The sequence below is a fragment of the Cellulomonas aerilata genome (genome assembly GCF_007991755.1).
In the GTDB taxonomy this organism is placed as follows: domain Bacteria; phylum Actinomycetota; class Actinomycetes; order Actinomycetales; family Cellulomonadaceae; genus Pengzhenrongella; species Pengzhenrongella aerilata.
This window is the reverse complement of sequence record NZ_BJYY01000013.1, coordinates 1-113,442: the sequence shown is the minus strand read 5'-3', so window position 1 is coordinate 113,442 and position 113,442 is coordinate 1. Positions and strand designations below refer to the sequence as shown.

Annotated in this window: 98 protein-coding genes, 2 tRNA genes and 2 pseudogenes (1 of these 102 only partly in view); 57 read left to right on the top strand and 45 right to left on the bottom strand. The window is 73.6% G+C overall.

All coding sequences use genetic code 11. From position 1 onward, the window contains the following. A protein-coding gene (locus tag CAE01nite_RS08785; protein WP_146902935.1) for a PTS transporter subunit EIIC crosses the window boundary here: on the bottom strand, window positions 1-13 show its 5' portion. 1,322 nt of this gene lie to the left of the window's left edge; the window shows 13 of its 1,335 coding nt (coding positions 1-13); its start codon is at window positions 11-13; its stop codon lies beyond the left edge, outside the window. A gap of 317 nt (window positions 14-330) precedes the next feature. On the opposite strand from CAE01nite_RS08785, the gene CAE01nite_RS08780 reads away from it, so the two are divergent. The 5 genes and pseudogenes from CAE01nite_RS08780 (at window position 331) to CAE01nite_RS08760 (ending at window position 2,799) form a co-directional block, all read left to right on the top strand. Next, window positions 331-1,119 (top strand): GntR family transcriptional regulator, encoded by a 789-nt coding sequence (locus tag CAE01nite_RS08780; RefSeq protein WP_222595864.1) that lies wholly within the window; start codon window positions 331-333, stop codon window positions 1,117-1,119. Continuing rightward, complete coding sequence (locus CAE01nite_RS08775; RefSeq protein WP_246131098.1) at window positions 1,116-1,373, top strand: PTS sugar transporter subunit IIB; 258 nt, start codon at window positions 1,116-1,118, stop codon at window positions 1,371-1,373. The genes CAE01nite_RS08780 and CAE01nite_RS08775 overlap by 4 nt, the downstream gene beginning before the upstream one ends. Before the next feature lie 36 nt (window positions 1,374-1,409). Beyond that, window positions 1,410-1,655 (top strand): annotated as a pseudogene (locus tag CAE01nite_RS08770) (PTS sugar transporter subunit IIB); the annotation flags it as partial. Next, window positions 1,655-2,119 carry a PTS sugar transporter subunit IIA gene (locus tag CAE01nite_RS08765; protein ID WP_146902932.1) on the top strand — a complete coding sequence of 155 codons (465 nt, stop codon included), beginning with the start codon at window positions 1,655-1,657 and terminating at the stop codon, window positions 2,117-2,119. The pseudogene CAE01nite_RS08770 and the gene CAE01nite_RS08765, both read left to right, overlap by 1 nt. Beyond that, window positions 2,110-2,799: an HAD family hydrolase gene (locus CAE01nite_RS08760; protein WP_186816481.1), complete on the top strand. Its 690-nt coding sequence runs from the start codon at window positions 2,110-2,112 to the stop codon at window positions 2,797-2,799. The genes CAE01nite_RS08765 and CAE01nite_RS08760 overlap by 10 nt, the downstream gene beginning before the upstream one ends. Before the next feature lie 70 nt (window positions 2,800-2,869). Here the strand turns inward: CAE01nite_RS08760 and CAE01nite_RS08755 are convergent, their stop codons facing one another. Beyond that, the gene (locus CAE01nite_RS08755; RefSeq protein ID WP_246131097.1) at window positions 2,870-3,922 is read right to left on the bottom strand and encodes a mechanosensitive ion channel family protein; all 1,053 of its coding nucleotides are present in this window, start codon (window positions 3,920-3,922) and stop codon (window positions 2,870-2,872) included. Window positions 3,923-4,107: 185 nt separating this feature from the next. Between CAE01nite_RS08755 and malQ the strand changes: the two genes are divergently transcribed. Beyond that, the gene (gene malQ / locus CAE01nite_RS08750; RefSeq protein ID WP_146902928.1) at window positions 4,108-6,240 is read left to right on the top strand and encodes a 4-alpha-glucanotransferase; all 2,133 of its coding nucleotides are present in this window, start codon (window positions 4,108-4,110) and stop codon (window positions 6,238-6,240) included. Window positions 6,241-6,309: 69 nt separating this feature from the next. Here malQ and pepN read toward each other — a convergent pair whose 3' ends face one another. Then, window positions 6,310-8,910, bottom strand: a complete 2,601-nt coding sequence (pepN, locus tag CAE01nite_RS08745) for an aminopeptidase N (protein WP_146902926.1) — start codon at window positions 8,908-8,910, stop codon at window positions 6,310-6,312. Window positions 8,911-9,103: 193 nt separating this feature from the next. Here pepN and CAE01nite_RS08740 point away from each other — a divergent pair, with 193 nt between their 5' ends. Both CAE01nite_RS08740 and CAE01nite_RS08735 read left to right on the top strand, forming a co-directional pair. Next, the gene (locus CAE01nite_RS08740; protein WP_281285592.1) at window positions 9,104-9,688 is read left to right on the top strand and encodes a mycothiol-dependent nitroreductase Rv2466c family protein; all 585 of its coding nucleotides are present in this window, start codon (window positions 9,104-9,106) and stop codon (window positions 9,686-9,688) included. A 113-nt stretch (window positions 9,689-9,801) separates the two neighbouring features. Further along, a complete protein-coding gene (locus CAE01nite_RS08735; RefSeq protein WP_146902925.1) occupies window positions 9,802-10,386 on the top strand; it encodes a hypothetical protein in 585 nt (194 codons plus the stop codon). Between the two features lie 99 nt (window positions 10,387-10,485). Here CAE01nite_RS08735 and CAE01nite_RS08730 read toward each other — a convergent pair whose 3' ends face one another. Further along, the gene (locus CAE01nite_RS08730; protein ID WP_146902923.1) at window positions 10,486-12,516 is read right to left on the bottom strand and encodes a M13 family metallopeptidase; all 2,031 of its coding nucleotides are present in this window, start codon (window positions 12,514-12,516) and stop codon (window positions 10,486-10,488) included. A gap of 199 nt (window positions 12,517-12,715) precedes the next feature. Here CAE01nite_RS08730 and CAE01nite_RS08725 point away from each other — a divergent pair, with 199 nt between their 5' ends. Further along, entirely contained in the window at window positions 12,716-13,165 is a 450-nt protein-coding gene (locus CAE01nite_RS08725) for a ribose-5-phosphate isomerase (protein ID WP_146902921.1), read from the top strand. A gap of 19 nt (window positions 13,166-13,184) precedes the next feature. Here the strand turns inward: CAE01nite_RS08725 and CAE01nite_RS08720 are convergent, their stop codons facing one another. Together CAE01nite_RS08720 and CAE01nite_RS08715 are read right to left on the bottom strand one after the other, a co-directional pair. Continuing rightward, window positions 13,185-14,492, bottom strand: coding sequence for a GNAT family N-acetyltransferase (locus CAE01nite_RS08720; protein ID WP_146902918.1), 1,308 nt, complete (start codon window positions 14,490-14,492; stop codon window positions 13,185-13,187). A gap of 297 nt (window positions 14,493-14,789) precedes the next feature. After that, the gene (locus CAE01nite_RS08715) at window positions 14,790-16,175 is read right to left on the bottom strand and encodes an HNH endonuclease signature motif containing protein (protein ID WP_146902915.1); all 1,386 of its coding nucleotides are present in this window, start codon (window positions 16,173-16,175) and stop codon (window positions 14,790-14,792) included. A 495-nt stretch (window positions 16,176-16,670) separates the two neighbouring features. Between CAE01nite_RS08715 and CAE01nite_RS08710 the strand changes: the two genes are divergently transcribed. Both CAE01nite_RS08710 and CAE01nite_RS18335 read left to right on the top strand, forming a co-directional pair. Then, window positions 16,671-17,768 carry a PP2C family protein-serine/threonine phosphatase gene (locus CAE01nite_RS08710; RefSeq protein WP_222595862.1) on the top strand — a complete coding sequence of 366 codons (1,098 nt, stop codon included), beginning with the start codon at window positions 16,671-16,673 and terminating at the stop codon, window positions 17,766-17,768. A gap of 14 nt (window positions 17,769-17,782) precedes the next feature. Continuing rightward, a complete protein-coding gene (locus tag CAE01nite_RS18335) occupies window positions 17,783-18,133 on the top strand; it encodes an MGMT family protein (RefSeq protein WP_222595861.1) in 351 nt (116 codons plus the stop codon). 60 nt (window positions 18,134-18,193) lie between these two features. Here the strand turns inward: CAE01nite_RS18335 and CAE01nite_RS08705 are convergent, their stop codons facing one another. Genes CAE01nite_RS08705 through CAE01nite_RS08680 form a run of 6 tightly spaced genes read right to left on the bottom strand, consistent with a single transcriptional unit; the run spans window position 18,194 to window position 25,382 of the window. Continuing rightward, window positions 18,194-18,811 (bottom strand): CoA-binding protein, encoded by a 618-nt coding sequence (locus tag CAE01nite_RS08705; protein WP_246131096.1) that lies wholly within the window; start codon window positions 18,809-18,811, stop codon window positions 18,194-18,196. Beyond that, entirely contained in the window at window positions 18,808-20,211 is a 1,404-nt protein-coding gene (locus CAE01nite_RS08700; protein ID WP_146902912.1) for an O-acetylhomoserine aminocarboxypropyltransferase/cysteine synthase family protein, read from the bottom strand. The genes CAE01nite_RS08705 and CAE01nite_RS08700 overlap by 4 nt, the downstream gene beginning before the upstream one ends. Then, window positions 20,208-22,472, bottom strand: coding sequence for an acetate--CoA ligase (acs, locus tag CAE01nite_RS08695; RefSeq protein ID WP_146902910.1), 2,265 nt, complete (start codon window positions 22,470-22,472; stop codon window positions 20,208-20,210). Before acs ends, CAE01nite_RS08700 begins: the two co-directional genes overlap by 4 nt. Beyond that, entirely contained in the window at window positions 22,469-23,380 is a 912-nt protein-coding gene (locus CAE01nite_RS08690; RefSeq protein WP_146902907.1) for an ABC transporter permease, read from the bottom strand. The genes acs and CAE01nite_RS08690 overlap by 4 nt, the downstream gene beginning before the upstream one ends. A 38-nt stretch (window positions 23,381-23,418) precedes the next feature. After that, entirely contained in the window at window positions 23,419-24,489 is a 1,071-nt protein-coding gene (locus CAE01nite_RS08685; RefSeq protein WP_146902904.1) for an aliphatic sulfonate ABC transporter substrate-binding protein, read from the bottom strand. Further along, window positions 24,486-25,382, bottom strand: coding sequence for an ABC transporter ATP-binding protein (locus tag CAE01nite_RS08680; protein WP_146902901.1), 897 nt, complete (start codon window positions 25,380-25,382; stop codon window positions 24,486-24,488). The genes CAE01nite_RS08685 and CAE01nite_RS08680 overlap by 4 nt, the downstream gene beginning before the upstream one ends. A gap of 347 nt (window positions 25,383-25,729) precedes the next feature. Between CAE01nite_RS08680 and CAE01nite_RS08675 the strand changes: the two genes are divergently transcribed. Next, the gene (locus CAE01nite_RS08675) at window positions 25,730-27,241 is read left to right on the top strand and encodes an outer membrane protein assembly factor BamB family protein (protein WP_146902898.1); all 1,512 of its coding nucleotides are present in this window, start codon (window positions 25,730-25,732) and stop codon (window positions 27,239-27,241) included. Here CAE01nite_RS08675 and CAE01nite_RS08670 read toward each other — a convergent pair. Genes CAE01nite_RS08670 through cysK form a run of 3 tightly spaced genes read right to left on the bottom strand, consistent with a single transcriptional unit; the run spans window position 27,225 to window position 29,899 of the window. Then, window positions 27,225-28,346, bottom strand: a complete 1,122-nt coding sequence (locus tag CAE01nite_RS08670) for an LLM class F420-dependent oxidoreductase (RefSeq protein WP_146902895.1) — start codon at window positions 28,344-28,346, stop codon at window positions 27,225-27,227. The genes CAE01nite_RS08675 and CAE01nite_RS08670 overlap by 17 nt on opposite strands. Before the next feature lie 11 nt (window positions 28,347-28,357). Beyond that, complete coding sequence (gene epsC / locus CAE01nite_RS08665) at window positions 28,358-28,945, bottom strand: serine O-acetyltransferase EpsC (protein WP_146902892.1); 588 nt, start codon at window positions 28,943-28,945, stop codon at window positions 28,358-28,360. Between the two features lie 18 nt (window positions 28,946-28,963). Next, on the bottom strand, window positions 28,964-29,899 hold the full coding sequence (gene cysK / locus CAE01nite_RS08660; protein WP_146902889.1) for a cysteine synthase A: 936 nt from the start codon (window positions 29,897-29,899) through the stop codon (window positions 28,964-28,966). Between the two features lie 511 nt (window positions 29,900-30,410). Between cysK and CAE01nite_RS08655 the strand changes: the two genes are divergently transcribed. Then, entirely contained in the window at window positions 30,411-30,899 is a 489-nt protein-coding gene (locus tag CAE01nite_RS08655) for a hypothetical protein (RefSeq protein WP_146902886.1), read from the top strand. A 26-nt stretch (window positions 30,900-30,925) separates the two neighbouring features. Here CAE01nite_RS08655 and cls read toward each other — a convergent pair whose 3' ends face one another. After that, window positions 30,926-32,464, bottom strand: a complete 1,539-nt coding sequence (gene cls, locus CAE01nite_RS08650) for a cardiolipin synthase (protein WP_246131095.1) — start codon at window positions 32,462-32,464, stop codon at window positions 30,926-30,928. Window positions 32,465-32,748: 284 nt separating this feature from the next. Here cls and CAE01nite_RS18760 point away from each other — a divergent pair, with 284 nt between their 5' ends. Together CAE01nite_RS18760 and CAE01nite_RS08640 are read left to right on the top strand one after the other, a co-directional pair. Next, the gene (locus tag CAE01nite_RS18760; protein ID WP_146902884.1) at window positions 32,749-34,104 is read left to right on the top strand and encodes an alpha/beta fold hydrolase; all 1,356 of its coding nucleotides are present in this window, start codon (window positions 32,749-32,751) and stop codon (window positions 34,102-34,104) included. 43 nt (window positions 34,105-34,147) lie between these two features. Then, entirely contained in the window at window positions 34,148-35,344 is a 1,197-nt protein-coding gene (locus tag CAE01nite_RS08640) for an FAD-dependent monooxygenase (protein WP_146902881.1), read from the top strand. 41 nt (window positions 35,345-35,385) lie between these two features. On the opposite strand, the gene CAE01nite_RS08635 is transcribed toward CAE01nite_RS08640, so the two are convergent. From CAE01nite_RS08635 to CAE01nite_RS08625, 3 genes are all read right to left on the bottom strand, one after another. Continuing rightward, a complete protein-coding gene (locus CAE01nite_RS08635) occupies window positions 35,386-36,597 on the bottom strand; it encodes an EAL and HDOD domain-containing protein (protein WP_146902878.1) in 1,212 nt (403 codons plus the stop codon). A 182-nt stretch (window positions 36,598-36,779) separates the two neighbouring features. Continuing rightward, complete coding sequence (locus tag CAE01nite_RS08630; protein ID WP_186816480.1) at window positions 36,780-39,155, bottom strand: putative bifunctional diguanylate cyclase/phosphodiesterase; 2,376 nt, start codon at window positions 39,153-39,155, stop codon at window positions 36,780-36,782. Window positions 39,156-39,478: 323 nt separating this feature from the next. Continuing rightward, window positions 39,479-40,942, bottom strand: coding sequence for an alanine/glycine:cation symporter family protein (locus CAE01nite_RS08625; protein ID WP_146902873.1), 1,464 nt, complete (start codon window positions 40,940-40,942; stop codon window positions 39,479-39,481). 318 nt (window positions 40,943-41,260) lie between these two features. Between CAE01nite_RS08625 and CAE01nite_RS18530 the strand changes: the two genes are divergently transcribed. Both CAE01nite_RS18530 and nhaA read left to right on the top strand, forming a co-directional pair. Next, window positions 41,261-42,031, top strand: a complete 771-nt coding sequence (locus CAE01nite_RS18530; RefSeq protein WP_281285591.1) for an alpha/beta fold hydrolase — start codon at window positions 41,261-41,263, stop codon at window positions 42,029-42,031. Window positions 42,032-42,132: 101 nt separating this feature from the next. Next, window positions 42,133-43,455 (top strand): Na+/H+ antiporter NhaA, encoded by a 1,323-nt coding sequence (gene nhaA, locus CAE01nite_RS08615; protein WP_146902869.1) that lies wholly within the window; start codon window positions 42,133-42,135, stop codon window positions 43,453-43,455. 116 nt (window positions 43,456-43,571) lie between these two features. Here nhaA and CAE01nite_RS08610 read toward each other — a convergent pair whose 3' ends face one another. Together CAE01nite_RS08610 and CAE01nite_RS08605 are read right to left on the bottom strand one after the other, a co-directional pair. Further along, on the bottom strand, window positions 43,572-43,922 hold the full coding sequence (locus CAE01nite_RS08610) for a VOC family protein (protein WP_146902866.1): 351 nt from the start codon (window positions 43,920-43,922) through the stop codon (window positions 43,572-43,574). Window positions 43,923-44,063: 141 nt separating this feature from the next. Next, window positions 44,064-45,107: a helix-turn-helix transcriptional regulator gene (locus CAE01nite_RS08605; RefSeq protein WP_146902864.1), complete on the bottom strand. Its 1,044-nt coding sequence runs from the start codon at window positions 45,105-45,107 to the stop codon at window positions 44,064-44,066. A gap of 100 nt (window positions 45,108-45,207) precedes the next feature. Here CAE01nite_RS08605 and CAE01nite_RS08600 point away from each other — a divergent pair, with 100 nt between their 5' ends. Together CAE01nite_RS08600 and CAE01nite_RS08595 are read left to right on the top strand one after the other, a co-directional pair. Beyond that, window positions 45,208-45,630 carry a VOC family protein gene (locus CAE01nite_RS08600; protein ID WP_146902861.1) on the top strand — a complete coding sequence of 141 codons (423 nt, stop codon included), beginning with the start codon at window positions 45,208-45,210 and terminating at the stop codon, window positions 45,628-45,630. Window positions 45,631-45,686: 56 nt separating this feature from the next. After that, window positions 45,687-45,887, top strand: a complete 201-nt coding sequence (locus CAE01nite_RS08595; protein WP_186816479.1) for a hypothetical protein — start codon at window positions 45,687-45,689, stop codon at window positions 45,885-45,887. Between the two features lie 81 nt (window positions 45,888-45,968). On the opposite strand, the gene CAE01nite_RS08590 is transcribed toward CAE01nite_RS08595, so the two are convergent. From CAE01nite_RS08590 to CAE01nite_RS08570, 6 genes are all read right to left on the bottom strand, one after another. Continuing rightward, window positions 45,969-46,601 (bottom strand): response regulator, encoded by a 633-nt coding sequence (locus CAE01nite_RS08590; protein WP_246131093.1) that lies wholly within the window; start codon window positions 46,599-46,601, stop codon window positions 45,969-45,971. Then, the gene (locus CAE01nite_RS18525; protein WP_246131144.1) at window positions 46,598-47,428 is read right to left on the bottom strand and encodes a sensor histidine kinase; all 831 of its coding nucleotides are present in this window, start codon (window positions 47,426-47,428) and stop codon (window positions 46,598-46,600) included. Before CAE01nite_RS18525 ends, CAE01nite_RS08590 begins: the two co-directional genes overlap by 4 nt. Window positions 47,429-48,435: 1,007 nt before the next feature. Then, on the bottom strand, window positions 48,436-49,140 hold the full coding sequence (locus tag CAE01nite_RS18520; RefSeq protein WP_246131092.1) for a hypothetical protein: 705 nt from the start codon (window positions 49,138-49,140) through the stop codon (window positions 48,436-48,438). Window positions 49,141-49,548: 408 nt separating this feature from the next. Next, a complete protein-coding gene (locus tag CAE01nite_RS08580) occupies window positions 49,549-50,877 on the bottom strand; it encodes an FUSC family protein (protein WP_146902855.1) in 1,329 nt (442 codons plus the stop codon). Window positions 50,878-51,014: 137 nt separating this feature from the next. Further along, window positions 51,015-51,599, bottom strand: coding sequence for a sugar O-acetyltransferase (locus CAE01nite_RS08575; protein WP_146902852.1), 585 nt, complete (start codon window positions 51,597-51,599; stop codon window positions 51,015-51,017). Further along, entirely contained in the window at window positions 51,599-52,516 is a 918-nt protein-coding gene (locus CAE01nite_RS08570) for a helix-turn-helix transcriptional regulator (RefSeq protein ID WP_146902849.1), read from the bottom strand. Before CAE01nite_RS08570 ends, CAE01nite_RS08575 begins: the two co-directional genes overlap by 1 nt. 138 nt (window positions 52,517-52,654) lie before the next feature. Between CAE01nite_RS08570 and CAE01nite_RS08565 the strand changes: the two are divergent. The 3 genes and pseudogenes from CAE01nite_RS08565 to CAE01nite_RS08555 all read left to right on the top strand — a co-directional run. Then, window positions 52,655-52,852 (top strand): annotated as a pseudogene (locus tag CAE01nite_RS08565) (alcohol dehydrogenase catalytic domain-containing protein); the annotation flags it as partial. A 298-nt stretch (window positions 52,853-53,150) separates the two neighbouring features. Further along, window positions 53,151-53,414 (top strand): hypothetical protein, encoded by a 264-nt coding sequence (locus CAE01nite_RS08560; protein ID WP_186816478.1) that lies wholly within the window; start codon window positions 53,151-53,153, stop codon window positions 53,412-53,414. Window positions 53,415-53,552: 138 nt separating this feature from the next. Further along, window positions 53,553-53,963, top strand: a complete 411-nt coding sequence (locus CAE01nite_RS08555; protein ID WP_146902844.1) for a nitroreductase/quinone reductase family protein — start codon at window positions 53,553-53,555, stop codon at window positions 53,961-53,963. A gap of 113 nt (window positions 53,964-54,076) precedes the next feature. Here CAE01nite_RS08555 and CAE01nite_RS08550 read toward each other — a convergent pair whose 3' ends face one another. After that, window positions 54,077-54,262 (bottom strand): hypothetical protein, encoded by a 186-nt coding sequence (locus CAE01nite_RS08550; protein WP_146902842.1) that lies wholly within the window; start codon window positions 54,260-54,262, stop codon window positions 54,077-54,079. 198 nt (window positions 54,263-54,460) lie between these two features. Between CAE01nite_RS08550 and CAE01nite_RS08545 the strand changes: the two genes are divergently transcribed. After that, window positions 54,461-55,405: an alpha/beta fold hydrolase gene (locus tag CAE01nite_RS08545; RefSeq protein ID WP_146902839.1), complete on the top strand. Its 945-nt coding sequence runs from the start codon at window positions 54,461-54,463 to the stop codon at window positions 55,403-55,405. Window positions 55,406-57,383: 1,978 nt separating this feature from the next. Here CAE01nite_RS08545 and CAE01nite_RS08540 read toward each other — a convergent pair. Then, window positions 57,384-57,770 carry an ATP-binding protein gene (locus CAE01nite_RS08540; protein WP_186816477.1) on the bottom strand — a complete coding sequence of 129 codons (387 nt, stop codon included), beginning with the start codon at window positions 57,768-57,770 and terminating at the stop codon, window positions 57,384-57,386. Window positions 57,771-58,027: 257 nt separating this feature from the next. On the opposite strand from CAE01nite_RS08540, the gene CAE01nite_RS08535 reads away from it, so the two are divergent. The 3 genes from CAE01nite_RS08535 to CAE01nite_RS08525 are packed head-to-tail and all read left to right on the top strand — an operon-like array spanning window position 58,028 to window position 60,008. Continuing rightward, window positions 58,028-58,492 (top strand): STAS domain-containing protein, encoded by a 465-nt coding sequence (locus CAE01nite_RS08535; protein WP_186816476.1) that lies wholly within the window; start codon window positions 58,028-58,030, stop codon window positions 58,490-58,492. A 6-nt stretch (window positions 58,493-58,498) separates the two neighbouring features. After that, window positions 58,499-59,266, top strand: coding sequence for a GAF and ANTAR domain-containing protein (locus CAE01nite_RS08530; protein WP_222595860.1), 768 nt, complete (start codon window positions 58,499-58,501; stop codon window positions 59,264-59,266). Continuing rightward, window positions 59,256-60,008, top strand: coding sequence for a GAF and ANTAR domain-containing protein (locus CAE01nite_RS08525; protein ID WP_146902830.1), 753 nt, complete (start codon window positions 59,256-59,258; stop codon window positions 60,006-60,008). The genes CAE01nite_RS08530 and CAE01nite_RS08525 overlap by 11 nt, the downstream gene beginning before the upstream one ends. 457 nt (window positions 60,009-60,465) lie before the next feature. Here the strand turns inward: CAE01nite_RS08525 and CAE01nite_RS08520 are convergent, their stop codons facing one another. The 4 genes from CAE01nite_RS08520 to CAE01nite_RS08505 form a co-directional block, all read right to left on the bottom strand. Then, window positions 60,466-60,936, bottom strand: a complete 471-nt coding sequence (locus tag CAE01nite_RS08520) for a GNAT family N-acetyltransferase (protein ID WP_146902827.1) — start codon at window positions 60,934-60,936, stop codon at window positions 60,466-60,468. A gap of 22 nt (window positions 60,937-60,958) precedes the next feature. Then, window positions 60,959-61,489, bottom strand: a complete 531-nt coding sequence (idi, locus tag CAE01nite_RS08515) for an isopentenyl-diphosphate Delta-isomerase (protein WP_146902824.1) — start codon at window positions 61,487-61,489, stop codon at window positions 60,959-60,961. A gap of 112 nt (window positions 61,490-61,601) precedes the next feature. After that, window positions 61,602-63,026, bottom strand: a complete 1,425-nt coding sequence (locus CAE01nite_RS08510) for a phytoene desaturase family protein (protein WP_146902821.1) — start codon at window positions 63,024-63,026, stop codon at window positions 61,602-61,604. Between the two features lie 34 nt (window positions 63,027-63,060). After that, the gene (locus CAE01nite_RS08505; protein WP_371862896.1) at window positions 63,061-63,957 is read right to left on the bottom strand and encodes a UbiA family prenyltransferase; all 897 of its coding nucleotides are present in this window, start codon (window positions 63,955-63,957) and stop codon (window positions 63,061-63,063) included. A gap of 249 nt (window positions 63,958-64,206) precedes the next feature. Between CAE01nite_RS08505 and CAE01nite_RS08500 the strand changes: the two genes are divergently transcribed. The 4 genes from CAE01nite_RS08500 (at window position 64,207) to CAE01nite_RS08480 (ending at window position 67,428) form a co-directional block, all read left to right on the top strand. Then, on the top strand, window positions 64,207-65,394 hold the full coding sequence (locus CAE01nite_RS08500) for a glycosyltransferase (RefSeq protein ID WP_246131143.1): 1,188 nt from the start codon (window positions 64,207-64,209) through the stop codon (window positions 65,392-65,394). Window positions 65,395-65,953: 559 nt separating this feature from the next. Further along, entirely contained in the window at window positions 65,954-66,430 is a 477-nt protein-coding gene (locus CAE01nite_RS08490; protein WP_146902815.1) for a hypothetical protein, read from the top strand. Next, window positions 66,427-67,050: a flavodoxin family protein gene (locus CAE01nite_RS08485; protein ID WP_146902812.1), complete on the top strand. Its 624-nt coding sequence runs from the start codon at window positions 66,427-66,429 to the stop codon at window positions 67,048-67,050. Before CAE01nite_RS08490 ends, CAE01nite_RS08485 begins: the two co-directional genes overlap by 4 nt. 120 nt (window positions 67,051-67,170) lie before the next feature. Beyond that, complete coding sequence (locus tag CAE01nite_RS08480) at window positions 67,171-67,428, top strand: hypothetical protein (RefSeq protein ID WP_146902809.1); 258 nt, start codon at window positions 67,171-67,173, stop codon at window positions 67,426-67,428. Between the two features lie 201 nt (window positions 67,429-67,629). Here the strand turns inward: CAE01nite_RS08480 and CAE01nite_RS08475 are convergent, their stop codons facing one another. Both CAE01nite_RS08475 and CAE01nite_RS08470 read right to left on the bottom strand, forming a co-directional pair. Beyond that, complete coding sequence (locus CAE01nite_RS08475) at window positions 67,630-68,220, bottom strand: dihydrofolate reductase family protein (RefSeq protein WP_146902806.1); 591 nt, start codon at window positions 68,218-68,220, stop codon at window positions 67,630-67,632. Window positions 68,221-68,288: 68 nt separating this feature from the next. After that, the gene (locus CAE01nite_RS08470; protein WP_146902803.1) at window positions 68,289-69,128 is read right to left on the bottom strand and encodes a helix-turn-helix domain-containing protein; all 840 of its coding nucleotides are present in this window, start codon (window positions 69,126-69,128) and stop codon (window positions 68,289-68,291) included. Window positions 69,129-69,647: 519 nt separating this feature from the next. Between CAE01nite_RS08470 and CAE01nite_RS08465 the strand changes: the two genes are divergently transcribed. Both CAE01nite_RS08465 and CAE01nite_RS08460 read left to right on the top strand, forming a co-directional pair. Continuing rightward, window positions 69,648-70,067 (top strand): GNAT family N-acetyltransferase, encoded by a 420-nt coding sequence (locus CAE01nite_RS08465; RefSeq protein WP_146902801.1) that lies wholly within the window; start codon window positions 69,648-69,650, stop codon window positions 70,065-70,067. A gap of 143 nt (window positions 70,068-70,210) precedes the next feature. After that, window positions 70,211-70,666 carry a site-specific integrase gene (locus CAE01nite_RS08460; protein WP_186816475.1) on the top strand — a complete coding sequence of 152 codons (456 nt, stop codon included), beginning with the start codon at window positions 70,211-70,213 and terminating at the stop codon, window positions 70,664-70,666. Here CAE01nite_RS08460 and CAE01nite_RS08455 read toward each other — a convergent pair. The 3 genes from CAE01nite_RS08455 to CAE01nite_RS08445 all read right to left on the bottom strand — a co-directional run bounded on the left by CAE01nite_RS08455 (window position 70,635) and on the right by CAE01nite_RS08445 (window position 72,046). After that, window positions 70,635-70,708, bottom strand: a tRNA-Gly gene (locus tag CAE01nite_RS08455). The two genes, CAE01nite_RS08460 and CAE01nite_RS08455, sit on opposite strands and share 32 nt — an antisense overlap. A gap of 58 nt (window positions 70,709-70,766) precedes the next feature. After that, a complete protein-coding gene (locus tag CAE01nite_RS08450) occupies window positions 70,767-71,408 on the bottom strand; it encodes a DUF305 domain-containing protein (protein WP_222595859.1) in 642 nt (213 codons plus the stop codon). After that, window positions 71,405-72,046, bottom strand: coding sequence for a DUF3105 domain-containing protein (locus tag CAE01nite_RS08445; RefSeq protein WP_146902795.1), 642 nt, complete (start codon window positions 72,044-72,046; stop codon window positions 71,405-71,407). The genes CAE01nite_RS08450 and CAE01nite_RS08445 overlap by 4 nt, the downstream gene beginning before the upstream one ends. A gap of 177 nt (window positions 72,047-72,223) precedes the next feature. Between CAE01nite_RS08445 and CAE01nite_RS08440 the strand changes: the two genes are divergently transcribed. The 7 genes from CAE01nite_RS08440 to CAE01nite_RS08410 all read left to right on the top strand — a co-directional run bounded on the left by CAE01nite_RS08440 (window position 72,224) and on the right by CAE01nite_RS08410 (window position 79,975). Beyond that, window positions 72,224-72,297 (top strand) — tRNA-Pro (locus CAE01nite_RS08440). Between the two features lie 22 nt (window positions 72,298-72,319). Then, window positions 72,320-74,896, top strand: coding sequence for an ATP-dependent helicase HrpB (gene hrpB, locus CAE01nite_RS08435; protein ID WP_186816474.1), 2,577 nt, complete (start codon window positions 72,320-72,322; stop codon window positions 74,894-74,896). A gap of 241 nt (window positions 74,897-75,137) precedes the next feature. Beyond that, window positions 75,138-76,535: a trigger factor gene (gene tig / locus CAE01nite_RS08430; protein ID WP_146902792.1), complete on the top strand. Its 1,398-nt coding sequence runs from the start codon at window positions 75,138-75,140 to the stop codon at window positions 76,533-76,535. Between the two features lie 278 nt (window positions 76,536-76,813). Next, window positions 76,814-77,425 (top strand): ATP-dependent Clp protease proteolytic subunit, encoded by a 612-nt coding sequence (locus CAE01nite_RS08425; RefSeq protein WP_186816537.1) that lies wholly within the window; start codon window positions 76,814-76,816, stop codon window positions 77,423-77,425. Between the two features lie 40 nt (window positions 77,426-77,465). Beyond that, window positions 77,466-78,164, top strand: coding sequence for an ATP-dependent Clp protease proteolytic subunit (locus CAE01nite_RS08420; protein WP_146902786.1), 699 nt, complete (start codon window positions 77,466-77,468; stop codon window positions 78,162-78,164). Window positions 78,165-78,345: 181 nt separating this feature from the next. Then, the gene (gene clpX, locus CAE01nite_RS08415; RefSeq protein WP_146902783.1) at window positions 78,346-79,632 is read left to right on the top strand and encodes an ATP-dependent Clp protease ATP-binding subunit ClpX; all 1,287 of its coding nucleotides are present in this window, start codon (window positions 78,346-78,348) and stop codon (window positions 79,630-79,632) included. A gap of 34 nt (window positions 79,633-79,666) precedes the next feature. Continuing rightward, the gene (locus tag CAE01nite_RS08410; RefSeq protein ID WP_146902780.1) at window positions 79,667-79,975 is read left to right on the top strand and encodes a chorismate mutase; all 309 of its coding nucleotides are present in this window, start codon (window positions 79,667-79,669) and stop codon (window positions 79,973-79,975) included. Between the two features lie 109 nt (window positions 79,976-80,084). On the opposite strand, the gene CAE01nite_RS08405 is transcribed toward CAE01nite_RS08410, so the two are convergent. Continuing rightward, window positions 80,085-81,911 carry an AMP-dependent synthetase/ligase gene (locus CAE01nite_RS08405; RefSeq protein ID WP_146902778.1) on the bottom strand — a complete coding sequence of 609 codons (1,827 nt, stop codon included), beginning with the start codon at window positions 81,909-81,911 and terminating at the stop codon, window positions 80,085-80,087. Between the two features lie 201 nt (window positions 81,912-82,112). Here CAE01nite_RS08405 and CAE01nite_RS08400 point away from each other — a divergent pair, with 201 nt between their 5' ends. Together CAE01nite_RS08400 and CAE01nite_RS08395 are read left to right on the top strand one after the other, a co-directional pair. Beyond that, complete coding sequence (locus CAE01nite_RS08400; protein WP_146902775.1) at window positions 82,113-82,682, top strand: TetR/AcrR family transcriptional regulator; 570 nt, start codon at window positions 82,113-82,115, stop codon at window positions 82,680-82,682. A 111-nt stretch (window positions 82,683-82,793) separates the two neighbouring features. Further along, on the top strand, window positions 82,794-84,008 hold the full coding sequence (locus CAE01nite_RS08395) for a GDSL-type esterase/lipase family protein (protein ID WP_146902772.1): 1,215 nt from the start codon (window positions 82,794-82,796) through the stop codon (window positions 84,006-84,008). Window positions 84,009-84,035: 27 nt separating this feature from the next. Here CAE01nite_RS08395 and CAE01nite_RS08390 read toward each other — a convergent pair whose 3' ends face one another. Genes CAE01nite_RS08390 through CAE01nite_RS08380 form a run of 3 tightly spaced genes read right to left on the bottom strand, consistent with a single transcriptional unit; the run spans window position 84,036 to window position 86,491 of the window. Further along, window positions 84,036-84,830 (bottom strand): amino acid ABC transporter ATP-binding protein, encoded by a 795-nt coding sequence (locus tag CAE01nite_RS08390; RefSeq protein WP_146903937.1) that lies wholly within the window; start codon window positions 84,828-84,830, stop codon window positions 84,036-84,038. 8 nt (window positions 84,831-84,838) lie between these two features. Then, window positions 84,839-85,687 carry an amino acid ABC transporter permease gene (locus CAE01nite_RS08385; protein WP_146902770.1) on the bottom strand — a complete coding sequence of 283 codons (849 nt, stop codon included), beginning with the start codon at window positions 85,685-85,687 and terminating at the stop codon, window positions 84,839-84,841. Window positions 85,688-85,690: 3 nt separating this feature from the next. Next, the gene (locus CAE01nite_RS08380; RefSeq protein WP_146902767.1) at window positions 85,691-86,491 is read right to left on the bottom strand and encodes an ABC transporter substrate-binding protein; all 801 of its coding nucleotides are present in this window, start codon (window positions 86,489-86,491) and stop codon (window positions 85,691-85,693) included. Window positions 86,492-86,792: 301 nt separating this feature from the next. Here CAE01nite_RS08380 and CAE01nite_RS08375 point away from each other — a divergent pair, with 301 nt between their 5' ends. Beyond that, window positions 86,793-87,995 (top strand): baeRF2 domain-containing protein, encoded by a 1,203-nt coding sequence (locus CAE01nite_RS08375; protein ID WP_146902764.1) that lies wholly within the window; start codon window positions 86,793-86,795, stop codon window positions 87,993-87,995. A 73-nt stretch (window positions 87,996-88,068) separates the two neighbouring features. On the opposite strand, the gene valS is transcribed toward CAE01nite_RS08375, so the two are convergent. Beyond that, entirely contained in the window at window positions 88,069-90,783 is a 2,715-nt protein-coding gene (valS, locus tag CAE01nite_RS08370; protein WP_146902761.1) for a valine--tRNA ligase, read from the bottom strand. Between the two features lie 82 nt (window positions 90,784-90,865). Between valS and CAE01nite_RS08365 the strand changes: the two genes are divergently transcribed. Together CAE01nite_RS08365 and CAE01nite_RS08360 are read left to right on the top strand one after the other, a co-directional pair. Continuing rightward, window positions 90,866-91,912, top strand: coding sequence for a TIGR03557 family F420-dependent LLM class oxidoreductase (locus CAE01nite_RS08365; RefSeq protein ID WP_371862893.1), 1,047 nt, complete (start codon window positions 90,866-90,868; stop codon window positions 91,910-91,912). Then, window positions 91,909-92,742 carry a coenzyme F420-0:L-glutamate ligase gene (locus CAE01nite_RS08360; protein ID WP_146902758.1) on the top strand — a complete coding sequence of 278 codons (834 nt, stop codon included), beginning with the start codon at window positions 91,909-91,911 and terminating at the stop codon, window positions 92,740-92,742. The genes CAE01nite_RS08365 and CAE01nite_RS08360 overlap by 4 nt, the downstream gene beginning before the upstream one ends. Before the next feature lie 57 nt (window positions 92,743-92,799). Here CAE01nite_RS08360 and CAE01nite_RS08355 read toward each other — a convergent pair whose 3' ends face one another. Both CAE01nite_RS08355 and CAE01nite_RS08350 read right to left on the bottom strand, forming a co-directional pair. After that, a complete protein-coding gene (locus tag CAE01nite_RS08355) occupies window positions 92,800-93,228 on the bottom strand; it encodes a DUF3237 family protein (RefSeq protein ID WP_146902755.1) in 429 nt (142 codons plus the stop codon). Window positions 93,229-93,319: 91 nt separating this feature from the next. Continuing rightward, entirely contained in the window at window positions 93,320-93,907 is a 588-nt protein-coding gene (locus CAE01nite_RS08350; protein WP_146902752.1) for an HhH-GPD-type base excision DNA repair protein, read from the bottom strand. A 126-nt stretch (window positions 93,908-94,033) separates the two neighbouring features. Here CAE01nite_RS08350 and CAE01nite_RS08345 point away from each other — a divergent pair, with 126 nt between their 5' ends. From CAE01nite_RS08345 to dhaM, 13 genes are all read left to right on the top strand, one after another. Next, window positions 94,034-94,828 carry an SDR family NAD(P)-dependent oxidoreductase gene (locus CAE01nite_RS08345; RefSeq protein WP_146902749.1) on the top strand — a complete coding sequence of 265 codons (795 nt, stop codon included), beginning with the start codon at window positions 94,034-94,036 and terminating at the stop codon, window positions 94,826-94,828. A 596-nt stretch (window positions 94,829-95,424) separates the two neighbouring features. Beyond that, a complete protein-coding gene (ssuE, locus tag CAE01nite_RS08340; RefSeq protein WP_146902746.1) occupies window positions 95,425-95,991 on the top strand; it encodes an NADPH-dependent FMN reductase in 567 nt (188 codons plus the stop codon). Window positions 95,992-96,738: 747 nt separating this feature from the next. Beyond that, on the top strand, window positions 96,739-98,400 hold the full coding sequence (locus CAE01nite_RS08335) for an ABC transporter substrate-binding protein (protein ID WP_146902743.1): 1,662 nt from the start codon (window positions 96,739-96,741) through the stop codon (window positions 98,398-98,400). Further along, window positions 98,397-99,470 carry an ABC transporter permease gene (locus tag CAE01nite_RS08330; RefSeq protein WP_246131090.1) on the top strand — a complete coding sequence of 358 codons (1,074 nt, stop codon included), beginning with the start codon at window positions 98,397-98,399 and terminating at the stop codon, window positions 99,468-99,470. Before CAE01nite_RS08335 ends, CAE01nite_RS08330 begins: the two co-directional genes overlap by 4 nt. Further along, window positions 99,467-100,408, top strand: coding sequence for an ABC transporter permease (locus CAE01nite_RS08325; RefSeq protein ID WP_146902740.1), 942 nt, complete (start codon window positions 99,467-99,469; stop codon window positions 100,406-100,408). Before CAE01nite_RS08330 ends, CAE01nite_RS08325 begins: the two co-directional genes overlap by 4 nt. After that, window positions 100,405-102,441, top strand: coding sequence for a dipeptide ABC transporter ATP-binding protein (locus tag CAE01nite_RS08320; protein WP_146902738.1), 2,037 nt, complete (start codon window positions 100,405-100,407; stop codon window positions 102,439-102,441). The genes CAE01nite_RS08325 and CAE01nite_RS08320 overlap by 4 nt, the downstream gene beginning before the upstream one ends. Then, window positions 102,438-103,847, top strand: coding sequence for an LLM class flavin-dependent oxidoreductase (locus CAE01nite_RS08315; protein WP_146902735.1), 1,410 nt, complete (start codon window positions 102,438-102,440; stop codon window positions 103,845-103,847). Before CAE01nite_RS08320 ends, CAE01nite_RS08315 begins: the two co-directional genes overlap by 4 nt. Window positions 103,848-103,894: 47 nt before the next feature. Further along, window positions 103,895-105,289, top strand: a complete 1,395-nt coding sequence (locus tag CAE01nite_RS08310) for an acyl-CoA dehydrogenase family protein (RefSeq protein WP_146902732.1) — start codon at window positions 103,895-103,897, stop codon at window positions 105,287-105,289. 299 nt (window positions 105,290-105,588) lie between these two features. Further along, a complete protein-coding gene (ileS, locus tag CAE01nite_RS08305) occupies window positions 105,589-108,888 on the top strand; it encodes an isoleucine--tRNA ligase (protein ID WP_146902729.1) in 3,300 nt (1,099 codons plus the stop codon). Further along, window positions 108,885-110,261, top strand: a complete 1,377-nt coding sequence (locus CAE01nite_RS08300) for a bifunctional folylpolyglutamate synthase/dihydrofolate synthase (RefSeq protein WP_146902726.1) — start codon at window positions 108,885-108,887, stop codon at window positions 110,259-110,261. Before ileS ends, CAE01nite_RS08300 begins: the two co-directional genes overlap by 4 nt. 152 nt (window positions 110,262-110,413) lie before the next feature. Further along, the gene (gene dhaK / locus CAE01nite_RS08295; RefSeq protein WP_146902723.1) at window positions 110,414-111,409 is read left to right on the top strand and encodes a dihydroxyacetone kinase subunit DhaK; all 996 of its coding nucleotides are present in this window, start codon (window positions 110,414-110,416) and stop codon (window positions 111,407-111,409) included. Window positions 111,410-111,569: 160 nt separating this feature from the next. After that, complete coding sequence (gene dhaL / locus CAE01nite_RS08290; protein ID WP_146902720.1) at window positions 111,570-112,214, top strand: dihydroxyacetone kinase subunit DhaL; 645 nt, start codon at window positions 111,570-111,572, stop codon at window positions 112,212-112,214. 3 nt (window positions 112,215-112,217) lie between these two features. Beyond that, on the top strand, window positions 112,218-113,213 hold the full coding sequence (gene dhaM, locus CAE01nite_RS08285) for a dihydroxyacetone kinase phosphoryl donor subunit DhaM (RefSeq protein WP_246131089.1): 996 nt from the start codon (window positions 112,218-112,220) through the stop codon (window positions 113,211-113,213). Window positions 113,214-113,442: the final 229 nt, after the last annotated feature.

Below are 113,442 nucleotides of genomic sequence, written 5' to 3'. Positions count from 1 at the left end.
TTGCAGCGGTCATGGTCGGGGCGCTCCTCGTCGTCTCACGGGCCGTCACCGGGTGGTGCGCCGGTGGTGGTGGTCCAGCCCGAGTGGCACCCGGCTCGATCGGGTAAGCGACGGGTACGGGCACGCCTAGATGTCTGGACCAGCCGACGCTCACCATGGTGGAATGGCGCCGCCGGTGTCAAGGATCGCGGGTGCGCACCGGACGGGCACCGGGCGCGCGCAGCGCGGGGCCGGCGGGCGTCGGGTCGGCGGGTCCCGGCGGGCACGACGCCGGACCGCTCGGGCTGCCGACGACTCCAGCCCGACGACCTCAGTCAGGGGGTGGCGACGATGCGACCGTCCGTCCTGAAGTACGTCCGGGTGCGCGACTACCTGCGGTCGCTGGTCACGCACGAGCTGGACGTCGGCGACGCGATCCCGTCCGAGCGGCTGCTCTGCGAGCGGTTCGGGGTGTCCCGGATGACCGTCCGGCAGGCGGTCGACGCGCTCGTGGTCGAGGGGCTGCTGGAGCGCGAGCAGGGCCGTGGCACGTTCGTGGCCCCGGCGAAGCTGGACCTGGAGGTGCGGCTGTCCTCCTTCGGGGAGGAGATGGCCCGCCGGGGCATGGTCGCGTCGTCCCGCGTCATCGCGGCCGAGGTGGTCCCCGCGACCCCCGACGTCGCCGACGCGCTGGACCTGCTGCCCGGTGAGTCGGTGCACCACCTCCACCGGGTGCGGTACGCCGACGGGGAGCCCATGGCGATCGAGCAGTCGTGGGTGCCCCAGCTGCTCGTGCCCGGGCTGTTCGACGACGGGCCGCCGGCGAGCATCTACGGCGAGCTGCGCGCCGTCGGGCTCGAGCCGGACTGGGGCGAGGACACGGTCGCGGCCTCCGAGGTCGACGCCCAGGGCGCTGCCATGCTGGGGCTGCGTGCCGGTGCGGCCGTCCTGCGGCTCGCGCGTCGCACGTTCGCGGGGCAGACCGCGTGCGTGTACTCGCGGTCCAGCTACCGTGCGGACCGGTACGTGCTGTGGGTCCCGCTGCGCGCGCCCCGCCGGCCGCTCACGCCGCGCAGGTCCGCCGGCGACGGCGCCGTGCCGGACGGACCGGTGGAGCGCGGCGTCGACGTGACGACATGACGGCGAGGGGTCGGGTGGCGATGAACGAGCAGGCGCGCAGCATCCTCGCGGGGCTCGGCGGGGTGGCGAACATCGTCGACATCGAGCCGTGCACCACCCGCCTGCGCTCGGAGGTCCGGGACGCGCGGCTGGTCGACGTGGCCGCGCTGCGTGCGGCGGGCGGCCACGGGGTGATGATCTCCGGGCGTGTCGTGCAGGTCGTCGTGGGGCCCGGCGTGGACACCCTGGCGACCGATCTGGAAGACCTGATGTGACTAGTCTGGGCGAGCGGCACACCCGTCGTCGCCGGTGATGGAGGAGAATCGATGAGCAAGGCAGAGCAGATCCTGGCGGCACTCGGTGGCGACGCGAACGTCCTCGACCTGGAGCCGTGCATCACCCGCCTGCGGGTCGAGGTGGAGAACCCGGACCTCGTCGACGAGGCAGGCCTGAAGGCCACCGGCGCGTTCGGGATCGTCCGCTCCGGCAAGGTCGTCCAGGTCGTCGTGGGACCCGAGGCCGACACCCTCGCGTCGGACATCGAGGACCTGCGCTGATGTCGACGTCGCTCACCGTGCTGGCGCCCGTCGCCGGCACGGTGATCGCGATGTCCGACGTCCCGGACCCCGTGTTCGCCGGCGAGATCGTCGGCCCGGGTCTGGCGATCGACCCGGTGCGCGAGAGCTCGGTGACCGCCATCGCCCCGGTCGCCGGCACGGTGCTGAAGCTGCACGCCCACGCGTTCGTGGTGCAGGCGGACGGCGGCCGCGCGGCCCTGGTGCACCTGGGCCTGGACACCGTCCAGCTGGGCGGCGCGGGGTTCACGCTGCACGTCGCCGAGGGCGACGTGGTCCGGGCCGGTGACGCCGTCGTCAGCTGGGACCCGGTGACCGTCGAGGCCGGCGGTCGCTCGCCGGTGTGCCCCGTCGTCGCGCTGCAGGGGGAGGCGTCCGCCGTCACGCCGCTCGCCACCGTCGGGTCCGTCATCAGCGCGGGCGACCCGCTGCTCGCGTGGTCCTGACGCCCGACGACGCCGTCGCGCGGCTCGCCCGTCCGGGCGCCGGACTGCTGCTGGACCTGGACGGCACGCTGGTCGACAGCGAGCCGGTGCACCGGGAGGCCTTCCGCCTCGCCTTCGCCGACCGCGGGTGGGACGTGCCGGACGACGTCGTCCGGCAGTTCGCCGGTCGTCGCGCGGTCGAGGTCTTCCCCGTGCTGGACGGTCCCTGGTGCGGGGAGGACCCGCGCACGCTCACCGCGGCGGTGATCGCGGCGACGCACCGCACGACCGCCCGGCCGGTGCCCGTACCGGGGGCGGCCGAGCTGCTGGGGGCGTGCCGGTCGGTCGGGCTGCCGGTCGCCGTGGTCACGTCCGCGAGCCGGGCCTGGGTCGGCGAGGTCGCGGGGATGCTCGGCGTGGACCCGGACGGCCTCGCGATGGTCACCGCCGAGCAGTGCGAGCGCGGCAAGCCCGACCCCGAGCCGTACCGGCGCGGCGGCGAGCTGCTGGGGCTGCGGCCGGCGGACCTCGTCGCGGTCGAGGACACCCCGGCGGGCCTCACCGCGGCGCTGCGTGCCGGGGTGGGCCGGGTGGTCGGCGTGACGACGTCCCAGCCGCCCGACGCGCTCCGCGCGGCCGGCGCGCACGAGACGGCGGCGGACCTGCTCGCCCTCGCCGCGGCGGTCGCCGCCCGTCGCTAGCGCGGCGGTCGCCTGGTCCGGCGCCCGCCGCCCGCCGCCCGCCGGCCGCCCAGGGACGGGGGGAGGGAGGTCAGGCGAGCTGGTCCGGACGGCCGGGCGCCGGCGCGACGGCGGGCCGCTCGACGACCACCTCCCGGCGCGGCAGCGCCAGCTCGATCCCCTGCGCGCGCATGCTGTCGCGGATCTTCGCCCGCAGCTCGCGCGCGACGTCCCACTGCTTCGACGGGGCCGTCTTCACCAGCAGGCGCAGCATCACGCCCTCGGCGGTGAGGTCCTCGATGCCGGCGACCTCGGGGTCCTCGAGCACGGTGTGGCCCAGCTCGGGGTCGGCCGCGACCTCCGCCGCCGCCGCGAGCAGCAGGTCCCGCACGCGTGGGACGTCGTCGTCGGCCAGGACCCGTACCTCCACCACGGCGCGCGACCAGCCCTGGGTCATGTTGCCCACACGCAGGATCTCGCCGTTGCGGACGTACCACAGCGTGCCGTCCAGGGACCGGACCTGGGTGACCCGCAGGCCGACCTGCTCCACGACGCCGGTCGCCTCGCCGAGGTCCACGACGTCGCCCACGCCGTACTGGTCCTCGACCAGCATCGAGACGCCGGCGAGGAAGTCCTTGACGAGCGTCTGGGCGCCGAAGCCGAGGGCGACGCCGACGACGCCCGCCGAGGCCAGCAGCGGGCCGACGTCGACGTGCAGGATGCCCAGGACGATCACGATGACCAGCGCGCCGATCACGAAGCCGCTGATCGAGCGCAGCACCGACCCCATCGTCTCCGCGCGCTGCACCCGCCGGGCGGCCCCCAGCGGGCTGGGGTCCACGTCCGGGCGGTCCTGGCGCAGGCCACGCGCCAGGAGGGCGCTGGCGTGCCGGTGCACCGCGGGGGTCCCGTCGACGATGCGCTGCACGGTGTGCGCGATCGACGTCCTCACCAGCGCGAGCACGAGCGCCCCGAGCACGAGGGTCAGCGCGATCTGCCAGGCCGGCGTGACGAAGGCGTCGAACCACCGGGCGCTGCGGTCGATCGTCGCGGCGATCTCGCCGGGCACGCTCGGGCCCGGGGTCGGCACGGGCGCCGCGGCGGTCAGGGAGCGGGACGCGACGAGGTCGAGGAGGGCGGACACGGCGGTCCACGCTAGCCCGGTCACCGGGCCCGCGACGACGCCGACCGGCTGCCGGACGCGCCCCGCCGGCGCACCCGGGCCGCAGCGGGGGACGAGCGCCGGTGGCGGCCGGCGGAGCGCCGGGGGACGGCCGCGGGACGGCGCCCCGCCGCGCCGGGGGTGGAGCGCTCTGGCAGGATTCGTTCGTGCCCGAACCGACACCCCCCGTCCCTGACGCCCTCGTCCAGCTCGCCACGACCTACGGCATCACGACGGAGTACGAGAGCTTCTTCGGGAACCAGGAGACCGTGTCCGCGACGACGCTGGTCGCGCTCCTCGAGGCGATGGGCGTCGACGCGTCGTCCCCCGAGCGGATCGACGTGTCCCTCGCGCACGCCAAGGACGAGCCGTGGCGTCGTGTGCTGCCACCGGTGGTCGTGGTGCGCGAGCGCCAGACCCCGCGCGTCCCCGTCCACGTCACGCACGGCGACCCGGTCGACGTCTGGCTCGAGCTGGACCCGGAGGCCGGCGGCGGCCGTCGCCGGATGACCCAGCTCGACGAGTACACCGAGCCGCGGACGGTCGACGGCCGCCTCGTCGGGCGGGCGACGTTCCAGCTGCCAGGCGACCTGCCGCTCGGCTGGCACACGCTGCACGCGACCGGCCCCAGCGGCGACGCCCGGTGCGTCGTGGTGGTGACCCCGGAGCGCCTCGAGCTGCCCCCCCACCTGGAGGCCGAGCGGGCGTGGGGCTTCATGGCGCAGCTGTACTCGGTGCGCTCGGCGGCGTCGTGGGGCGTGGGGGACCTGGCCGACCTCGCCGAGATCATGCGGCTGGCGGGCAACCGGTGCGGCGCGGACTTCGTGCTGATCAACCCGCTGCACGCGGGCGAGGTCATCGCGCCGATGAGCCCGTCGCCCTACCTGCCGACCACGCGCCGGTTCGTCAACCCGCTCTACATCCGGCCCGAGGACATCCGCGAGACGGCGTACCTCTCCGCCGCCGACCGCTCGCTGGTGGAGTGGGCCGGCGAGCCGGTCCGCACCGGCGGCACGGACACCGGGCCGATCGACCGGGACGCCGCCTGGACGGCGAAGAAGTCCGCGTTGGAGGTGGTCTTCGCCGCGCCGCGGTCGGCCGCCCGGCAGGACGCCTTCGACCGGTTCCGCGCCGACCAGGGCGAGGGCCTGGAGAGCTTCGCGCTCTGGGCCGCCCTGTGCGAGGAGCACGGGCAGCCGGGGGAGTGGCCGCAGGGGGCGCACGACCTGTCGTCGCCGTTCATCGCCCGGGCGCGCACCGAGCTGGCCGAGCGGGTCTCGTTCCACTGCTGGCTGCAGTGGGTCGCGGACGAGCAGCTCGCCGCCGCGCAGCGCGCCGCGCGCGAGGGCGGCATGCGGATCGGCGTCATGCACGACCTCGCGGTCGGCGTGCACCCCGAGGGCGCCGACTCGTGGGCGCTGCGGGACGTTCTCGCCCGCCACGTCGGCGTTGGCGCCCCGCCGGACATGTACAACCAGCAGGGGCAGAACTGGTCGCAGCCGCCGTGGCGGCCGGACGCCCTGGCCCGTGCGGGGTACCTGCCGTACCGGGACATGCTCCGCACGGTGCTGCGGCACGCGGGTGCGATCCGGATCGACCACATCCTCGGGCTCTTCCGGCTGTGGTGGATCCCGGACGGCTCCAGCCCCGACCAGGGCGCCTACGTGAAGTACGACCACGACGCGCTCGTCGGCATCCTGTGCCTCGAGGCCGCGCGGGCCGGGGCGGTCGTCATCGGCGAGGACCTCGGCCTCGTGGAGCCGTGGGTGCGCGGGTACCTGGCCGAGCGGGGGGTGCTGGGCACGTCCGTGCTGTGGTTCGAGCAGGACGCCGGCAAGCCGCTGCCCCCCGAGAAGTACCGCAGGCTGGCGCTGGCCACCGTCACGACCCACGACCTGCCGCCCACGGCGGGGTACCTGGCGGACGAGCACGTGGCCATCCGGGAGCGGCTGGGCCTGCTGACCGAGCCCGCCGCGGTCGTGCGCCGTCAGGCGCAGGACGAGCGGGACTCGTTCATCGACCTGCTCGACGACCGGGGGCTGCTCAGCGACGACCCGTCGGAGCGCGAGATCGTCGAGGCGCTGCACCGGCTGATCCTGCGGACCCCGTCGGTGCTCGTCGGCGTCGCCCTGGTGGACGCCGTCGGGGAGCGGCGCGCGCAGAACGTGCCGGGGACCAGCGACGAGTACCCGAACTGGCGCGTCCCGCTCGCCGACGGCGTCGGGAACCTCGTCACGGTCGACGAGCTGTTCGACAACCCGCGGCTGCGGTCGCTGGTCGCGGCGCTGCAGAAGGGCTGACGTCCGACGCCGCCGGTCCCGGGAGGTCCCGGGCCGGCGGCGTCGGCACGCCTGACGCCGGCCGGACCGTCAGGCCCCGGCCGTGTCCCTCGCCCGGTCGCGCTCCTGGGCGGCCAGCGCCCGGCGGACGGCGTCGCGGTTCTCGGCCACCATGCGCCGCAGGCCCGGCAGCCGGTCCCCGAGGCCCTCGAGCCAGGCGTCGGTGCGCGCGAGGAGGTCGACGCCCGGGTGGGCGGCGAGCTCGGACGGGTACAGCCCCTGCGCGACGTCCTGCGCCATGTCGTTCCCCCGCGTGGTCCACACGTGCTCGAGGCTGTCGAAGTAGCGGTCGACGTAGGGCAGCAGGAGCGACCGGTCGTGCACGGACGTGAACCCCGCGATGGACGACTCCAGCAGGGCGTTCGGCAGCGTGTCGTCCTCCACCATGGTCCGCCACGCCTCCGCCTTCGCCTCGGGCGTGGGGACCGCGGCCCGGGCCGCCGCCGCGGCCCGCTGACCGGTTGCCGTGCGGTCCTCGGCGAGCGCCGCCTCGATCGCGTCGGCGTCCGCGCGGCCGCCGGCCGCGAGCGCGGTCAGCAGCTCCCAGCGCAGGTCGGTGTCGATCGTCAGGCCCTCCAGGGACCGCTCGCCGCTGTGCAGCGCGGCGACGACGTCGAGCTGCTCCGGCGTCCAGGCGTGGGCGGCGAAGGCCTTGGTGAGCTGCAGCTGGGCGTCGCTTCCGGGTGCGGCTCCCTGCACCAGGTCCCACAGCCGGTCGGCGGCGGCGACCGACGTGGCCTCCCGGTGCTCCTCGGCGACGTAGGCGTCCAGCGCCCCCGAGAGCTGGCGCAGCAGCACCTGCACCACGGAGGAGTCCGTCTCGTGCGCGAGGTTGCCCAGCACCAGGTCGACGAAGTCGCGCGCCGCCCACTCCCCGTCGCGGGTCATGTCCCAGGCCGCCGCCCACACCAGGGTGCGGGGCAGGGACTCGGTGAACGACCCGAGCCGGGCCGTCGCGGTCTCGAGCGACCGCGGGTCCAGCCGGACCTTGGCGTACGCGAAGTCGTCGTCGTTGACCAGGACGAGCGCCGGGCGCGGGCGCCCGACGAGCTCGGGGACCTCGGTGCGCTCGCCGTCGACGTCGAGCTCCACCCGCACGGTGCGCTCCAGGCGGGTCTCGCCGTCGCGCTCGACCAGGTCGTAGCCGCCGATCGCCAGGCGGTGCGGGCGCTGCACCGGGTGCTCCGCGGGCACCTCCTGCCGGACGGCGAACGACGTCAGCACGTCGTCGCCGTCGGTCTCGAGCTCCGGGCGCAGGAGAGTGACGCCGGCCTGCTGCAGCCACTGGCCCGACCACTCGGACAGGTCCCGGCCGCTGGCCGCCTCGAGCTCGGCGAGCAGGTCGGCGAGCGTGGTGTTGCCGAACGCGTGCGTGGCGAAGTACTGCCGCACGCCCTCGAAGAAGTGGTCCCTGCCGACCCAGGCGACCAGCTGGCGCAGCACGCTGGCGCCCTTGGCGTAGGTGATGCCGTCGAAGTTGACCTCGACGTCGGCCAGGTCGCGGATGTCCGCGACGATCGGGTGGGTCGAGGGCAGCTGGTCCTGGCGGTACGCCCACGACTTCTCCATGGAGGAGAACGTCGTCCAGGCGGTCGTCCAGCGCGTGGCCTCCGCGGTCGCCAGCGTCGAGGCGTACTCGGCGAACGACTCGTTCAGCCACAGGTCGTCCCACCAGCGCATCGTCACCAGGTCGCCGAACCACATGTGCGCGAGCTCGTGCAGGATCGTCACCGCGCGGCGCTCGACGGTCGCCTCGGGGACCTTGGACCGGAAGACGTAGGACTCGCGGAACGTCACCGCGCCGGCGTTCTCCATCGCCCCGGCGTTGAACTCCGGCACGAAGAGCTGGTCGTACTTCGCGAACGGGTACGGGCGGTCGAACGCCTCCTCGTAGAACGCGAAGCCGGACCGGGTGATGTCGAGGATGTTCTCGGTGTCCAGGTGCGGGGCCAGGGAGCGCCGGCAGTAGACGCCGAGCGGGATCGTCCGGCCGTCCGCGCTGGTCAGCTCCCCGGTCTCGCGGTGGTAGGGGCCGGCGACGACCGCGGTGACGTAGCTGGACAGCACCGGGGTCGGCTCGAACGCCCACACCGCGGACGGGACCGCGGCGGCGTCGTCCGCCACGGGGACCGGCTCGGGGGTGGGGGAGTTGGACACCACCGTCCAGTGGTCCGGTGCGGTGACGGTGAAGCGGAAGGTCGCCTTGAGGTCGGGCTGCTCGAACACCGCGAACACCCGCCGGGAGTCGGCGACCTCGAACTGGGAGTAGAGGTAGACCTCGTCGTCGACCGGGTCGACGAACCGGTGCAGGCCCTCGCCCGTGTGCGTGTAGGCGCACTCGGCCTCCACCCGCAGCTCGTTCTCGGCGGCCAGGCCGTCCAGGGCGATGCGGGAGTCGGCGAACACCTCGGCCGGGTCCAGCGGGCGCCCGTTGAGGGTCACCGTGCGGACGGCCGGGGCGATGAGGTCGATGAAGGTGCTCGCGCCCTCGGTCGCGGAGAACCGGACCACCGTCGTCGAGGCGAACGTCGTCGAGCCCGTGGTCAGGTCGAGGGTGACGTCGTAGAGGTCGACGCCCAGCGCAGCGGCGCGCTCGCGCGCCTCCTCGCGGGTCAGGTTCTCAGCGGGCACGGCGGTGCTCCTTCGCAAGGGTGTCGGTGCCGCGGAATCATCGCACGCGCATCGTCGTTGCCTCAGGCGACAACCGGCGGGCCACCCGTCCGTGCCGTGACCCTCGAGGAGCACCGTGAACTCCGTCCCCGCGACCGATCCCACGTCCGACACCGCCGCCGTCGACGGCGCGGCGGGCCGCCCCACGCTCGACGTGTGGTTCGACCCGGCGTGCCCGTGGGCGTGGATGACGTCGCGGTGGGTCGAGGAGGTCGAGGCGCTGCGTGACGTCGACGTCCGCTGGCACGTGATGAGCCTGTCGGTGCTGAACGAGGGCCGGGACCTGCCCGAGCAGTACCGCCGCAGCATGGACGAGGCCTGGGCGCCGGTCCGCGTCATCGTCGCGGCCGCGCAGGAGCACGGGGAGAAGGTCATCAAGCCGCTGTACGACGCGATGGGCACGCGCCGGCACCCCGGTGGGCGCCGCGACACCGCCGCGATCATCGCCGAGTCCCTCGCCGAGGTCGGGCTGCCCGAGGAGCTCGCCGCCGCGGGTGACACCGACGCGCACGACGAGCTGCTGCGTGCGTCGCACGCCGAGGGCATCGCCAAGGTGGGCGAGGACGTCGGGACGCCCGTCGTCGCGATCAACGGCGTGGGCTTCTTCGGCCCGGTGGTGACGCCCACCCCACGCGGGCAGGACGCCGCCAACCTGTTCGACGGGCTGAACCTCATGACGCAGGTGCCCGGCTTCTACGAGCTGAAGCGCACCCGCACGCAGGGTCCCGTCTTCGACTGACCCCGGTCCCGGCGCGGCCCGGGGGGACCGGCCACGGATGTGGCCCGGTCCCCCCGGTCGTGCGAGGCTGTCCGGGCAGCAGAGCAGGCGACGCACCAGGAGGACCACGACCGATGGACGAGTCGACCACGCCTCGACCGGGCGGGGGCCGGCGCCGCCTCGGGCCCGGGATGACGGTGTTCCTCGTGGTGGACGTGCTCCTGGTCCTGGCCGCCGCGGTCGCGCTCGCGGCCTACTTCTCCGGCGGTGACCGCCCGGGCGACACCCCCCGCGCGCAGGCCACGCCGTCCGTGAGCGCCCCCGCCACCCCGGGGCCGACCCCGTCCGGGACGCCGCCGGCGACCGAGGCGCCCGGCCCCGGCACGTTCGCGCTGCCCAGCGGCAACATCGCCTGCGAGATCAGCGAGTCCGCAGCGACCTGCACCATCGCCGACAGCGCCGCCGAGCCGGCGACCCAGGAGGGCTGCGCCGGGGTGGTCGGGCCGATCGTCACCGTCAACGCCGAGGGCGCCACCACCCCGTGCGTGCAGGGCGCCCTGCCCGGCGCTGCCGCGCCGGGCACCCCGGTGCTGGAGTACGGGGCGTCCACGACGGTCGGGGACTTCACGTGCACGAGCTCGACGTCCGGTGCGACGTGCCGGCACGACCCGTCGGCGGCCGGCTTCACCCTGGCGCGCGCCGGGCACCAGCTGTTCTGACCCGGCCCCCGGAGGCATGCCGGCGCCGCCCCGGGTCGTCCTACCGCCCCCGGAGCGGCGCGGCGCGCGGCGGGTCCGACCCGCCGCGCGCCGGCGGGCTCACCAGATGCGCACGCGCTCCGCGGGCTCGAGGTAGAGCCCGTCCCCGGGCACGACGCCGAAGGCGGTGTAGAACTCGTCCACGTTGCGCAGCGTCCCGTTGCACCGGAACTCGTTCGGCGAGTGCGGGTCCGTGGCCAGCCGGCGCAGGACCTCCTCGTCGCGACCCTTGGACTGCCACACCTGCGCCCAGCCGATCAGCACGCGCTGCAGGCCGGTCAGGCCGTCGATGACCGGCGCGTCCTCCAGCGGTGTCCCCAGGGCGATCCGGTACGCCTTGATCGCGATCGACAGGCCACCCAGGTCGCCGATGTTCTCCCCGATGGTCAGGGCGCCGTTGACGTGGTGGTCGCCGTCGAGCTGGGCGGGCACGAAGGCGTCGTACTGGGCGATCAGGGCCTTGGTCCGGGTCTCGAACTCGGCGCGGTCCTCGGCGGTCCACCAGTCCTCGAGGCGGCCGTCGCCGTCGTACTTGGACCCCTGGTCGTCGAACCCGTGCCCGATCTCGTGCCCGATCACGGCACCGATGCCGCCGTAGTTCGCGGCGTCGTCCGCCTCGGCGTCGAAGAACGGCGGCTGCAGGATGGCCGCCGGGAAGACGATCTCGTTCATCCCGGGGTTGTAGTACGCGTTGACGGTCTGGGGCGTCATGAACCACTCGTCGCGGTCGATCGGCTTGCCGATCTTCGCCAGCTCGCGGTCCTGCTCGAACGCCGATGCCCGCCGCACGTTGCCGAGCAGGTCGTCGGGCTCGAGGGTGAGCGCGGAGTAGTCGCGCCACTTCACCGGGTAGCCGATCTTGGGCGTGAAGGCGTCGAGCTTGGCCAGCGCCTTCACCTTGGTGCCCTCGCCCATCCAGTCCAGCGCGGTGATGGACTCGCGGTAGGCCTCGACGAGCGTCTCGACCAGGCGCGCCATGCGCTCCTTGTGCGCCGGCGGGAAGTGCCGCTCGACGTACACCTTGCCGACCGCCTCGCCGAGGACGCCCTGCACGAGGGCGACGCCGCGCTTCCAGCGCGTCCGCAGCTCCTGGGCGCCGGTCAGCGTGCGCCCGTAGAAGTCGAAGTTCGCCTCGACGAGCTCGGCGCTCAGGTACGGCGCCCGGGCACTGACGACGTGGTACGCCAGCCAGGCCTTCCAGTCCTCGACCGGCTCCGACGCCCACAGCGCGGCGAACGTCTCCGCGTAGGACGGCTCGCGCACGACGAGGTGCTCCATCGCTCCCTCCGGGCCACCGAGCGCAAGCACCCACGACCGCCAGTCGAAGGCGGGTGCCCGCTCCGCCAGCGCGGCGAGCGTCATCGGGTTGTAGGTCAGGTCCGCGTCGCGGTCCTTGACGACGTCCCAGTGCCCGGCGGCCAGCTTCGTCTCCAGAGCGAGCACCCGCGCGGCGGCGTCGTCGGCCCGCGCCTCGTCCTCGACGGCGCCGCCCAGGCGCAGCATGCGGGCGATGTGCGGCCGGTAGGCCTCGCGGATCTCCGCGTAGCGGTCCTCGCGGTAGTAGGACTCGTCCGGCAGGCCGAGGCCGGACTGGTACAGGTGCACGACGTAGCGGCTGGGGTCCTTGGCGTCGTTGTCGACCCAGAAGCCCAGCGCGCTGACGGCGCCGCTGCGCTGGAGCGCCCCGAGCGCACCGGTGAGCTCGGCCTGCGTGGTCGCGTTCGCGATGAGGCCGAGGTCGGGCGCGAGCGGGGTGGTGCCGCGCTTCTCGACCGCCTCGGTGTCCATGAAGCTGGCGTAGAGCGCACCGATCTGCGCCTCGACGCCGCGCGAGCCGTCCGTGCCGGTGGGGGTGCCGGTGGTCGTGCCGGTCGTCGTGCCGGTGGCCGCGGCCTGTGCGGCGGCTGCCTCGACGATCTCGCGGACGTGCTCCTCGGCCTGGTCGTGCAGCGCGCGGAACGCGCCGTCCATGGCCCGGTCGGCCGGGATCTCGTGCTGGGCGATCCAGCGCCCGTTCACGTGCTGGTACAGGTCGTCCTGCGGGCGGACCGCGGGGTCGAGAGCGCCGGTGTCGATGCCGCTTCGGGCCATGTGCGTGGGTCTCCGTTCATCAGCTGTAGCACCTCCGTGGCTCACGCCACACCGCCGGTCAGCCTAGGCGACCAGGTCAGCGACGGTGCCGGGGCGCCCGACGTTCGGACCCGGGACCTGCGGCAGGCCCGCACAGGCCCGGCCGGGCCTGTGCGGGCGTCAGCGGGGGAGGTGGCCGGTGGTGCGGCAGGATGAGCGCATGCGCATCCACATCGCCGCCGACCACGCCGCCTACGAGCTCAAGGAGCACCTGGCGGAGCACCTGCGAGCCGGCGGGCACGACGTCGTCGACCACGGGGCCCACGAGCTGGACCCGCAGGACGACTACCCGTCGTTCTGCCTCGCGGCCGGCGAGGCCGTGGTGGCCGAGCCGGGCTCGCTGGGGATCGTGCTGGGCGGGTCCGGCAACGGCGAGCAGATCGCGGCGAACAAGGTCACCGGGGTGCGGGCGGCGCTGGCGTGGAACGAGGACACCGCGCGGCTGTCGCGGGCGCACAACGACGCGAACGTGGTGTCGATCGGCGCGCGCCAGCACTCGCCGGACGAGGCCGTCGCTCTCGTCGAGGCGTTCCTCGCCGAGCCGTTCTCCGGCGACCCGCGTCACCAGCGCCGGATCGACCAGATGGCGGCGTACGAAGCCTCGCGCTGAGCCGGGTCGCCTCCGGCGGTCACCAGCCCCAGCTGCACACCGGGGCGAGCGGCCACCGGAACGCGGCCGTCGCGGCGACCAGGGCCCCGGGGGTGTGCTCGACCGCGAGCCCGGCGGGCTGCATCGCGGCGAGCGAGCGTCCACCCAGGTACGCCGCACCCAGCTCGCGGACGCCGACCGAGACATCGGCCGGGGCCGACGTGCGCTCCACCTCGGCGACGTGCGCGCCGGCGTCCGACGTCGTGGTGCGCAGGCGCCAGGTCCCGGCGTTCGCCGGCAGCCGGTCGTCGGTGACGTCCAGCACGAGGTCGAGCGGCGCCGCGTAACGGCGTGCCGACAGGGCGGCGGGCAGGTCCAGCAGGCGCACCCAGACGTTGTCCTGCAGGCGGGTCGTCGTCGACCGGGGGTCCACGAGCAGGTGGGTCAGCGCGTCGTCCACCGCCAGCATGGCCGTCTCGACGGTGACCGTGAGGTCCAGGTCGAGCAGGAACGACCACAGCCGGTGCGCGGCGGCGGCGTCCACCGCCGCGAGCTCGCGGATGGTGACGGTGGAGCCGGCCCTGCCGTGCTCCCAGCGCTCGGTGCGGCGGAACAGCGCGTACCCGCGGACCTCACCCTCACCCGCAGGCGTCCGCGTACCGGTCGCGCCGGCAGCGTCCGCTGCCGGGGCGCTCACGGTGACGATCCGCAGCGGCTCGCCGCCGCGACGCCACGCGGGCGGGTCGACCAGGTGACGCGCCCGGAGCACCTCGGTGTCCCGGGTGATCCAGCCGGGGCGGCCCCGGCCGGCCTCGCGGTGCACGGCGTCGACGACGTCGCCGTGCACGGCCGGGTCCAGCGGGTCCAGGCGCAGGGTCAGGTCGGACGAGCCGGCGACGTCCCGCAGGGCGGCGCCGCGGTCCAGGGTCAGGCGCACGTCGTCCGCGGCGGACCCGTACCCGAACCGGCCGTAGATGCCGGCCTCGGCGGCGAACAGGGCGGAGACGGGCTCGCCGCGGGACAGCGAGCGCTCGAAGTGGGCCGAGATCATCGCCTGCAGCAGGCCGCGCCGGCGGTGGTCGGGGCGCACGCCGACCCACGTCAGCCCGGAGGTGCGCACCGCCGCGCCGGGGACGGGCATCGTGAACGGGAAGGACGCGTGCACGCCCGCGAACCGGCCGCGCGCGTCCTCCACGGCGAGCGTGCGGTCCCAGTCGAGCGTCACGGGGACGACGGCGTCCACCTCGGGCTCGGACGTCATGCCGAACGCCATCCGGTCGACGTCGAAGAACTCCTCCTGCCGGTCCTTGGCGTCGACGAAGCGGTAACCGGCGGGGGGAGTCGTCATGCCCTCATCCTGGCGAAGCGGACGCCGGCCCGACGACCCCTTTCCCGCGGCGATCGGACCGAGCCTGCGAGGCGGGAGCCCGGGTGGTCGCGTTGGGCGCGCGGGGGCCCCGTCGGTGTTCGGGAGGCCCGGGTGCTCGCGTCGCGTCGAGCGATCCAGCGTGCTAGGCGACGACCATGGGTAAGGGTGAGTCGGGGGCGCGCGAGCTGAGGGCGTCCGAGTGCGGGCTCGGGTCCGGGTCCCGGCACGGCCGAGGCCGGCGGGTACGGAGCAGCTGGGATCGTCGCAGGCCGACCACTACGCCGCCCCGTCGTCGTGGGTGTGCGGGTCGGGCAGCTCGCGGCCGGCGGCGTCGGTGAACACCCACCGGGCACCCTGTCGGTGGATCTCGATCCCGCGCGCATGGACGTACCCGTGGTGGTGCCAGCACAGCAGGATCCCGTTGTCCACGCTGGTGCTGCCGTGATCTCGTGCCCAGTGTTTGACGTGGTGGCATTCGGACAAGGTCGGTGGGGCGCTGCACCCGGGGAACCGGCAATGCCGGTCCCGGGCGATGATCGCATTCCGTCTCGCTCGGGTGAACGTCCGTTCCGCTCGGCCCACGTCGAGGATCTCGGACTTCGGGCCGAATATCACCCGGTTGAGCTCGCCGTCGCACGCCAGCCGGTCGAGCAGAATCCGCGGGACCGGGGTGCCGTCCTCGAACTGCGGACCGTGCGACACGCTTTTCGCCGTCAATACCGGCTTTGCCTCAAGCAACGGGAGCCCGTCCTGCCGCGCGATCGCCCGCTCGGTGATGTCCTGCAGCGTCTCGTAGGACACCAGCACGTTGAGGCGGGGCCGCGACGCCCTCCCGTCGCCGGCCAGGCCCTTGTCCAGGACCAGGTTCGCCAGCACGCCGACCGCCTGCGCCCGCCGCTGATCGGCCGTCGAGGTGTCCCCAGCGGCCGGGACGGGAGTGACGGCCTCCAACGCGGTGACCAACGCCTGCCCGACGTCCACGGTGAGGAACCCCTGCACGTGGTACCCGCCCATCGTGGGTGAGACCTGCAGGTGCTGGCGTTCGCACGCCTGCACGTAGCCGCGGTCGTCCGCTTCGGTATCGGCTGCGGCGGCCCAGTGCCGGACGATGGTGCGCAGGTCGTCGACGGTGTTGAGCTTGGCCTGCCGGACCAGCCACGCCTCGTTGCACTCGACATCGGGGCTGCTCAGTGCCGCGCGGCGGCGTTCGGTGGTGGGTGCCAGCGCTGCGAGTACGTGCGCGTGCTCCACCCCGATCTCCCCCGCAGCTGCCGAGGCGGCGGTCAGCGGCAGGTCGTCGCGCAGCGTCCGGCCGAGGCGCACCTGCGCCTGGGCGGTGTGGACGCTCACGTCCAGCCGCCGTGCGGCCCACCGGACCAGCGACCGCGACTCGACCGACCAGATCCCGTCCGCCTCGACCACCGCCAGCATCCCCGCCTGAACCACCCCCAGCCGGCTCGTCGCGGCCGCGATCCCCGCGGCGACCACCGCCGCCTCACGACCGTCCACCCCGGCGTCCGAGCGAGCCAGTGCGGCCGCGGCATCGGCCACCGCCTCCAACGCCGCCAGCAGCTCGGCGACCTCCGAACGCACCGTCGACAGGTCCGTCTCGGTGACGCGCGCCGGGGCGACGCCCGGGTCATCTGACACGTCGTCGTCCATGGCGCTCACCCCTTCCCTGCGTCTGCACCGAATCGGCTTGTTGCTCCAATTCTAGGACGGGCCACTGACACGCTCCGAAGGCGCGTGAGAACTGTGGACAGTCGTTCCCCTGAAGTGACCTGTGATCGGGACGGCGGTATCAGCGGCAATCCGTGCGGACCTAGCGGGCCGGGCATTGTCGCCCGTCCCGCAAAATCGCTTCGCGAGGTCGTCGGTTCCACGCTTGCCCGTCCGGGAACGTGAGCCGGGACGCCGCAACGGCGAGCTGCGACAACCGCCCATCACCGCCAAGGCCCGTCGCCCGCGACACGGTCAGCCACCCCGACAGCCGCACCCTCACGACGAACCTCCCCCCCTGCAGCCCCGAACCACAGCCACGAGAACGCCCCGACCCCCGCTCGCCGTCACCCACCCGGGTGTGCCCAGAGACCCCCGGCCCTCTCACCCGGTGCAGTCGCCCCACCCGCACCCCTACCGGTGGGTACCCTCGCGGACGTGACGACCCAGGGCTTCGGCGGACCCCGCCAATCGCACCTGGCCCGTCGCCTCCCGGCATGGCTGCAGAGGGCCGGTGCGTCCCGCCAGGGGGTGCTCACGGCGATGCTCGTCGTGGTGAGCCTGCTGGTCGCCGTCGGCATCGTGGTCGCGCGCCGGTACGTCCCGGTGTCGTCGATCATCCTGCTGATGCTGCTCGCGGGTTACCTGCTCCGGCTGCGCGGGACGGTGATCGTGTGCGCCCTCGTGGTCGTCGAGGTCGCCGTCCTGCACTTCAGCGGGCTCGCGGTCTACACGCCCGGGATGGCGGTCGTGCAGGCGATCGCCCTGGTCGCCGTCCTGCGGCTGGCGCGCCGGCAGGACCGGCTCGGCCTGCGGGGCGCCGCGGGGAACGTGATGCTGGTCGACCTGCGGGACCGGCTCGAGGCACACGGCAGCGTCCCCCCGCTGCCCGCCGGCTGGCGCGTGGACCACGCGCTGCGAGCGGCCTACGCCGAGGCGTTCTCCGGCGACTTCCTGGTCGCCGCGCGGCCCGCGTCCGGTCGCATGCTCGAGGTCGTCCTGGTCGACGTCTCCGGCAAGGGTCAGGACGCCGGCGTCCGCTCGCTCCTGCTGTCCGGCGCGTTCGGCGGGCTGCTCGGCGCGATGCCGCGCGAGGACTTCCTCACGGCGGCGAACGACTACCTGCTGCGCCAGGACTGGGACGAGGGCTTCGCCACGGCGGTGCACGTGGCCGTCGACCTACGGTCGGGGGACTTCTGGGTGGCCAGCGCGGGGCACCTGCCCGCCGTCCACCGGCACGCCGGCTCCGGGACGTTCGAGGTGCTCGACACCGTCGGGGGACCGGCCCTGGGCATCGTCCCGATCCCCGTCTTCCAGATGCACGCCGGCCGGCTCCTGCCCGGCGACGTCCTCATGCTCTACACCGACGGCGTGGTGGAGACCCCCGGCGCCGACCTCGAGATCGGCATCGACCGCCTGCTGGGGGTCGCCGAGCGGGTGGTCGCGACCGGTCGGGGCGGCGCCGAGGCGGTCCTGGACGGCGTGCGCACCGGCGAGGACGACGACCGCGCCGTCGTCCTGCTGCACCGCGAGTGACGCAGGCTGCCCGGGTGGACGACGACTACCTCGAGGCCGTCCTGGACCTGGTCGAGCTCATCCCGCCAGGACGCGTCATGACCTACGGCACGGTCGCCGAGGTCGTCGTCGACCGCCTCGTGGCCGCGGGCGAGCCCCCGCGCGGCGGACCCCGCCAGGTGGGTCAGGTGCTCGCGCGCGCCGGCAGCGGCGTGCCGTGGTGGCGGGTCGTCAACGCCTCCGGACGCCCGCCCGAGGCGCACCTGCGCCGGGCGCTGGACGCCCTGCGCGACGAGGGCACGCCGCTGTCCAGCGACGGGCTGCGCGTCGCCCTGCGCGCCGCGATCTGGTGGCCCGACGACGACGCCCCGCCCACCGGTCGGTGAGCGGGGCGCGGTGAGCGGGGCGTCGAGCAGGACGGGGCGTCGAGCCGAGCAGCGCCCGCCCTACAGCGCCCGCCGCGAGCTGATCACGCCGGTGTCGAACCCGGCCAGGTGCAGCCCGCCGTGGAACCGCGCGTGCTCGATCTTCACGCACCGGTCCATCACCACGTCCAGGCCCGCGGCCTCGCCGCGTCGGGCGACGTCCTCGTGCCAGGAGCCGAGCTGCAGCCACAGCGTCCGCGCGCCCACCGCGAGGGTCTCGTCGAGCACCGTGGGCAGGTCGTCGTGCTTGCGGAAGACGTCGACCAGGTCGGGGACGACCGGCAGCGCTGCGAGCGACGGGTACACCGGGCGGCCGAGGATCTCGGTCGCCCGCGGGTTGACGAAGTACACGTCGTACGGCGAGGACGACAGCAGGTACGTCGCGACGAAGTAGCTCGCCCGCGACGCGTTGGCCGACGCCCCGACGATGGCGATCGACTTCGTGCGCCGCAGCAGCGCGAGCCGCTCCGGCGCGCTCGGACCGACCCACGTGCGCACCGGCGGCGCGGACGTCTCGCGCTGGAGCGGGGTCTGCTCGGCAGCCGGCGCGGTGCCGTCCGCGACCGCGGTGGTGCTCGGTGTGTCCGTCGAGGCCGGCGCGACCCGTGCGGCGCCGGGAAGTGCGCAGGAGTCGCTCATGCCCGCACCCCCGTCAGCTCCTCCGTCGTGCCACCCGGCACGTCGTCGCCGATGGCGACCTGCCCGGCCGCTGCACCGTCCGCGCCCTCGGCGTCCTCGGGCGTCGTGGCGACCGTGAGCGCCTGGTCGAGGTCCCAGAGGATGTCCTCGAGGTCCTCCAGGCCCACGCTGACCCGCACGAGGTCGGCCGGCACGCCGGCGATCTCCAGCTGCTCGGCCGACAGCTGCTGGTGCGTGGTCGACGCCGGGTGGATCACCAGCGTCCGGGCGTCGCCGACGTTCGCCAGGTGGCTGGCGAGCTGCAGCGACTCGATGAACCGGCGGCCCACCTCCCGCCCCTCGCGGCCTCCGGCGTCCTTGAGCCCGAACGCGAACACCGCGCCCGGTCCCGCGGGCAGGTAGTGCGTCGCCCGCTCGTGGTGCGGGTGGCTCGGGAGGCCGGCGTAGTTGACGTAGGCGACCCGCTCGTCCGCCTCGAGCCACTCCGCGACGGCCTGCGCGTTGGCCAGCTGGGCGTCCAGGCGCTGGGGGAGCGTCTCGACGCCCTGCAGCAGCTGGAACGCGGAGTGGGGCGACAGCGACGGGCCGATGTCGCGCAGCTGCTCGCTGCGCAGCTTGGTGAGGAACCCGTACTCGCCGAAGTTCTCCCACCAGCTCACCCCGCCGTAGGACGGCACGGCCTCGGTCATCTGCGGGAACTTGCCGTTGCCCCAGTCGAACCGGCCGCTCTCGACGACGACGCCACCCAGCGTGGTGCCGTGCCCGCCGAGGAACTTGGTCACCGAGTGGATGACGATGTCCGCGCCGTGCTCGATCGGCCGGACCAGGTACGGCGTCGCGAGCGTCGCGTCGATGACGAGCGGGACCCCGGCGGCGTGCGCGACCTCCGCCAGGCCCGCGAGGTCCGCGATGTCGCCGGACGGGTTCGAGATGACCTCCGCGTACACGACCTTGGTCTCCGGCCGGATGGCCGCGGCGTAGTCGGCCGGGTCCGTCCCCTTGACGAAGGTGGTCTCCACGCCGAACCGCCGCAGGGTCACGTCCAGCTGGGTCACCGTGCCGCCGTACAGCGAGGCGGCGGCGACGACGTGGTCCCCGGCGCCGACCAGCGCGGCGAACGTGATGAACTCCGCCGCCATGCCCGACGACGTCGCGACCGCGCCGATGCCACCCTCGAGCGAGGCGATCCGCTCCTCGAGCGCGGCCACGGTGGGGTTGCCGATGCGGGAGTAGATGTTCCCGTACTTCTGCAGCGCGAACAGGTTCGCGGCGTCGTTGGTGTCGTTGAAGACGAACGACGTCGTCTGGTAGATCGGGACGGCCCGGGCGCCGGTGGTGGCGTCGGGGACGCCTCCGGCGTGCAGGGCCCGGGTGCGGAAGCCCCAGCGGCGGTCGGTCATGCGGTGCGTGTCCCTTCGGATGGTGCGCCCGGCGCCGTCGCGACGTCGGGAGGCTCGGTGGTCGGGCCGTGCAGGACGGCGCCGACCTGCGCCACGGCCCACGGGTTCTGCAGTGACGTGGTGTCCCCCAGGGGGTTGCGTGCCACCAGGTCAGCAAGGAGGCGGCGCAGGATCTTCCCCGACCGCGTCTTGGGCACCTCGGGGACGACGACGACGTCGCGCGGCTTGGCGATCGGGCCGATCTCGTGCGCGACGTGGTCGCGCAGGGTGGCCCGCAGCCGCGCCGCCTCGGCGCGCCAGGCGGCCAGGTGCTCGCCGGTCCAGTCCGCGACGTCGTCGGGCGCGTCGGCCGGCGGGACGGTGGGGACGACGAACGCGGCGACCGCCTGCCCCGTGACGGCGTCGGCGACGCCGGTCACCCCGGCCTCCCCGACGGCCGGGTGCGCCACGAGGGCCGACTCGATCTCGATCGTGGACAGCCGGTGGCCCGACACGTTGATGACCTCGTCGACCCGGCCGAGCACCCACACGTGCCCGTCCTCGTCGTAGCGGGCGCCGTCACCGGCGAAGAAGTACCCCCGGTCGGCGAACTTGGACCAGTACGCGTCGCGGTAGCGCTCCGGGTCGCCCCAGATCGTCCGGGCCATCGACGGCCACGGCCGGTCGATGACGAGCAGCCCGTGCTCGCCGGGGGCGACGTCGTGGCCGGCGTCGTCCACCACGCGCACGGAGCTCCCGGGGGAGGCGTGCGTGGCCGACCCCGGCTTGAGCGTCGTGACGCCCGGCAGCGGCGCCAGGACCGCGGACCCCGTCTCGGACTGCCACCAGGTGTCGACCACCGGGGCCTGCCCGCGGCCCAGGTGCCGGTGGAACCACGCCCACGCCTCGGGGTTGATCGACTCGCCGACCGTCCCCAGGAGGCGGACGGACGACAGGTCGTGCTCGGCCGGGGGCCCGTCCGGGAACCAGGTCATGAAGGTCCGGATGAGCGTCGGCGCCGTGTAGTACGTCGTCACGCCGTACCGCTCGATGATCTCCCAGTGCCGGGCCGGGGTGGGGACGCCCGGGGTGCCCTCGTAGATGACCTGGGTCAGCCCGTTCGCGAGCGGGCCGTAGATCTCGTAGGTGTGCGCGGTGACCCAGGCGAGGTCGGCGGTGCACCAGTGGACGTCGTCGGGCTTCGCGTCGAAGTGCGCCCAGTGCGTGTACGAGGCGCCGGTCAGGTAGCCGCCGGACGTGTGCACGAGGCCCTTGGGCCTCCCGGTCGTCCCGGACGTGTAGATGATGAACAACGGCGTCTCGGAGTCGAACGCCTCCGGCTCGTGGACGTCGTCCGCGGCGTCCATCGCGTCGTGCCACCACACGTCGCGTCCGTCGGTCCAGGGGACGTCCGGGGTGGCGTCGCCCGTGCGGCGCACCACGAGGACGTGCTCGACGGCGGAGCCCCGACCCTCGGCGTCGGCGCCCGGCAGGCCCGCGACGGCGGCGTCGGCGGCGGGCTTGGTGACCACCGCCTGCCCGCGACGGAACTGGCCGTCGCTCGTGACCAGCAGCTTCGCGCCGGTGTCCGCCAGGCGGAAGCGCACGGCCTCGGCGGAGAACCCGCCGAACACCAGGGAGTGGATGGCGCCGATCCGGGCGATCGCGAGCGTGACGACGACCGTCTCGACGAGCACCGGCAGGTACACGACCACGCGGTCGCCCTTCCCGACACCGAGCGCGAGCAGGGCGTTGGCGGCGCGGGAGACCTCGCGCTGCAGGTCGGCGTAGGTGACGGCGCGCCGGTCGCCCGGCTCGCCCTCGAAGAACAGCGCGACCTTGTCGCCGCGCCCCTCCGCGACGTGCCGGTCGACGCAGTTGACCGCTACGTTGAGCGTGCCGCCGAGGAACCACTGCGCCACCGGGACGCTGAGCTCGCCGTCGGCGCCCCCGGACCCGTCGGCCGGCTCGCCCCGGGTCGCCGGGGACCAGGTGTGCACGGTGTGCCAGCGCTCGGCCCACACCAGCCGGTCGGCGGCGCGCTCCCAGAACGCGACCGGGTCGGCCTCGGCGTCCGCGTAGGCGTCCGCGGTGACGTTCGCCGCCGCGGCGATCGCGGCCGGCGCCGGGTAGCGGCGGTGGCGCGCGAGGTCCGCGCCGTCCGCCCCGGCCACGGCCGGGTCGGTGCGGGCGCCCGGCGCCCCCGTCCCGTCGACCCCGGCCCCCCGGCCCGGGGTCGCGACCCCGGCCCGCGCCGCCGGCGTCGTCGTGGACGTCGTCATGCCCACCTCGTCAGCAGTCGCTTCTCGCCGAGCCCGATGAGGGAGTCGGTGACCTTGCCGATCACCGCGAGCAGCACGATCGCCAGCAGCATGCGGTCGATGCGCCCGTTGTTCTGCGAGTCGGTCAGCACGAACCCCAGGCCCATCGACGACGCGATGAGCTCCGCCGCCACCAGGAACAGCCACGCCTGGGCCATCGCCAGCCGCAGCCCCGACACGACGGTGGGGAGCACCGCGGGCAGCTGCACGGTCGTGAACAGGGACGGCCCGCGCAGGCCGTACGCCCGGCCGACCTCCACCAGGTTGTGGTCGACGTGGCGCAGGGCTCCGGCCACGGTGGTGTAGACGGGGAAGAAGGACCCGATCGCGATCAGGGTCACCTTGGAGTCCTCACCGATCTGCATCCACAGGATGAGCAGCGGGACCCAGGCGAGGGACGGCACGGCGCGGATGGCGCCGAGCGTCGGCGCGAAGAGGATGTCCGCGACCCGGGAGAGGCCCACGACCGCGCCGGTCACGAGACCGAGCAGGGCCCCCACCGCGAAGCCGGCCAGGACGCGCTGCACCGAGATCGCGACGTGCTGGTACAGCTCCCCCCGCTCGGCCATGTCGACCGCCGCCGCGAGGACGGCGGTCGGACCGGCCAGGCGGAACGGCGGGACGATGCCGGTCGCGGTGACCCAGTGCCACGCCGCGACGAGCACGACGGGCAGGAGCGCCCCGCCGAGCACGCGGACGGCCCGTCGGTCGGCCCAGCCGGTCCGGCCGGCGCCCCCGGTGCCGGCGTCCGCGCCGGCGGGCTCGTCGCCGTGCGGGGCGCCGGCGTCGAGCTGGTTCAGCGCGCGCAGCGGCTGGCCGTCACGGTCGACGACCGGACCGGTGCCGGTGCTGCCGAGGATCGTCTCCATCGTGGGGTCCTTCGGGAGGAGGGGACGGGCGCGGGCGATCAGGAGCCGGCGACGTTCGACGGGTCCGCCTTCGTGGCGAACTCGTCGTCCAGCAGCGTGTCCAGCGCCGAGTCGATCGCGTCCTGGCTGGCCACGTCGCCGGACTCGACGAAGATCGGGCCGACGACCTCCAGGACGTCGCGCTGGGCGTCGCCGGGCACCGGGTCGATGTCGAACTTGGTGCGCTCGACGATGACCTTCTCGGCGACCGCGGGGTCGATGGCCGCGACCTCGGCGAGGATGCGCACGACCTCGTCCGGGTTCTCCTGGGCCCACGCCCGGGCCTTCTCGTAGGCGTCGACGACGATCTGGGCGAGGTCCGGGTTCTCCTCGAGGAAGGTCTCGGTCGCGTTGAGGAACCCGTAGGTGTTGAAGTCGATGTTGCGGTAGATGAGCTTGGAGCCGGCGGTCGCCTCGCTCGCGGCCATCAGCGGGTCCAGCCCGGACCACGCCTGGACGCTGCCGTTCTCCAGGGCGGTCTTGCCGTCCGCGTGCTGCAGGTTCTGGACCTCGACGGCGTCCAGCGGCACGCCGGCCTCGTCCAGCGACTGCAGGAGGAAGAAGTACGGGTCGGTGCCCTTGGTCGCGGCCACGGACGTCCCGGCGAGCTGGGACACCTCGGTGATCGGCGAGTCCGCGGGCACGACGATCGCGGACCACTCGGGCTGGGAGTAGATGTCGATCGTGCGGATGGGGGAGCCGTTGGACCGGGCCAGCAGCGCCGCGGACCCGGCGGTGGAGCCGACGTCGACGGCGCCGGCACGCAGCGCCTCGTTCGCCTTGTTGGAGCCGGCCGACTGCACCCAGGTGACCGTGACCTCCTCGCCGAGGGTCTCCTCCAGCCAGCCCTGGTCCTTGATGACCAGGCTCAGCGGGTTGTAGGTCGCGAAGTCCAGGGTCAGCTGGTCGTCGCTCCACCCGCCGGTCTGGGCAGCGGCGCCGGCTGCCGGGTTGTCGGCGGGCTGCGCGGCGTCGGGCCCCTCGGACCCCTCCCCGGAGACGCACCCCGTGAGCACGAGGGCGGCGGCGAGCGTGGTCGCGGTCAGGGCGAGCGGGCGTCGTGCGTTCATGACGGGTTCTCCGAGTCAGGGATGGAGCGGGTGGCGAGGGGGACGGCGCCGTCGACCGTGCGGTCGTCGGCCGACGGGCTGGGGATGTGGTGCGTGTGGACGCCGAGGCCCTCGAGCAGGTCGGCGCGGAGCTCGGCGAGCGCGGCGGACGCGCGGTCGCGGGGACGGGCTCCCGGGACGGTGACCACGCGGCGTACCGAGCGGGCGGCGCCGTGCTGCGGCGCACCGAGCAGGACGACCCGGTCCGCCAGGTACAGCGCCTCCTCCACGTCGTGCGTGACGAGGAGGACCGTCGTGGGCTCGGCGGCGTGGACCTCCAGGAGCAGGTCCTGCATCTTCAGGCGGGTCAGCGCGTCGAGGGCGCCGAACGGCTCGTCGAGCAGCAGCACGCCGGGGTTGCGGGCCAGCGCGCGGGCCAGCGAGGTGCGCTGCGCCATGCCGCCGGAGACCTGCCGTGGCCGCAGCCCTGCGGACTGCTCGAGACCGACGAGGTCGAGCAGCTCGTCGACCCGTGCCGCCCCCGCCGCCCTCGGGGTGCCGTGGGGCAGCCCCAGCGCGACGTTCTGCCGCAGCGTGCGCCACGGCAGTAGCCGGGGCTCCTGGAAGGCGACGGCGCACCGGTGGTCGACGCCGCCCGCGGCTGTCCCGTCGACGAGGATCGCGCCACGGTCGGGGGTGTCCAGGCGGCTGACCTGCCGCAGCAGCGTGGACTTCCCGCAGCCCGACGGCCCGATGAGGGCGACGATCTCGCCGGCGCGCAGGTCGAGGTCGACGTCGGCGAGCACGGTCCGGGGGCCGGTCGGGGTCGCGAACGTGCGGCCCACTCCCTGCAGGGAGACCGGGAGTGCGGAGCGGGGCCCGGTGGCGGGCTGGGAGAGGCTGGTGATCGACATGGCCGTTCCTGGCTGAGCGGGCGGCTGGCGGGGTCAGGCTCGGGGTCTGCCCACCGAGGCGGCAAGGCCTCGGGAGCAGGGCCCGGGTGCGGCCGGCGAGCGGCGCGGGGGCGTCAGGCTGCGGGGTGCTGCGCGCGGCAGCCGGCGACGGGTCGACACCCGGCCGCGGAGAGGGGCATGAGGGGCGCCCGGGTCGCGTGCGTGCGAGCCATCATGGCGCTGCCTCCTCTCGATCTCATCATCTGAGATTGATCCGCCCACTTACTGGGAACAGCGCCGACAGTAGCCCCCCGGCACGGTCCAGGCAAAGCCGCGTCCCGCGCTCTGGACGTCCCTACGCTGGGACGATGCGGCGCGGCTGGCTCGGGGGGCGCCCCGGGGAGCGCGCCGCGGCGCGCGCCGGGGGGCGCGCCGGACAGCACGGCGACGGACCGGTCGAGGTGGTGCTCCTCGAGGAGGACGCGGCGGCGGACCACGTGACCCCCCGGCCCGTCGCGTCCGGGTCGTCCGCGCGCGGCCGCCGCTCGCGGGCCCGGTCGGCGCTGCGGCGGTGGGGCGGGGTCGTCGTCGTGCTCGCCCTCGCGCCGACGCTCTCCGACGCGGTCGCCGACCGGCGGGAGCGCGCGGACCTCGCGCGCTACGCCGACGTGCCCGGGGTGGTCGCCTCCCTCCGCGACCCCGTGGTCGAGCGGTGGCGGATGCCGGTGCTCGACCCGGTGTGGGCCGCGGCCGGCGTCCTGGTGTCCTCCGGGACCGACGGACGGGACGTCGTCGCGCGGGACGCCGCCACGGGCGAGGTCCGCTGGTCCCAGCCGCTGCCGGACGGTGTGGTCCCGCCGGTCCGGTGCCCGCTGGAGACCGGCGACCCCGGCGACCCGCCCGCGCTGGTCTGCTTCGCGGCGGCGGTGGTCCCGAGCGAGTCGAGGACCGTGCCGGCTGTCGTGGCGAGCCGCGTCGCCGCGGTCGACGCGGCGGACGGGACGCTGCGGCACGTCCTGACCGTGCGGGCGCTGCGCGGCAGCGTCGCCGTCGACGGCGACGTCGTCCTGGTCGAGCTAGCCGAGGCAGGCCTGGTGGTCACCCGGCACGACCTGGTGCGCGGGGAGCAGGTGTGGCGCTCCGAGCTCCCCGACGTGGTGCCCGGTCCGGACGGCGTGGGGCTCCACGCCGCGGGTGGGCTCGTCGTCGTGGAGGCCAGGACGACGACCGTGCTGGCCGCCGACGACGGGCACGAGGTCGGCCGGTGGGTCCCCGGGACCGACCCGGCGGGGCTGTGGACCGCGCGCGTGGTGGTCCGCCCGGGCGAAGGGTACGGGGTCTGGACGTCCCCCGCGTCGGGACGCTGGTACGGGCCGGACGGGTCCGGCGGGCCGGAGCTCGCCGGGCTGCCGGCCGACCCGGCGGTGCACGACGCCAGCACCCCCGGCGTCGTGCTGCTGCGGTCGCCGGACGACGGCTCCCTGCGCGCGGTCGAGGCGTCGACGGGAAGGCGCCGCTGGGAGCGTCCCGCCCCGGCGCGGGTGCTCGTGCGCCTCGCCGGGCGGGTCGTGGTGACCGGTGGTGGCCGGATGGAGGGCCTCGACACCGCGACCGGGCGGACCCTGTGGACCGTCCCGCTGCCGGACGACCGCCCGGACGCCGGAGAGGTGCTGACGGACGGCCTGCGCGTGGCGATCCAGGGCCCGGTCGACGGGCGCCCGGGCCTCACCGCCTACAGCCTGTCGACCGGGGACCGGCTCTGGCAGGTGCCCGTCCCGGGCGGCGCCTCGACGGTTGCCGTGCTCGGGGGACGACTGACCGCCGTGAGCCCGGTCCGGACGTCCGGCGACGGCCGGCCCGAGCTCATCGTCCTGGGCTGAGCGGGCCCTCTCCCGCGGCCGGCCCCGCACGGGTGGCGTCGTCCGCACCCGCACCGCCACCGGGCACGTCCGTGCCGGCGCCGAGCACCTCCGCCACGGCCGCCAGCGACCGCGGGTCGGTCTGCACGAGCAGCGTGGTGACCGCCGTCGCCCGCCAGGCCGGCAGCTGCGCGCGGATGGCGTCCGGCGGGCCGACGAGCGCGACGTCCCGGACCAGCTCGAGCGGCACGGCCGCGGCCGCCTCCGCCCGGCGACCGGCGAGGTAGTGCGCCTGGATCTCGTCGCACGCCTCGGCGTACCCGAGCCGGTCCAGCACGTCGCGGTGGAAGTTGGCGCCGGGCGCACCCATGCCGCCGGCGTACAGGGCGATGAAGGGCCGCACGACGTCGGCCGCCCGCTCGACGTCCTCACCCAGCACCACCGGAACCGTCGCGGTGACCTCGAACGTCTCCACCGGAGGCGTCCCCGGCGCGCGGCGGGCGAACCCGTCCGCCAGGAGCTCGCGGTACGTGGCGTCCATGCGCGGGGAGTAGAACAGCGGCAGCCAGCCGTCGGCGATCTCCGCGGCGAGCGCGATGTTGCGCGGACCCTGCGCCGCCAGGTGGATCGGCAGGTCGGCACGCAGCGGGTGCACGGTCGAGCGCAGCGGCTTGCCCAGCCCCGCCCCGCCCGGGAACGGCAGGGGGTAGAAGTCGCCGTCGTGCACGACCGGGCCCTCGCGGCGCAGCACGGCACGGACCACCTGCACGTACTCGCGGGTGCGCGCCAGCGGGCGCGGGTAGGGCTGGCCGTACCAGCCCTCGACGACCTGCGGGCCGGACGCCCCCAGCCCGAGCGTGAAGCGCCCGCCGGAGAGGTGGTCGAGCGTCAGCGCGGCCATGGCCGCCGCCGTCGGGGTGCGGGCCGCGATCTGCGCGATCGCCGTGCCGAGCCGGATCCGGGACGTCCGCGAGCCCCACCACGCCAGCGGGGTCAGCGCGTCGGACCCGTACGCCTCCGCCGTCCAGATCGAGTCGAAGCCCAGTCGCTCGGCCGCGACGACCGCGTCGGCCGCCCCCGGTGGGGGACCGGCCGACCAGTAGCCCGTGTGGTAGCCCAGACGCATCGTCGGCACCCTCAGATGTACATCGCGGGGTCGTCGACGTCGACGGCGTCGGGCAGCACCCGCGGCTTGACCCGCACGCGCGCGGGCACGCCGACGGCCACCGCGCCCGGCGGGACGTCCGCGATGACCACGGCGTTGGCGCCGATCTGCGCCCCGTCGCCCACCCAGACCGGGCCGAGGACCTTGGCGCCCGCGCCGACGACGACGCGGTCGCCCAGCGTGGGGTGCCGCTTGCCACGACGCATCGCCTTGCCCCCGAGCGTCGCGCCGTGGAACAGCAGGACGTCGTCGCCCACCTCGGCCGTCTCCCCGATGACGACCCCCATCCCGTGGTCGATGAACAGGCGCCGCCCGATCCGCGCGCCCGGGTGGATCTCGATCCCGGTGGCCGCCCGCACCGCCTGCGACAGCAGACGGGCGGGCAGCCGCAGGTGCGGCTCGCGCCACATGCGGTGGGCGAGCCGGTAGCCCCACACCGCATGCACCCCCGGGTAGGCGAGGGCGACCTCGACGAGGGTCAGCGCGGCAGGGTCACGTCGGATCGCCGCGTCGAGGTCCTCCCGGAGCACGTCGAGGAATCGGCGCAGACGTGACCACATGGACGAGATTCCGTGCCTTCAGTCGAGGAGATCGGCGTAGAGGATGGAGCTCAGGTAGCGCTCGCCGTAGGACGGGATGATCACGACGATCAGCTTCCCCGCGTTCTCCGGCCGGTTCGCGACCTGGACCGCGGCGTGGATGGCCGCGCCGGAGGAGATGCCGACCAGCAGGCCCTCGCGCCGGGCGGCGTCCCGCGCCACCGCGACGGAGGTCTCGGCGTCGACGTCGATGATCTCGTCGTACACCTCGCGGTCGAGGATCTCGGGGACGAAGTTCGCGCCGATGCCCTGGATCTTGTGCGGGCCCGGGGCGCCGCCGTTGAGGATCGGCGACTCGGCCGGCTCGACGCCGATGATCTGCACGCCCGGCTTGCGGCTCTTGAGCACCTGGCCGACGCCGGTGATGGTGCCGCCGGTCCCGATCCCCGCGACCAGGACGTCGACGGCGCCGTCGGTGTCCGCCCAGATCTCCTCGGCCGTGGTGCGCCGGTGGATCTCGGGGTTGGCCGCGTTGGCGAACTGGCGGGCGAGGATGGCGCCCGGTCGCTCCTTGGCGATCTCCTCGGCCTTCTCGACGGCGCCGCGCATCCCGCCGGACCCGGGGGTGAGGACCAGCTCGGCGCCGTAGGCGCGCAGCAGCGCTCGGCGCTCCTTGGACATCGTCTCGGGCATCGCCAGGACGACGTCGTACCCGCGGGCCGCGCCGACCATGGCGAGCGCGATGCCGGTGTTGCCGCTGGTGGCCTCGACGATCGTGCCGCCGGGCGGGAGCTCGCCGGACGCCTCCGCGGCGTCCACGATCGCGACGCCGATCCGGTCCTTGACCGAGCTGGCGGGGTTGTAGAACTCGAGCTTGCCGACGACGGTCGCGCCGGCGCCCTCCGTCAGGCGGTTGAGACGGACCAGGGGGGTGTTGCCGACGAGCTGGGTCACGTCGTCGTGGATGCGGGCCATGTGTCCTCGTTCGGGGTGCGGCGGCCGCGGGCGGCCGGGAGACGGAGAGTGGAACGGGTCGGGGGTGCGGGGTGTTCCCGCGGCGGTGCCACCTCGCGGCGGCGTCACCAGGGAGGACGCCGGACCGGGGTGCAGGCGGGGCGCCCCGGGGCGCCGGTGCGGGAGCGGGACGAGCGCTGGCGACGTCGACCGGGCCGACGCGTCTGGGGCCAGCGCTCTACCGACAGCGCGGGCCGCAGGACGCGACGGGGGTACCGGACGTGCAGGTCGGGCGCGGGGAGATCACGGCGTCGTCCTTCCACGGGTACGCGGGCGTCGGGTCGCCGCGACCGTATCGGCTGCGCGCGTCGGTGGCCAACACGCCCCAGCGCACATTGTCCGGCCGCCTGCGGCAGGCTGGGGGCACGAGCCCCGCCGCCGACGGCGTGCCGACGGCTGCCGGCGACAGCCGACGCCGGACGCCGTCGTGCACGGTCGGCGTGGGCTCGCGACCGACGACGAAAGGCAGACGATGAAGCGCTCCCTCCGTGCCCTGGCCGCCGTGGCCACCGGGACCCTGCTCCTGGCCGGCTGTGCGACCGGCGACACCGGCCACCTGGACCCGGAGATCAGCCCCGACCTGGGGGAGGTGCGCTCCAGCCCCGTCGCGACCCCGGAGTCCGACGACGACGAGGGCTCCGACGCCGTGGAGACCCCCGCGCCGGGGGCGTCCGGCGCGCCGGCCAACGACGTCGAGGCCGAGTTCGCCGCCGCCGCGGGGAGCGAGAGCTGGTACGCCGAGGTCGAGAGCATCGACCCCGAGGGCGAGCGGGTCCTGGTCACCACGCGCCTGGAGGCCGGGGACGAGGACGCCGTCGCCGTCTGCGAGGCGGCCTTCGAGGCCGCCTCGGCGACCGGCGTGAACTCGCCGACGGTCGAGGTCCGCGCCTCGGACGGGTCGACGCTCTCCCTGCGCGACACCGCCGCCGGCGACGAGGCGTGCTCGCGCGCCGAGGGCTGACAGCCGTCCGGCGTCCCGCGGGCGGCTCACTGGACCGCCGAGGTCAGCCGCGCCAGGCCGTCCACCACGCCGTGCGCGAACGACTGGCGCGACCACTCCTCGAGGGTGAGCTCGCGGGACGCCGCGCGGTACTCGTCCTCGACGGCGCGCATCTGGTCGGCCAGGTCCCGCCCGCACGTCATGAGCGTGACCTCCAGGTCCAGGTCGAAGGACCGGATGTCCATGTTGGAGGAGCCGACCACGGTGACCAGCTCGTCGACGGACAGGTGCTTGGCGTGCAGGATCGACGGTCCGGGGTACAGGTAGATCCGCACCCCGGCCTCGAGCAGCGCCCGGTAGTACGAGTGCTGCGCGTGGAACACCACGAGGTGGTCGCCGACCTCGCCGACGAACAGCTCCACCTGCACGCCCCGGCGGGCCGCGGTGGTGATCGCGATGAGCAGCGACTCGTCCGGCACGAAGTACGGGCTGGTGATGCTCAGCCGGCGCTCGGCGTTGTAGATCAGCGAGTTGAACAGCACGAGGTTGTTCTCGGTCTCGAAGCCCGGGCCGCTCGGCAGGACCTGGCACAGCAGCGTGCGCGACCGGTCCCCGGCGCCGGCCGGCGGGGCGGGGGAGTCCTCCTGCGAGGTGGGCAGCAGCTCGTCGGTCTCGCTGAACCAGTCCGTGACGAACAGGGCGTCGATCTCGTGCACCACCGGCCCCTCGACCCGCGCGAGGAGGTCGCGCCACACGAGCCCGCGACGGCGGTTGGCGCGCTTGCCGTAGCCCGGGTCGATGACGTTGAGCGACCCGACGAACGCCACGTCGCCGTCGATGACGACGAGCTTGCGGTGGTTGCGCAGGTCGGGGCGCTGGTACCGGCCGCGCAGCGGCTGCACCGGCAGCATGAGGTGCCACTGCACGCCGATGCGGTCCAGCTCGGCGACCGTCGCGCGGTAGCCGGGGTAGGGCCGGGTGCCGAGGTGGTCCAGCAGGACCTTGACGTCGACGCCGCGCAGGACGGCGTCCTCCAGCGCCGCGAAGAACGGCGCCGTCGTGGCGTCGAGAGCGAGGATGTAGAACTCCACGTGCACGTACCGCCGTGCGCCGCGGACCGCTTGCTCGAGCGCCGCGAGCTGCTCGTCGATGTGCGACATGAGCTGGGCGCTGTTGCCGTCCAGCAGCGGCATGGCGCCCAGTCGCTGGTTGAGGCGGGCGATCGAGGCCAGCCACGGGGGCGCCTCGGGCGGCGCGTCCCCGGAGCCCGTCCCGGTCAGGGTCCGGGGTGAGGTCAGCAGCCGTCGCGGGTCGCCGCCGGAGGCCGCCAGCACGCGTCTGCTGATCCGGGCGTCCATGCTGCGCTGCTTCGCTCGCCGGGCCCGCGGGAGCTTGGGGCTGCCGATGACGGCGAACAGCAGCACGCCGGCGAGCGGGAGCACCAGGACGAGCAGGATCCAGGCCAGCGCCGACGAGGGGCGCCGGTCGCGAGGCACGACGACCAGCGCGGCGAGGAAGAGCAGGACCTGCAGGGCCGCCAGGACCCCACCGAGCGCCAGCCCCTGGGTCGTCCACGAGAAGCTCACGTCACCGGCTCCCTCGGGTCGCCGCGCGCACGCCGGACGGCGAGGCGCAGCCTCGCGCCGCCGGTCCGGAAGGGTCGCCCACGAGCCGGATCGTACGTGGCCCCTCCCACGCCGCCGGGGCGCCGTACCTCGGACGGGGGCGTGCGGGCGCACCGTCGTACCGCGGGTGCCGCCGGACGGATGACCGGCACGGGCCGGCGTCGTCCACGGGGATGACGGGGCCGACGGCGACGTCGTCCCCGTGGACGTCCCGGCGCCGGCACCGCCGGACCTACGGTCCAGACATGGCCGATCATCGCGCTGACCCGCAGCTCCTCGCCGCTCGCGAGGACGACGCCCAGGCGCCTGCCTCGCTCCCCGCCGGCAGGCTCCAGGGGCACGTCGGCGCCGTCGTGGCCGGCTCGCTCACCGCGGGCGCGGTCGCTGCGGTGCTCCTCGTCGCCGCCCCGTTCGTCCCGGCCACGGAGGCCGGGGTCACCGGCGCCGTGCTGTGCGGATGGGCGCTGGGCTGGGCGGTGCTCGCCGTGCTGTCGAGGGCGACCGACCAGCCGCAGCCCTGGGCCGTGGCGCCGGCGCTGCTCATGGGCGTGAGCGGCGTCCTCCTGACGGCGTTCGGCTCCCCGGTGCTCGACGTCCTGGCCTGGGTGTGGCCGCCCGTCGCGCTCGCGACGGTGGTCTGGACGGTCACCCGCACCCGTCGCCTGCTCCGGAGCCGGAGCCGGCGCTGGGTGCTCTACCCCGTGCTCGGCGCGCTGGCGCTCGCCTCGGTCGGCGGCGGGTACCAGACCGTGCGGGAGGCGGCCGAGGTCGTCGCGGACCCCATGCCCGGCCGGCTGGTCGACGTCGGCGGGTACCGCCTGCACCTGAGCTGCACCGGCTCCGGCGGCCCCACGGTCGTGCTCGAACCGGGTGCCGGTGGGACGTCCAGCGCACTGGGGCTCGTCGCCCCGGCCGTCGCCCGGGACACCCGGGTCTGCGTCTACGACCGTGCCGGCCGCGGGTGGAGCGAGCCTGCCGGCACCAACCAGGACGCCACGCAGATCGCGACCGACCTGCACACGCTGCTGCACCGCGGGCGGGTCCCCGGGCCGTACGTGCTGGCCGGGCACTCCTTCGGCGGCCTCTACGCGCTCACCTTCGCCGCCGCCTATCCCGACGAGGTCGCCGGGATGGTGCTGGTGGACTCCACCGCACCCGCGTCGGCGACGGCGTCGCCCGCGGCGCCGGACGGCCCGGACGGCCCGGACGGCCCGGACGGCCCGGGGGACCGTGCCGTCGCCCTGCTCTCCTCGACAGCCCGCCTCGGCCTGGGCCGCCTGCTCGGCGTGCCGACCTCCACCCACCTGCGCAGCGCGATCGACGAGTACGCCCTGGGCAGCACCCACCGGCAGCAGGCGGCCGCCCTGCGGGACCTCGCCGACAGGCCGCTGGTCGTCCTGACGGCCGGGCTCGGGCATGGTGCGGACTGGACGGCGGCGCAGAGGGCGCTGGCCACGCTGTCCACCGACAGCGTCCACCGCGTGGTGGACGGCGTCGGTCACGCGGGGATCATCGGCGACCCCGCGGGCGCGGACGCCACCGCCGGGGCGGTCCTCGACGTCGTCACCGCGGCCCGCACCGCCCAGCCGCTGGCCCGGTGATCAGGGACGGCCTCCCGGCCCCGGCCGGAGAGAGGAGCACGACATGACGGACGGGCACGGCGGACGGCACGCGGTCGTCGTCGGTGCCGGCCTCGGCGGCCTCGCCGCCGCGGTGGCCCTCCGGCGGGTGGGATGGGCGGTGACCGTGCTCGAGCGGGCCGACTCGTTCGGCGAGGTCGGAGCCGGGATCACCCTGATGTCGAACGGCCTTCGCTGCCTCGACGCCATCGGGCTGGGCGAGGTGGTACGGCACGGTGGCCGTCCGCAGGGCCCGGGTGGGATCCGCACGCCGTCCGGACGCTGGCTCTCGCACCTCGATGGCGCCGTGGTCGAGTCGCAGCTGGGGACCGCGGCCGTAGGACTGCACCGCGCCCACCTGCACCACGTCCTGCGCTCCGCGCTGCCGGACGAGGCGGTGGTCACCGGTGCGACGCCTGAGGAGGTCGTCGACGACGGGGCCGGTGCGAGCGTGCGCTACCGCCGGTCCGGCCGGTCGCGCACGCTCCCGGCCGACCTCGTGGTGGGCGCCGACGGCGTCGACAGCTGGGTGCGCGCGCAGCGATGGCCCGGCGCCCGCAGGCCGGTGTACGACGGGTCGACCGCCTGGCGCGCCGTCACCGAAGCTCCTCCCGGCGACGAGCCGGAGTTCAGCCAGACGTGGGGCCCCGCGCAGGAGTTCGGGTACCTGCCGCTGTCCGACGGGCGTCTCTACTGGTACGCGGCTGCCACCGCGCCGGAAGGGCAGCGCGAGGCGGACGAGCTGGCCGAGGTCCGACGCCGGTTCGCGTCCTGGCACGACCCCGTCCCCGCCCTGCTCGCCGGCACCCCGCCCGCGGCGGTCCTCCGCCACGACATCTACCGGCTCCCGCCGCTGGACACCTACGTCCGCGGCCGGGTCGCGCTGCTCGGGGACGCCGCGCACGCCATGACGCCCCACCTCGGCCAGGGCGGCAACCAGGCGCTGGAGGACGCCGTCGTCCTCGCCGCTGCCGTGAGCACCGAGCCCGACGTCGACGCGGCCCTGGCCGGCTACGACAGGCAGCGCCGACCACGCACCCAGGCCGTGTCCCGCGCCGCCATGTGGACGGGCCGGTTCGGCCAGGGGCTGGGCAGTCCCGGCGCGGTGGCGCTGCGCAACGCGGCGGTCGCGGTGGTACCGGCTCGCCTCGCGCTGCGCTCGATGACCCGCTTCGCCACGTGGAAGCCGCCGGACCTCCCCGCGAGCGATCCCGCGACCTGACGCGCCGAGGAACCGGGCCGGGGCGGTCGCACCGCCGTCGGTCAGGAGCTCGTCAGCTCGGCCCACCTCTCGTCGGCGCGCCGGACAGCGGCGGAGTAGACCGCACTGACGCAGGTCAGGGTCGGACCCGCCAGGCGGTCGTCCTCGTAGGCGAGTGTGGTCGCGAGGACGCGGCCCAGGACGCCCTCTCGATCGACGAGCGCCTGACGGAGCTCGTCGCCGAGCCCGAGGGGCCCGACGACGTCGACCAGCGGCATGTCGGTGAAGGCGTCCACGGTCGACAGCAGGCCGGCGGTGAACGCCAGCTCGCGGTCCGCGGGACCGTGTGCGCCCTCCCACCCGACGTCGACCAGACCTGCGGCCATCTCGGCGCGGACGAGCGCCTGGCGGAACAGCTCGGTCGGCTTGTCATCGGCCCGGGCCAGAGCGATCAGGGTGACGAGCTGCCGCATGCGGGTCAGCCCGATGAGCACGACCGCCTGCCGGACGGAGTCCACGCGATGACGGAGCCCGGCGAAGCTGTTGTTCACGGACAGCATCACCTTGGTCGCCAGTGCGACGTCCGTGGCCACGAGTCGACTGAGCTCCTCGAGGCTGACGTCAGGGCTGTTCACCTTGGCCAGGAGAGCCAGGAGCGCCGGCGAGCTCGGTGAGGACGATCTCGTCGCCAGCATCTGCGGCTTGGTGAAGAAGTAGCCCTGGAAGAGGTCGGCCCCCGCCGAGCGGGCCAGCGCATGCTCCTCCTGCGTCTCGATCTTCTCGACGAGCGCCAGGGCTCCGTGCGCGTGGACGGCCGCGACCTGTCCCTCCAGCTCGTGCGGCGCGATCGCCGGCAGCTCCAGCTTGACCACCTGGGCGCGTGCGAGCAGCTCGTCCCGGCCGGTCCCGACGACGAAGTCGTCCAGCGCGACGGTGTACCCCTGAGCCGCGACCTCCTCCAGCAGGGTCAGGAGCTCGGGATCGGGCGCGACGGACTCCAGGACCTCGAGCACGACGCGGTCCGACGCGAACATCAGGTGCGCCTCGCGCCGGAGCACCTCCGCCGTGACGTTGACCCAGGCGGGGACCACGCCCACCGTGGCATGCAGCCCGAGCTCGACGATGGACCGGTAGATGACGTCCATCGTCGCCTCGACGTCGTCGAGGATGCGGGCGCGGTTGTGCCCGTCGCCCGACCGGTACAACAGCTCATAGCCGACCACGACGCCACCACGATCGAAGATCGGGTGACGCGCGAGGTAGTGAGCCTCCATCGATTCCTCCAGCAATGACTCACCGTGCAGATGCGTACGCAGGTCTGGTCAGCACATCGGCTGCTGACGCCTGTTGTTGCAGGTTGGCCGGCTTCGCGCTGCGGGCGCGGTCCAGCACCGACGTCGCCGCCCCGGGGTGAGCACCCCACGAGCGTCGAGCGTCGGGCAGGGCAGCGACCGCCCTAGACCGCTCGCGCGGTCGGCGCGGACGACCGGGTGCGCGGTGTCGGGACGCCGTCCGTCACCGGAGCCGCCTCCCGCGCCCGGCGGGCGTCGACGCCTCGACCCTCGAGCCAGTCCAGGACGGCGCCCGCGCCCATCGGGTACGCGAGGTGGTACCCCTGCACGACGTCGCACCGCAGCGTGGAGAGCGCGTCGAAGGTCTCCGCGTCCTCGACGCCCTCGGCCACGATCGACATCCCGAGGTTGTGCGCCAGCTCGATCGAGGACCGGACGAGGATCTCGTCGTCGGGGCTGGCGAGCATGTCCATGACGAACGAGCGGTCGATCTTGAGCTCGTCCACCGGCATCTTCTTGAGGTAGGTCATCGACGAGTACCCGGTGCCGAAGTCGTCGATCGACAGTCGCACGCCGAGCGCGCTGAGCTCGCGGAGGACGGCGAGCGACCGGACCGGGTCGACCATGACCGTGCTCTCGGTGAGCTCGAGGCGCAGGAGGTGCGCCGGGAGCCCCCGCTCGGCCAGCATGTCCCGGATCTGCTCCGGGAGACCGGGCTCGAGCAGGCACCGGGGCGAGAGGTTGACGGCGACCTGCAGCTCGTGCCCCGCCTCGCGCCACCGCACCGCGTCCCCGATGGCGAGCGAGAGGGTCCGCAGCGTCAGGGGCATGATGAGGCCGGTCGTCTCGGCTGCGGGGACGAAGTCGGCCGGGGGCAGCAGCCCGCGGACCGGGTGCTGCCAGCGCACCAGCGCCTCCACCGCTGTCACCCGCCCGTCGACCAGCTCGAGCTTCGGCTGGTAGTGCAGCACGAGCTCGTCGCCCTGGATCGCCCGACGAAGCTCTCCGAGCATCGCGAGACGGTGGGGGGTGTTCAGGTCCGAGCTCGGGTCGTACACCACCACCTCGCCCGGCCGGGCCTTCGCCTCGTACATCGCGACGTCGGCGGCTCGCATGAGCCCGTGGACGTCCTGGGCGTGGAGAGGCGCCACGGCCAGACCCACGCTCGCATCCACGTGCAGGTGGAGCCCGTCGATGGTGAAGTCGTCCTCGAGGGCGTCGTCGCACCGACGCCCGAGCGCGCGGGCGGCGTCGAGGTCGGCGACGTCGGGCAGCAGGACGGCGAACTCGTCGCCCCCCAGGCGCGCCACGGTGTCGCCGTCACGGAAGACGTCAGCCAGCCGTTCGGCCACCGCGCGCAGGAGCTGGTCACCGTGGTGGTGCCCGAGGGTGTCGTTGACCTCCTTGAAGCGGTCGAGATCGATGAGCAGCACGGCGCTGAGCGTCCCGTCCACCTGGCCGTCGGCCAGCGCGGACCCGAGTCGGTGCATCAGCTCACGGCGGTTGGGCAGCCCGGTCAGCTCGTCCGTCCGTGCCTCCCGGTGCGCGTCCGCCAGGCGCCGGGCCTCCCGGACCGTGAGCAGCAGCCGCATGCTCGCCAGCAGCACCGAGAGCAGCCCGAGGACGCCCACGACGAGGGGGAGTGCGCGCTGCTCGGTCGCACCGGAGAAGAGCACGGCCGTACCCGCGAGGCTGAAGACGGCGGGCACCGCGGGCGTCGGTCGTCGGGCTCCGGTCGCCTGCGCCTCGGGGACGGGCGTCGCCGCGCCCATCGCCAGGCACGCGCAGACGACGGTCCACGAGGCGTCGAGCAGTCCGCCGTCGGTGTAGGTGCCGGCGGCGAGCTGGAGCATGTAGACCGAGTCGCCCACCATGAGGGTGATCGCCGCTGCGCCGATCCAGCGCCACGTCCGGTCGGGTCGCCACCCGTTCAGGTGGAACACCAGCGTCACGACGGTGAGCAGGGCGAGGTCGGCCACCGGGTAGGCGAGGTTGGTCAGCACCAGCAGGGCACCGCCACCGTCCCCGACCTCGAGCAACGGCTGCAGGAAGAGCGCGCCGGCGAGCGCCGCGGCGCCGGCGCCTGCGGTCAGGCCGTCCAGCCAGAGGACGGGCGCCGCGCCACGCGACCGTGTCCGCACGAGCAGCAGCACCCCCACGGCGAGGAAGGGGTACCAGCCGAGCCAGCCGGCGTCCGCCAGCGAGGGGTACGGCACCAGGTCCGCCGGAAGGTCGACCAGACGCAGGTAGTAGTACGCGTTCCCCAGCAGGTACACCACGATGCTCGCCACGACCCAGGTCCACGTCGCCCGTTCGGCCGGTGTGGCGACCGCGCGCACCGCGCACAGTCCCGCCGACAGGAGCATCACGAGCGTGGTCAGCCCGAAGTCCAGCCACGGGAGATAGCTGCTTCCTTCCGGGCGGACGCCCGGCAGCACGGACACCACGTAGGCGGACGTGGCCGCCACCAGGACCGAGCGCAGGGCCAGCACCCCCGCCGGGGACGGCGGGCGCACCGCTCGTCCTCGCTCGTCGCTCATGGCACTCCTCTCCGCGGTGACCGCGCAGCTGCGGCGGTCGGAGAACAGCATCGGTAGCGACGTCGTCGAGTTGAGCGTCGCCGGCCGCGGTCGAGGGCGGCGGGGCGCTCCGGAGGGCGGCCGGCTCCACGCCCTGCGGCACACGGGTGACCTTGGCCGCCCTGTCGCGCGTCGCTCCACGCGCAGGAGAGCCCAGGTCCCGGACCATGCCGGTACCCCGGGCTCCTGTGGTGGAGCGTTCCGTGCCGAGGACGGCGCGGCGGCGTCGCCCTCGGGCCCGCAGCGCCGGCGCCAGATCGCGTCGAGGTCGATCGGCGTCGTCCTCAGGGAACGACGGCGGTGGGGACCGACTTCCCGGTCGGCTCGGTGGTCCACACGGAGTCGGGGAGGTCCCGGGGCAGGTCCGCGTTGCCCACCGTGCGGAAGACAGGGTCCAGTCCGGCCCTGGTCTGGCGCTCGAAGTCCCGCAGCGCGCCCAGCGCCCACCGTGCGAGGAGCACGAGGGCCACGAGGTTGACCAGCGCCATGAAGCCCATCGCCACGTCGGCCAGCGCCCAGACGGCCTCGAGCTCCAGCACGCTGCCCGCGCCCACGATCAGCACGACGAGCACCCGGAACGCGACGACGGCGGCCGGGCGGGCGCGCATGTACGCGAGGTTGACCTCGGCGTAGGAGTAGTTGCCGAGCACCGAGGAGAAGGCGAACACGAAGACCAGGACGGTCATCATCCAGGTCGTCCCGGATCCGAGCTCGTGAGCCACGGCCGCCTGGGTGAGGGACGCCCCTTCGGTCGTCTCACCGGGCACGTACACGTCCGACCCGGCGAACAGGATGATGAAAGCCGTCGCCGAGCACACGATGATCGTGTCGACGAACACGCCCAGCGACTGGATGAGTCCCTGCTTGACCGGGTGGCTGGTCGTCGCGGTCGCCGCGGCGTTGGGGGCGCTGCCCATACCCGCCTCGTTCGAGAACAGGCCTCGCTTCGCGCCGTTCAGCAGGGCGGCCGCGAGCCCGCCGGTCAGGCCGGCAGCCGCCTGCCCGACGCCGAAGGCCGAGGTGAAGATCGTCGCGAGCACGTCACCGACCTGGGTGATGTTGAGCGCGATGATGACCAGCGCGAGGAGGACGTACGCCAGGGCCATGGCCGGCAGCATGAACTCCGCCACGCGGGCGATACGGCGGACGCCGCCGAAGACCACCGGGGCGGTGAGCGCCATCAGCAGCAGGGCGGACCACCCGGCGCTCACGCCGTGCCCGCTGTTCAGGACGTCCGCGATGGTGTTCGCCTGCACCATGTTGAACGCAATCCCGAACGTGAAGATCAGCAGCACCGCGAACAGGATCCCGCCGCGTCGCGACCCCAGCCCACGCTCGATGTAGAACGCCGGACCGCCGCGGAAGGAGCCGTCCGAGGCGGGGAGCTTGAAGATCTGCGCGAGCGTCGCCTCGATGAGCGCGGTCGCCATGCCGACCAGCGCGACCACCCACATCCAGAAGATCGCCCCTGGACCGCCGAGCGTCAGGGCGATCGCGACACCGGCGATGTTGCCGGTCCCGACGCGGGACGCGAGCCCCACGCAGAAGGCCTGGAACGACGAGATGCCGCCCTCGGACCCGGTGCGGGACGAGGCGACCTGGCTGATCATCCGGCCGAACATCCGCACCTGGACGAACCGGGTGCGGACGCCGAAGTACAGACCGACCCCGAGCAGGACGTAGACGAGGACGTAGGTCCACAGGAAGTCCGAGACCGGCGCGATCAGGTTCTGCTGGATGAAGTCCACGATGCCGCCTCCGAGATCGTTCGAGGGGCCGTGTGCGTCGCTGCACCGGATTGCGGGCCATCGTGCACCCTCCAGCCCACCACCGCGCGGTGGGTCGGCTGCGCGTACTGCGGGCGCGATCGCGCAGCGGCGACGGGGCCCGTGACCGGAAGGCCGGGGTCCGGGCCCCCAGGTGCCTGGGGCTCTGGTTTGCTCGTCGACGTGGACGACCCGGCACGTGTGGTGCAGGTGCGTGGCTCAGCTGTGGAGTACCGGCTGAGCGGCACGGAGAGCGAAGCCGGCCGCCCAGGAGACGTCCGGGCAGCCGGCGTCGTGGTGATGCTGCACGGCGGTCACCTGAGTGCACAGGTTCCTCTCGGGGAGGCCCGGCTGCGTGCGACGGGTCACACGCTGCTCGTCCCGTCTCGCCCGGGATACGGACGCACCGCCATCCACGCCGGTCCAGGCCCGCAGGGTTTCGCGGACACGGTCGCCGCGCTGTGCGGACGCCTGGGGATCGAGCGGGTCCGGGCGGTCATGGGAGTCTCTGCCGGTGGTCCGGCCGCGGTCGCGTTGACCGAACGTCACCCCGACCTGGTGGGGTCCCTGCTGCTGGTCTCGGCCCGATCGGTGCTGCCCTTCCCCACCGGTGCGACCCGCGTCGCCGCGCAGCTCGCCTTCGGCCCGCACGTCGAGGCCCGCGTCTGGGCAACGGTGCGGATGCTGCTCCGTCGTTCGCCGGAGCTGGGCCTCCGGGCGATGCTCGCGAGCCTGTCCACGTTGCCGACGCGACAGGTGCTCGCGGACCTGAGCCCGGACGAGCGGCGCCGGCTCGTGCGCCTCTTCTCCGTGATGCGCTCAGGACACGGTTTCGCCATCGACGTCCGCCACGGCCTGGACACGGATCTCGGCCGTGCCGTCGGGCGGCCCACCCTGATCGTGGCATCCCGTCACGACGGCCAGGTCGGATGGCAGCATGCCGAGGACTGGCACCAGCGCATCGGCGGGTCGCGTCTGTGGCAGAGCCCGAGCCTGAGCCATCTGGTCTGGTACGGCTCCGGTGCCGTGGCGACCGACCGGCAGATCGTCGACTTCATCGCCGCTCGCTGACAGGTGCGTGGAGTGGCCATCGCTCGTGGGGGCCGTACCCTGGCGGTGGTGCGCCGGGAAGCCTGGTCGGCAACGACGTCGCTGACCCTGAAAGGTTGCTCATGCCCTCCACCTCCGCGCCCCAGCTCCTCCTCACCCGCGGGTCGTGGACGGAGGTCCAGCGGATCACCGCGATCCTGCGCAAGGAGACGGTGGGGGGCGCCCTGCTCCTCGCCGCGACCGTGCTGGCGCTCGTCTGGGCCAACTCCCCGTGGGCCGAGTCCTACCGTGCGCTGCGCGAGCTGCGGGTCGGTCCGGCCGTGCTGCACCTCGATCTCACCCTGGGCACCTGGGCGGCGGACGGGCTGCTGGCGATCTTCTTCTTCGTCGTGGGTCTCGAGCTCAAGCGGGAGTTCGTCGCGGGCGACCTGCGCAGCCCCGGCCGGGCGGCCCTGCCCATCATGGCTGCCGTCGGCGGGATGGCCGCGCCGGCACTGGTGTACGCAGCGGTCAACGCGTCGGGCGGAGCGGGCGCCCTGCGTGGATGGGCGATCCCGACCGCGACCGACATCGCCTTCGCCCTGGCCGTGCTGGCGGTCGTCGGCACGCACCTGCCCAGTGCGCTCCGGACGTTCCTGCTGACCCTCGCCGTGGTCGACGACCTCCTGGCCGTCACGATCATCGCCGTCTTCTACACCGACGAGCTCCACCTGGCGCCGCTCGCCGGGGCACTGGCGGTCCTGGCGGTGTTCGCGGTCGCGGTGCAGAGGCGGGTGCGCTCCTGGTGGGTGCTTCTCCCGCTCGCCGTTGTGTGCTGGGCACTCATGCACGCCTCCGGGATCCACGCCACGGTGGCGGGCGTGCTGCTCGGCTTCGTGGTGCCGGTCGTCCGGAGCGACGCCGCCGGCGGGCCCGAAGCCGGACCAGGGCTGGCCGAGCACTTCGAGCACCGTTTCCGGCCGCTGTCCGCAGGGGTGGCGGTGCCGGTGTTCGCGTTCTTCGCCGCGGGCGTCACCGTCGGCGGGTTGAGCGGCTTGACGGCGTCGTTGCGCGACCCCGTGGCACTGGGCATCGTCGCCGGACTGGTGGTCGGCAAGGTCGTGGGGATCTTCGGCACGACGGCGCTCGTGGCCCGGTTCACCAGGGCCAGCCTGGACGCGAGCCTGCGCTGGGCCGATGTCCTGGGAGTGGCCCTCCTCGGTGGTGTCGGCTTCACCGTCTCGCTGCTGATCGGCGAGCTCGCCTTCGGCGCCGACGCCAGCCGGGAGGAGCACGTCAAGGTGGGCGTGCTGACCGGGTCCGTCCTGGCCGCCGTGCTCGCCGCGCTCGTGCTGCGCTCACGTGACCGCGCCTACCGCCAGATCGAGGCCGAGGAGTCCGTGGACACCGACGAGGACGGTGTCCCCGACGTGTTCGAGCTGGACGGCCCTCACCGCGCCGGGTGACCATCGGGTCGCTTCCCGGGGTGCGATGGCCGGAGGGACTGCGCCGCCCCTGGGCGGCACGCACGTGAGGTCCGGCCCGCGCTTGGCCGGGCGTCCGGGCGGGGCTCGTCCAGCGGTCACGACCCCGGCGTGACCACGCACCACTCGTTGCCCTCGGGGTCGTGCAGGACCTGGAACGAACCCGCGTCCCCCCTGTGCACCGCGCCGACGCGTCGTGCGCCCAGGGCCTCGGCCTGCGCGGTGGCGTCGTCGATGTCGTCGACGCGGACGTCCAGGTGCAGGCGGTTCTTGACCGTCTTGGGCTCCGGCACCCGCTGGAAGGACAGCTGCGTCCATCCCGGCGGCAGGATGTACCACCACGCGTCGTCGCGCTCGACAGGTTCTCCGCCGAGCACCCGCGCCCAGAAGGCCGCGAGCATGGCCGGTTCTGCGCAGTCGATCACGACCTCGTCGATGCTCCCGATCACCTGACGACCGTAGCGGGACGCCCATGCCTCGACCGCGCACGGCCGCGCACGGCCGCGCCTGGACACCGGCTCACGGCGAGATCCGGTCCAGGGGCACGGCAGGGCTCGGCAGGGGCCCCGGCCGACGGGCGGAGGTCGACCTCACCCGGTCCGGTGCCCCGCTCGACGTCGACTGCTCCTGGGTCCCGCGTCGGTGGTGCCGCCGTGATCGAAGGACGCTGCGGCCGTGGCGAACCGCGCGGACAGGACGTCGAGTGCTCGCGCGAGCTCCGGCGGGCCGACGACCTCGAAGGTGGCGTCGAAGCGGGCGACGGTGGCGGCCAGGCTGTGCCATGACCATGCGCCGAGGGTCACGCGGCAACGGCTCGGTGCGACGGCCTCGACCGTCCCCTCGGACGCGTAGGGCGCCACCTCTGCGGCCGGCAGGTCCAGGAGCACCTCACCGCGGCAGGGCCAGGCGTCGTCGCCGTCGGAGCCCTTGAACCGTGCGGCGACGAACGCTGCGGCGTCGCCTCCGGGGACCTCGCGCGGTGCGAAGCGGGGCCCGGTCGGTGTGCGGGGAACCATCCGCTCGACCCGGAACGTGCGCCAGTCCGCGCGATCGAGATCCCAGCCGAGGAGGTACCAGCGGCCGCCCCGGGCCAGCAGATGGTGAGGCTGGACGCGCCGGGCAGGTCCGGGCTCGCCGTCCGCCTGCGCCTGGTCGCTCCGGTAGTCGAAACGCAGCACCTCACGGGAGCGGACAGCGTCGGACACCGCCAGCAGGGCTGCTGCGTCGACCGGGGGCGAGGAGGGGGCCTGCGGGATGGCGGTGAGGCGCACCGAGTCGACGCGGTGCCGTAGCCGCGTGGGCATCACCTGGCGGAGGGTCGCCAGGGCTCGCGCGGCACCGTCGGTGATGCCGGCACCGCTCGTCGCCGCCAGCTGCAGCGCGATGGCCAGGGCCACGGCCTGCTCGTCGTCGAAGAGGAGCGGGGGCAGGTCGGTACCGGGCGCTAGCCGGTAGCCACCGTCCGGACCCAGGGTGGCGTGGATGGGATAGCCCAGGTCGCGCAGCCGGTCCACATCACGACGGACGGTCCGGCCACTGACCCCCAGCCGCTCGGCCAGCACCTGGCCGGGCCAGTCGCGGCGGGCCTGGAGCAAGGACAGCAGCGACAGCAGCCGACCGGACGTCCCGCTCACGGGTCCGAGTATGCGCCAAGTGGAGGACAGGACCTGACCGCCACTGCTGCCATCGTCGTCCGGACGGGTGGAGCGACCACCCCGGACGAGGAGACGACCGATGAGCCTGCAGACCACCACGCACCTGAACTTCCGCGGCGAAGCCCGTGCCGCACTCGAGTTCTACCGCTCCGCCTTCGGCGGAGAGCTGCTCGCGATCACCTACGCGGACGCGAACGACGTCCAGGACCCCGCCGAGGCGACCCACCTCATGTGGGGTCAGGTGACCGCCCGCAACGGCTTCCGGGTCATGGCCTACGACGTCCCCGCCACCCGGCCGTGGGATCGCGGTCAGGCTCCCTTCTTCGTCTCCGTCCGCGCCGACGACGCCGAGGAGCTGGAGCAGTACTGGGGTCGCCTCGCCGAGGGGGCGACCGTCACCGTGGACCTCGCACCGGCGCAGTGGGCACCGCTCTACGGGATGCTGACCGACCGCTTCGGGGTCACCTGGGTGCTGGACGTCGCCGCGCCCTACGCCGGCTGACTGCGGAGCGGGGCGGCCCGAAGCTCGGCCGCCCCGCTCGGGTCACCATGTGCTCGATGGTGCCCGCCGTCACCAGCGCTGCCGCGCTGACCGCCCTCGTGGTCGCGGTCCAGCTGCAGGTGCGCGCGGTGGAGGAGCCGTACCTGGCGCAGGTGCATGGCGAGCGGTACCGCGCCTGGGCCGCCCGGACAGGCCGCTTCGTCCCCGGAGTGGGCCGGATGCCCGCACGCCGCCTTCGGTCCACGACGTCGCGCTGATGAGCTTCTCCACGGATGCAGTTCCCGCGATCCGCATTCGGTCACATCCGGCGAGGTTCCTCCAGGGAAGTGCCGTCTCCGCTATCCGAACGCGGCGCGCGCGACTGCTGCGAGCTGGATACGGTCGACCGCGCCGCACTTCGCGAGCAGCATCGACACGTTGTTCGCGACGGTCTTCCCGGAGAGCCCGAGCCGTTCGGCGATCTGGCTGTTGGTGAGTCCGCGCACCACCAGATCGAGGACGTCGGCTTCGCGCGGGGTGAGACGGAACGGATCGCCCGCGGACGACCGGCGGGCGTCGAAGCGTCCGGCGGCTCCCGCCACCGTGGAGCTGAGGACGACCGAGCCCTGCACGGTCGCGGCGACAGCAGCGAGGATCTCGGGGTGCGAGGCATCCTTCACGACGTACCCCGTGGCACCGGCGGCCAGTGCTTGCCGGACGGAGCCGTCGTCGTCGTACATGGTCACGACGACGACCTTGGTCGCGGGCCGCTCGCCGACGATGCGCGCCGTGGCGACGATGCCGGAGTCGTCCGGGAGCCCGAGATCCATGAGCACGACGTCGGGGCGGGTGGCGCGGGCCAGCGCCACCGCCTCAGCCGCGGAGGCCGCTTCGCCGACGACCGTGTAGCCCACGGCCCGGAACAGCTCGGCGATTCCGCGCCGGAACACCGGGTGGTCGTCGACGACGAGCATCGTCGGTGCCGCAGTCACGTCGCCTCGCCCGCGAGTGCGGTCGCTTCGGGCAGTGGCACGCCGGTGAGGGGCAGCGACGCTCTCACGAGCGTGCCACCCCCCGGCGCGGGGCCGGCGGACAGCTCGCCGCCCACCTCTCCCGCTCGCTCCGTCATGGACCGCATCCCTATGCCCCCGGCGAGACGGTCCGGGATCCCGACGCCGTCGTCGGCGATCCCGAGGCGAAGCATCCCGGGGTCCACGGCCACCGTGACGACGCAGACGGATGCCGCGGCGTGTCGTCGGACGTTCGTGACCGCCTCCTGGACGATGCGCAGCGCCGCCGACTCGACCGCCGCGGGGAGCTCGAGGCGCTCAGGCGGTGCGTCCACACGAAAGACGGGCACGGAGCCAGGTGCCGACAACCGCTCCTCGATCGCGGCGACGAGACCACGGTCGTCCAGCACCGGCGGTCGCAGGTCGTAGGCGACGTCGCGCAGCTGGCGCGTGGCCGCCCCGAGGCCCACCACCAGCCGGGCTGCCGCCTCCGCGGCTCTTTCGTCTCCGAGGCGCGAGAACGTCTCCACCGCCGCCGCGGTCAGTCCCAGACCGGCGAACGTCGGCGCGAGGTCGTCGTGCAGGTCCCGACGCAAGCGCTTGCGCTCCTCCTCACGTGCGAACACGAGCCGGGAGCGCGCGTCGATCAGGTCACGGACCACCCTGGCACTGTGCAGAGCGGGCGCTGCCTGACCGCAGATCTGGGTCAGCACCGCGCGGTCGTGGGCCGTGAGGGCAGATTCCCCCGGGCGAGGGATGACGACCAGGTGCCCGAGTCGCTCGCCCTGATAGCGGATCGGATACTCCATCCGCCCTTCCGACGCCTCGACCGACGCCCCTGCCGTCGCCGACAGTGCTGGAACACCACGGAGAGCGGCTCCGGCAAGTCCGAGCGAGCTGGTGACCGTCGCGACGATGTCGACCGGGACCGTGCGAGGGTCCACAGTCGCCGCAAGGCGATTGCCGAGCTCCTCGAGTGTGCGTCCCGGATCGGGGCGGCGGCCGTACACGGTGAGCTCGGCCATGCGGCGGGTGGCCCACAGTGCCGGGAGGGCGGTCGCGCCGACGATCGCCGCCGTCGACCACGAGCGCGGTGCGGCCGGCAGTGCGAGGAGCGCCGTCGAGGCCGCCCACGCGAGCGCGCTCATCGCGGTCGACCACAGTCCCCAGGTGATCGTCCACCGCAGCGCCCTGTCCACGCGCAGCAGTCGCGGCGCGAGCAGTCCGACCGCGAACCCCACGCCGGGCAGGACGAACAGCAGGTTCGCCAGCCAGGACTGCGAGCGGTCCGTCGCGACCGCGCCGAGGCCGAGAGCGACGAAGCTCCACAGGCTGAATGCCACCACCATCAGGACGATCGTGAGCAATGGCCAGCGTGTCCGCTCCCGCTCGTCGACAGAGGACCGCGAGCGATAGCGGTGGACCTGACCGCCGACGATCAGCACCGCCCAGATCGCGACGAAGTGCATCGGCCACCAGAGCCGGCTCTCGAGCGCGAAGCCGCTCGCGACGTCGGCCGCCTGCACGGCGATCTCGATGACGACCGGCACGATGGTCCACCGTGGGACGAATCGGCCGTCCAAATAGACCGTGAACAGCAGGGCGAGGCTTGCGTTGGACACCGCCACGGCTGCGCGACTGAAGGTCAGCGTGGACGCGGGATCCCACACCGCGACGGCGCCGCTGACCAGCAGCGCCACCGTTGCCCAGGATGCGAAGGGGGCTCGGCCGCTCGCGGCCCGCCGCGCGGTGAGCACGGCCAGCGGCCAGTTCACCACCTGCGTGACGACGGTCACCGCGAGGTCCATGCCGTCGATCATCCTCCGGCGGCGGGCGCCACGGCAGCGGCGGGTGACCCGGCGACCGCTCTGCGACCACCCCGTCGTGCGCTTCTCAACAATGACGTACCGACGACGGCGAACGCCGGGACGACCGCGAGAAGTCCGAACTGAGCGCCCGCGATCATGAAGCCCGCAACAGGGCCGATCGCGGCGATCCACAGGCACGCGACGGCTGTCCGCGACATGGCCCGACGCTTGTCCGCTCCGACAGCGACCGTCGCCAGCCACGGAAGGGCAGCGAAGGCGAAGACGATGCCCCCGACGTGCACTCCGATGTAGAGCGCCTCGATGACGGCTCGCTCGGATGCGATGTCAGACCCCGCCGCCGCGATGTTGCCGTTGAGCATCGCCGTGCGCTGCGCAAGAACGGTCGCACCCGAGAAGATCCATCCCGCTGACGCGATGATCCCGAACGCGGTCGAGATCCTCGACGCCAGGGCGTCCGAGGGCCAGACGACCGCGGACAGCCCGACAGCCGCGACAGCCAGTGCGACGCCCGCCGATCCCCACAGGACGATGTAGATCACTCCTCCTCCGAAGTCCGCGGCCATGTCCGCGGCCGTCGGCAGCTCCGGACGATCGGCCATCGTCTCGATCGTGGCGTTGACGACGAAGGTGACGACGAAGGCGACGGCGAAGCCGACTGTCCCCCAGCCGGCGACGCGGGACGGTGTGCTCATGGTGGGTCCTTCCGTAAGGCGCTCGAGCAAGTGCCCGGCGACCCCAGCGAAGCGGACCCGCTTCCCGGCCCATCAGGGTCATCGGTTCCCGGTCGGGAGTCCAGCAGCCGACTGCTGTCCACCAGTGCAGGCCGCGGGGAACCGGTGCTGCGTCGTTGCGGGCGCCCGATGGTCCGGGACGTCCCGCACTTGATCGAGTGGGCAGCACATCCAGTCGACACCGAGGCGCTCACGGCGAGGTCGGGGCTCGATGGTCGGGTGACCGCACCCACCCCCCTCCCCTCCGGAGCATCCGTGATGAGGTCGCCCTCCGGCTGGCTGTGACCCGGGGCCCGGGGACCTGCGACCGACGAGCTGGCCAGACGGGGAACCCGACGACTGCCAGCACGTCGGCGAGGTGATCACGGGTCATCGGCCGCGCCGCCTCCGGCGGTTCGGGGACGCGCCACGTCCGGGTCGCACCAGGCCACGCGGGAAGGGACGGTCGGGGTGGGGGAGGACGACGTCGATGAGGGGCGGGAGCCTTCCGAGCCGACGTCGGGCCTGCTCCTCCATCCAGCGCCGGTGGAGCCGAGCGCGGTCCTCGAGGTTCAGTCGGGACAGGACCTGCTCGACCGCGGCGAGGATGGAGCCCCGCAGCAGCCAGGCCGAGGTGTTCGCCTCGGCGTCGACCATGATGAGCTCGGTGAGGATGGCCTGGGTCTCGCGGAGCACGTCCAGGCTCTGACCGAGTGCCTGCTCGGTCTCCTCCTCCCGGTCCTCCGCCTCGGCGACGACGAGACCCCCGAAGCTGCGCAGGCACTCGGCGGTGTCCCGCAGGACGACGGCGAAGACGGTGCGCAGCTCGGCGCCGTACGGGTCGTCGCGCACCGACGTGGCGTTGGGCAGCTCGGTGAGCACCACGGCGAACAGGGCTCGGATGGACAGCAGAGCATGCTCCAGGGTGTCCAGCCCGGACGCGAGTATCGGCTCGACGTCGGCGGTGCCCAGGGCCCGGGGGTTGAACCGCCGGCTGTCCCTGAGGGCGGCGATGCGCTCGGTGGCCTCGGCGACGAGTCGGTTGGCCGCCCGTGCGCGGACGACCCAGTCCTCGACACGCTCCCGGGTGACGGGGCCGTTCTCCAGTGCGTCCGCGGCGGCGTCCAGCGGAGCTGCTGCCCCCTCGGCCACGCGCAGCAGGGCGCGTCCGGCTGAGGCCGTGGGCATGGCGGGCGGGTAGAGGAGGTTGAACGCGACACCGACCGCGGCGCCGATCAGGGTGTTGAGGATGCGGACCTCGGCAGCCACGTCGTGATTGGTGACGCCCAGGATCAGCATGGCGCTGATCGGGGTCTCGAGGGCCTGCTCACCCAGCCGGAGGACCTTGGAGAGCAGCAAGGACGCGGCGATCGCCGCCCCCAGGCTCCACCAGGTCAAGCCGACGACGGTCGACAGCACCGTGGCGACCAGGACGCCGGAGAGCACCGCACCCACGCGGACGGCACCCATCTTGATGGTCGAGAACGCGGAGGCCTGCACCACCAGAAGTGCCGTCAGCGGACCGGTGAGGTCGATTGCTCCCTCGGTGAGAGGCAGGGAGATCAGGTACGAGACGACCGCCGCCAGGGTCAGGCGACCCACGGTGACGAGCGTGGGTGCCAGTCGTGCGGGGACATCGCGCCAGCGCGCGGGACGACCCGGCCACGCCCAGGCCGCCAGCCGCCGCCACGGGGACGGGCCCGTCTGCGAAGAAGTCATGGGCCGTCCAGTACATCGCCCCGATGCTCTCGACGGCCACCTCGTGCGCCGGTGAGCCCTGGCGACTCTCGGAGCGAGCGGCCAGGGGCTCATCGCCGCCTGGGTCGTCGCGCGGCACCCGGGATCCGCAGTGCTCCTCAGGGGTTGGAGGCGTCGAATCCCGTGGAGCGGATGAGTCGAGCCGGGACGCCGGCCACGATTACGTTCGCCGGGACGTCCTTGGTGACGACCGCGCCGGCGCCCACGATCGCGCCGTCGCCGATCGTGACACCGGGCACGACGGTGACCGAGGCGCCCAGCCACACCGAGCGGCCGATCACCACGGGCGCCGGGATCATGTCGGCTCGCCGGGCCGGGTCGACCCCGTGGTTCAGGGTGACGATGGTGCTGCCGTGTCCGATCAGCGTCCCGTCGCCGATCGTGATCCCGCCCGCGTCCTGGAAGCGGCAGCCCATGTTGACGAAGACGCCGGCTCCGAGCGTGAGGTTCTTGCCGAACTCGCAGTAGAACGGCGGGAAGACGGTCACCGACTCGTCGACGGCCCGCCCGGTCAACCGCGTCAGCAGGGCGCGCACCTCCTGCGGGGTCCGGTAGCCGGTGTTGAGCTCCGCGACGACCCGAAGTGCTGCCTGGGCCGCGTGGTGCATGAAGGCGTGCTCGTCGGAACCGCCTTCGATGGTGGCGCGGCGGTCGACGTGCGCGAGGAAGTCCTGCAGCTCCATCACCGCTCCTGTCCCGCCGACCCGGCGTGGGAAGGACCGTCAAGGGTCCTCGACCCGCTGACGGCGGGCTCGGCCGTCCAGGACGCGAGCAGGCGCAGGCGCTCGGCCGACGGCGAGGCGGGCTCGGCGGTGTAGACCATCAGCACCTGGCCGGGCTCGGCGGTGATCGCCAGCTCCTCGTACGCCAGCGTGAGCTCACCGACCACGGGGTGGTGGAACCGCTTGGTGCCGGACCCGTGGCTGCGCACGTCGTGCGCACCCCACAGCCGGCGGAAGGTCTCGCTGCGGGTCGACAGCTCGCCGACGAGATCATGCAGGCCCTTGTCGTGCGGGTCACGGCCCGCCTCGGCGCGCATGATCGCCACGCACATCTCGGCGAACCGTTCCCAGTCCGGGTAGAACTCCCGGGCCGCGGGATCGAGGAACTGGAACCGGGCCAGGTTCGGCGTGCGTCCACCGGCGCCGATGACCGGGGAGTAGAACGCGCGGCCGAGGGCGTTGGTCGCCAGCAGGTCCTGGCGCTGGTCGCGCACGAACGCGACGCCGTCGGTGATGGCGGCCAACGCCCACTGCAGGCTGGGGCGCGGTACTCCGGGCCGGGCAGCGCGCCGACGGGCACGTCCCGACGACGGGACGCCGTCCGCCGCACGGGCCAGATCGAACAGGTGCGCGCGCTCGGTGTCGTCGAGGCGCAACGCCCCGGCGATCGCGTCGAGCACCGACGCCGAGGCCCCGCCGATCGCACCGCGCTCGAGCTTCGCGTAGTACTCGACGCTCACGCCCGCCAGCGCCGCGACCTCGCTACGGCGCAGACCCGGGACCCGCCGGTGAACGCCACCGACGACGCCGGCCACCTCGGGGGTGACCTTGGCTCGCCGTGTCATGAGGAACTCGCGCACGTCCGACCGGTTGTCCATGCGCTCGACCGTAGGCCGAGCCCCGCCCGCGAGGGAGGCCCCGTCGTGGGGTGCACTGCCGGTACACCCCACGACAGGCACTCCCTCGAACACGGGATCGGTCGGACGCTGAGGATCACCCACCCAGGAGAGGAACCCATGCGCGGCGTGATCATGCACGGCCCCGGCGACGTCCGGGTCGAGGACCGCGACGACCCGACCATCGTGGACCCGACCGACGCGGTCATCAGGATCACCGCGACCTGCATCTGCGGGTCCGACCTGTGGCCCTACCGCGGTGCCGACCCCGTGGACCACGCGACGATGGGCCATGAGTACGTGGGCGTGGTCGAGGAGGCTCCGGCACAGGCATGGCGGTCGCTACCGCACAGGCCGGGTCGCTGGACCCGCTACGTTGCCTCGTGTGAGCTCGCCCCGGGCGGATCGATCGGCGCGCGCCACAGTGCTCGCAGTCGCGGCTCTGACGACCCCCGCGCTCGGATTCTTCCTGCCGGTCTTCGGCGTGCTCGTGTCGCTCGGAGCGGCATTCTGGGCGGCTGCCCGCGCCGGCACACTGCTGTGGGGACCGACCGGAGCCATGAGGAGACACCGGGGCGCCGCGACGATGGGGTTCGCAGCCTTGTGGCTTCCTGGGGTGCTGCAGTTCTCCGGCGTGCTGCACCGCCTCGTCGGCCCGCAGGACAGCGTGCACGTCGGGGTGACAGCGTGGCTCCTCCTGCCGTTGGGAGCTCCGGAGAACCCGTGGCTGCCGGGCGCGGTGGCCATGACGGTGTACGCCGCCGGCGCAGCGGTCAGCGCGCTCGCGCGCCGGCCGTGGCCGTGGGTCGTCGGTGGACTTGCCGCCAGCCTGGCCTACGACCTCACGATCCAGATCGCGTCCATCGGGAGCATCTCGTAGAGCGAGGCCGCTTTCCGCGTCTGGCCGTGCATGCCGCGCCGGTGCGTGGGTGTCGGTGCGCGGAGGGTCTGAGCACTCGCCGGCATCGCCCCGCGCAAGCGCGCCCCGGGAAGACGCCTCTTCTCTACCATCGCGCTCATGAATCGACGTGCATTCGTCCTGGTCAATCGTGCTGCCAACGCGGTCGTCCGCCGGATCAGACCGCGCCGGTTCCGTGGCGCCGACCTGCTTCTCCTCACGACGATCGGGCGCACGAGCGGCAAGGCGCGGACCACGCCGCTGGCGTACCTCGCCGACGGCGAGCGGTGGACTGTCGTCGCGTCCAACGGCGGTGCGGACTGGGAGCCTGGCTGGTGGCTCAACCTCCGAGCTGGGAGCCCGGCGACGGTCGAGATCGACGGCGCGTCCGCAGCGGTGGTCGGGGCAGAGGTGACAGGCCCGGAACGCGAGCATCTGTGGCGGCGCCTCAACGACGAGGTCACCGACTACACCGCCTACCAGGCGAAGGTCAGCCGGCGACTCGCCGTCGTCGCTCTGACTGCCACCTGAGATCGGTGACGCGGGGACGATCCGGGTGGTCGCTGCACCATCCCGCGGACGGAGCCGCGGAGCGTCACCTTGACCCGGGCCCCGCCGCGCACCAGTGCACGGTCATGCCGCTGTCAGGGTCGGTCCAGGGGCGGCTTCGGAGTCCACGCTCTGCGGACAGCCTTCGCGAGCTCCGAAGCGGCCTTCTGGACCTCGGAATCTTTGCCCACCTGAACGAGGCGCTCAGCATTCGCCGCGACGACGCCTGCCGCCAGCTTTGCCACCTTGCCCATACCGCGCTTGCCATCCGTCTCCGACATGGAGCCACGCTACACACGCGGAGCACCGATGGAGCCGCGTCGAAGTGGCTGGACCGTCGCCTCGCACCGTCGGGTCGGTGAGGACGACCGACCACGCCGGCTCCGTCGCCGTGCGAGGCGAGCGTGTCGGTCCGAGACGGATGCTCCACCTCTGCGACCGTCCGTACATGCCTCGGGAGCGGGAGTAGCGTCCGTCGCATGGATGCCCCTCGCGGGGAGATCGGTGCACCGGGCGGGCTCGGGCCGTTCCCGCCGCTCGACGGCGTCCGGCACCGGTTCCTGGAGCTGCCCGGCTTGCGCGTGCACATGGCTGAGGCCGGGACGGGCGAGCCCTTGGTCCTGCTGCACGGCTTCCCGCAGCACTGGTGGGGTTGGCGCAAGGTTCTCCCCGCACTGGCCGAGCACTACCGCGTCCTCGCTCCGGACCTGCGTGGCGCCGGCTGGACCGACGCGCCGCAGCACGGCTACACCGAGGACCAGCTCGTCGCGGACCTCGTGGGGCTCCTGGACGCGCTCGGTCTGCACCAGGTGCACCTGGCGGGGCTCGACATCGGCGGCATCCTGGGCTACCGGCTGTGCCTCACCCATCCGTCACGGGTCCGGCGATTCGTGTGCATGGCCGCACCCCACCCATGGCCGAGACCGTCGCTCCGGGTTCTGGCCGAGGTGTGGCGGCTCTGGCCGTCGTTCGCCACGGCCGCCCCGCTGCTCGGGCCGCTGGTCGTCAGCCGCGGGCATCAGTGGATCCCGCGACGGATGATGGTCGGCGACACGGACGACATCGGTGTCTGGTCGGCCGAGGACCTCGAGCTCTTCCTGGGCCGGCTGCGCGAGCCGTCGCGCGCCCGCGCGGCGGCCGCTCTCTACCGGTCGTTCGCCCTCGGCGCCAACCGCCGTGCTGCGGCCGGCGCGTACCGCGGGATGCGCCTGGTCACGCCGACCCTGCAGCTGTACGGCACCGTGCTCTACGCCGGCGACCGCGACGCGGCCGGCCATCCGGGGCTGTTGCACGGCTACGAGCCGTATGCGGACGATGTCACGCTCGAACACGTTCCTGGGGCGGGGTACTACCTTGCCGAGGAGCAGCCCGAGGTCGTCGTCCGACACCTGCTCGGCTTCCTCGCCGCCACCGACAGCCGGTAGCCGGAAGCCTCTCGCGACGTCGTCGCATGTCGCGGGGCGTCGCATGTCGCGGGGCGCCTCCGTCGGGCCGTGCTGATCCACCAGCACGCCACGGACGTGGTCACGGGAGCTCACTCACCGGTGAGCCCTGCTGAGACCCGAGCGAGAGTTGTGGTCGTCGCACGGTGGTTGCACGAGCCCGGCTGCGGGCCTCGACGAACGAGAAAGGCCAGCCTCCGGGCCATGCTGGTGACCTGGGCTCTCGTGCTGGAACGGGTGACGAGAATCCAACTCGCGCAGCCAGTGTGGAAGGGTCACCCGCAGGAATGAGCGAACCGGGAGCGCGACGGAGGTCCGGGTCAAGGGTGGTCGCATAGCGACGCCGTGGGCGCGCTCGGGCCGGGCCGGGCCGGAGCCCGTGCGGATGCTCGGCGCAGGGCCGGCGGCGGAGGTGACGTGCTTGTGGAGCCCCCGCAACGGCGATCTCTCGAGAGTGCGGTGCACCAGGACGGGGATGACCGACGCCGTGTGACTTGGTCGGGGGACGAACGCAGATTTGCAGCGGCGCTGGAGCGGACCTCCACGTTCGCGACGAGGAGGCGGTGTGCGGTCATCGGTCCAGGAGTAGAAGTCACGGACGAAGACGTCACTGATCTGTTCGGACTGAACTCTGGCGAGCGTACATGTCCTGGTACAGCAGGGTTACCCGCTCATCGGGCTGGCCATTCACAGCAGCAGCCGACCGGCTCGAGCAGCTCGAGCTCGTCTTCGGAGATCGGGACGTCGAAGTCGCCTGGCATGCGGCCTCCTGCCTTCCTTCCGGGTCAAGGCCACGCTTCCGCGGGTGGGTGATTTCTTACCAGGCCACAACTCTTCGCGGTCCGCGACGGCGCCGGTCACACGCTGTCCAAGTCTGGCATGGTCGGCGAGAAGCGGCCGTCAAGCGATGAGCTTTCGCTGAGGTACACCACAATGCGTTGAGCCACGCAGAACGCGACGCTTCCCGGCTCAAGACCTTCGAGCACCTCGCCGCGCGGCTGACCGAGCTCCGGCATTCGACAAAGGGATGGTGGAGTTCGATCCGTTGAAAATTGTCCGGGTAGGTCATGAATTGGAAGGTCGCGTCCTGGACCGGACCCAGGGTGTCAGGGGTATGTTGCGCGATCCCGGTGATCATGCGCCAGTAGCAGTGATCATCCCGGAGGTCAGGGGGAAGCTTCCTCATCTGCTGGCTGGCAGGGACTACGGCAAGCTCGTCGTCAGGTCGCGGACGAAGGTGCTCATCTTGCTCACGACCAGCCGGGGCCGACACGGGTGCGCGCTAGCTTCTGCCGTGGTCGGCGCCTTGCCGCGCTCGTGTGAGGCCCCTGACCCACGAACACCAGACCTCTTCATGGATGGGTGTGAACCTCGCACGCTCGCGGTCTTCGAGGCCGGCCGACACCGTTCGACTGGAGGCTGCCGACCATCCGCGCCGACGTGGTCCGGAGACTCTCGGCCGCGGGTCAGGGGTGGTCCATCCCACCTTGGTACGACGACGGGAGACGAGGTAGGACGCACCCGGCATGCGAACGGACGCTTCGACTGGCGTCCACGCGGGGCGCCCTGGGCAAGTGGGGTGCGGGATCCCGGGGACACCCTCAGCCCGGCCGAGGACGGCCCGCCGGCGCCGCCCGCGGGCCGAGCGCGGGCGCATCCGGCGCCTTGATCCCTCACAGCCCGATGCGGCAGTGCGGGGAGTCGCACGTGTCCTCCGTCGGTTGATGCGCGACAGTCGTCCGCCACCTGATGTGCGACACGGCTCCACATCCTGGTGCGGCGTAGCGGGCTTCACCTGGGCTTGGCGGTCATGCCGATGAGCGAGCGGCGGGGGCGGGGCGGGGCGGTCAGAATTGTCCGACTGACTGTGCGTCGACGGGAAGCGCTCCACACGTTCGAGACTTCGGTAAAGCGGCTTGAGCGACTACCTCGCCGGTTGTGTCACGTTGCGCTGAGACCCTCATAAAGGGAAGTCGAACCACACGGTCTTGCCTCCGGACGCTCGCCTGTCCCAGCTCCACCGAGTGGAGAATCTGGCCAGGAGGATCATGCCTCGACCGCCCATCTCCGTAGCCGTCGGGTCCCGTAGCTGTGGCGGGTCCAGTCCTTCGTCGTCCACCTCGACCCGCAGCTGTCCATCAGACGTGGAGACCCGCACGGTGAGTGGGCCGTTGGCGGGTCCATGCAGGACGGCATTCGTGACCAGCTCGCTGGCCAACAGTTTGAGCAGCGGGATTCGATCGCCTGCTACACCATTTTCCAGTGCTTGTGCTGCTACCCAGTTGCGCGCGGCAGCGATCTGGCTCGCCCGCGCTTCGAGGTGTAACGACATCTCGCTCCAGTTCATGGAGGATTCAGACACGGAACGGTCCGGGGCCACATGGAGACCACCATTGTGTCCGAACAGGCGCGAGCCCGCACTCGGGAGGACCGTGTCTCGTTGCACTCCAACGCACCATGCGAGTCCGCGCCCCTCGTCCACCCAGCGCGGCGAGATCGAGGGCCACGAGTCCCGCGGGTCCGAGGGGCGACGGGGTAGCATCGGAGTCGCTGCTCCGGACCCTGGTGGCTTCCGTTCCGGTCGACCGAGATCAGGAGTCAGCCATGAACCAGGGACTCGATGGACAGCGCCTGGCCTGGCCCCCCGACGAAGCCTGGGCGGCGGTCGTCATTCAGCGAGACGGGCCACGCCTGATCTTGCGGGTCCGCGGTGAGGCCGACGTGCACACCCGTGACGGGTTGCGCGCTGATCTGATGTCCGGGCTGGACGAAGGCGTCCGCGAGGTCCTCGTCGACGTCTCGGAGCTGACGTTCTGCGATCTCGCAGGCTCTGACGTCCTGCACGACTTCGTCGAGGAGGTCACCGCGCGGGCCGTGCCTGTCCAGGTCAGCGGGATGTCTCCGCTGCTGGCGATCATCTACAGCGCCTTTCCTCCACCGCGCCCCGCCGGCACCCAGCACGGGCGGCAAGTGAGGTGGACCGGCCCGGCCGGGCATGACTCGTTTCGTGGTGGCCCCCTTCTCGAGTTGTCGGGGGACACTGGGATTCCTGACGTGTCCAGGGAGTGAGGTGCCATGGGAGTCGAGGAGCTGCGCAGCGGACTCGCCACGGCGATGTCCGGGGCGGGTAGCGCCCTTGAGGCAGCGGACCGCCTGTGCCGTGCATGTGTCGACCTGCTCGACGTGGACGGCGCCTCGATCTCGGTCGCCGACCAGGGGACGACCCGTGGGACGTTCGGGTCCAGCAGCGAGCTGAGCAGGCGGATGGACGAGTACCAGTTCACCCTCGGGGAAGGTCCATGCCTCGACGCGGTACGCGACGGTGTCCCCGTCATGGTCGCCGACCTCTCCGACGCGTCACACGACCGCTGGCCCGCGTTCTCCGGCGCCGTCATGGAGTCGGGGATCCACGCCGTCTTCGCCTTGCCGGTCCAGGTCGCGACGACCCCCGTCGGTGCGCTCGACCTGTTCAATCGGCGGATCGGCCCCCTGACCGACACCGCCCTGACGGGTGGTCTGGTCGCAGCCGAGCTCGCCGCCCTGCCCCTGCTCGACGTGATGAATGCGCACGGAGACCTGGACGCCCATGCCGAGGCGGAGTACGGCTGGGAGCAGCTGACGTCGCTGCAGCGCGTCGAGGTCTACCAGGCGACCGGCATGCTCATCGCCGCACTCGACATCTCCCCGGCCGAGGCCCTCGTGCGGCTGCGAGCCAACGCCTACACGCGGGGGATGACCGCCAGCGAGCTGGCCTGGGAGATCCTCGAACGCCGCGTCAACCTCAACAACGACCGCCGGTGGAGCGCCACCGACACAGGAAGCGACGGCGACCATGGCGGATGACCGCGAGCACCGGATCATCGAGGCCTTCGTCGAGCTGGCGGACAGCCTGGCCAGCGGGTACGACGCCGTCGACCTGCTCGATCGCCTGGCGCACAGCTGCGTCGGGGTCCTGGACGTCGCCGCGGCCGGCTTGCTCCTCGCGGACGACCACGGTCGACTGCACGTGCTGGCTGCGTCATCCCAAGCGGCACGCGAGCTCGAGGTCTTCCAGCTCCAGAGCGACGAGGGACCGTGCCGGGACTGCTACCACAGCGGCACGCCCGTCTACGTGCCCGCCCTCGACGAGGTGACCGACCGGTGGCCGCGCTTTGCGCCGTATGCCATCAGCGCCGGGTTCACCAGCGTGCACGCCGTCCCGCTGCGATTGCGCTCGGACACCCTCGGCGCGCTCGGACTCTTCGGCACCACAGTCGGTGCACTCGGGGACCGCGACAAGGCCCTTGGCCAAGCACTCGCAGACGTCGCCACCGTCGCCCTGGTGCAAGAGCACGCCGCAGCCGACCGGGAAGTAGTGGCGCAGCAGCTGCAGGCCGCCCTGAACAGCCGCGTCGCACTGGAACAGGCCAAGGGCGTCGTCGCCTACGTCGGCGATCTGGGCGTCAATCAGGCGTTCGACGTCCTGCGCCGGTACGCACGCGACCACAACCTACGACTGACAGAGGTCGCAGCGGGGGTGGTCAACCGCGACCTCACCGCACAACAGGTGCTGGCCCACGCGCGCGCCAGGAGCCCTGTCACGTGAGAACAGCGGCGCACGGTCGATCGCTCGGTAGCGAGAGGGCGGCCAATCACAGTGACGTCGCGCCAGTCACCGTTGACGTCCGGCGCGCTCTCAACGTCCGCGCAGCCACGACCATGAGCACCTTCGTGCGGGGCGGTTGGACCTTCGGGCAGAACGGGCAGCGCCCGTCGCAGTGACGCTCGGTCATGCCGCTGTGCAGCGAACATCGGCGCGAGCGGGGCGCGGGAGGACCCAGTGCGCGCGGGGGAGGGGCTGAGGGCGTACGCCGAGCGGAGGATCGAGGAACGACCCGGGCTGTCCGAGCGAACCGTGCGCTTCTGGCGAGGGTTCCTCAGGAGGCACATCGCGCCGCAGCTCGCCAGCACAGAGCCCGACGGACGTGCGCGTCAAGGGTGAGCGCGGCGTGCTCCGTGCACCCTGCACATGGACGTCCGCCCTGTCGGACGTCAGCGGTGCGTCACGTCTTGGCGACGGGCGCCCGCATGAAGAACCGCAGGAGCTCGACATCATCCCGTCGCACCACGTCGTCGTGCACCGCGTGGAAGCCGGCTCGTTCGAACACCGGCCGCGCGACCAGGCTGGCGTGCGTGGTCAGCTCTACCAGTCCCCGGTCGGCTGCCACGGTGCGCACATGCTGCAGCAGGGCCTGGCCGACACCGCGGCGCCCGAGGGCGGGGTGGACGAACAGGCGGTCGACGTAGCCGTCGTCGCCGAGGTCGGTGAACCCGCCGACCTGGCCGTCGATCTCCGCGACGGCCGTGTAGACCCGCAGACGATCCGCGTTCCACTGCGCGGGATCGCGAGGGGATCCGAGCCAGGCCGCGACCTGCTCCGCGGTGTAGCGGGCTCGGCCCGTGGTGGTGATGGCGCGGGTGAAGAGGTCCAGGGTCGCTGCGGCGTCGGACCCGGCGTACTCGCGGGTCAGCACGGTTCCGGCCTGGCCGGTACGCCTACGCGTGCGCGAAGTGCGCGATCCGGTCGAGCGAGCTCACGAGCCACGGGCTCATCGCCCACGGAGCCGCCTCGACGGCACGGCGCAGCTCGGCCGGCATCAGCCACACGCAGTCCATGACCTCGTCCGGGTTCGCGGCGGGCGCCTGCGTGGTGCGCGCGAAGTAGATCGGGCAGATCTCGTTCTCCACGATGCCGGAGGCGTCGGTCGCGCGGTACCGGAAGTCGGGGTCGACCAGCTCGATGGCGGTCAGCGCAAGGCCCAGCTCCTGCAAGCCCCGCCTGGCCACCGCGTCCTCCATCGGCTCGTCCGGACCCGGGTGGCCGCAGAAGCTGTTCGTCCAGACGCCGGGCCAGGTCCGCTTGCCCAGCGCACGCCGGGTCACCAGGACGCGCCCCTGCTCGTCGAAGACGTGGCAGGAGAACGCCAGGTGCAGCGACGTCGTCGGCGTGTGCACCTCCGCTTTGTCCGCGACGCCGATGTGCGTGCCGGACTCGTCGAGCAGGACGACCAACTCTGCAGGGCTCACGACGACTCTCTTTCGTGGAGGTGACGGTGCACCCGGTCGGTGGCCGGGTGCCGGACGGTCATCCGGCCGGACCGTGCGCCCGCAGCAGCGGGTGCGCACGGCATGGTGCGACTCATGCCGGCGCCGCCCGGAGCAGCCGCCTCGTCACGATCATCGCGCCGCCCAGCACGGCCGGGATGCCCCCGCCCGGGTGCACGGACGCCCCCACCCGCCACAGCCACGGCCGCCACGGGTCGCAGTACGACGGGCGGTGGAACGGCCCGCTGCGCCACACCGGACGGGCCGCCCCGTACAGCGCGCCGTGCGGCTCGCCGAAGGCGCCGTAGTGCTGCGGGTCGAGCACGACCTGGTGGTCGAGGAGGTCGGTGAGCGGGGAGTCGAGACCCAGGGTGGTGGAGATGCGCTCGACCTCGCGGCGCACGAACGGGTGCTCGACGGTGTAGTGCCCGCCGTCGGCGGGAGCGGTGAGCAGGATGCCGACGGTGCTGCGCCGGTTCGGGTACACCTCGCCTGCGCGGTACTGGTTGACGAACGCCATCGTGTCGGCCGGCTCGTCGCCCGCCTCCAGGCTCCGGTACAGCGCGGCAGGCTTCGTCGGCAGCACGACGCTGTGCGCCGCGAGGCCTGCGGGCAGCTCCTCGCGCAGCACCCCGTACACCGCGATCCCCGAGCAGGAGAGCGCGCGCGGACGTGCGCGTCGGTGGCCGCGGGCCCGCGCCGGGCCGAGCAGCGGTGCGAGCCGGCCGGCGTCCAGCGCGCTCACGACGAGGTCGGCGCGGTGGTCGGCCAGGGTGGTGGTGACCCGCCCGCGCCGGATGCTCGTGACGGGCTCACCGCGACGGACGTCGACCCCGGCCGCCTCGGCCAGCCGCGCCAGGGCCAGCACGATCTCGTGCACCCCGCCGCGCGGGACCCAGGCGCCGTCGGCGGCCATGATCGCCGGCATGCTCGCGTACAGGGCCGGGGTGCGCGACGGCGAGACGCCGGCGTTGAGGGTGTGGATGGCGATGATGTCCCGGAGCCCGTCGGGCAGCCACGGCAGGCCGTCGAGGTAGGCGCGGGTGGTCAGCCGCGACCCGTACACGTCGAGCAGCCGCCGGAGCGCCGGCAGTGCCGCCCGGTCGAGCGGCTCGGTGAGCAGCAGCGCCGACACGTCTCCGGCGAGCGGCGCGTGCAGGTCGGAGAACCGGCGCCAGGCCGGGTACCAGGGGTGGTCCGTCGCGACCGGCAGGGAGGTCTCCTCGCCGCGGTGGTAGTAGCGGCCGACCTCGGGCATCCGCACCAGGTCGAGGTGCCCGACGCCGGGGTGCGGCGGCCGGCCGTCGTCCAGCCGTCGCAGCAGCTCGTCCCAGACCGCCGGGAACGTCACGAGCGACGGGCCCGTGTCGATCCGCTCGCCGCCCAGCAGCACACGGCGGCTCTTGCCGCCCAGCTCGCTCGACCCCTCGAGCAGCGTGACCCGGTGGCCGGCCCGGGCGAGCAGCGCGGAGGCCGCGAGCCCGCCGATGCCGCCGCCGACGACGACGACGCGACTCACGACCGCCCCCCGATGCGTCGGCGGGTCGCGGCCGTCACGGGTACCACCCGAAGAAGATCGCCACGGTGAGCAGCACCCCGGTGAACGAGCCCGCGACGTACGGGAACGCGACGGACAGGGGGTAGAGGCGGTGTGCGGTCGCGGGCGTCGGGTCGCGCAGCAGGCGCACCACCAGCAGGCCGGCGATCGCCAGGTTCACCACCGCCACCGGCACGCTCACCAGCGCGAAGAGCACCGACGACAAGGCCCACCAGGACCCGCTCCACAGCGCCACCCCGCGCGGCCCGAGCCGGACCGCCGTCGTCGTGATGCCTGCCTCGCGGTCCTCGACGATGTCCTGCACCGCGTCGAACGGGTGCTTGGCGACGCTCCACGCCATCAGCCCGAGGGCCGCAGGCCACACCGGCGCGACACCCAGCGCGAACGGCACGATCACCAACGGCAGCGCGTAGGCGGCGTTGCTGATCGAGTCGAGGAAGGGCCGAGCCTTGAACCTCAGCGGCGGGGCGGAGTAGAAGACGAAGATGCTCGCGTAGAGGGCGATCGCCGCGTTCGCCGCCGCCGGCAGGGCGAGCCCGAAGTAGATCAGGAACGGGACGTTGGTCACGGCGACCGCCCACGCGATCAGCCGGACCTCCGACGGCCGGATCCGCGCCCCCTCGATGGAGCCCTTGCGGGGGTTCGCGGCGTCCGTGTCCTGGTCGTAGATGTCGTTCACGCCGTAGATCAGCAGGTTGAACGGGAGCGTCAGCCACAGCAGGACCGGCAGGGCGCGCACGTCCATGAGCGTGCCGGTGAGCCAGACGCCGACGACGCCTGAGCCGATGGTGTTGATCCACAGCACGGGACGCGAGATGTGCACGAGCCGTGCGACGACCGGGCCGATCGTGCGGGTGGGGGTGCGCGTCGGCCGCCCGTCCGGATCAGCGATGGGAGTGCCCTCCGCACGACGGGCGCCGGCGCGTGGTGCGGTCGCGCATGCGGTCACTCCTCGCGATCGTCTCCGTGCGGGCCGCGTGCTGCGGCCTCGGCCGGTCGGGCACCAGGCGCAGCCCTCGAGCGTCGGCAGCGCGGGGTGAACGTTACCCGGGCCCGAGGGGCCCGCCAGCCGGCTCGGCGCGATCCTCGCCCGCCCCGGCCGCCCCGGGGCAGCGCGGGGCAGACTGGGCAGGTGCGGATCATGCTGCTGACGGCCGGGACCCGCGGTGACATCGAGCCGTTCGTCGCCCTGGCCCGCTACGCCGCCGCCCGCGGCCACCAGGTCAGGCTCGGGTTGACCGAGGGCTCCGGGATGCCGTCCGGCGTCGACGCCGTCGGGCTCGACCTGGATCTGCGCCGCGTGCTCCGGCTCCCGGGCCGCACGCCGTGGGCGCTCGTCCGGCACCTCGGCCGCGAGGTGCGCCCCGGGATGCGACGGATGCTCGCCGCCGCGGTGCGGGAGACCGTGGCGTTCGCCCCCGACGTCGTGGTGCACCATGCGCTGGTCCTCTCCGCGCCGATGGCGGCGGATGCGCTCGGCGTGCCCCGGGTGCTCGTCGAGCTCGCCCCCGTCGCGACGCCGTCCGAGGCCTTCCCGGCCGCGGGGGGGCCCACCGCCACCCACGACCTCGGACGCTGGAACCGGCGCACGTACGCCGTGCCGCGTGCCGCGGCCCGGGTGTTCGACCCCGAGGTCGCCCGGGCTGCGGCGCAGCTCCCGAGCGGGCGTCGTCCTGCGTCGCGGACGTCGTCGCGCGCGACGCTCATGGCCGTCAGCCCGCAGCTGCTCCCGAGGCCGCGGGACTGGCCGGCCCGGGTGCACCTCACCGGCGCCTGGCACGACGACGCGGTGGCGACACCGGTCGACCCCGCCGTGGCGGACTTCGTGCGCGACGGTGGCCACCTCGTCGCGTCGTTCGGCTCCATGGCGGTCGGTGACGCCGAGGCGCGCGGCCGGGCGATCGTCGGTGGCGCCCGGGCCCACGGCCTGCGGGTGCTGCTGGTCAACGGGTGGGGAGGGCTTGCGCTGCCCGACGACCTCCGCGGCGCGGACGTGCTCGAGGTGCGGTCGGCGCCGTTCGCCGCGGTCATGCCGGGGGCCGCGCTGGCTGTCCACCACGGCGGAGCCGGCACCACCCATACGGTCGCGCGGGCCGGCGTCCCCTCGGTCGTCGTGCCGATCACCGCTGACCAGCCGTTCTGGGGGGCGCAGCTGCACCGGCGGGGGATCGCGGCGAGACCGATCCCGGTGCGTCGGCTGACGACGCCCGTGCTGGTGCCCGCGATGGGTGACGCGCTGGCTCGCGGGGCTCGGGCTGCCGACGTGGGACGAGCCATGCGCCAGGAGAACGGGCTGGGGGCTGCGCTCGACGTGCTGACATCGCTGTGAGCAGAGGTGGTGCTGGGAGCGGCAGTCCGCTGCTACGTCACCTTCGGGTCGATGAAGCGGTGTGGTCCGGGAGTTCCTCCCACGCCTGCTCTTCGCCAGCCCGGCGCCGAGTCCACCTCCGCGGCCGAGGACGGCGGCGCGCTGACGCGAGAGCTCATGCAAAGGATGGGGCACTCGTCCATGCGGGCCGCGCTCATCGACCAGCGCGCAACGGACGAGCGGTTGCACGAGCTCGCGGATCGCCTCGGCGCTCTTCTCGGACGCGAGCGTGAAACGACGTAGGTGCACGGTAATTGCACGAGTAGGGCTGCGGCTCGACACGCACGAGCGGCAATCGGCGCCATCGGGCCCGGAGTCATCGTGGCCTGGCCTTCGAGCGCTACGGGTACGGCTGTGATGAGGAGTGAGCCGCGAAGTCTCTTGGCTCGGGTTACCGCTCATGCCGAAGAGCGGATGCCTCAGGCGCGCTTGGGCCCGTACGAGCTCGTGCAAGTTCCGGGCGCCTGCCGACCACGGTGGATGCCTGGGCAAGGTCCTGCATCAGTGCCATCCTTCGAAGATGAGCATCCTCGGGATGATCGCGCGGGGCTTGGTCTCGGGCGCGGTGGGCACGGCAGCGATGACCGCGTCTGAGTTGCTGGAGATGTCGGCCTCAGGACGCAAACCCAGCACGGTTCCGGGTCAAGTGGGCGCCCACCTGCTGCCCGGGCGTGACCCAGACTCCACCGCCGATGCCGAGGCGTTGAACACGGCGGTGCACTGGGCGCATGGCATCACGATGGGCGCCCTGCGCGGAGTGCTTGACGCTGCCGGCCTGCGAGGCCCAACGGCCAGCGCCGTGCACTTCGCGTTGCTGTGGACCGGCGACGCGACGCTGTACCGGGCTTTGGGCATCGCCGAGTTGCCCTGGCGGTGGACCGCCGCCGAACTGCGAGCCGACCTCGGGCACAAGGCCGTCTACGCCACCGTCACCGGGCTCACCTACGACGCCCTCAGGGCTCGGGCGGAGGAGGCCCGAGAGGTGGTGCGAGCTTGAGCGATCTGCGCGCCCTGGCGCTGTGCTGCACCCTTAAGCCCTCACCTGCCCCGTCGAGTTCCGAACTCCTTGGCCGACAGGTGCTCGCCGCGCTCGCCGTGCGCGGTATCGAGGGCGAGATGGTGCGCGTCGTCGACCACAACGTGCGTTTCGGGGTCTCCGTCGACGAAGGGGACGGAGACGGCTGGCCCGGAATTCGTGACAAGCTTCTCTCGGCGCACATCCTCGTGCTGGCTACCCCGATCTGGATGGGCCAGCCCTCCAGCGTGGCCAAGATGGTGCTGGAACGCCTGGACGCAGAACTATCGGAAACCGATGAGCAAGGCCGCCTCTTGACGTACGGCAAGGTAGCTGTGCTGGCCGTAGTGGGTAACGAGGACGGCGCACACCACGTTACCGCCGAGGCATTCCAGGCGCTGGCCGATGTCGGGTTCACCATCCCCGCCGCCGGGTCCACCTACTGGGTGGGTGAAGCAATGGGACGCCTCGACTACGCCGACGCCGGTCCCAAGCCCGGCACCACCGGTCGTACCACCATCACCGTAGCGGCCCACGCCGCCCACCTCGCTCAGCTCCTCACCGACCACCCTTATCCCGCGAATTCCGCAGATAACGCGTAACGAGCCGGCATCCGTGGCCGACATCTAGCCCGTTGCCGCCAGAGGGGTTGCCACCGGCGCGCGCTCATGCCGCGGGCCGCGCGCCGCGGAGGGGGGCCCCACCAGACGTAGTGTCGTCGTGTGAATGTCATCCGGCCGCACGCAGTGAGCCTGTCCGGAGCAGAGCTGATGCTGCTGCGATCCGGCCTGCGGGCGTACCTGCAACAGTTTGAGGCGCACGCGGCCGAGGACGCTTACGCCAGCCATAATCCCGACCAAGTCTCGGCGCTGCGGCAGACCGTGGGCGAGCTGATTTGGCGTCTGGAAGACGCGGGGGCGCCGCCGGGAGCACGGGTCGTGCACAGCAAGGAAGCGCTCGAACCACTCGACCGGGTCTAGCCGAGGCACCATCCGCTCATGCCGCTGTCACGGTGTGCCGGGCTCAGCCCTGGTGGCCAAACCCTCCCACCACGGAGCTCGGCGGCGAGCGAGAGGGGCGTACCGAGCTGCAGTCCGTAGTGATCGACCGGCTCGTAGGCGAGCATGTCGGCGATTTCGCCGGGCGCCCTCAGAGGTCGCGGTGGCGTCGCACCTCTGCGCTCACTTCGTTGAGCGGCGTACGCCGTAGCGCAGGTGAAGCACTCGGTTGCCCTGGATGATCACGTCGGGATCTTCCAACAGGTGCTGCGCGTCGACCGACCCGAAGAAGCGCTTGCCGGAACCCAGTACGACGGGGGTGACGTCCATCCGCACCTCGTCGACGAAGCCCTCGGCGAGGAACTGGCCGCCGACGTCTCCGGCCGCGACCTCGACGGTGCGGTCGCCCGCGAGATCCCGCGCCTTGGCGATCGCGGCCTCGATGCCGTCGACGAAGTGGAAGGGCGCTTCGGGGTCCCAGCCCTCGGGTGGCGGCCGGTGGCTGACGACGACGACGTGGTCGACCCCAGCCGGCGGCGTCCCGTCCCAGCCGTCGGTGATGTCGAAGACGTGGCGCCCCGCGATGGTGACCGCGATCTCGTCCCAGTACGCCCGGACGTAGTCGAAGGAGGCTTTCGACACCTTCAGCACGCCGCTGCCGTCCAACGCGATGTCACCGCTGACCAGCCACTCGAACAGCGGCCCGGGGTCATCGTTCTCGGCTGCGATGAAGCCGTCGACCGACACCGACGCGTACATGACTACCTTGCTCATGAGACTCCTCCGGTGGGGATGTGTCCCTGAAGTCTGCGGCGCGATGAGCAGGCCGCTCTTGTAAGGAATCAATCGGCCGGCAACGGCCAGCCCTCGAGCACGTGGCCGGGATGCTCGCGCAGGAAACGCCTGCGGACCTCCACGTACCGGGTCGGCGTGAAACCGGTGAACTCCCGGAACTCGTGAGTGAAGTGCGCCTGGTCGAAGTAGCCCGCCCGAGCGGCGAGACCGGCCCAGTCGATCGGCGCAGCCGGGTCGATCGAGAGCACCATGGTGGAAAAGCGGTGCGCCCGGGCCAGCCGCTTCGGCGTGACGCCGATGACCTGCTTGAAGCACCGCGCCAGATGCGTGCTGCTGACACCGCCCGCCGCGATCAGGTCTCCGATCGGCACCGTCCCACCGGTCTCCGCGATGGCGGTGCTCACACGGCGGACCAGATCCAGACCGTGCACCGCACGCAACTGTCGCAGCAGCCCCTCCTCGAGCAGCGTCAACATCAGGTCAGGTTCGGTCACCGCGGCCAGCCGACCCCGCAACTCAGCGATGGCGGGCCGGCCCCACACCTGCTCGATCGTCGCCGGCCGGTCACACAGCTCGACCGCGGCTATCGGCAGGAACGGTGCCAATCCCCACGGTTTCAAGTGCACGCCAACCGATCGGCTCGACACCGGGTAGCCGAACTCCCACGCACGGGTGGGCGTACTGACCACGCAGCCGTCGGCGTACTCGGCCTCCGCGCTGTCGCTCCCCGTGCGGATGTGGAAAGGCGCCCCGAGATTGACGATGAGGAGCGGCGCCGGTGCCGCCGGCAGCGTCAGCCAGCGGTACGGCGGCGTGCCCGCCAAGTAGTAGACGTCGTGGACCAGGCCGTCGAGTGGCGGCCGCGGCGCCCTCGACACGTACTCCATGCGAACAGCATGGCCGACGACATCGACGCCACGACCCGACCTCAGCACTGCAACCCCACTGCACCGCCGACGTTGGACGCGTGGGGTCGTCTTCGGGGTCGTCGATTCCCAACTGCGCGAGGCGACGCAGCTCCTCGTCGTCGTAGCGTGCGACTCGGTAGCCCTCGAGCGCCTGCGCGAAGGATTGCGCCACGGGAGCCGGGGCGCCGGCAGTCGAAGACGATGTCGCGCAAGCGGGCCATGGAACGGTGACGGGCCACGCCGTACCCGCTCATGCCGCCGAGCGCTGGACGGACGCGCAGCGGGAGCGTGCATCTCGACGTCGTCTTCGACTGTGACCAGTTCTTCCCGCTGTAGTCCCAGCCTGGTCGCCGGAGCCTGACCGGCGCACGCTCATAGCCGCAACGCGGTCGCCAGCTCTCCGCGCGGGCCCGGTGGCCGAAGGGCTCGCGGTCGCCGATGTCCGGATGCACGCCCAGCCATGCCATTGCGCTCTTCGCGGAGTCCTACGGTCGGGTCATGGCAATCGAGTACCACTGGCGCGGTAGCGTCGAGGACACGGAGCTGGAGCACCTGCACGCCGAAGCTTTCGGGCATTCGGCGCAGCAGACGGCGTGGGGCCAACGCTTGGAGCGCTACAGCCTGGGGTGGGTGTGCGCCAGGGACCGCGCAGCGCACGACTTCATCGGCGCCGGGCGTCTTGTGGGGTTCGTCAACGTCGTCGGTGACGGCGGTGTGCACGCGATCCTGCTGGACACCGCCACGGCCGTTTCGCACCGCCACCTGGGCATCGGGCGGCAGCTGGTGAGCACGGCACTCAAGCAGGCGCGGGCAGCCGGGTGCCAGTGGCTGCATGTCGACTACGAACCGCACCTCGACGCCTTCTACCGCGACGCCTGCGGCTTCACGCCGACACAGGCCGGGCTGCTGCGCCTGTGACGCCACCGCCTCAGCGCTGCACGGTCATGCCGCAGCGTCGGCGGAGGGCGCAGGTTTGCGGCCGCCTCAGTGCAGCGAGGGTACGGGGATCGCCATGGTGCCGATGACGACGTCTGCCCCGCCTTGCCGAGCAGCGCCCGCACGTGGCGACCTACGCCGAACCGGGTCAGCACGGCCGTGTCTTCGTCAGGGCGAAGGGAGCGACGCCGTACCGGTCGACCTTCCGCCCGGTGTGGGCACAAGCCCTCGTCGCCGCCGGGGTCAGCGGCGTGCATCTGCACGACCTGCGGCATGCCGGGAACCATCTGGCGGGGCTCTCGGGCGCGACGACTCGCGAGCTGATGGGCCGCATGGGGCACGTCAGCATGCTGGCCGCGCTCATCTATAAGCACCGGACGCACGACCGGGACCGGCGTATCGCGGACTCCATGGACCTGCCGCTCGGGGACCGCGTGATCGGGAGCCTGCCGCGAGATAGAGCACGTGGAGGGCACGGACGCCGGGTGACTGAGATTGGCACGAGAAACCCCCACGCCCTTGGTGCAGGTGGCGTGGGGGCTTTCGTGGTGGAGCGGGTGACGAGAATCGAACTCGCGTAGCCAGTTTGGAAGACTGGGGCTCTACCATTGAGCTACACCCGCGTGACCGGCAGCCTGGAGCGCCGGACAGCGCACCAGGGTAGCCGGTCCGGCACCCTCCTCAGGACAGCGGCCCACCGCGGTCGGCGAGCATGTCCTCGAGCACGGTGATCTCGGCCTGCTGGGACCTCACGATCGAGCGGGCGAGCGCCCGGACCTGGTCACCCTGCGCCGCGTCGACCGCGATCTGCGCCATCTTCACCCCGCCCTGGTGGTGCGGGATCATCAGCTCGAGGAACAGGCGCTCGGCGTCGACCCCCCGGGCGGCGTCCAGCCGGGCGAGGTCCGCGCTGCTCACCCAGCCCGGCATGGAGGCAAGGCCCTGCGCGGCGTCGCCGGACGCCGCGGCCGCGTGCTGGTGCTCCGTGCCCGCCCAGGTCATCGGCGGCTGGTCGGACGTCTGCGGCAGGCCCCACGTCTCGAGCCACCCGGCCATCTGCCCCGCCTGGTTGTCCTGCGTGAGCATGATGTCCAGCGCCAGCTGGCGGACCGCCTCGTCGTCGGTGCGGTCCCGCACCAGCCGGGAGAGCTCGACGGCCTGGCCGTGGTGCGCCTGCATGTCGCGGGCGAAGCCGGCGTCGACCGAGGTGTCCGCCGGGACCGCGTAGGGCGACTGCCGCACGAGGACCGAGCCGAGCAGCACGCCGACCGCCAGAGCCACCGCGACGAGGAGGGCGACGACGACGGTGACGCGACGCGTCACTCGGGCGTCCCGGTCCCGCCCGAGCAGGGAGCACCGGGCTCCGGGGTCTGCTCGCCGCGCACGTACTTCTCCAGGAAGACGCCGGCGCGCGGGTCGGACGCCTCCTGGAGCTGCAGCTGGACGCCCCACGCGCTGAGGACCACCGGCGACGGCAGGTCGGCCCGTGGGCTGAGCAGGATGAAGTTGTTGTTCGCGGCGCGCGTCGTTAGCTCCTCGAGCTGGTCGGCCGGGAGCTCGGGGTCGTAGGTGATCCACACGGCGCCGTGCTCCATGGAGTGGACGGCGTTCTCCTCGGTGACCGGCTCCGCGTACACGCCGCAGTTCTGCCACACCGCGTTGTGGTCCCCACCCACGGGCGGGTTCTGCGCGTACTCCACATCGCCCTCGACGTGGTTCTGCGTCTGGTCGGCGAACTCCTCCACGCCGTCGATCGGCGCCTCCGCAGCCTCGCGCAGCTCGGCGTTGACCCGGTTCTGCTGGACGAGGAAGTAGATGGTCGCGCCGACCAGCAGCACGATGAGGGCGCCGACGGCGGCAGCGATGATCGTCGTGCGCTTGCGCTCGCTCTTCCTCTGGGCGGCCTGGATGGCGGCCAGGCGTGCCTGGCGCTCGGCGAGCTCGGCCTTGCGGTTGGCCATGTCGGTGGTGCTCCTCGGGCTGTGGCCGGGTCGCGCGCGGGCGACGGTCGGTGCAGGGAACGTCCGGATGACGCGACTGGTTCCCCGGCGCTACGGGGACGACCGTATCGCCCCCCGCTGTGCGAGCGGGCCGCGCGCCGCCGGCGGAGGGCCCGGCCACTAGACTCGGCGCCGCCACGGGCTGTGGCGCAGGTTGGTAGCGCGCTCGGTTTGGGACCGAGAGGTCGCGGGTTCGAATCCCGCCAGCCCGACACCGCACGGCACACTGCTCCGGTGCCCGACCCGCTCGAGCGGCTGCTCGCCCACCCGCCGGACCTGCCGGTCGCCGCGGGCCTGGCCGCGGTGACCGACGCGGTCCGCGACCACGGCACCGCGGTCCTGCTGGCGCCGCCCGGGACCGGCAAGACGACGCTGGTCCCGCCCGCGCTCGCGGCCGACGTCGGCGGCCGGGTGGTGGTCACCCAGCCCCGCCGGATCGCCGCGCGCGCCGCAGCCGCCCGGCTCGCGCACCTGCTCGGGGAGCCGGTCGGCCGGACGGTCGGGTACACGGTCCGCGGCGAGCAGCGACTGAGCGCGGGCACGCGGGTGGAGATGGTCACCACCGGCGTCCTGCTGCGCCGGCTGCAGCGCGACGCCGAGCTGCGGGGGACGGACGCCGTCGTGCTCGACGAGGTGCACGAGCGGCACCTCGACGCGGACTTGACGCTGGCGCTCCTGGTGGACGTGCGGGCGAACCTGCGCGAGGACCTGCGGGTCGTCGCGATGTCGGCCACCGTGCAGGCGGAGCGGACCGCTGCCGTGCTCGGGGGCGCCGCGCCGTCGCCCGTCGTGTCGGTCCCCGGGGCGCTGCACCCCGTGCATGAGGTGTGGTGCCCGGCGCCTCGCGGCGTGCAGCCGCTCGACCCGCGCGGCGTCACGCCGGCGTTCCTCGACCACGTCGCCGCCTGCGTGCGGCGGGCGCTGGACGACGCCGCCGGGGACGTCCTGGTGTTCGTCCCCGGTGCCGGCGAGGTCACCGGCCTGGTGCGGCGGCTGGCCGGGGTGGACGCCGACGTCCGTCCGCTGCACGGGCGCCTGAGCCACCGCGAGCAGGACCTCGCGCTGACCGCCGGCCCGCGCCGCCGCGTGGTGGTCTCGACCTCGGTGGCCGAGTCCTCCCTCACCGTGCCGGGCGTGCGCGCCGTCGTGGACGCGGGCCTGGCCCGCGAGCCGCGCACCGACCACCGCCGCGGGCTGGCCGGCCTGGTCACCGTGCGGGTCAGCCGGTCCGGGGCCGTGCAACGGGCCGGGCGCGCCGGACGGGAGGCGCCCGGGACGGTGTACCGGTGCTGGTCCGAGTCCGACCACGCCCGGCTGTCCCCGCACCCCCTGCCCGAGATCGCGACCGCCGACCTGACCGCCTTCGCGCTCGAGCTGGCCTGCTGGGGCAGTCCGGACGGCGCCGACCTGGCACTGCTCGAGCCGCCGCCCGCGCCGGCGATGACCGCGGCACGCACGACGCTGCGCGCCCTCGCCGCCGTCGACGAGTCGGGGTCCGTCACCGCCCGCGGACGCGTGATGGCGGGGATCGGGGCGGACCCGCACCTGGCCCGGGCGCTGGTGGACGGGGCGCCCCTGGTGGGCGCCCGCCGCGCGGCCGAGGTGGTCGCGATGCTCGACGCGGACGTCCGGGCGCCGGGCGGGGACCTGGTGGCGGCGCTGCGCGGCCTGCGTCGGGGCGGCGAGGAGGCGCGGGAGTGGTCCCGCACCGCCGGCCGGCTGCTGGACGCCCTGCCCACCACGACGACGGCACCCGCGGCCGCCGAGCACCGCCACCCCGCCGCCCACCGCCACCCCGGCGCGGACCCCGGCGGCCGCCTCACCGACGACCTCGCCGTCGGCCTCGTCGTGGCGCTCGCGCACCCGGAGCGCATCGCACGTCGCCGCCCCGGCGGCACGACCTACCTCATGACGTCCGGCACGGGGGCTGCGTTCGCCCCTGGCGAGGCCGCGCTGGCCGGGCTGCCGTGGGTCGCCGTGGCGGACGCCGACCGCGGCGCCGGCCGCAGCGACGCCACCATCCGGTCCGCCGCGCCGCTGGACGAGGCGCTCGCACGCGACGCCGCACCGTCGCTCCTGCGCGAGCGGAGCACCGTGACCTGGGTCGACGGGCGCGTCGAGGCGCGCCGGACCACCTCCCTCGGCGCGATCGAGCTCGCCGCGGAGACCGTCGCCCGACCGCCGGCGCACCTCGTGGTGGACGCGGTCCGGCAGGGGCTCGCCCAGGACGGTCTGGCGGCGCTGCCCTGGACGGCGTCCGCGGTCGCGCTGCGCCGGCGGCTGGACCTGCTGCACCGGGTGCTGGGGGGGCCGTGGCCGGACGTCGGGGACGACGCCCTCCTCGCCGGCCTCGACCTGTGGCTCGGCCCGGACCTCGCCCGGATCCGCCGGTCCGCCGACCTCGCGCGCGTCGACGTGGTCGCGGGGCTGCGGCGGCTGCTCCCGTGGCCGGCCGCGGCCCGCCTGGACGAGCTGGCACCGGAGCGGGTGACCGTCCCCAGCGGCAGCAGCATCCGCCTCGACTACGAGCCGGACCAGCCGGTCCTGGCCGTGCGCCTGCAGGAGGTGTTCGGCTGGCGGCGCACGCCGCGCGTGGCGGACGGGCGCGTCCCGGTCCTGCTCCACCTGCTCTCCCCGGCCGGACGCCCGGCGGCGGTGACCGCGGACCTGGAGTCGTTCTGGACGACGGGCTACCCGCAGGTCCGCGCCGAGCTGCGCGGCCGCTACCCGAAGCACTCCTGGCCGCAGGACCCGCTCACCGCCGTCCCGGCCCGCGGGGTCCGTCGGACCGGCGGGACCTCGTCGACCTAGGCCCGGTCACGGCTCGCCCGGCACAGGCCCGGCTGCACGGCCCGCGATCTTGGCGGCCCTGCCGGGGGGTGGCGTACCATCGACGCCGTTGTGCAGCGGTCAGCCACGCCCGTACGCGCGCGCAGCTGCGTGCACGCCCTCGGCGCGGCGACAGGTCCCCCTGGGCGCCGCCACGCCACACCGATGCCTACCTGCGGCCGGCACCCCGGCTCACCCACCCGAGCAGTTGGAGACCACTGAAGTGAAGAGCGCCGTCGAGACCGTGGACCCCACCAAGGTCAAGCTGACCGTCGAGGTGACGTACGACGAGCTCAAGCCGAGCATCGACCACGCCTACCAGCACATCGGCAGCCAGGTCACCGTCCCCGGGTTCCGCAAGGGCAAGGTCCCCCCGCGCATCATCGACCAGCGCGTGGGCCGCGGCGCCGTCCTGGAGCACGCGATCAACGACGGCATGCAGAGCTTCTACAGCGACGCGGTGCGCGAGAACGCGCTGCGCCCGCTGGGTCAGCCCGACATCGAGATCACCCAGGTCCCCGACCTGACGGACACCACGACGTCGCTTCACTTCACCGCCGAGGTCGAGGTCCGGCCCGAGGTCGAGATCCCCGCGCTGGACACCCTGTCGGTCACGGTCGACGACGTCGAGGTCAGCGACGAGGACGTGCAGGGTCGCCTGGACGCGCTGCGCGAGCGCTTCGGCACCCTGGTCGGCGTGGACCGCCCGGCGGAGGAGGGCGACTTCGTCGTCCTGGACCTGACCGCCACGGTCGACGGCGAGCAGGTCGACTCGGTCAGCGGCGTCAGCTACCAGATCGGCTCGGGCAACATGCTCGAGGGCCTGGACGAGGCGCTGACCGGCCTGTCGGCCGGCGAGACCACCACCTTCACCGCGCCGCTGGCCGGCGGGGAGCACGAGGGCGAGCAGGCCGACATCAGCGTCACGGCCACCACGGTCAAGCAGCGGGACCTGCCCGCCGCCGACGACGACTTCGCCCAGCTCGCGAGCGAGTTCGACACCCTGGACGAGCTCACCGCGGACCTGCGCGAGCAGGCCGCCGGGTCCAAGACGTCCAACCAGGCCGTCCAGGCCCGCGACGGTCTGCTGGAGAAGCTCCTCGCCGCCGTCGAGATCCCCGTCCCGGCGGGCGTCGTCGAGGCCGAGGTGCACCGTCACCTGGAGTCCGAGGGGCGCCTGGAGGACGACGAGCACCGCGCCGAGGTCACCGAGCAGGCGCAGACCGCGCTGCGGAACCAGATCCTGCTCGACACCCTCGCCGAGAAGCTCGAGGTCCGGGTCGACCAGAACGAGCTGCTGGAGTACCTGGTCAGCGCCTCCCGTCAGTACGGCATGGACCCCAACACGTTCATCAAGACGGTGGACGAGCAGGGCCAGGTCCCGGCCATGGTCGCCGAGGTCGCTCGCTCCAAGGCGCTGGCGCTCGCGCTGCGCCAGGTGGCCGTCACCGACGGGCAGGGCAACGCGGTCGACCTGAGCGAGTTCATCGGCTCGGACGAGGACGACGCCGTGCAGGACGCCGACGCCGACGACGTCGAGGACGAGGTCGTCGCGGACGACGACGCCGCCGAGGACGTCGTCGTCGAGGACGCCGGCACGGACGCCGCCGCGAAGGCCTGACGCACCACCAGCACGCCGGCCGAGGGCCCCGTACCGCCCGTGCGGTACGGGGCCCTCGGCCGCACGGGGGTCACCCCGGAGCTCGCCGCGCCGGCGTCCGGCACCCCTGTGGACAGGCCTGACGGGCCCCCGTGCGCCAACAGCGAAAACGGCTGCGCGCCGGACGGGAGCGTCAGTGGCCCGGGTTAGGGTCGCTGCACGAGGCAGGGAGCCGGGGTCGCGAGCAGCGGCCCAGCAGTGACAGCAGTGGAGACGAGGGAGCTGTGGTGAACGAGCAGATGCCGATGATCGGACGGGCCGACGGTGTCGGTCTGGGACTCAACGACTCCATCTACAACCGGCTGCTGCGCGAGCGGATCATCTGGCTGGGCTCGGAGGTCCGCGACGAGAACGCGAACGCGATCTGCGCCCAGATGATGCTGCTGGCGGCCGAGGACCCGAACAAGGACATCTTCCTGTACATCAACTCGCCCGGCGGCTCGATCACCGCCGGCATGGCGATCTACGACACGATGAAGTTCATCCAGCCCGACGTCGCCACGGTCGCGATGGGCATGGCGGCCTCGATGGGGCAATTCCTGCTCTCCTCGGGCACCAAGGGCAAGCGCTACGCGACCCCGCACGCCCGCGTGATGATGCACCAGCCCTCCGGCGGCATTGGCGGCACGGCGACCGACGTGCGCATCAACGCGCAGCTGATCATGCACATGAAGTCCGTCCTGGCCGAGCTGATCGCCGACCAGACCGGCAAGTCCGTCGAGCAGATCCACGCCGACTCCGACCGTGACCGCTGGTTCACGGCGCCGGAGGCGCTGGAGTACGGGTTCGTCGACCACGTCGTGGCCCACGCCGGCTCGGTCGCCGGCGGCGGCGGCACGACCGCCTCCTGACCCGACGCCCGGCCACAGCCATCCAGACCAGGGAGAATTCGTGAGCACCGAGTCCCAGTTCATCTCCGCGGCGGGCCGCCTCGCCGGCGGCCGCGCGCTGCCGTACGGCGCACCGTCGGGACGCTACGTCCTGCCGCAGTTCGAGGAGCGCACGGCCTACGGTTTCAAGCGCCAGGACCCGTACACCAAGCTCTTCGAGGACCGCATCATCTTCCTCGGCGTGCAGGTCGACGACGCGTCCGCGGACGACATCATGGCGCAGCTGCTCGTGCTGGAGAGCACGGACCCCGAGCGCGACATCATCCTGTACATCAACTCGCCCGGTGGCTCGTTCACGGCCATGACGGCGATCTACGACACGATGCAGTACATCAAGCCGCAGATCCAGACCGTCTGCCTGGGTCAGGCCGCCTCCGCGGCGGCCGTGCTGCTGGGTGCCGGGACGCCGGGCAAGCGCCTGGCGCTGCCGAACGCCCGCGTGCTCATCCACCAGCCGGCGATGGAGGGTGGCGGCTACGCCCAGGCGTCCGACATCGAGATCCACGCCAACGAGCTGATCCGCATGCGCGAGTGGCTCGAGGCGACCCTCGCCCACCACAGCGGTCGCACGGTGGACCAGGTCCGCAGCGACATCGAGCGCGACAAGATCCTGACGGCCCAGCAGGCGCTCGAGTACGGCCTGGTCGACCAGGTGCTCGAGAGCCGCAAGGCCGCGACCGTGGTGACCGTCCCCGCCTGACCGGGCGTCCGCTCCACCGGCCGGCCCGGCGATCGGGCCGGCCGGGGAGGCGCCGGAGTGTTGTTGCTGACACGGCGGCGCACGTGGTGTGCAATGGAAGGTGCGGCTCGGGCCTGACGGCCGGACCGCACGGGAGTACCCGTCCGCCGGCTGGCGGGCGAACCGAGGAGAGGGGACAGGCGTGGCTCGCATCGGGGACGGGGCCGACCTGCTCAAGTGCTCCTTCTGCGGCAAGTCCCAGAAGCAGGTCAAGAAGCTCATCGCAGGGCCAGGTGTGTACATCTGCGACGAGTGCATCGACCTGTGCAACGAGATCATCGAGGAAGAGCTCGCCGAGGCCACCGAGGTCTCCATGGTCGAGCTGCCCAAGCCGAAGGAGATCTTCGACTTCCTCGAGCAGTACATCATCGGCCAGGAGCCCGCCAAGCGGTCGCTCGCTGTCGCCGTCTACAACCACTACAAGCGCATCCAGGCCGGTGAGGCGGGGCGCCTGCCCGGCTCGGACACCGACGGTGTCGAGATCGCCAAGTCCAACATCCTGCTGATCGGCCCCACCGGCTGCGGCAAGACGTACCTGGCCCAGACGCTCGCCAAGATGCTCAACGTGCCGTTCGCCATCGCGGACGCCACCGCGCTGACCGAGGCCGGGTACGTCGGCGAGGACGTCGAGAACATCCTCCTCAAGCTCATCCAGGCCGCTGACTACGACGTCAAGAAGGCCGAGACGGGCATCATCTACATCGACGAGGTCGACAAGATCGCGCGCAAGAGCGAGAACCCGTCGATCACGCGCGACGTCTCCGGCGAGGGCGTCCAGCAGGCGCTGCTGAAGATCCTCGAGGGCACCACCGCGTCCGTGCCGCCGCAGGGCGGGCGCAAGCACCCGCACCAGGAGTTCATCCAAATCGACACGACGAACGTGCTGTTCATCGTGGCGGGCGCGTTCGCGGGCCTCGACGAGATCATCACCTCGCGCGCCGGTCGCCGCGGCATCGGGTTCGGCGCGCCGCTCCACACCGCCGACGACATCGACGTCTACGGCGAGGTCATGCCCGAGGACCTGCTCAAGTTCGGGCTGATCCCCGAGTTCATCGGCCGCGTCCCGGTCATCACCACGGTCTCGCCGCTGGACCAGTCCGCCCTGGTGCGGATCCTCACCGAGCCGCGCAACGCGCTCGTCAAGCAGTACCAGCGGATGTTCCAGATCGACGGCGTCGAGCTGGAGTTCACCGACGACGCCGTGGAGGCCATCGCCGACCAGGCGCTGCTGCGGGGGACCGGGGCACGCGGGCTGCGGGCGATCATGGAGGAGGTCCTCCAGCAGGTGATGTTCGAGGTCCCCAGCCGCGACGACGTCGCCCGGGTGGTCATCAACCGCGCGGTCGTGCTGGAGAACGTCAACCCGACGCTGGTGCCGCGCGAGGCGCCGCCGTCGTCCAAGCGCCCGCCGCGCGAGAAGAGTGCCTGACCCGGTGACGACGGCAGCCCGACCCGGGTCGCCCGTGTCCGCGGCGCCTCAGGCGCCCGTGCCGGCCGAGCTGCTCTCGATCCGGCAGAGCATCGACAACATCGACGCCGCGCTCGTGCACCTGCTCGCGGAGCGCTTCAAGTGCACCCAGCGTGTCGGTCACCTCAAGGCCGACCGCGGCCTGCCCCCGTCGGACCCGGCCCGTGAGGCGCAGCAGATCGACCGGCTGCGCCGGCTCGCGGCCGAGGCGGGGCTCGACCCGGTGTTCGCGGAGAAGTTCCTCGGCTTCATCGTCGGCGAGGTCATCCGGCACCACGAGGAGATCGCGAGCACGCAGGTCTGACCCGGACGCGGGTCCGGGCCACAGCGGGTACGCGCGGCAGCGGGTCCGACCGGCCGCGGACCACCGCGGGACGTCCCCCGATGTCGCGCTGCCGCCCGGCCGGCGGACCTCAGCTGTGGTCCCGCGCCGGCGTCCGCGGCTCGGCGTAGATGGCGTCGATCTGCGCGGCGAAGTCGGCCAGCACCTGGGCGCGCTTCACCTTCATCGACGGCGTCAGGTACCCGTTCTGCTCGGTGAAGTCGGTCGTCAGGACGGAGACCTTGCGGATGGACTCCGCCCGCGAGACCGCCTCGTTCGCCCGCTCGGCGGCGCGGTCCAGGGCCGCGACGACCTCCGGGTGCCGGGCCGCTGTCGCCACGTCCATGGGCTCCAGCCCGTGGGACGACAGCCACCCCGGGAGCATGTCGGCGTCGAGCGTCACCAGCGCGCCGATGAACGGCCGCCCGTCGCCCACGACCACGCACTGGGACACCAGCGGGTGCCCGCGCAGCCGGTCCTCGAGCACCGCGGGGGCCACGTTCTTGCCCCCGGCGGTCACGATGATCTCCTTGGACCGGCCGGTGATCCGGAGGTAGCCGTCGTCGTCCATGCGACCCAGGTCGCCGGTGCGGAACCAGCCGTCCACGAGGGCCTCCGCTGTCGCCGCGGGGTTGTCGTGGTACGCGCGGAAGACGTGCGGGCCCGCCACCCAGATCTCGCCGTCGTCGGCGATCCGGATGGAGGTGCCGGGGAACGGGGGACCGACGGTCCCGATCCGCAGCGCGTCCGGACGGCTGACGGCGGTCGGTGCCGTGGTCTCGGTCAGGCCGTAGCCCTCCAGCACGTGCAGGCCGATGCCGCGGTAGAAGTGGCCGAGCCGTTCCCCGAGCGGCGCACCGCCGGAGATGGCCCACTCCGCCCGGCCACCCAGCGCAGCCCGCAGCTTGGCGTAGACGAGCCGGCCGGCGAGCGCGTGCTGCGCCTTCAGCGCGGGGGAGGGGCCGCTCGGCGTCTCGAGCGCACGGGAGAACGCGATCGAGGTGTTGGCCGCCCAGCGGAAGATCTTCTGCTTGGCGCCCGTGCCGGCCTTCTGCTCCGAGGAGTTGTAGACCTTCTCGAACACCCGGGGCACGGCGAGGATGAACGTCGGGCGGAACGAGGCCAGCGCCGGCAGCAGCTGCTTGGGGTCGGGGGTGTGCCCGATGACGGCGCCCGAGGGGATGCACAGCACCTGGATGAACCGGGCGAACACGTGCGCCAACGGCATGAACAGCAGCGTGCGGGACCCCGGCTGCGCGCAGACGTCCCGGAACGCGATGGCTCCGTTGAGGGCGAGGTGCACGAAGTTGCGGTGGGTCAGCTCGACGCCCTTGGGGCGGCCCGTGGTGCCGGACGTGTAGATGATCGTCGCGAGGTCGTCGGCGCCCGCCAGGCCCGTGCGCCGCTCGACCTCGAGGTCCGCGACGTCCGCGCCGGTCCGCACGAGCTCCGCCAGGCCGCCGTCGTCGATGACGACCACGCCCTCCAGGTGGGGCAGGTCCGCACGGACCCCGTCGACCAGCGCCGCGTGGGCCGGGGTCTCCACCACGGCGAGCCGGACGTCGGAGTCGGAGAGGATCCAGTGCACCTGGTCCGCCGACGACGTCTCGTAGACCGGGACGCCGACCGCGCCGGCGGCCCACACGGCGAAGTCCACGAGGGTCCACTCGTAGCGGGTGCGCGACATGATCGCGACCCGGTCGCCGGGCTCGACGCCGCCGGCCACCAGTCCCTTGGCCAGGGCGTGCACCTCGTCCGCGAACGCCCGGGCCGACACCGCGGTCCACCCGCCGCCCAGCGGGGACTGCCGCTCGACGAGGGTGCCCTCCGGGGACCGCGCGACGCGCTCCGCGAGCAGCGTGCTGATGCTGGTGGTCGGGTCGACGTCGACCAGGCTGGGTGTGGCGAACTCCGGCATGTCGGGCTCCTGTGCGAGACGGCCACCTCGACGGCGAGACGGCTGCTCCCGACCCTAGTCCGTCGTCCCCGTGCAGGTCAGCGCCCACGCCGCTCGGATCGGTGGTCGGAGCCTCGGCGTCGTCCAGGTACAGAAGGGCGATGCCTGCTTGCCTAAGCACCTTAGGCACTGCCATGATGACCGTAGGAAACGGAGGTCGGCATGGCGCGCGCGGGACTGACCACGGCCCGGCTCACCCGGGCCGGTGCCGAGCTGGCTGACGAGCTGGGGTTCGACCACGTCACCGTCACCGAGCTCGCACGGCGCTTCGACGTCAAGGTGGCGAGCCTGTACTCGCACCTGGGCGGCTCGGCGGACCTTCGCACCAGGATCGCGCTCCTGGCGCTGGAGGAGCTCGCCGACCGGGTGGCCGCTGCCGTCGCCGGACGCGCCGGCAAGGACGCGCTGGTCGCCTTCTCCGACGCCTACCGGGACTACGCCCGTGAGCACCCGGGCCGGTTCGACGCCACGCAGCTCCGCCTGGACGCGGACACCGCGCGCGCCAGTGCCGGCGTCCGGCATGCCGAGATGATGCGGGCCGTCCTGCGCGGCTACCACCTGCATGGTGACGACCAGACCCACGCGGTCCGCCTGATCGGCAGCGTGGTGAACGGCTACGTCCGGCTGGAGGCAGCGGGCGGCTTCGACCACAGCGACCCCGGGTCCGACGCGTCCTGGGCGCGGGTCCTGGACGCGGTGGACGTCGCCCTGCGCGCGTGGCCACCGCCGTGACGACCGGTCCCCACGACCCCCGGACGAACGTCTCGTCCGGCGCCGCGTCCGCCACCTCGTCCCGCACTCACCCCCGCACCGACCCCCCGCACCGACCCGACAGGCAGGACCATGCAGCTCACGACCGTCCCCCTCACCGCCGCGCTGGTGCGCGGCGCCCTCGACCTGCAGCACACGGCGCACGGCCTGCTGCCGCACCGGCTCACCGCGGGCGCCCGTGCGCAGGCGACCGACCCGCAGGTGGCGATGGCGGAGGCCGAGCCGTCCGGCGTCCGGGTCGCGTTCCGCTCCCGCGCCACGGTCGTCGAGCTCGACGCGCTGCGGACGCGGCGGGTCTACGCCGGGGTGGCCCCCCGCCCGGACGGCGTCTACGAGCTGCTCGTGGACGGGGCCCTCGCCGGGCGGGCCACCGTGGGGGGCGGCAGCACGCTGACCGTGGACATGGCCACGGGGGGCGTCACCCGTGAGCAAGGCAGGTTCGGCACCGTCCGCTTCACCGGGCTGCTCGACCGGCCCAAGGTCCTGGAGATCTGGCTGCCTCACAACGAGACCACCGAGCTCGTCGCGCTGCGTGCAGACGCCCCGGTCGACCCGCTGCCGAGCACCGGCCGCCGGGTCTGGCTGCACCACGGCAGCTCGATCAGCCAGGGCTCGGGGGCGGACGGCCCGACGGGGACCTGGCCCGCCGTCGCCGCGCAGGCGGGCGGGGTGGACCTCGTGAACCTGGGCCTGGGCGGCAGCGCCCTGCTCGACCCGTTCACGGCACGAGCGATGCGCGACACCCCGGCCGACCTCATCAGCGTCAAGGTCGGCATCAACGTGGTCAACACCGACGCCATGCGCCTGCGGGCGTTCGTGCCGGCCGTGCACGGCTTCCTCGACGCGATCCGCGACGGCCACCCGACCACGCCGCTGCTGGTCGTGTCACCGGTCCTGTGCCCGATCCACGAGGTCGCCCCGGGCCCGAGCGCCCTGGACCCCGAGGCGCTGCGCGCGGGCCGGATGCGCTTCGTCGCCACCGGCGACCCGGCGGACCGGGCCGCCGGCAGGCTCTCCCTCGGCGTCGTCCGCGAGGCGCTGGCGCAGGTCGCGGCGCAGCGGGCCGCGGACGACCCGCACCTGCACCACCTCGACGGTCGCGAGCTCTACGGCGAGGTCGACGCCGCCGGCCTGCCCCTGCCCGACGGGCTGCACCCCGACGCCGCGACGCACCGCCTCATGGGGGAGCGCTTCGGCCGGATCGCCTTCGGCCCAGGCGGACCGTTCGCGCCCGCGACCGCCCCCGCGGCGGCGGGCGACCGCTGGGGTCCGGTCGATCGCGGCTGACGCGGGCGTCGACCCGGCGGCCGGGACCTACCGGCCCGCGACCGGACGCTGGTGGGTCGGGTCCAGCACGCGCCGCAGGAACGTGCGCGTGCGCTCGTGCGTCGGCGCGCCGATCACCTGCTCCGGCGGTCCCTGCTCGACCACGAGCCCGTCGTCCATGAACACGACCCGGTCGGCGACCTCCCGGGCGAACGCCATCTCGTGGGTGACGACGAGCATGGTCATGCCGCCCTCGGCGAGGTCGCGCATGACGCCCAGGACGTCACCCACGAGCTCGGGGTCCAGCGCGGAGGTCGGCTCGTCGAACAGCATCAGCGCGGGGTCCATGCTCAGCGCCCGGGCGATCGCGACGCGCTGCTGCTGCCCGCCGGACAGCTGCGCGGGCAGGGCGTCCACCCGGTCGGCCAGGCCCACGCGGGCGAGGTTCTCCCGGGCGACCCGCTCGGCCTCCGCGCGCGGCCTGCGCAGGACGGTGCGCTGGGCGATCGTGCAGTTCTCCAGGACCGACCGGTGCGCGAACAGGTTGAAGGACTGGAACACCATGCCGACGTGTGCGCGGACGGCGTCGATGTCGACGTCGGGGTGCGTCACCTCGGTCCCGAGCACCCGGACGGTGCCGGCGGTCGGCTGCTCCAGGAGGTTGACGCAGCGCAGCAGCGTCGACTTGCCCGAGCCGGACGGCCCGACGACGCAGACGACCTCCCCGGCGTGGACCTCCAGGTCGATGCCGCGCAGCACCTCGCGTGGCCCGAAGGACTTGTGCAGGCCCTCGATCCGGATGGCCGGCGCGGCGGCGTCGGTGAGCGGCGCGGACGACGTCACAGGTGCGGTCACGAGCGGGTCCTCCGTGCGGTGCGTCCCTCGAGGCGGCGTGCGAGCAGCCCGAGGGGGATGGTGATGATCAGGTAGACCGCGCCGACCACGAACAGGGCGGTCAGCCCGCCCTGGGCGGTGCTCAGGGCGTCACGTCCCACCTTCGTCAGGTCGAACTGCGCCGGGGTCAGGCCCAGCAGGTAGATGAGCGAGGTGTCCTTGGTCAGCAGGATCAGCTCGTTGGTCATCGGCGGGAGCACGATGCGGAACGCCTGCGGGATGACGACGGTCACCAGGGTGCGGGTGTGGGACATGCCGAGCGACCGCGCCGCCTCCACCTGCCCCCGGGGCACCGCCTCGATGCCCGCCCGCAGCGTCTCGGCGATGTACGCGGCCGCGACCATGCCCAGCGCGAGCGCGGCCTTGGCGGTCAGCGACCCGATGTTCACCCCGAGCGCGACGGGGACGGCGTACCCGAACGCCACCACGACCAGCAGCGCCGGGATGCCGCGGAAGAACTCGATGTACACGGTCGCGATCCAGCGGTACGGACGCACCGAGGACAGCTTCATGAGCGCGAGCAGCGTGCCCAGGCTGAGCCCGACCGCGAACGCGGCGACGGTGTACCGCAGGGTGTTGACCAGGGCGCCGCCCAGCGTGGGCACCAGGTCGCGCGCCACCGCCGGATCGAGGAACGTCGTGCCGACGCGGGCCCAGTCGGTGGCGAGCGCGAGGACGACCACGAGCGCGAGCAGGACCGTGTACTGGATGCCGCGGGAGATCTGCGCCCGCCGGCGTGGGCTGCGCCGGCCGGTGACCGGGGCGAGCGCCGCGCCGCCCTGGGCAGCGGGGGACTGGGTGGTCACGGGTCAGCCCTCGGCGGGGGAGACGCCGACCCACTCGGTGTAGATCGCGTCGTAGGTGCCGTCCTCGCGGATCCGGTCCAGCGTCGCGTCGACGGCCTCGAGGAGCTCGACGTTGCCCTTGCGGACGCCCAGCCCGTACTGCTCGCCGGTGGAGAAGTTCGCCGCGACCTCGTAGCCCTCCGCCACGAAGGGGCCGAGGACGGCGACGTCGTTGACCACCGCGTCCACCTGACCGGTCTCCAGGGCCGCGACCTGCAGCCCGAGGTCCTCGAACTGGACGACCTCCAGCTCGTTCTCCTGCGCCCACGTCTCGCCGGTGGTGGCCTGCTGCACCCCGATGGTGGCGCCCTCCAGGCTGTCGACGTCGGAGAGCCCGGAGCCCTGCGGCACCAGCAGGCCCTGGTCGGCGTCGAAGTACGGCTCGGAGAAGTCGATCTTCGCGGCGCGCTCGTCGGTGATCGTGATCGCGGACGCGACGACGTCGCACTTCTCGGTGTCCAGGTCCTGGCCGGACTGGATGCCCTCGAACGGCGAGATGACGACGCTCAGGTCGACCCCGAGGTCGGTGGCGACCTCCTCCACGACGTCGATGTCGAGCCCCTGGACCTCGCCGTCCTCGCCCGCGAACTCGAACGGCTCATAGGGCGGGTTGGTGCACAGGGTCAGCGTGCCCTCGGCGACCAGGGGCACCCCGCCCTCGGCGGTGGCCGCCGGAGCGGACGTCCCGGAGTCGGCGCAGCCGCCGACGACGAGCAGGCCGACGGCGACGGCGGGGGCGAGCAGACGGGCGGAGGTCGACGGCATGGGTGTCCTCTCGGGTGTCGGCGACGCAGGAGGGCGCCGAGCGACGGTTAACTATTCATGCCGAATCATACCTATGCGATTTACTGCCCGGTCGCCTCAAGGGCGTCACGCCGGTCACACCGGCGGGCACGGCGCGCTCGCGTGACCCGACCGCCAGGACGCCGTCACCGGGGCACGTGCCGGCAGCAGGCGGACCGGATCCGGGGTGGCGCCGGTGGGCCGGGTGGTCGAAGGTGGAGCGCATCAGCACGCGGCCGGTCTGCACGGCCCGTCCCGATCCGACCTCTCGGAGGCGCTGCCCATGAAGCTCGACTGGCTCAAGCCGCTGCTCGGCCGTACCGGCCCGTTCACCACGGTCTACGTCGACGCCACGCGCAACGACCCGACCGGGGAGACCGAGGTGCTCGACCGCTGGAAGGGGCTGCGGCGGGACCTCGAGCGCCAGGGCGCGCCGACCCCTGTCCTGGACGAGATCGAGGACGTGGTCACCCGCCCGACCCGGGTCGCCGGGCCGCACGGCCGCGTCCTCATCGCCGACGCCGAGGGCGTGCGCATCGATCGGGTCCTGGCCGACCCGCCGGACCGCAACTCCGCCACGTACGGACCGGTCCCGGCCCTGCTCGCGGCGGCCCGGGCCGCCGACGAGGCGGTGAGCTTCCTGCTCGTCGAGGTGGACCGGCAGGGCGCGGACCTCTACTGGAGCGACGGAGCGGGCCGGCTGGAGACCGGTGACCACGAGGTCGTCGAGGGGGACCACGACGAGCTGCGCAAGGTCAAGACCGGCGGCGGCTGGCACCACGACCACTCGCAGAACCGCGCCGAGGACTCCTGGGAGCGCAACGCGGAGACGGTCGCTGCCGACATCGACAAGCAGGTCGTGCGCCGGAACCCCGAGCTCATCATCATCACGGGCGACGTGCGCGAGGTCCCGCTCCTGCAGGAGAAGCTCGGTCACCACGCCAAGGAGCTGGCCATCGCGGTCCCCGGCGGCTCGCGTGCCGAGGGCGTCAAGCAGGACACCTTCGACGAGCGGGTCAAGGCGACGCTCGAGGCGTACCGCGCGCGGCGTCGTGAGGGCGTGCTGGACCACTTCCGCCAGGAGCAGGGCCGTGGCGGTGCGGCCGTGACCCAGCTCGGCGACGTCATCGAGGTGCTCCGTCGCGGGCAGGTGTCGGACCTGGTGCTCCAGGAGTCCGTCACGACGAACGCGTCCCCGATCGGCGACCGGACCGTGTGGGTCGGGCCCGACCCGCTGCAGATCGCCGTGACGCGCGACGAGCTCGAGGCCATGGGGGTCACCGAGGGCGCACGGGAGCTGCGCGCCGACATCGCGGTGGTCCGCGCCGCGCTCGGCCAGGACGCGGGCCTGACGTTCGCGGTGGACGGCAGCGTCGACCTGGTCGACGGCGTCGGGGCGATCCTGCGCTGGATCGACCCGTCCACGCCGAGCGAGTCCGTCCTGTCGCAGTCCGGTGACTCCGGACGGGTGCACGACATCGTCTGACCCGCCCCCGGCACGACGAAGGCCCCGACCGATCCGCTCGGTCGGGGCCTTCGTCGTCGGCCCGGGTGGGCGGTCAGCCCTTGACGCGGGCCTCCGCCTCGCCGAGCTCGACCTCGCGGACCACCGCGCCGGCTCCGTCACCCCCGCCGTCGGCGGACACCAGGTCCAGCGCGCCCGTCACACGCCCGGCCGCGCGCACGTCACCGGCGACCGCCGCGACGGCGTCGGTCACGGCGGCGGGCACCTCGAGCACCGCCCGCAGGATGGGCGTGCGCATCGAGACCTTCGCCTCGGACTTCACCTTGCGCAGTGCCGCGAGGGCCGCCCCGGCCGCACCCAGGACGGCGGGGTCGGCGTCACCGGCGGCCTCGCGCAGCGGCGCGGCCGTCGGCCACGGGGCGCGGTGCACCGAGCCCTCCTGCCACCACGACCACACCTCCTCGGTCGCGAACGGCAGCACCGGGGCGAACAGCCGCAGCAGGGTGTGCAGCGCCAGACCCAGCGCGGCGCGCGCCGACGTCGTGCCCGGGCCCACCTCGGCCGCCCCCGCGCCGTAGGCCCGGTCCTTGACGAGCTCGAGGTAGTCGTCGCAGAACGTCCAGAAGAACGTCTCGGTCAGCTCCAGCGCCCGCGTGTGGTCGTAGGCGTCCAACGCCTCGGTCGCCCGGTCGACGACGTCTGCCAGGCCGGCGAGCATCGCCCGGTCCAGCCGGTCGGTGACCAGCGCGGGGTCCAGGACGACGGAGTCCGGGCCCTCGCCGAACGTCAGCGCGAACTTGCTCGCGTTGAGGACCTTGATCGCCAGACGGCGACCGATCTTCATCTGGCCGATCTCGAAGGCGGCGTCGGTGCCCAGCCGCGCGGACGCGGCCCAGTACCGGACGGCGTCCGAGCCGTGCTCCTCGAGCAGGCCGCGGGGGGTGACCACGTTGCCCTTGGACTTCGACATCTTCTTGCGGTCCGGGTCCAGGATCCAGCCGCTGATCGCGGCGTCGGACCAGGGCAGCGACCCGTGCTCCAGGTGCGAGCGGACGACCGTGGAGAACAGCCAGGTCCGGATGATGTCCTGGCCCTGGGGGCGCAGGTCCATCGGGAACACGCGCTCGAACAGGTCCGGGTCGCTGCGCCAGCCGCCGGCGATCTGCGGCGTGAGGGAGCTCGTCGCCCAGGTGTCCATGATGTCCGGGTCGCCGACGAAGCCGCCGGCCCGGCCGCGCTGCTCGGCGGTGTACCCGGCCGGCACGTCGCTGGACGGGTCGATCGGGAGCTGGTCCTCGGTCGGCAGCAGCGGACGGTCGTGGTCCGGCTCGCCGTCCTCGCCGACCGGGTACCAGACCGGGAACGGGACGCCGAAGAATCGCTGGCGTGAGACCAGCCAGTCACCGTTCAGCCCGCCCACCCAGTTCTCGTAGCGCACCCGCATGAAGTCGGGGTGGAAGCTGAGCTCCTCGCCGCGCGCGAGCAGCTCGGCGCGCAGCTCGCGTCCGGGGACCTCGCGGCCGCCGTTGCGGATGTACCACTGGCGCGAGGTGACGATCTCCAGCGGCTTGTCGCCCTTCTCGTAGAAGTTCGCCTTGCGCTGGGTGGCGACCGGCTCGCCGTCCAGGTCGCCGGCGGCGCGCAGGGCGTCGACGACCTTGGTCCGGGCGGTGAACGTCGTCGTGCCGGCGAGGTCGGACCACAGCGCCTCGGCGCCGGGTGCCGCGCCGGCGTCGGCCAGCAGCCAGGCGGGGGTGTCGCGCAGCAGCCGGCCGTCGCGGCCGATCACCGAGCGGGTGGGCAGCTGCAGCTCGCGCCACCACTGGACGTCGGTGAGGTCCCCGAAGGTGCAGCACATCGCGATGCCGGCGCCCTTGTCGGGCTCCGCGGCGGGGTGGGCCAGCACGGGGATCTCGACGCCGAACAGCGGGGACCGGACCGTGGTGCCGAACAGGGCCTGGTACCGCTCGTCGTCGGGGTGGGCGATGAGGGCGACGACGGCGGGCAGCAGCTCCGGACGGGTCGTCTCGATGACGACGGGCACCGCGTCGCCGTCGGCCGGGTGGAAGGCGACGCGGTGGAACGCGCCCGGGTAGTCGCGCGCCTCGAGCTCGGCCTGCGCGACGGCGGTCTGGAACGTCACGTCCCACAGGCCCGGCGCCTCCGCCTGGTAGGCCTCGCCCCGCGCCAGGTTGCGCAGGAACGCCTGCTGGGCGACCGCCCGGGCCTCGCCGGAGATGGTCTGGTAGTGGTGGTCCCAGTCGACGGACAGGCCGAGGTAGCGCCACAGCGACTCGAACTCGCGCTCGTCCTCGACCGTCAGCCGCTCGCACAGCTCGATGAAGTTGCGGCGGGAGATCGGCAGCTGGTCGCCGGCCTTGGAGCTCTTGCCCTCGCCGCCGACCTGCGGCGGGGTGAAGCCGGCGTCGTAGGGCATGGACGGGTCGCAGCGCACGCCGAAGTAGTTCTGCACGCGGCGCTCGGTCGGCAGGCCGTTGTCGTCCCAGCCCATCGGGTAGAACACCTCGCGCCCGGCCATCCGCCGGTACCGCGCCACGACGTCGGTGTGCGTGTAGGAGAAGACGTGCCCCACGTGCAGCGACCCGGACACGGTCGGCGGCGGGGTGTCGATGGAGTAGACCTGCTCGCGGGTCGCCGTCCGGTCGAAGCGGTACGTGCCCGCCTGCGTCCACGCGCGGTCCCAGCGGTCCTCCAGGCCGTCGAGCGAGACCTTGTCCGGTACCCGCGGCCCGCCGGTCGGCGTCGTCGCTGCGGGGGGTGCGGTCGAGGTCGGCTGCTGGTCGCTCATGGGCCTGATCTTCCCAGATCGGCGGTGGTCCCTCGCTCCGCCCCGGCCCGGCGCCCCCCGAGGCCGCGACTAGGCTTCCCCGGTGAGGTCCGCCGATCGGTCGGCGGCGGGTGAGGAGAGCCACGTGGCGCAGGGTCTGACGGTCGGGTACGCGGCGGCGCTGGAGCAGTTCCACCCCACGGAGATCATCCAGCTGGCCGAGCTGGCCGAGCAGCACGGGTTCTCCGGCGTCATGGCCGCCGACCACTTCCAGCCGTGGGTGCCTGCGCAGGGCCAGAGCGCGTTCGTCTGGAACGTGCTCTCCGCCCTGGGGGAGCGCACCCGCGGCGACCTGGGCCCCGGCGTCACCGCGCCCACGTTCCGCTGGCACCCGGCGATGGTCGCCCAGGCGTCCGCCACCCTCGCCGCCATGTACCCCGGACGGCACTGGCTGGGCCTGGGGTCCGGGGAGGCGCTCAACGAGCACGTCGTGGCCGGGTACTGGCCGGAGGCGCCGGAGCGGATCAACCGGATGTTCGAGGCGATCGAGGTCATCACCAAGCTGTTCAACGCCTCGCTGGCCGGCAAGGACGTCAAGCACTCGGGGCAGTTCTACAAGCTCGAGTCCACCCGGCTGTGGACCATGCCGGAGGTCGCACCGGAGATCCTCGTCGCCACCGCCGGACCGGTCACCGCCAAGCGGGCCGGCCGCCACGCCGACGGGCTGATCACCGTCGGCGCGCCGCTGGAGAAGATCTCCGGGCTCTTCGCCCGCTTCGCCGAGGGGGCCAGGGACGCCGGCAAGGACCCCGACACGATGCCCAAGGTCCTGCAGGTGCACCTGTCGTGGGCCGAGACCGACGAGGCCGCGCTGGCCAACGCCATGGGGCAGTGGCCCAACGGCGGCATGAAGTTCCCCAAGGGCGACATCCGCTCGCCGTTCGACTTCGAGCAGATGGCGAAGCTCGTGCGGCCGGAGGACTTCGCCGGCCGGATGGTCATCTCGGCCGACCCGGACGCGCACCGGGCGGAGCTGCAGAAGTACGTCGACCTCGGGTTCGACCGGATCTACCTGCACAACGTCGGCCGCAACCAGCGGGAGTGGATCGAGACGTTCGGCCGCGACGTCCTGCCCCGGCTGGTGCGGTGACCGCGTCCTTCGCCGTCACGGCGCCGGACGGGCTGCCCGAGGTGGTCCCGGGGGACGACCTCGTGGACCTCGTCGCGCGCGCCGTCGGCCGGCTGGACCTGGCGGGCCCGACGGCGCTCGCCGACGGCGACGTGGTCGTGGTCACCAGCAAGATCGTGTCCAAGGCCGAGGGGAGGGTGCTCGCCGCGAGCGACCGCGAGCAGGCGATCACCGACGAGACGGTGCGCCTGGTCGCCACCCGCGAGCACGCCGGGGGAGTGACCCGCATCGTCGAGAACCGGCTCGGGCTGGTCATGGCGGCCGCCGGGGTGGACGGCTCCAACACCCCCGAGGGCACGGTCCTGCTGCTGCCCGTGGACCCGGACGCGTCGGCGCGTGCGCTGCGCGCCGGCCTGCGGCGCCGGCTCGGGGTGCAGGTCGGCGTCGTCGTCACCGACACGGCCGGCCGGCCGTGGCGGCAGGGGCAGACCGACATCGCCATCGGGGCCGCGGGCCTGGTCGTGCTGGACGACCTGCGCGGGCAGACGGACACCCACGGTCGCCGGCTGGACGTCACCGCCGCCGCCGTGGCGGACGAGATCGCCGCGGCCGCCGAGCTGGTCAAGGGCAAGACCGCCGGACGACCCGTCGCCGTGGTCCGCGGGCTGGGGCACCTGGTCACCGAGGAGGACGGCCCGGGAGCACGGACGCTGGTGCGGACCGGGCCGGACGACATGTTCGCGCTGGGGACGGCCGAGGCCTACGCCCAGGGATGGAAGGACGCCACGGCCGACGGCCCGGCGCCCGGTGAGCCCGCCGCGCCCGCCCGCAGCAGCCACCGGCAGCACTGACCCGAGCACCGACCCCGCAGCACCGACCCGCGACACCGGCCCCGTGGTCGGGGCCGGTCAGGCGATCGTCGGCCGGCACTCGACGATGGTGCCGCGGGCGACGAGCGCGTCCCCGACCCGGTCGAGCCTGCCCTCCTGCAGGCCGACGACGGTGTCGAGCCACCGGTAGGACGGCGCCCCGGTCCGGAACCGCACCGTGGTGACGAACACGCGGGCGCCGTCGGCCTCGCGTGTGGTCGCCACCCCGTCGACCTCGACCCAGACCTGCGCGCCGTCGTCCGTGACCAGCACGCCCCGCAGGGTCGGCAGCGTGACCCCGTCGGGCCGGCGCGGGGCCAGGTTCGTGGCGCGCATGCTACCCGACAGGCGCTCCCCGTGCAGACGACCGTCGAGGGAGCCGTAGACCAGGCCGTCCACCCCGAAGTCCAGGACGTCCAGGCTGCCGTAGGTCAGCTCGGCCTCCGCCAGCGGCACCAGCTCCATCACGCGCCTCCGTTCCCCGCCCGCCGTCGGTGTGGGCCGCCGTCCCCGGGCGGACCGGTCGAGCCCGTCCGGCCGCGCCCCCCACGTGTGGCCGCTACCCGCCGTCGGCGGGCTTCTTCGCGGCCGCCTTGGCGGCACGCTTGGTCTCCCGCACGGCCGCGAGGGACTGCGGGTCCGTGACGTCGGCGATGGAGCGGCGGGCGCCGTCCTCCCCGTAGGCACCGGCCACCTCCCGCCAGCCCCCCGGCGCGACCCCGCGCTGCTTGCCGAGGAGCGCGAGGAAGATCCGCGCCTTCTGGTCGCCGAAGCCGGGCAGGGCCTTCAGGCGCCGCAGGACCTCCCGGCCGTCCGGCTCGCCGTCGGACCACAGGCGGGTCACGTCGCCGTCGTAGTCGTCGACGACGGCGCGCGCGACCGCCTGGATGCGGCCTGCCATGGAGCCCGGGTAGCGGTGCACCGCGGGCGGGGTGGCGCACAGCGCGGCGAACGCGTCCGGGTCGGCGTCCGCGACGGCGGCGGGGTCGAGCGTGCCCAGACGCTCGGCGATCTTGTGCGGCCCGGCGAAGGCGGTCTCCATCGCGACCTGCTGGTCGAGCAGCATGCCGAGCAGCAGCGCGAACGGGTCCGAGTCCAGCAGGCGGTCGGCGTCGACGTCGCCGGTCATCCAGAGCGTGGTCGCCATGGCGCCATCCCACCACGCGAGACCGGTCGCCCCAAGCCTCCTCCGGCGCTCGCGGTCGCGCCCGGAGGACCGGCCGCCCCACGCCTCCTCCGGCGCCCGCGGTCGCGACCTGGGAAGGTGCTGCCCATGACGAGCGCAGCGGTCGGCGACGGGTCGGGCACGACGGGCACCACGGAGCGCGCGCTGCGTGCGGTCGTGACGGGGGCGTCGTCGGGCATCGGGGCGGCGACCGTGCGACGCCTGCGGGCGGAGGGGTGGGACGTCGTCGCGGTCGCGCGGCGCGCCGACCGTCTCCAGGCGCTCGCGGACGCGACCGGCGCCGTCCCGCTCGTGGCGGACGTGACGTCCGACGACGACGTGGCCCGCCTCGTGCGCGAGGTGACGGGCGGCGGCCCCGTGCACGCGCTGGTCAACAACGCGGGCGGCGCCCTGGGCACGGACCCGGTGGAGTCGGGGTCGCTGGACGACTGGCGCGCCATGTTCGAGGTCAACGTGCTCGGGACGCTGCGGGTCACCCAGGCCCTTCTGCCCGCGCTGCGGGCCACCGGCCGCGGCGACGTGCTCGTCCTGACCTCGACCGCCGCCCACGGCACCTACCCGGGCGGGGGCGGGTACGTCGCCGCCAAGCACGCCGAGCGGCAGATCGCCGCCACCCTGCGGCTGGAGCTGGTCGGGCAGCCCGTGCGGGTCATCGAGATCGCCCCCGGGATGGTGCACACCGAGGAGTTCTCCCTGACCCGGTTCGGCGGTGACCAGGCCCGCGCGGACGCGGTGTACGCCGGGGTGGACGCGCCCCTGGTGGCGCAGGACATCGCCGACGCGATCGCCTGGACGCTGACCCGTCCGCACCACGTGAACATCGACTCCATGGTCATCCGCCCGCGCGCGCAGGCGTCGAACACTCTGGTCGCGCGCTCCTGACCATCCCGTCGGCGCCCCGGTCGGCGCCCGACGTGACGGGCGTCTCAGATGTCGGTCACACGCTTCTCATGCTGAGACGGCTCTGCCACAGTCCTGCCATGGCAACCCCTCGACCGCAGTCCGCGCCGCGCGACCTCGTCGCCGGGCGAATGTGCATGTCCATGGGGACCTCGGCCCAGTCCTGTCGGTAGGACGGCCCGCGACGTGACCGTCGCGCCCGCGCCCGCTGCGGAGCCTGACCTGACAGGCGTCCGCGGCCCTCGCGCCGGGCACCCCCTGCAGGTCCGCACCCCACGTCCTGCCCGGCTACGGCTGGGCGGTCGGCGCACGCCCGGGTGCTGACCCGCGAGGTCCCCCGCACCACCGCGTGACCGCACCGCTCGGCGGGCCCGACCTGGGCCCCCGGCCCCGGCGGTCGTGCCACCGACCCCCGCGCCCGCACCGGACGTCGGCCCAGCCGTACCTCCGCGCACCCCTCCCTCCCGTCCGGCCCGTGCCGACTCGCCCTCGGGGCGAGGCCGCGCACCCGGCGACGCCACGTCGCCGGACGGTCGCCGGACCAGTCGCCGAACCCGTCGTCGAACCAAGGACCCCCCATGGCCCAGATCCTCGTCCTCACCGGCAGCCCCTCGCTGCGGTCCCGCACGGCCGCCCTGGCGGAGCACGTCGCCGCCGACCTCGCCGACGACGGCCACCAGGTCGACGTCCTGCACGTGCGGGAGCTGCCGGCGCAGGCCCTGCTGTCCGCCGACACCGCCGACCTGGAGATCGCGGTCGCGGTCCGCCAGGTCATCGCGGCCGACGCGGTGGTCGTCGCCACCCCGATCTACAAGGCGTCCTACTCCGGCCTGCTCAAGGTCTTCCTGGACCTGCTGCCCCAGTCGGTCCTGCAGGGCAAGCTCGTCCTGCCGCTGGCGACCGGGGGCACCGTCGCGCACCTGCTCGCGATCGACTACGGCCTGCGCCCGGTGCTCGTCTCGCTCGGCGCCCGGCACATCGCGACCGGCCGGTTCGTCCTCGACTCCCACATCGACCACCTCTCCGGCGGTCCTGTCCTGGTCGACGAGACCTCGCGCGACTGCATCGCGCGCACCGTGGCGGCCTTCCGCGACTCCCTCGGCCTCGTCCACGACGCCGCCGCTCGCGCCCTCGCCTCCGCCTGACCGGCCCTCCCGCGCCCGCCGGCCCCGCCCGCGCCCGCGCGACCCGACTTCTCGCAGGAGCTCTCATGGCCCTCAGCACGCACGAGGCGGTCGACGCCTCACCGTGGGCGGACGTCGCCCGTCCCACCGCTCCCGCCGACGAGCGACGGGAGGTCGGGGTGTTCGCGCTCCTCGAGGAGGTCCCGGAGCCGATACACGTGACGGCGCCGGGGACGACGTCGTCGGAGCGCACCACGGACGCATTCTCGCGTACCGGGACGCAGGCTCGTGCGGTGTATCGACGCGCTTTCATGACGCATTCTCCGGCGACGTCCGGTATGCGGACGGCGAATGCATCCCGTGGCATTCTGCGCCACGATTCCGACATGGCCCGCACCCGCGCACCCCGCCGCATGCCGTCGCTGCGGACGGTCGGCGGGCGAATGCCCGTGGCGGCGTGCGCCGCCCTCAGCTGTCGCCTCTGACCTGCGCTGACCCACGCTGACCTGCGCTGACGGGTGGGTGGGCCGGCAGGGCCCGCACCCGAGCCGGTACCTGCGAGCCGCGCCGGCCCTGACCGAGCGCTCCCGCGCACGCCGCGCCGCTCGCCGATGAATGCCCCGTGCCGCACCGGCCGCACATTCCTGACGGCCGCGGCGGCGCGGCCCGTCGACCCCTTTTTTCTCGCACCGTCCTCGTTCCCGACGTCGCCGGACCCCTGTCCGCGACGCCCTCACGGCGAACCGCCGTCGACCACCTGGAGAACCGATGTCCGCCCACCGCACCCGCGCGGTCGCCACCCTCGCCGTCGGACTGCTCGCGCTGACCGCGTGCAGCACCGGCGGGTCGTCCGCCGGCGGGACCGACACCCCGTCGGGGGAGCCCACCGCCACCGCCGAGCCCGTCCCCGGCGGGACGTTCCGCATCGGCACCAACGGGCAGGAGCCGACCTGCCTCGACCCGCACGGCAACGCCAGCACGCTCGGCCCGATCCTCACCGTGCCGTTCTCGGACTCCCTGGTCTGGCAGGAGGAGGACGGGACGCTCAGCCCGTGGCTGGCGGAGAGCTGGGACGTGTCCGCCGACGGCCTCGTCTACACGTTCCACCTGCGCGACGACGTCACCTTCACCGACGGCGCCGTGTTCGACGCCGAGGCGCTCAAGATCAACTTCGAGCACATGCTCGACCCCGCCACGAAGAGCCCGCTGTCCGCGTCGTACATCGCGCCGTACGCCTCCTCGCGGGTCGTCGACCCCCTGACGCTGGAGGTGACCCTCTCCTCGCCGTACTCCGCGTTCCTCAACGTCCTGGCGCAGGGCTTCCTCGGGGTGATCTCGCCGAAGCAGATCACCGAGGCGCCCGAGACGATCTGCGAGGCCCCGATCGGGTCCGGGCCGTTCATCCTCACCGCGTGGAACAAGGGGCGCAGCGTCGAGTACACGAAGAACCCGGACTACGCGTGGGGCCCCGGCGGGACGCACGACGGGCCGGCGTACCTCGACGGCCTCGAGGTGGTCTTCGTGACCGAGGACGCCACCCGGTACAACGCGCTGGTGTCGGGCGAGCTCGACGCCATCGAGTTCGTGCCGCCGCAGAACTACGACGCGGTCGCCGCCAACCCGGACCTCACGACCTTCACCGAGTTCCGCCCCGGTCACCCGCTCTCGCTGTGGTTCAACACCTCCCGGGCGCCGTTCGACGACGTCCGGGTCCGGCAGGCGCTGATCGCGGCTGTGGACCGCGAGGCGATCGTGAAGAGCATCTCCTTCGGTCAGTGGGACGCGGCCGAGGGGTACCTGACCCCGTCGACACCGGACTACATCGAGGACGTCGAGGGCGACCTGGGCTACGACCCCGAGCGCGCCGACGAGCTGCTCGACGAGGCCGGCTGGACCGACCGGGACCCCGAGGGGTTCCGCACCAAGGACGGCCGTCGCCTGACCGCGTACCTGCCCACCACGAACGCGGTGCCGCTGCGCATCCAGATCGCGGAGCAGACGCAGGCCGCCGCCAAGGAGGTCGGCATCGACATCCAGATCCAGTACCCCGCCCCGCAGGAGCTCGAGCAGCGCAGCGCCGCCGGCGACTACGACATCAGCTCCGGGCTGTGGTCGACGAACACCGCCGACGTGCTGTGGATCCGGTACTCCTCGGCCAACATCACCACCCCCGAGCGCCGGGGCCTGAACGGCTCCTACCTGCGCGACGACGAGCTCGACACCCTCCTGCAGGACGCCCGGGAGACCACCGACGCCGACGAGCGCCACGACCTCTACCGCCAGGCGCAGGAGCGGCTGGTCGAGCTGGCCCCGGGCATCCCGTTCTACAGCGACCCGCGCCCGGTCGCGCACCACACCGACGTGCACGGGCTGACGTACGCCCACGGGTACCTGTCGCCGTACTTCTACGACGTGTGGGTCGAGCAGTGAGCAGCGCGGCGACCGTCGTGGCACCGGGCGCGACCTTGCCGGGCGCCCCGGGTCTGCCGGGTCTGCCCGACCCGGCGGGCGCCGTGGGCGCCCCGGGCGCGCGGACCGCAGGGGCCACCCCGCGGTCCGCCGTCGGCGCCGTCGCGCGCCGGCTGGGCGTGCGGGTGCTGGGCGCCGTGGGCGTCCTGTGGGGCGCGGCGACCCTGACGTTCCTCGCACTCGTCCTCATCCCCGGGGACATCGCCTACGCGATCGTCGGCGGGCCGGACAGCAACCCGTCCCCGGAGGTCTTGGCGCAGGTCCGGACCGAGTACGGGCTGGACCGACCGGTGTGGCAGCAGTACGGCTCCTACCTGCTGCGGGTCGCGACCGGTGACCTGGGCACCTCGTACCGCTTCCACGCCCCGGTCGGGCAGCTGGTCGCCGAGCAGCTCGGCTCGACGGTCGTGCTGGCGGTCAGCGCCGCCGTCGTCGCCGTCGTCGGCGCGCTGGTCGCCGCCCTGGCCACGGCCGGACGCCGGCCCGCGGTCCGTGGGCCGGTGTCCGGCGTGGAGCTCGTGCTCGCCTCCCTGCCGTCGTTCTGGCTCGGCATCGTCCTGCTGACGGTGTTCTCCTTCACGCTCGGCTGGTTCCCGTCCATCGGCGGTGACGGATGGCGCGGGCTGGTCCTGCCGACGCTCACCCTCGCGCTGCCGATCGGGGCGGTGCTCTCGCAGGTCGCGCGGTCGGCGATCGAGGAGGTGCTCGACGAGCCGTTCGTCGTCACCGCCCGGGCGCGCGGGCTCTCCGACGCCGCCGTCCGGGTCCGGCACGTGCTGCGGCACACCCTGGTGCCCCTGACGACGATGACCGGCTTCGTGGTCGGCGGCCTGTTCGGGGGAGCGGTCATCACCGAGACGCTGTTCAACCGCGCCGGCCTCGGCCGCCTGCTGCTCAGCGCGGTCAACTCCAAGGACATGCCGGTCGTGCTGGGCCTGGTCCTGCTGTCCGCGGCCGTCTACGTGGTCGTCAACCTCGTCGTCGACGCCCTGTACCCGCTCATCGACCCCCGACTGCGGAGCGCCTCATGACCACGTCCCTCGTCGCCGCCCCGGTCGACCTGCCGGCCGGCCCCGGCGCCTCGGTGCCCGCTCCGCCCGGGCTGCCCGGCGGTGCCGTCGCGGCCCCGGTGTCCGGCCGGCCGCTGCGGACGGCCCGGCGGCTGCGCGTCCCGCCGAGCGTCGTGCTCGCGGCGATCGCGCTCGCCGTCATCGTGCTGGCCGCCGCGTTCCCGGACGCGCTGTCCCCGCACGACCCACTGGCCGTCGACCCGACGCACACGCTCGCCCCGCCGAGCGCGACCTACCCGCTGGGCACCGACGAGAACGGCCGCGACGTGCTCAGCCGCATCATCCACGGCACCCGCAACTCGCTCCTGCTCGGCTTCGGCGCGATCGCGATCGGGCTGGTCGCCGGCACCGTGCTCGGGCTGCTCGCCGGCCTCGGCGCGCGGTGGGTCGACGCCGCTCTCATGCGCACGATGGACGTCGGCCTGGCCTTCCCCGAGCTGCTGCTCGCGCTCGTGGTCATCGCGGTCGCCGGCGGCGGGACGCGCAACGCGCTGCTCGCCATCGGCATCGCCAGCACGCCGAGCTACGCGCGCCTGGTCCGCGCCCAGACGCTCGGGGTCCGGCGGGCCGGCTACGTGGAGGCTGCGCGTGCCACCGGGCTCTCGGAGTCCGCCGTCGTCCTGCGCCACGTGCTGCCCAACGCCGTCAAGCCCGTCCTCGTGCTGGCCACCATCGGCGTCGGGACTGCGACCGTCGCCGGTGCCGCCCTGAGCTTCCTGGGGCTGGGGACGACGCCGCCGACACCGGAGTGGGGCTCGATGCTCTCCACCGCGCGCAACTTCGTCGAGCTGTCCTGGTGGTACGGGCTGTTCCCGGGCCTGGCCATCACCGTCCTCGTGCTCAGCACCTCCGTGCTGGGCCGCCACCTGCAGCGCCGAGCCGAGGGAGGCCTCCGATGAGCGCACCCACCACCACGCCCGCGCCCACCACGCCCGCGCCCACCACCGGGGTGACCGCGACCACCACCGGGGTGACCGCGACCACCTGGCCGTCGGCGTCCGGTGCGCCGGCCACGGCCGGGTCGGTGGTCGGGCCGGCGGTCATGCCCTCGGCGCAGCCCCTGCCCGACCGCCCGGCCGCGGGGCGCGCACCCGTGCCCGCGGTCACCGTCGAGGACCTGCACATCGCCTTCGGGCGCGGCGCCGCCCGGCGCGAGGTCGTGCACGGGGTGTCCTTCACCGTCGCACGCGGCGAGTGCCTCGCGCTGGTGGGGGAGTCCGGGTCCGGCAAGAGCGTCACCGCCCGCAGCCTCGTGGGGCTGACCGGCGCCGGCGCTCAGGTCCGTGCCGCGTCCCTCGCGCTCGGCGGCACGGACCTGCTGCGGTTCGGCGAGCGCGACTGGCGCCGGCTGCGGGGCGGCGACGTCGGCCTCGTGCTGCAGGACGCGCTGGTGTCCCTGGACCCGGTGCGCGCCGTCGGCCGGGAGATCGACGAGGCCCTGCGGCTGCACACCCGGCTGACCCGCGCCGAGCGGGCCGAGCGCGTGGTCGAGCTGCTGGACCACGTCGGCGTGCCAGACCCCGACGTCCGGGCCCGGCAGCTGCCGCACGAGCTGTCCGGCGGGCTGCGCCAGCGCGCGCTGATCGCCGGTGCGCTCGCGGGCGAGCCCGACCTGCTCATCGCAGACGAGCCGACGACGGCGCTCGACGTGACCGTCCAGGCGCAGGTCCTCGACCTGCTCGCCCGGCTCCGCGACGAGGGCCGCACGCTGCTGGTGATCAGCCACGACCTGGCCGTGGTGTCCCGGCTCGCGGACCGCGTGGCCGTCATGCAGGACGGCCGGATCGTGGAGACCGGTCCGACCGCGTCGGTGCTCACGGACCCGCAGCACCCCTACACGCGCCGGCTGCTGGCCGCGGTGCCCGCCGAGCACGCCAAGGGCACCCGCCTCTCCGTGCCCGTCGCGGTCCCGCCCGACGCGCCGGCGGCCGAACTGGCCGACGCACCGAAGGACGCGGCGACGGACGCGCCGACGGGCGTCCCGACGGACCCACCGGCCGGGCGGCCGGCCGAGGCCGTGGCCGCGCGGGTCCCGTCCCCCGACCGTCATCCCGTCGGCGAGGTCGTCGCCCGCCTCGACGGGGTGGCGCGCTCCTTCGCCGGTCCCGACGGGCAGCCGCGCGTCGCCGTCCGCGAGGTGTCGTTCACCCTCCGCGCCGGCGAGACCCTCGGGATCGTCGGGGAGTCCGGGTCCGGCAAGACCACCACCGCCCGGATCCTGCTCGGGCTGACCGAGCCGACGGCCGGGACGGTGGAGGTCCACGGCCGCTCGTGGTCCGGGCTGACCGCCCGCGAGCGGCGTGCCCTGCGGCGGGACGTGCAGGTGGTCCACCAGGACCCGCTGAGCTCGTTCGACCCGCGGCACGCGGTCGGCCGCATCCTGGGCGACGCCCTGGGCGTGGCCGGGGTGCCGCGCTCGCGCCGCCGTGACCGTGCGGTCCAGCTGCTCGAGCAGGTGGGGCTGACCGCCGAGCACCTGGACCGCCGTCCCCGGCAGATGTCCGGTGGCCAGCGCCAGCGCGTCGCGATCGCCCGGGCCCTGGCCCCCGCACCGCGCCTGATCGTGTGCGACGAGCCGGTGTCCGCGCTCGACGTCTCGGTCCAGGCGCAGGTCCTGGACCTGCTGGCCGACGTCCAGGCCGAGACGGGCGTCGCGTACCTGTTCATCTCCCACGACCTCGGCGTGATCCACCACGTCAGCGATCGCGTCCTGGTGCTCTCCGGTGGGGAGGTGGTCGAGCACGGTGACGTGCGCGACGTCTTCTCGGCGCCGCAGCACCCGTACACCCAGCGCCTGATCGCCGCGGTGCCCCGCATCGCGACGCCCGCGACGACGTCGTCCGCCACCCCACCGGCGCCGCAGCCGCAGCCGCAGCCTCGTCCGGCACAGCACCCGACTGACCCGCACCTCAGCGACAGGACCGCCTCATGACCCGCCCGATCTCCTTCAACCTCTTCGAGATGAACACGGTGGGCCACATCTCCCACGGCCTGTGGGTGCACCCGGAGAACACCCGGCACCGGTTCAACGACCTGGAGTTCTGGACGGAGCACGCCCGGCTGCTCGAGGAGGGCCTGTTCGACGCCGTCTTCCTCGCCGACGTCGTCGGCACCTACGACGGCTACCGCGGCGGGCCGGAGACCGCCCTGCGCGAGGCCGTGCAGATCCCGAACAACGACCCGCTCCTGGTCATCCCGGCGATGGCCGCGGTGACGCAGCACCTCGGGTTCGCCGCGACGTTCTCCACCACCTACGAGCCGCCGTTCGCCTTCGCCCGCCGGGCGAGCACCCTCGACCACCTCACCAAGGGCCGGTTCGGGTGGAACATCGTCACCTCCTACCTGCCGAACGCCGCCCGCAACTTCGGCCTCACGCAGGAGGTGGAGCACGAGCTGCGGTACGTGATCGCCGAGGAGTACCTCGACGTCCTCTACAAGCTCTGGGAGGGCTCGTGGGACGACGACGCCGTCGTGCGCGACGTCGCGGGGCGGGTCTACACCGATCCGTCGCGGGTCCGGGCGATCGACCACGTCGGCGAGCACTTCACGGTCGCCGGTCCGCACCTGAGCGAGCCGTCCGTCCAGCGCACCCCGGTGCTGTTCCAGGCCGGGGGGTCCCCGACCGGCAAGGCGTTCGCGGGCCGGCACGCCGAAGCCGTGTTCGTCGGCGGCCGCGGGCCCGCCGACTACCGCACCACCATCGCCGACCTGCGCCGGATCGCGGTGGAGAACGGCCGCGACGCGGGCGACATCAAGGCCTTCGCCGGCGCCGTCGTCATCGTCGGCAAGGACCGCGAGGCGGCCGAGCGCAAGGCGGAGGAGTACCGGCTGCTGTCCCGGGCCGAGGGCTACCTCGCGCACGCCGGCGGCGGTGGCGTGGACCTGGCGGCCTACCCGCCCGAGACGGTGATCGACGACATCGTCGCCGGGCTCGGCGGGCCCGAGCAGGTGCCGAGCAACCGCCGGTACGCGCCCGGCACGACCGTCGGGGAGGCGCTGGCCGCCGTGACGCGCTTCGACAAGGGGTTCTTCGCCGTGGGGACGCCCTCGGAGGTGGTCGACACCATCGAGGGGTGGGTCCGGGACACGGACCTGGACGGCTTCAACCTGCGCCAGTTCCTCACGCCCGGCACCGCCGAGGACTTCATCGAGCTCGTCGTCCCCGAGCTGCAGCGCCGCGGGCTCTACCGCACGCGGTACGCCGAGAGCACCCTGCGCGAGCGGCTCTTCGGGCCGGGCCGGACGCGGCTGCCGGACTCCCACCCGGGCGCCCGGTACCGCGGCGGGGCGAACCTCCGCGGCGAGGACGCCCGGCCGCCCGAGCTCGCCGCCGTCTGATCCGGCGCACGCCCCCACCCCCACGACGCCCGACCCTGGAGACCCGCATGAGCACCGACACCGTCCGCGACGCCGGCCCCGGCGCTGCCCCCACCGCCGCCCGGTTCGACCCGGTCGTCGACGCGTTCGCCGTCGCCCCGGCCGTCGCCGCCCCGGCCCCCGCCGTCACGGCTCCCGCCGCACCCGCCGGCAGCCCGGTCGAGCCCGTCCCGGCGGTCCTCAGCGGCGCCGTCGAGGACCCGCCCGCGTACGACGAGCTCGCCGCGGACTTCCGTCCCCTGTTCGCGCGGATCGCCGAGGGCGCCCTCGAGCGCGAGGAGCGTCGCGAGCTGCCGTACGAGGCGGTGACCTGGCTGGCGGAGGCGGGCTTCGGGGCGCTGCGGGTGTCCCGGGCCGCCGGCGGCCGGGGGGCGAGCCTCACCCAGCTGTTCCGGCTCCTCATCGAGCTCGCGGAGGCCGACCCCAACGTGGCGCACCTGCTGCGGGGGCACTTCGCGTACCTGGAGCACGCGCTGACCGACAAGGACCCGGCGACCCGCACCTTCTGGGCCCGCGAGGCGGTCGCCGGCCGGCTCATCGGGAACGCGAGCAGCGAGCAGGGCAACGGCGGCCTGTGGGACACCCGCACCCGGGTCGCGCCGGACGAGGACGGCACGTGGCGCCTGGACGGCACGAAGTACTACAGCACCGGCAGCATCTTCGCGGACTGGATCTCGGTCGGCGCCGTCGCCCCGGACGGTGAGCGGGTGACCGTCGCCGCCCGCGCGGACGCTCCCGGCGTCGAGCGGGTGGACGACTGGGACGGGTTCGGTCAGCGGCTCACCGGCAGCGGGACGACGGTCTTCACCGGGGTCGAGGTCGACCCCCGCGGGATCGTCCCGTACGCCGCGCGGCGCCCGACCATCCTCGGCGCGTACTTCCAGCTGCACCTGCTCGCGACGCTGGCCGGGATCGGCCGGGCCGTGGTGACCGACGCGGTGGAGTTCGTCCGGCCGCGCACCCGGACCTTCGGCAGCGCCACCACGCCGCTGCCGCGCGAGGACCCGCTCGTCCAGGCCGTCGTCGGGCGGCTGTCGGCGGCCTCCTACGCGGCCGACGCCACCGTGCTCGCCGCCGCCGAGGCCCTCGACGCCCTGACCCGGGCCGCGGCCCGTGGCACCGCCACCCAGGAGGACCACGACACCGCCGACGTCGGCGCCTACCGCGCCCAGCTCGTCGTCATCGACCTCGTGCTGCGCAGTGCCACCGAGCTGTTCGAGGTCGGCGGTGCGTCCGCGACGTCGACCACGCGCCGGCTGGACCGGCACTGGCGCAACGCCCGCACGATCGCGTCGCACAACCCGGTGATCGCCAAGGAGCGGCTCATCGGCGACCACGTCCTCAACGGCACCTCGCCGAGCGCGGGCTTCGTCACCACCGTGGCGCAGGGCCGTCCGGCATGACCGGGTAGCATCGGGCGCAGAGGCGCCGACCCGGCCATCACCGGCGAGCCTCCGGAAGAACGGGACCCGTCGCCGCCGGTGGCGGTCCTCAGTAGAACCGGACGGGTGGGCCCGTGACAGCCCGGGCAAGAGCGGTCGTCGACCGTGACCCTCGGGTCGCGTGCGGCGGCAAGCGAGGTGGTACCGCGGCGGGCCCTGCGAAGCCCCGTCGTCCTCGCACCGTGCGGACCACGCCCCGTCGCCGAGGCGGGCGTGGAGCTGATGACACTGTGCACGACGACGACCGAAGGACACCGGCCATGGCGTACCCCCTGCACCGTCCGAGCGAGCCCACCGGCGACCGCGCCAGCGGCGGCCGGCCGGCGGTGCCCGCGTCCCCGGACCTGCCCGCCCTGGAGAAGGACGTGCTGGCGTACTGGGCCGCCGACGGGACGTTCCGCGCCTCGATCGACAACCGCGACGCCGGCCCGGACGGTGGGAACGAGTTCGTCTTCTACGACGGGCCGCCGTTCGCCAACGGTCTGCCGCACTACGGGCACCTGCTGACCGGCTACGCCAAGGACGTCGTCGGGCGCTACCAGACCCAGCGTGGCCACCGCGTCGAGCGCCGGTTCGGCTGGGACACCCACGGCCTGCCCGCCGAGCTGGAGGCCGAGCGCCAGCTCGGCATCAGCCAGAAGTCCGAGATCGAGACGATGGGCATCGCGGCGTTCAACGACGCGTGCCGCGCCTCGGTCCTGAGGTACACCGACGAGTGGCAGGACTACGTCACCCGCCAGGCGCGCTGGGTCGACTTCGACAACGACTACAAGACGCTCGACCTGACCTACATGGAGTCGGTCATCTGGGCATTCAAGCAGCTCCACGACAAGGGCCTGGCCTACGAGGGCTACCGCGTCCTGCCGTACTGCTGGCGCGACGAGACGCCGCTGTCCAACCACGAGCTGCGCATGGACGACGACGTCTACCAGTCGCGCCAGGACCCGGCGCTGACCGTGGGCGTGCGGCTGGAGACGGGCGAGCTCGCCCTCGTCTGGACGACGACGCCGTGGACGCTGCCGTCCAACCTCGCCGTCGCCGTCGGGCCGGACATCCCCTACGTCGTGGTGGCGCCGGGCGCGTCGAGCGCGCTCGCGGGGGACCGCGTGCTGCTCGCCGAGTCGCGGCTCGCGTCGTACGCCCGCGAGCTCGGCGAGGACGCGACCGTCCTGGAGACCCTGCCGGGCTCCGCGCTCGTGGGCCGGGCCTACACCCCGCCGTTCCCCTACTTCGTGGACCCCGACCACAACCCCGCCGCCCACCACGTGCTCGCCGGCGACTTCGTCACCACCGAGGACGGCACGGGGCTCGTGCACCTCGCGCCCGCGTTCGGCGAGGACGACATGCTCGTGTGCGACGCCGCCGGGATCCGGCCGGTCGTGCCGGTCGACGCCCGTGGCCGGTTCACCGCCGAGGTGCCGGACTACGCCGGCCTGCAGGTGTTCGACGCCAACCCCAAGGTCATCGCCGACCTCAAGGCCGGCACGGGCCCGCTCGCGGCCACGCCCGTGGACGCGCGCGCCGTCGTCGTCCGGCACGAGACGTACCAGCACTCCTACCCGCACTGCTGGCGCTGCCGGAACCCGCTCATCTACAAGGCCGTGTCCAGCTGGTTCGTGCGCGTCACCCAGTTCCGCGACCGCATGGTCGAGCTCAACGAGCAGATCACCTGGGTGCCCGAGCACATCAAGGACGGTCAGTTCGGCAAGTGGCTCGCCGGCGCCCGGGACTGGTCGATCTCCCGCAACCGGTACTGGGGCACGCCCATCCCGGTGTGGGTGAGCGACGACCCGGCGTACCCGCGCACGGACGTCTACGGGTCGCTGGCCGACCTCGAGCGCGACTTCGGCCGCCCCGTCACCGACCTGCACCGGCCCTTCATCGACGAGCTGACCCGTCCCAACCCGGACGACCCCACCGGCCGCTCCACGATGCGCCGCATCCCGGACGTGCTGGACGTGTGGTTCGACTCCGGGTCGATGCCGTTCGCCCAGGTCCACTACCCGTTCGAGAACACCGGGTGGTTCGAGAACCACTACCCGGGCGACTTCATCACCGAGTACATCGGGCAGACCCGCGGCTGGTTCTACACGCTGCACGTGCTCGCCACGGCGCTGTTCGACCGTCCGGCGTTCCGCACCTCGGTCTCGCACGGCATCGTCCTGGGCTCGGACGGCCGCAAGATGAGCAAGTCCCTGCGCAACTACCCGGACGTGTCCGAGGTGTTCGACCGCGACGGCTCCGACGCGATGCGCTGGTTCCTCATGGCCTCGCCGATCCTGCGCGGCGGCAACCTCGTGGTCACCGAGGAGGGCATCCGGGAGAACGTCCGGCAGGTGATGCTGCCGCTGTGGAGCACCTGGTACTTCTTCGCGCTCTACGCCGGCGCGGCCCACGGCGGCGCGGGGCTGACCGCCCAGCGCGTGACCGCCGAGGAGGTCGCCGGGCTCGGCACCATGGACCGGTACCTGCTCGCCCGCACCCGCGACCTGGTCGCCGAGGTGACCGCGGACCTGGACGCGTTCGACGTCCCGGCCGCGTGCGAGGCCGTCCGCGAGCACCTGGACGTGCTGACCAACTGGTACGTGCGCACGTCCCGGCAGCGCTTCTGGGACGAGGACCAGCAGGCGTTCGACACCCTGTGGACGGCGCTCGAGGTCCTGACCCGGGTGATGGCGCCGCTGGCGCCGCTGCTGTCCGAGGAGGTCTGGCGCGGCCTGACCGGCGGACGGAGCGTGCACCTGACCGACTGGCCCACGCCGGACGAGCTGCCCCTCGTCGACGCGGCCGCCGACGGCGCCCGCGGTGACGCGCTCGGCGACGCCGACCTGGTGCGGGTCATGGACCAGGTCCGGGAGGTGTGCTCGGTGACCCTCGGCCTGCGCAAGGCCAACGGCCTGCGCGTCCGCCAGCCGCTGCGCGAGCTGCGGGTCGCCGTGCCCGACGCCGCCCGGACGGCCGCCTTCGCCGACCTGGTCGCCGCCGAGGTCAACGTCAGGTCGGTCCAGGTGCTCGGCATCGACGACGCCGCCGCGGCGGGCCTGGGCGTCCAGACCCGGCTCGCGGTCAACGCCCGCGCCGCCGGCCCGCGCCTGGGCCGGCAGGTCCAGTCCGTCATCAAGGCGGCGAAGGCCGGGGACTGGGAGTCCGAGGACGGGGTCGTGGTGGTCCGGACGCCGGACGGTCCGGTGCCGCTGGAGGCCGTCGAGTACGAGCTGAGCACCGTCGTGTCCGCCGGGGACGGCGGCGAGCAGCTCGCTGCCGCGGTGCTGCCCGGGGGTGGCGTCGTCGTCCTGGCGACCGCGCTCGACGACGAGCTGATCGCCGAGGGCCGCGCCCGCGACGTCGTCCGCGCCGTCCAGGACGCCCGCAAGGCGGCCGGCCTGGACGTCAGCGACCGCGTCCGGCTGACCCTCGGGGTGCCGTCCGACTGGCGCGAGGCGGTCGAGGCCCACCGCGGGCTGATCACCGAGGAGACGCTGGCGACCTCGCTCGAGGTGCACGACGCCGACGGCGACACCGTCGCGGTGACGGTCGAGAAGGACGGGGCGCGGGCATGAGCGGAGGAGCCGACCACCGGCGCCGGCACGAGCGGACCGAGGCGGAGACCGCGGCCGGGGAGGTGTACGCCGGGATCCTCGCGCGCATGCCCGAGCACCAGTTCGAGCCCACGCTGGACCGGGTCCGCGCGGTGTGCGAGCTGCTGGGGGACCCCCAGCGGTCGTTCCGGACGATCCACCTGACCGGGACGAACGGCAAGACCTCGACGTCGCGCATGGTCGAGCGGCTGGTGCGCGAGCACGGGCTGCGCACGGGCCGGTTCACCAGCCCGCACCTGACCGACGTGCGCGAGCGCATCGCGATCGACGGCGAGCCGATCAGCGCGGAGCGCTTCGTCGAGGTGTGGCAGGACGTCGCCCCGTACGTGCACATGGTCGACACCCGGTCGCTCGCGGAGGGCGGGCCGCGGATGAGCTTCTTCGAGGTGCTCACCGTGATGGCCTTCGCCGCGTTCGCCGACACCCCGATCGACGTCGCGATCGTCGAGGTGGGGATGGGCGGCTCGTGGGACGCCACCAACGTCGTCGACGGCGAGGTCGCGGTGATCACCCCGATCGCCTACGACCACCAGCGCTGGCTGGGCCACGAGCTGACGTCCATCGCGGACGAGAAGTCCGGGATCATCAAGGACGGCTCCACCGTCGTGGTCGCCGACCAGACCGACGACGTGGAGGGCGTCCTGCTGGCTGCGGCTGCGGAGCACGGCTCGCGCGTCATCCGGCAGGGCATCGACGTCGACGTCACCGAGCGCCAGGTGGCCGTGGGCGGGCAGCTGCTCTCGCTGCGCGGGCTGGGTGGGGTCTACACCCAGGTGTTCGTCCCGCTCCACGGCCGGCACCAGGCGCAGAACGCCCTGCTCGCGCTCGTGGCCGCCGAGGCGCTGCTCAGCGGCGGTGCCGCGCTGGACGGCGACCTCGTCGGAGCGGCGTTCGCGGACGTGTCCTCGCCCGGGCGGCTCGAGCTCGTGCGCACCAGCCCGACGGTCCTCGTCGACGCCGCGCACAACCCCGCCGGCATCGCCGCGCTCGTGGAGGCGGTGGAGGAGTCGTTCGAGTTCACGCGGCTGATCGGCGTGGTCGGCGTGCTCGACGACAAGGACGCCGAGAGCGTGCTGTCCGGCCTGGAGCCGCTGCTCGCCGAGATCGTGGTGACCCGCTCGTCGTCGGCCCGGGCGGTGGATCCCGACGACCTGGGCGAGATCGCCGTGGACATCTTCGGCGAGGACCGCGTGCACGTCGTCGACCGGCTCGACGCGGCGATCGACGTCGCCGTCCAACGCGCCGAGAGCGAGGCGGAGCTCGGCTCGGGGGTGCTGGTGACCGGGTCCGTGACGGTGGTCGCCGACGCGCGCGTCCTGCTCGGCAGAGGCTGACGCACCTCTCCCGAGGGACTTCCTTGACGACGCCGTGACCCGTGGCGATGCTGGCGCGCGGGGGTGAGGACGCCCGAGTCCTCGTAGCCGTCCCGGTCCCGGCCGTGGTGCTCGTCGAGGAGCGCCACGGCCGCCCAGCGAAGGGGAGCAGCGTGAAGAAGCTGATCAACGACCCGTCCCGCGTCGTCGAGGAGTCCGTGGAGGGGTTCGGCCTGGCGCACGCCGAGCTGGTGACGGTCCACCGTGACCCCTGGTACGTGGTCCGCGCCGACGCGCCCGTGCAGGGCAAGGTGGGGCTGGTCAGCGGCGGGGGAAGCGGGCACGAGCCGCTGCACGCCGGCTTCGTCGGCCGCGGCATGCTCACCGCGGCCGTGCCGGGCGCCATGTTCACCTCGCCCACGCCGGACGCGATCGCCCCGGCCACCCTCGCCGCGAACGGCGGGCGCGGCGTCCTGCACATCGTGAAGAACTACACCGGCGACGTCCTCAACTTCGAGACGGCGGCCGAGCTCGCCGAGGCCGACGACGTCCAGGTCCGGGCGGTGATCGTCAACGACGACGTCGCGGTCGAGGACTCGCTCTACACCGCCGGACGGCGCGGCGTGGCCGGGACGGTCGCCGTGGAGAAGATCGCCGGGGCGGCCGCCGAGCGCGGCGACGACCTGGACGGCGTGACCGCGATCGCCGAGCGGGTGATCGCCAACGTCCGGTCGATGGGCGTCGCCCTGCGCGCCGGGATCGTGCCGCACGCCGGGGTGCCCGGCTTCGACCTCACGGAGGAGGAGATCGAGATCGGCATCGGCATCCACGGCGAGCCGGGGCGCCGCCGGGTGCCGATGGCGCCGGCGGACGCGATCACCGAGCAGCTGACGAACCCGGTGCTGGACGACCTGGGGATCTCCGGCGGCGAGCAGGTCCTGCTCTTCGTCAACGGCATGGGCGGGACGCCGGCGTCGGAGCTCTACGTCGTCTACCGGCGGGCGCGTCAGCTGCTCGAGGAGCGCGGGGCCACCGTGGCGCGCTCCCTGGTCGGCAACTACGTGACCTCGCTGGAGATGCAGGGCGCCTCGGTCACCGTGCTGCGCCTGGACGACGAGCTCACCCAGCTGTGGGACGCCCCGGTGCACACCGCCGCGCTGCGGTGGTGAGCCGTCCGCTGCGTCATCCCCGCCCTGCGGACGGGTGCCCGTCGGTCACGGTTCGGTCGCGGCGCGCTGCGACCGGGCCGTGGCCGACGCACCCGTGGCAGGCTGCGGGACGGGTGGTGCCGGCCGGGAGCGGCTCGGCACAGGTCGACGAGGGAGACTGATGACACTCGACGTGGGATGGGCGCTTCGATGGGTGCGCGGCTCGGCCGAGGTGGTCGCTGAGCACCGGGCCGAGCTGATCGAGCTCGACCGGCAGATCGGCGACGGCGACCACGGCGAGAACATGCACCGCGGGTTCACCGCGACGGTCGCGCGGCTCGACGCGCTCGAGGAGCCGCCCGCCCAGGTGGGGGACGTGCTCAAGCTGCTCGCCACCACGCTGATGTCGACCGTCGGAGGGGCCGCAGGCCCGCTGTACGGGACCGCGTACCTGCGGGCCGCCAAGGTCACGGGCCTGACCGAGCTGGACTCGGCTGCCGTGGTGGCGATGCTCGAGGCCGCTCTCGAGGGGATCGTCGCCCGCGGCAAGGCGGCCCCGGGGGAGAAGACCATGGTCGACGCCTGGACGCCCGCGGTCGCCGCGGCCGTCGCCGCCGCCGACCGGGGTGAGCCGCCCGCCGCCGTCCTGGCCGCCGCCGCGGAGGCCGCCGCCGACGGGGTCGAGGCGACCATCCCGCTGATCGCCACCAAGGGTCGGGCCAGCTACCTGGGGGAGCGCAGTGCCGGCCACGCCGACCCGGGGGCGACCTCGACCGCCCTGCTCATCCGCGCCGCGGCCGACGCCGCCGCCCGAGCCACGGTCTGACCCGTGGCCGCCCCGGTCGTCGCGCTGGTGCTGGTGTCCCACTCGAGCCCGCTCGCGCAGGGCCTGGCGGACGTGGCCGCCCAGATGGCGCCGGACGTGCTGATCCTGCCGGCCGGCGGGACGGGTGACGGGCGGATCGGCACCGGGTTCGACCTCGTCGAGGAGGCGCTGGGTCGCGCCCTGGAGGACGGCCGTTCCGCGGTGGTGCTGACCGACCTGGGGTCGGCGGCACTCACCGCCGAGAGCGTGCTGGAGATGGCGGAGGCCGACGTCGCCGCACGCGTGCGCGTGGTCGACGCCCCGTTCGTGGAGGGGGCGGTCGAGGCCGCGGTCGTGGCGCAGACCGGGGCGGACCTGCCGACCGTGGCCCGGGCGGCCGAGGACGCGGCCACGACGTTCGGGCGGTCGGCGAGCTCGCTCGCTGCCGTGGCCGACGCAGGTTCGCAGGTGGTCGGCGGCTCGGGTGGGGCTCCCGGACCTGTGGGCGAGGGGGAAACCTCCGGTGCGGCCGTGGCTACCTCGGCCGGTGACGCCGGGACGGTGGTGGACCGTGGCGCGGCGAGTGGCGCGGCGACCGGCGGCACCGGGGTCGGTCCCGAGCCGGGTGCCGGAGGTGCCGCCGCGCGTGGCGGCTCCCCGTCGTCGACAGGGGGCGCGGGCGCCGAGCCCCGTGCCGGCCGTGCGGCCGGCAGCGCACCGGCCGCGGCGCAGCACACGTCGGACGGGCGACCTGCCGGAACTCCCAGCGCCCGGGGGACGGCGGTCCTGCGCAACCGCCTCGGTCTGCACGCCCGTCCGGCCGCGCAGCTCGCCCGGACCGTCGGCGCGTTCGACGCCCTGGTCACCGTCAACGGGGTGGACGCCCGCAGCGTGCTCGCGCTGGTGGGGCTCGGCGCCGTCGGGGGCCACGAGGTCGTCGTGGCAGCGACCGGCCCGCAGGCCCGGACCGCGGTGACCGCCGTCATCGACGAGCTCGAGAACGGCTTCGGCGAGGCGTAGCGCTCGCTCGCTCGTGCGGTGGGCCGGTGACGGGCGGCTCCACCATGCGGCCCGTGCGAGGTCACGGCTTCATGTCCGACGAGCGCGCCGGCTGGATCGGGTGGCCGGTGTCCCGCTCGAGCCTCCGGAGTGACCGCTCGAGCGCTCCTGCTCCCGCCTGTGCGCCCCGTTCCTCGGCGCTGCGTCCTGTGCGCGGCCTCGCTCCGTGCGTGGTGTCCGGGACGCGCCC

What these genes read in the sequence shown, in the direction of transcription:
- CAE01nite_RS08325 (WP_146902740.1), top strand. Translation starts at nt 99,467, where the DNA reads ATGACCACGTCCCTCGTCGCCGCCCCGGTCGACCTGCCGGCCGGCCCC.
- CAE01nite_RS08550 (WP_146902842.1), bottom strand. Translation starts at nt 54,262, where the DNA reads ATGTCGGAGACGGATGGCAAGCGCGGTATGGGCAAGGTGGCAAAGCTG.
- ileS (WP_146902729.1), top strand. Translation starts at nt 105,589, where the DNA reads ATGGCGTACCCCCTGCACCGTCCGAGCGAGCCCACCGGCGACCGCGCC.
- CAE01nite_RS18520 (WP_246131092.1), bottom strand. Translation starts at nt 49,140, where the DNA reads ATGAGCACACCGTCCCGCGTCGCCGGCTGGGGGACAGTCGGCTTCGCC.
- CAE01nite_RS08715 (WP_146902915.1), bottom strand. Translation starts at nt 16,175, where the DNA reads ATGGACGACGACGTGTCAGATGACCCGGGCGTCGCCCCGGCGCGCGTC.
- CAE01nite_RS08685 (WP_146902904.1), bottom strand. Translation starts at nt 24,489, where the DNA reads ATGAACGCACGACGCCCGCTCGCCCTGACCGCGACCACGCTCGCCGCC.
- CAE01nite_RS08575 (WP_146902852.1), bottom strand. Translation starts at nt 51,599, where the DNA reads ATGGAGCTGCAGGACTTCCTCGCGCACGTCGACCGCCGCGCCACCATC.
- CAE01nite_RS08470 (WP_146902803.1), bottom strand. Translation starts at nt 69,128, where the DNA reads ATGGAGTACGTGTCGAGGGCGCCGCGGCCGCCACTCGACGGCCTGGTC.
- CAE01nite_RS08775 (WP_246131098.1), top strand. Translation starts at nt 1,116, where the DNA reads ATGACGGCGAGGGGTCGGGTGGCGATGAACGAGCAGGCGCGCAGCATC.
- CAE01nite_RS08345 (WP_146902749.1), top strand. Translation starts at nt 94,034, where the DNA reads ATGACGAGCGCAGCGGTCGGCGACGGGTCGGGCACGACGGGCACCACG.
- dhaL (WP_146902720.1), top strand. Translation starts at nt 111,570, where the DNA reads ATGACACTCGACGTGGGATGGGCGCTTCGATGGGTGCGCGGCTCGGCC.
- CAE01nite_RS08765 (WP_146902932.1), top strand. Translation starts at nt 1,655, where the DNA reads ATGTCGACGTCGCTCACCGTGCTGGCGCCCGTCGCCGGCACGGTGATC.
- CAE01nite_RS08735 (WP_146902925.1), top strand. Translation starts at nt 9,802, where the DNA reads ATGGACGAGTCGACCACGCCTCGACCGGGCGGGGGCCGGCGCCGCCTC.
- CAE01nite_RS08780 (WP_222595864.1), top strand. Translation starts at nt 331, where the DNA reads ATGCGACCGTCCGTCCTGAAGTACGTCCGGGTGCGCGACTACCTGCGG.
- CAE01nite_RS08400 (WP_146902775.1), top strand. Translation starts at nt 82,113, where the DNA reads ATGGCGCGCGCGGGACTGACCACGGCCCGGCTCACCCGGGCCGGTGCC.
- CAE01nite_RS08580 (WP_146902855.1), bottom strand. Translation starts at nt 50,877, where the DNA reads ATGACTTCTTCGCAGACGGGCCCGTCCCCGTGGCGGCGGCTGGCGGCC.
- CAE01nite_RS18760 (WP_146902884.1), top strand. Translation starts at nt 32,749, where the DNA reads ATGGCCGATCATCGCGCTGACCCGCAGCTCCTCGCCGCTCGCGAGGAC.
- CAE01nite_RS08680 (WP_146902901.1), bottom strand. Translation starts at nt 25,382, where the DNA reads ATGTCGATCACCAGCCTCTCCCAGCCCGCCACCGGGCCCCGCTCCGCA.
- CAE01nite_RS08630 (WP_186816480.1), bottom strand. Translation starts at nt 39,155, where the DNA reads ATGAGCGACGAGCGAGGACGAGCGGTGCGCCCGCCGTCCCCGGCGGGG.
- acs (WP_146902910.1), bottom strand. Translation starts at nt 22,472, where the DNA reads ATGACGACGTCCACGACGACGCCGGCGGCGCGGGCCGGGGTCGCGACC.
- CAE01nite_RS08595 (WP_186816479.1), top strand. Translation starts at nt 45,687, where the DNA reads ATGGTGCCCGCCGTCACCAGCGCTGCCGCGCTGACCGCCCTCGTGGTC.
- CAE01nite_RS08530 (WP_222595860.1), top strand. Translation starts at nt 58,499, where the DNA reads ATGGGAGTCGAGGAGCTGCGCAGCGGACTCGCCACGGCGATGTCCGGG.
- ssuE (WP_146902746.1), top strand. Translation starts at nt 95,425, where the DNA reads ATGGCCCAGATCCTCGTCCTCACCGGCAGCCCCTCGCTGCGGTCCCGC.
- CAE01nite_RS08555 (WP_146902844.1), top strand. Translation starts at nt 53,553, where the DNA reads ATGAATCGACGTGCATTCGTCCTGGTCAATCGTGCTGCCAACGCGGTC.
- CAE01nite_RS08425 (WP_186816537.1), top strand. Translation starts at nt 76,814, where the DNA reads ATGCCGATGATCGGACGGGCCGACGGTGTCGGTCTGGGACTCAACGAC.
- epsC (WP_146902892.1), bottom strand. Translation starts at nt 28,945, where the DNA reads ATGTGGTCACGTCTGCGCCGATTCCTCGACGTGCTCCGGGAGGACCTC.
- CAE01nite_RS08315 (WP_146902735.1), top strand. Translation starts at nt 102,438, where the DNA reads ATGACCCGCCCGATCTCCTTCAACCTCTTCGAGATGAACACGGTGGGC.
- CAE01nite_RS08535 (WP_186816476.1), top strand. Translation starts at nt 58,028, where the DNA reads ATGAACCAGGGACTCGATGGACAGCGCCTGGCCTGGCCCCCCGACGAA.
- CAE01nite_RS08690 (WP_146902907.1), bottom strand. Translation starts at nt 23,380, where the DNA reads ATGGAGACGATCCTCGGCAGCACCGGCACCGGTCCGGTCGTCGACCGT.
- CAE01nite_RS08300 (WP_146902726.1), top strand. Translation starts at nt 108,885, where the DNA reads ATGAGCGGAGGAGCCGACCACCGGCGCCGGCACGAGCGGACCGAGGCG.
- CAE01nite_RS08375 (WP_146902764.1), top strand. Translation starts at nt 86,793, where the DNA reads ATGAAGCTCGACTGGCTCAAGCCGCTGCTCGGCCGTACCGGCCCGTTC.
- CAE01nite_RS08320 (WP_146902738.1), top strand. Translation starts at nt 100,405, where the DNA reads ATGAGCGCACCCACCACCACGCCCGCGCCCACCACGCCCGCGCCCACC.
- CAE01nite_RS08490 (WP_146902815.1), top strand. Translation starts at nt 65,954, where the DNA reads ATGAGCATCCTCGGGATGATCGCGCGGGGCTTGGTCTCGGGCGCGGTG.
- CAE01nite_RS08635 (WP_146902878.1), bottom strand. Translation starts at nt 36,597, where the DNA reads ATGGAGGCTCACTACCTCGCGCGTCACCCGATCTTCGATCGTGGTGGC.
- CAE01nite_RS08465 (WP_146902801.1), top strand. Translation starts at nt 69,648, where the DNA reads ATGGCAATCGAGTACCACTGGCGCGGTAGCGTCGAGGACACGGAGCTG.
- CAE01nite_RS08640 (WP_146902881.1), top strand. Translation starts at nt 34,148, where the DNA reads ATGACGGACGGGCACGGCGGACGGCACGCGGTCGTCGTCGGTGCCGGC.
- CAE01nite_RS08655 (WP_146902886.1), top strand. Translation starts at nt 30,411, where the DNA reads ATGAAGCGCTCCCTCCGTGCCCTGGCCGCCGTGGCCACCGGGACCCTG.
- CAE01nite_RS08670 (WP_146902895.1), bottom strand. Translation starts at nt 28,346, where the DNA reads ATGCGTCTGGGCTACCACACGGGCTACTGGTCGGCCGGTCCCCCACCG.
- CAE01nite_RS08700 (WP_146902912.1), bottom strand. Translation starts at nt 20,211, where the DNA reads ATGACCGACCGCCGCTGGGGCTTCCGCACCCGGGCCCTGCACGCCGGA.
- CAE01nite_RS08475 (WP_146902806.1), bottom strand. Translation starts at nt 68,220, where the DNA reads ATGAGCAAGGTAGTCATGTACGCGTCGGTGTCGGTCGACGGCTTCATC.
- CAE01nite_RS08720 (WP_146902918.1), bottom strand. Translation starts at nt 14,492, where the DNA reads ATGACGACTCCCCCCGCCGGTTACCGCTTCGTCGACGCCAAGGACCGG.
- CAE01nite_RS08540 (WP_186816477.1), bottom strand. Translation starts at nt 57,770, where the DNA reads ATGAACTGGAGCGAGATGTCGTTACACCTCGAAGCGCGGGCGAGCCAG.
- CAE01nite_RS08445 (WP_146902795.1), bottom strand. Translation starts at nt 72,046, where the DNA reads ATGGCCAACCGCAAGGCCGAGCTCGCCGAGCGCCAGGCACGCCTGGCC.
- CAE01nite_RS08395 (WP_146902772.1), top strand. Translation starts at nt 82,794, where the DNA reads ATGCAGCTCACGACCGTCCCCCTCACCGCCGCGCTGGTGCGCGGCGCC.
- CAE01nite_RS08725 (WP_146902921.1), top strand. Translation starts at nt 12,716, where the DNA reads ATGCGCATCCACATCGCCGCCGACCACGCCGCCTACGAGCTCAAGGAG.
- valS (WP_146902761.1), bottom strand. Translation starts at nt 90,783, where the DNA reads ATGAGCGACCAGCAGCCGACCTCGACCGCACCCCCCGCAGCGACGACG.
- CAE01nite_RS08600 (WP_146902861.1), top strand. Translation starts at nt 45,208, where the DNA reads ATGAGCCTGCAGACCACCACGCACCTGAACTTCCGCGGCGAAGCCCGT.
- CAE01nite_RS18525 (WP_246131144.1), bottom strand. Translation starts at nt 47,428, where the DNA reads ATGGAGTATCCGATCCGCTATCAGGGCGAGCGACTCGGGCACCTGGTC.
- CAE01nite_RS08675 (WP_146902898.1), top strand. Translation starts at nt 25,730, where the DNA reads ATGCGGCGCGGCTGGCTCGGGGGGCGCCCCGGGGAGCGCGCCGCGGCG.
- cysK (WP_146902889.1), bottom strand. Translation starts at nt 29,899, where the DNA reads ATGGCCCGCATCCACGACGACGTGACCCAGCTCGTCGGCAACACCCCC.
- CAE01nite_RS08350 (WP_146902752.1), bottom strand. Translation starts at nt 93,907, where the DNA reads ATGGCGACCACGCTCTGGATGACCGGCGACGTCGACGCCGACCGCCTG.
- CAE01nite_RS08405 (WP_146902778.1), bottom strand. Translation starts at nt 81,911, where the DNA reads ATGCCGGAGTTCGCCACACCCAGCCTGGTCGACGTCGACCCGACCACC.
- CAE01nite_RS08705 (WP_246131096.1), bottom strand. Translation starts at nt 18,811, where the DNA reads ATGAGCGACTCCTGCGCACTTCCCGGCGCCGCACGGGTCGCGCCGGCC.
- nhaA (WP_146902869.1), top strand. Translation starts at nt 42,133, where the DNA reads ATGCCCTCCACCTCCGCGCCCCAGCTCCTCCTCACCCGCGGGTCGTGG.
- CAE01nite_RS08310 (WP_146902732.1), top strand. Translation starts at nt 103,895, where the DNA reads ATGAGCACCGACACCGTCCGCGACGCCGGCCCCGGCGCTGCCCCCACC.
- CAE01nite_RS08525 (WP_146902830.1), top strand. Translation starts at nt 59,256, where the DNA reads ATGGCGGATGACCGCGAGCACCGGATCATCGAGGCCTTCGTCGAGCTG.
- CAE01nite_RS08545 (WP_146902839.1), top strand. Translation starts at nt 54,461, where the DNA reads ATGGATGCCCCTCGCGGGGAGATCGGTGCACCGGGCGGGCTCGGGCCG.
- CAE01nite_RS18530 (WP_281285591.1), top strand. Translation starts at nt 41,261, where the DNA reads ATGCTGCACGGCGGTCACCTGAGTGCACAGGTTCCTCTCGGGGAGGCC.
- CAE01nite_RS08570 (WP_146902849.1), bottom strand. Translation starts at nt 52,516, where the DNA reads ATGGACAACCGGTCGGACGTGCGCGAGTTCCTCATGACACGGCGAGCC.
- CAE01nite_RS08380 (WP_146902767.1), bottom strand. Translation starts at nt 86,491, where the DNA reads ATGCCGTCGACCTCCGCCCGTCTGCTCGCCCCCGCCGTCGCCGTCGGC.
- CAE01nite_RS08730 (WP_146902923.1), bottom strand. Translation starts at nt 12,516, where the DNA reads ATGGCCCGAAGCGGCATCGACACCGGCGCTCTCGACCCCGCGGTCCGC.
- CAE01nite_RS08500 (WP_246131143.1), top strand. Translation starts at nt 64,207, where the DNA reads ATGCTGCTGACGGCCGGGACCCGCGGTGACATCGAGCCGTTCGTCGCC.
- CAE01nite_RS08335 (WP_146902743.1), top strand. Translation starts at nt 96,739, where the DNA reads ATGTCCGCCCACCGCACCCGCGCGGTCGCCACCCTCGCCGTCGGACTG.